General features: G+C 55.3%; 97 protein-coding genes and 1 pseudogene (2 of these 98 cut by a window edge). 53 read left to right on the top strand and 45 right to left on the bottom strand.

Annotated elements, in window-relative coordinates; genetic code table 11:
- Window positions 1–182 carry the 3' portion of a YebG family protein gene (locus BM323_RS15665; protein ID WP_008108793.1) on the top strand. 154 nt of this gene lie to the left of the window's left edge, so 182 of the gene's 336 nt are visible here — the last part of the coding sequence; its start codon lies off the left edge, out of view; the stop codon is at window positions 180–182.
- Between the two features lie 42 nt (window positions 183–224).
- Here the strand turns inward: BM323_RS15665 and BM323_RS15660 are convergent, their stop codons facing one another.
- Window positions 225–1,334: a Fic family protein gene (locus BM323_RS15660; RefSeq protein ID WP_008108792.1), complete on the bottom strand. Its 1,110-nt coding sequence runs from the start codon at window positions 1,332–1,334 to the stop codon at window positions 225–227.
- Window positions 1,335–1,684: 350 nt separating this feature from the next.
- Here BM323_RS15660 and BM323_RS15655 point away from each other — a divergent pair, with 350 nt between their 5' ends.
- A complete protein-coding gene (locus tag BM323_RS15655; protein ID WP_091004097.1) occupies window positions 1,685–3,625 on the top strand; it encodes a methyl-accepting chemotaxis protein in 1,941 nt (646 codons plus the stop codon).
- Here the strand turns inward: BM323_RS15655 and BM323_RS15650 are convergent.
- Complete coding sequence (locus BM323_RS15650) at window positions 3,622–4,827, bottom strand: MFS transporter (RefSeq protein WP_036649622.1); 1,206 nt, start codon at window positions 4,825–4,827, stop codon at window positions 3,622–3,624. The genes BM323_RS15655 and BM323_RS15650 overlap by 4 nt on opposite strands.
- A gap of 71 nt (window positions 4,828–4,898) precedes the next feature.
- Window positions 4,899–5,894, bottom strand: coding sequence for a GlxA family transcriptional regulator (locus tag BM323_RS15645; protein ID WP_008108785.1), 996 nt, complete (start codon window positions 5,892–5,894; stop codon window positions 4,899–4,901).
- Between the two features lie 111 nt (window positions 5,895–6,005).
- Here BM323_RS15645 and BM323_RS15640 point away from each other — a divergent pair, with 111 nt between their 5' ends.
- Window positions 6,006–6,842: an alpha/beta fold hydrolase gene (locus BM323_RS15640; RefSeq protein ID WP_091004100.1), complete on the top strand. Its 837-nt coding sequence runs from the start codon at window positions 6,006–6,008 to the stop codon at window positions 6,840–6,842.
- A 30-nt stretch (window positions 6,843–6,872) separates the two neighbouring features.
- On the opposite strand, the gene BM323_RS15635 is transcribed toward BM323_RS15640, so the two are convergent.
- Window positions 6,873–7,835: a GlxA family transcriptional regulator gene (locus BM323_RS15635; protein ID WP_008108779.1), complete on the bottom strand. Its 963-nt coding sequence runs from the start codon at window positions 7,833–7,835 to the stop codon at window positions 6,873–6,875.
- Window positions 7,836–7,948: 113 nt separating this feature from the next.
- Between BM323_RS15635 and BM323_RS15630 the strand changes: the two genes are divergently transcribed.
- Complete coding sequence (locus tag BM323_RS15630) at window positions 7,949–8,590, top strand: HD domain-containing protein (RefSeq protein WP_008108777.1); 642 nt, start codon at window positions 7,949–7,951, stop codon at window positions 8,588–8,590.
- On the opposite strand, the gene BM323_RS15625 is transcribed toward BM323_RS15630, so the two are convergent.
- Complete coding sequence (locus tag BM323_RS15625) at window positions 8,562–9,785, bottom strand: MFS transporter (protein WP_008108775.1); 1,224 nt, start codon at window positions 9,783–9,785, stop codon at window positions 8,562–8,564. The two genes, BM323_RS15630 and BM323_RS15625, sit on opposite strands and share 29 nt — an antisense overlap.
- Window positions 9,786–9,922: 137 nt before the next feature.
- On the opposite strand from BM323_RS15625, the gene BM323_RS15620 reads away from it, so the two are divergent.
- Complete coding sequence (locus tag BM323_RS15620) at window positions 9,923–10,546, top strand: TetR/AcrR family transcriptional regulator (protein WP_008108774.1); 624 nt, start codon at window positions 9,923–9,925, stop codon at window positions 10,544–10,546.
- An 8-nt stretch (window positions 10,547–10,554) separates the two neighbouring features.
- Here the strand turns inward: BM323_RS15620 and BM323_RS15615 are convergent, their stop codons facing one another.
- Window positions 10,555–11,670, bottom strand: coding sequence for a metallophosphoesterase (locus tag BM323_RS15615; RefSeq protein ID WP_008108773.1), 1,116 nt, complete (start codon window positions 11,668–11,670; stop codon window positions 10,555–10,557).
- Between the two features lie 125 nt (window positions 11,671–11,795).
- Here BM323_RS15615 and BM323_RS15610 point away from each other — a divergent pair, with 125 nt between their 5' ends.
- Window positions 11,796–12,149, top strand: coding sequence for an MmcQ/YjbR family DNA-binding protein (locus BM323_RS15610; RefSeq protein WP_008108772.1), 354 nt, complete (start codon window positions 11,796–11,798; stop codon window positions 12,147–12,149).
- Here BM323_RS15610 and BM323_RS15605 read toward each other — a convergent pair.
- On the bottom strand, window positions 12,133–13,131 hold the full coding sequence (locus tag BM323_RS15605) for a class I SAM-dependent methyltransferase (RefSeq protein ID WP_008108771.1): 999 nt from the start codon (window positions 13,129–13,131) through the stop codon (window positions 12,133–12,135). The two genes, BM323_RS15610 and BM323_RS15605, sit on opposite strands and share 17 nt — an antisense overlap.
- A 111-nt stretch (window positions 13,132–13,242) precedes the next feature.
- Between BM323_RS15605 and BM323_RS15600 the strand changes: the two genes are divergently transcribed.
- Window positions 13,243–14,121, top strand: a complete 879-nt coding sequence (locus tag BM323_RS15600; protein WP_008108770.1) for an AraC family transcriptional regulator — start codon at window positions 13,243–13,245, stop codon at window positions 14,119–14,121.
- Here BM323_RS15600 and cybB read toward each other — a convergent pair.
- The gene (gene cybB / locus BM323_RS15595) at window positions 14,118–14,657 is read right to left on the bottom strand and encodes a cytochrome b561 (protein ID WP_008108769.1); all 540 of its coding nucleotides are present in this window, start codon (window positions 14,655–14,657) and stop codon (window positions 14,118–14,120) included. The genes BM323_RS15600 and cybB overlap by 4 nt on opposite strands.
- Before the next feature lie 91 nt (window positions 14,658–14,748).
- Entirely contained in the window at window positions 14,749–15,243 is a 495-nt protein-coding gene (locus BM323_RS15590) for a MarR family winged helix-turn-helix transcriptional regulator (protein WP_008108768.1), read from the bottom strand.
- Window positions 15,244–15,462: 219 nt separating this feature from the next.
- Here BM323_RS15590 and BM323_RS15585 point away from each other — a divergent pair, with 219 nt between their 5' ends.
- From BM323_RS15585 to BM323_RS15575, 3 genes are all read left to right on the top strand, one after another.
- Window positions 15,463–16,611, top strand: a complete 1,149-nt coding sequence (locus BM323_RS15585) for an MFS transporter (RefSeq protein WP_008108767.1) — start codon at window positions 15,463–15,465, stop codon at window positions 16,609–16,611.
- Between the two features lie 96 nt (window positions 16,612–16,707).
- Window positions 16,708–17,211: a DUF1543 domain-containing protein gene (locus BM323_RS15580; protein ID WP_008108765.1), complete on the top strand. Its 504-nt coding sequence runs from the start codon at window positions 16,708–16,710 to the stop codon at window positions 17,209–17,211.
- Window positions 17,212–17,250: 39 nt separating this feature from the next.
- A complete protein-coding gene (locus BM323_RS15575) occupies window positions 17,251–17,673 on the top strand; it encodes a nucleotide triphosphate diphosphatase NUDT15 (RefSeq protein WP_008108764.1) in 423 nt (140 codons plus the stop codon).
- Here BM323_RS15575 and BM323_RS15570 read toward each other — a convergent pair.
- Complete coding sequence (locus BM323_RS15570) at window positions 17,670–18,131, bottom strand: GNAT family N-acetyltransferase (protein ID WP_008108763.1); 462 nt, start codon at window positions 18,129–18,131, stop codon at window positions 17,670–17,672. The genes BM323_RS15575 and BM323_RS15570 overlap by 4 nt on opposite strands.
- 42 nt (window positions 18,132–18,173) lie before the next feature.
- The gene (locus BM323_RS15565) at window positions 18,174–18,869 is read right to left on the bottom strand and encodes a B3/B4 domain-containing protein (RefSeq protein WP_008108762.1); all 696 of its coding nucleotides are present in this window, start codon (window positions 18,867–18,869) and stop codon (window positions 18,174–18,176) included.
- Between the two features lie 43 nt (window positions 18,870–18,912).
- Between BM323_RS15565 and BM323_RS15560 the strand changes: the two genes are divergently transcribed.
- Window positions 18,913–19,515 carry a helix-turn-helix domain-containing protein gene (locus tag BM323_RS15560; RefSeq protein WP_008108761.1) on the top strand — a complete coding sequence of 201 codons (603 nt, stop codon included), beginning with the start codon at window positions 18,913–18,915 and terminating at the stop codon, window positions 19,513–19,515.
- Here BM323_RS15560 and BM323_RS15555 read toward each other — a convergent pair.
- Complete coding sequence (locus BM323_RS15555; protein ID WP_008108760.1) at window positions 19,512–20,258, bottom strand: SDR family oxidoreductase; 747 nt, start codon at window positions 20,256–20,258, stop codon at window positions 19,512–19,514. The two genes, BM323_RS15560 and BM323_RS15555, sit on opposite strands and share 4 nt — an antisense overlap.
- A 99-nt stretch (window positions 20,259–20,357) precedes the next feature.
- Between BM323_RS15555 and BM323_RS15550 the strand changes: the two genes are divergently transcribed.
- Window positions 20,358–21,260, top strand: coding sequence for an AraC family transcriptional regulator (locus tag BM323_RS15550; RefSeq protein WP_008108759.1), 903 nt, complete (start codon window positions 20,358–20,360; stop codon window positions 21,258–21,260).
- Here BM323_RS15550 and BM323_RS15545 read toward each other — a convergent pair.
- Window positions 21,257–21,679: a DUF2000 domain-containing protein gene (locus BM323_RS15545; protein WP_008108758.1), complete on the bottom strand. Its 423-nt coding sequence runs from the start codon at window positions 21,677–21,679 to the stop codon at window positions 21,257–21,259. The two genes, BM323_RS15550 and BM323_RS15545, sit on opposite strands and share 4 nt — an antisense overlap.
- A 235-nt stretch (window positions 21,680–21,914) precedes the next feature.
- Here BM323_RS15545 and BM323_RS15540 point away from each other — a divergent pair, with 235 nt between their 5' ends.
- From BM323_RS15540 to BM323_RS15485, 12 genes are all read left to right on the top strand, one after another.
- Window positions 21,915–22,379, top strand: coding sequence for an Lrp/AsnC family transcriptional regulator (locus tag BM323_RS15540; protein ID WP_008108757.1), 465 nt, complete (start codon window positions 21,915–21,917; stop codon window positions 22,377–22,379).
- A 429-nt stretch (window positions 22,380–22,808) separates the two neighbouring features.
- Window positions 22,809–28,682 carry an autotransporter outer membrane beta-barrel domain-containing protein gene (locus tag BM323_RS15535; RefSeq protein ID WP_238541744.1) on the top strand — a complete coding sequence of 1,958 codons (5,874 nt, stop codon included), beginning with the start codon at window positions 22,809–22,811 and terminating at the stop codon, window positions 28,680–28,682.
- A gap of 153 nt (window positions 28,683–28,835) precedes the next feature.
- Complete coding sequence (locus BM323_RS15530; RefSeq protein ID WP_008108755.1) at window positions 28,836–29,723, top strand: LysR family transcriptional regulator; 888 nt, start codon at window positions 28,836–28,838, stop codon at window positions 29,721–29,723.
- 181 nt (window positions 29,724–29,904) lie between these two features.
- Window positions 29,905–30,699, top strand: coding sequence for an alpha/beta fold hydrolase (locus tag BM323_RS15525; protein ID WP_238541743.1), 795 nt, complete (start codon window positions 29,905–29,907; stop codon window positions 30,697–30,699).
- Window positions 30,700–30,714: 15 nt separating this feature from the next.
- Window positions 30,715–31,821 (top strand): LLM class flavin-dependent oxidoreductase, encoded by a 1,107-nt coding sequence (locus BM323_RS15520; protein WP_008108753.1) that lies wholly within the window; start codon window positions 30,715–30,717, stop codon window positions 31,819–31,821.
- Between the two features lie 151 nt (window positions 31,822–31,972).
- Window positions 31,973–32,938 carry a BMP family protein gene (locus tag BM323_RS15515; RefSeq protein ID WP_008108750.1) on the top strand — a complete coding sequence of 322 codons (966 nt, stop codon included), beginning with the start codon at window positions 31,973–31,975 and terminating at the stop codon, window positions 32,936–32,938.
- Between the two features lie 4 nt (window positions 32,939–32,942).
- The gene (locus BM323_RS15510; protein ID WP_008108749.1) at window positions 32,943–34,445 is read left to right on the top strand and encodes an ABC transporter ATP-binding protein; all 1,503 of its coding nucleotides are present in this window, start codon (window positions 32,943–32,945) and stop codon (window positions 34,443–34,445) included.
- Window positions 34,438–35,535 carry an ABC transporter permease gene (locus BM323_RS15505; RefSeq protein WP_008108747.1) on the top strand — a complete coding sequence of 366 codons (1,098 nt, stop codon included), beginning with the start codon at window positions 34,438–34,440 and terminating at the stop codon, window positions 35,533–35,535. Before BM323_RS15510 ends, BM323_RS15505 begins: the two co-directional genes overlap by 8 nt.
- On the top strand, window positions 35,517–36,458 hold the full coding sequence (locus BM323_RS15500) for an ABC transporter permease (RefSeq protein ID WP_008108745.1): 942 nt from the start codon (window positions 35,517–35,519) through the stop codon (window positions 36,456–36,458). Before BM323_RS15505 ends, BM323_RS15500 begins: the two co-directional genes overlap by 19 nt.
- Before the next feature lie 24 nt (window positions 36,459–36,482).
- Complete coding sequence (locus BM323_RS15495) at window positions 36,483–36,884, top strand: Rid family hydrolase (protein ID WP_008108743.1); 402 nt, start codon at window positions 36,483–36,485, stop codon at window positions 36,882–36,884.
- A gap of 56 nt (window positions 36,885–36,940) precedes the next feature.
- On the top strand, window positions 36,941–37,957 hold the full coding sequence (locus tag BM323_RS15490) for an aldo/keto reductase (RefSeq protein WP_091004103.1): 1,017 nt from the start codon (window positions 36,941–36,943) through the stop codon (window positions 37,955–37,957).
- Complete coding sequence (locus BM323_RS15485) at window positions 37,954–38,448, top strand: flavin reductase family protein (RefSeq protein ID WP_008108738.1); 495 nt, start codon at window positions 37,954–37,956, stop codon at window positions 38,446–38,448. The genes BM323_RS15490 and BM323_RS15485 overlap by 4 nt, the downstream gene beginning before the upstream one ends.
- A gap of 59 nt (window positions 38,449–38,507) precedes the next feature.
- On the opposite strand, the gene BM323_RS15480 is transcribed toward BM323_RS15485, so the two are convergent.
- The 8 genes from BM323_RS15480 to BM323_RS15445 all read right to left on the bottom strand — a co-directional run bounded on the left by BM323_RS15480 (window position 38,508) and on the right by BM323_RS15445 (window position 44,499).
- Window positions 38,508–38,894 (bottom strand): RidA family protein, encoded by a 387-nt coding sequence (locus tag BM323_RS15480; RefSeq protein WP_008108737.1) that lies wholly within the window; start codon window positions 38,892–38,894, stop codon window positions 38,508–38,510.
- Between the two features lie 220 nt (window positions 38,895–39,114).
- Entirely contained in the window at window positions 39,115–39,951 is an 837-nt protein-coding gene (locus BM323_RS15475) for a metal ABC transporter permease (RefSeq protein WP_008108735.1), read from the bottom strand.
- Window positions 39,944–40,807: an iron/manganese ABC transporter permease subunit SitC gene (sitC, locus tag BM323_RS15470; RefSeq protein ID WP_008108734.1), complete on the bottom strand. Its 864-nt coding sequence runs from the start codon at window positions 40,805–40,807 to the stop codon at window positions 39,944–39,946. The genes BM323_RS15475 and sitC overlap by 8 nt, the downstream gene beginning before the upstream one ends.
- Window positions 40,791–41,597: a manganese/iron ABC transporter ATP-binding protein gene (locus BM323_RS15465; RefSeq protein WP_008108731.1), complete on the bottom strand. Its 807-nt coding sequence runs from the start codon at window positions 41,595–41,597 to the stop codon at window positions 40,791–40,793. The genes sitC and BM323_RS15465 overlap by 17 nt, the downstream gene beginning before the upstream one ends.
- Window positions 41,594–42,496 (bottom strand): metal ABC transporter substrate-binding protein, encoded by a 903-nt coding sequence (locus BM323_RS15460; protein ID WP_008108729.1) that lies wholly within the window; start codon window positions 42,494–42,496, stop codon window positions 41,594–41,596. Before BM323_RS15460 ends, BM323_RS15465 begins: the two co-directional genes overlap by 4 nt.
- 176 nt (window positions 42,497–42,672) lie before the next feature.
- Window positions 42,673–43,029 carry a cupin domain-containing protein gene (locus BM323_RS15455; protein ID WP_008108728.1) on the bottom strand — a complete coding sequence of 119 codons (357 nt, stop codon included), beginning with the start codon at window positions 43,027–43,029 and terminating at the stop codon, window positions 42,673–42,675.
- A 14-nt stretch (window positions 43,030–43,043) separates the two neighbouring features.
- Window positions 43,044–43,847 carry an amino acid ABC transporter ATP-binding protein gene (locus BM323_RS15450; RefSeq protein ID WP_008108726.1) on the bottom strand — a complete coding sequence of 268 codons (804 nt, stop codon included), beginning with the start codon at window positions 43,845–43,847 and terminating at the stop codon, window positions 43,044–43,046.
- Window position 43,848: 1 nt separating this feature from the next.
- Window positions 43,849–44,499, bottom strand: a complete 651-nt coding sequence (locus BM323_RS15445; protein WP_008108724.1) for an amino acid ABC transporter permease — start codon at window positions 44,497–44,499, stop codon at window positions 43,849–43,851.
- Window positions 44,500–44,763: 264 nt separating this feature from the next.
- Here BM323_RS15445 and BM323_RS15440 point away from each other — a divergent pair, with 264 nt between their 5' ends.
- From BM323_RS15440 to BM323_RS15430, 3 genes are all read left to right on the top strand, one after another.
- A complete protein-coding gene (locus tag BM323_RS15440; RefSeq protein ID WP_008108722.1) occupies window positions 44,764–45,513 on the top strand; it encodes an ABC transporter substrate-binding protein in 750 nt (249 codons plus the stop codon).
- A gap of 128 nt (window positions 45,514–45,641) precedes the next feature.
- Window positions 45,642–46,247, top strand: coding sequence for a cupin domain-containing protein (locus BM323_RS15435; RefSeq protein WP_008108720.1), 606 nt, complete (start codon window positions 45,642–45,644; stop codon window positions 46,245–46,247).
- Window positions 46,248–46,282: 35 nt separating this feature from the next.
- Complete coding sequence (locus BM323_RS15430) at window positions 46,283–47,611, top strand: NAD(P)/FAD-dependent oxidoreductase (RefSeq protein ID WP_008108718.1); 1,329 nt, start codon at window positions 46,283–46,285, stop codon at window positions 47,609–47,611.
- Window positions 47,612–47,851: 240 nt separating this feature from the next.
- Here BM323_RS15430 and BM323_RS15425 read toward each other — a convergent pair whose 3' ends face one another.
- Window positions 47,852–49,138, bottom strand: a complete 1,287-nt coding sequence (locus BM323_RS15425) for a methyl-accepting chemotaxis protein (protein ID WP_008108717.1) — start codon at window positions 49,136–49,138, stop codon at window positions 47,852–47,854.
- A gap of 450 nt (window positions 49,139–49,588) precedes the next feature.
- Between BM323_RS15425 and BM323_RS15420 the strand changes: the two genes are divergently transcribed.
- Window positions 49,589–51,568 (top strand): autotransporter domain-containing esterase, encoded by a 1,980-nt coding sequence (locus BM323_RS15420; RefSeq protein ID WP_008108716.1) that lies wholly within the window; start codon window positions 49,589–49,591, stop codon window positions 51,566–51,568.
- 491 nt (window positions 51,569–52,059) lie between these two features.
- Window positions 52,060–53,748 carry a hypothetical protein gene (locus BM323_RS15415; protein ID WP_254773274.1) on the top strand — a complete coding sequence of 563 codons (1,689 nt, stop codon included), beginning with the start codon at window positions 52,060–52,062 and terminating at the stop codon, window positions 53,746–53,748.
- A gap of 39 nt (window positions 53,749–53,787) precedes the next feature.
- On the opposite strand, the gene BM323_RS15410 is transcribed toward BM323_RS15415, so the two are convergent.
- The 8 genes from BM323_RS15410 to BM323_RS15375 form a co-directional block, all read right to left on the bottom strand.
- Window positions 53,788–55,176 (bottom strand): FAD-binding oxidoreductase, encoded by a 1,389-nt coding sequence (locus BM323_RS15410; RefSeq protein WP_008108713.1) that lies wholly within the window; start codon window positions 55,174–55,176, stop codon window positions 53,788–53,790.
- Between the two features lie 88 nt (window positions 55,177–55,264).
- Window positions 55,265–56,065, bottom strand: a complete 801-nt coding sequence (locus BM323_RS15405; protein WP_008110749.1) for an ABC transporter permease — start codon at window positions 56,063–56,065, stop codon at window positions 55,265–55,267.
- Window positions 56,062–56,895 carry an ABC transporter ATP-binding protein gene (locus BM323_RS15400; RefSeq protein WP_008110747.1) on the bottom strand — a complete coding sequence of 278 codons (834 nt, stop codon included), beginning with the start codon at window positions 56,893–56,895 and terminating at the stop codon, window positions 56,062–56,064. The genes BM323_RS15405 and BM323_RS15400 overlap by 4 nt, the downstream gene beginning before the upstream one ends.
- The gene (locus tag BM323_RS15395; RefSeq protein WP_008110746.1) at window positions 56,892–57,863 is read right to left on the bottom strand and encodes an ABC transporter substrate-binding protein; all 972 of its coding nucleotides are present in this window, start codon (window positions 57,861–57,863) and stop codon (window positions 56,892–56,894) included. The genes BM323_RS15400 and BM323_RS15395 overlap by 4 nt, the downstream gene beginning before the upstream one ends.
- 9 nt (window positions 57,864–57,872) lie before the next feature.
- Complete coding sequence (locus BM323_RS15390) at window positions 57,873–58,751, bottom strand: creatininase family protein (RefSeq protein ID WP_091004106.1); 879 nt, start codon at window positions 58,749–58,751, stop codon at window positions 57,873–57,875.
- A 14-nt stretch (window positions 58,752–58,765) separates the two neighbouring features.
- Window positions 58,766–59,221, bottom strand: a complete 456-nt coding sequence (locus BM323_RS15385) for a RidA family protein (RefSeq protein WP_061719502.1) — start codon at window positions 59,219–59,221, stop codon at window positions 58,766–58,768.
- On the bottom strand, window positions 59,211–60,410 hold the full coding sequence (locus BM323_RS15380) for an amidohydrolase family protein (protein WP_008109631.1): 1,200 nt from the start codon (window positions 60,408–60,410) through the stop codon (window positions 59,211–59,213). The genes BM323_RS15385 and BM323_RS15380 overlap by 11 nt, the downstream gene beginning before the upstream one ends.
- Complete coding sequence (locus BM323_RS15375) at window positions 60,407–61,351, bottom strand: PDR/VanB family oxidoreductase (RefSeq protein ID WP_139221438.1); 945 nt, start codon at window positions 61,349–61,351, stop codon at window positions 60,407–60,409. The genes BM323_RS15380 and BM323_RS15375 overlap by 4 nt, the downstream gene beginning before the upstream one ends.
- A 146-nt stretch (window positions 61,352–61,497) precedes the next feature.
- On the opposite strand from BM323_RS15375, the gene BM323_RS15370 reads away from it, so the two are divergent.
- The gene (locus tag BM323_RS15370; RefSeq protein WP_008109635.1) at window positions 61,498–62,418 is read left to right on the top strand and encodes a LysR family transcriptional regulator; all 921 of its coding nucleotides are present in this window, start codon (window positions 61,498–61,500) and stop codon (window positions 62,416–62,418) included.
- Between the two features lie 664 nt (window positions 62,419–63,082).
- Here the strand turns inward: BM323_RS15370 and BM323_RS15365 are convergent.
- Window positions 63,083–64,417 carry a glycoside hydrolase family 10-like protein gene (locus tag BM323_RS15365; protein WP_081530086.1) on the bottom strand — a complete coding sequence of 445 codons (1,335 nt, stop codon included), beginning with the start codon at window positions 64,415–64,417 and terminating at the stop codon, window positions 63,083–63,085.
- Between the two features lie 165 nt (window positions 64,418–64,582).
- Here BM323_RS15365 and BM323_RS15360 point away from each other — a divergent pair, with 165 nt between their 5' ends.
- Window positions 64,583–64,909, top strand: coding sequence for a hypothetical protein (locus BM323_RS15360; RefSeq protein ID WP_008107499.1), 327 nt, complete (start codon window positions 64,583–64,585; stop codon window positions 64,907–64,909).
- A 32-nt stretch (window positions 64,910–64,941) separates the two neighbouring features.
- On the opposite strand, the gene gabP is transcribed toward BM323_RS15360, so the two are convergent.
- Both gabP and gabT read right to left on the bottom strand, forming a co-directional pair.
- The gene (gene gabP, locus BM323_RS15355; protein ID WP_008107497.1) at window positions 64,942–66,336 is read right to left on the bottom strand and encodes a GABA permease; all 1,395 of its coding nucleotides are present in this window, start codon (window positions 66,334–66,336) and stop codon (window positions 64,942–64,944) included.
- A 94-nt stretch (window positions 66,337–66,430) separates the two neighbouring features.
- Window positions 66,431–67,693, bottom strand: a complete 1,263-nt coding sequence (gene gabT, locus BM323_RS15350; protein WP_008107494.1) for a 4-aminobutyrate--2-oxoglutarate transaminase — start codon at window positions 67,691–67,693, stop codon at window positions 66,431–66,433.
- Window positions 67,694–67,802: 109 nt separating this feature from the next.
- On the opposite strand from gabT, the gene BM323_RS15345 reads away from it, so the two are divergent.
- The gene (locus tag BM323_RS15345) at window positions 67,803–69,287 is read left to right on the top strand and encodes a MocR-like pyridoxine biosynthesis transcription factor PdxR (RefSeq protein ID WP_008107492.1); all 1,485 of its coding nucleotides are present in this window, start codon (window positions 67,803–67,805) and stop codon (window positions 69,285–69,287) included.
- A 109-nt stretch (window positions 69,288–69,396) separates the two neighbouring features.
- On the opposite strand, the pseudogene BM323_RS15340 reads toward BM323_RS15345, so the two are convergent.
- A pseudogene (locus tag BM323_RS15340) lies at window positions 69,397–70,260 on the bottom strand (aldo/keto reductase family oxidoreductase).
- A gap of 97 nt (window positions 70,261–70,357) precedes the next feature.
- Between BM323_RS15340 and BM323_RS15335 the strand changes: the two are divergent.
- Window positions 70,358–71,272: a LysR substrate-binding domain-containing protein gene (locus BM323_RS15335; protein ID WP_008107488.1), complete on the top strand. Its 915-nt coding sequence runs from the start codon at window positions 70,358–70,360 to the stop codon at window positions 71,270–71,272.
- Between the two features lie 24 nt (window positions 71,273–71,296).
- Here BM323_RS15335 and BM323_RS15330 read toward each other — a convergent pair whose 3' ends face one another.
- The 5 genes from BM323_RS15330 to BM323_RS15310 form a co-directional block, all read right to left on the bottom strand.
- Complete coding sequence (locus BM323_RS15330; protein WP_008107486.1) at window positions 71,297–71,920, bottom strand: ANTAR domain-containing response regulator; 624 nt, start codon at window positions 71,918–71,920, stop codon at window positions 71,297–71,299.
- Window positions 71,917–73,068, bottom strand: a complete 1,152-nt coding sequence (locus BM323_RS15325; protein WP_008107484.1) for a transporter substrate-binding domain-containing protein — start codon at window positions 73,066–73,068, stop codon at window positions 71,917–71,919. The genes BM323_RS15330 and BM323_RS15325 overlap by 4 nt, the downstream gene beginning before the upstream one ends.
- Before the next feature lie 96 nt (window positions 73,069–73,164).
- Window positions 73,165–74,868: a nitrilase-related carbon-nitrogen hydrolase gene (locus BM323_RS15320; protein ID WP_008107481.1), complete on the bottom strand. Its 1,704-nt coding sequence runs from the start codon at window positions 74,866–74,868 to the stop codon at window positions 73,165–73,167.
- Window positions 74,868–76,361: a purine-cytosine permease family protein gene (locus BM323_RS15315; RefSeq protein WP_008107479.1), complete on the bottom strand. Its 1,494-nt coding sequence runs from the start codon at window positions 76,359–76,361 to the stop codon at window positions 74,868–74,870. The genes BM323_RS15320 and BM323_RS15315 overlap by 1 nt, the downstream gene beginning before the upstream one ends.
- Before the next feature lie 256 nt (window positions 76,362–76,617).
- Entirely contained in the window at window positions 76,618–77,721 is a 1,104-nt protein-coding gene (locus BM323_RS15310; RefSeq protein ID WP_008107477.1) for a GGDEF domain-containing protein, read from the bottom strand.
- A 511-nt stretch (window positions 77,722–78,232) separates the two neighbouring features.
- Here BM323_RS15310 and BM323_RS15305 point away from each other — a divergent pair.
- From BM323_RS15305 to BM323_RS15250, 12 genes are all read left to right on the top strand, one after another.
- Complete coding sequence (locus tag BM323_RS15305; protein ID WP_008107474.1) at window positions 78,233–78,529, top strand: YicS family protein; 297 nt, start codon at window positions 78,233–78,235, stop codon at window positions 78,527–78,529.
- 14 nt (window positions 78,530–78,543) lie between these two features.
- The gene (locus BM323_RS15300; RefSeq protein WP_091004109.1) at window positions 78,544–79,737 is read left to right on the top strand and encodes an OmpP1/FadL family transporter; all 1,194 of its coding nucleotides are present in this window, start codon (window positions 78,544–78,546) and stop codon (window positions 79,735–79,737) included.
- Window positions 79,738–79,841: 104 nt separating this feature from the next.
- Entirely contained in the window at window positions 79,842–81,428 is a 1,587-nt protein-coding gene (locus BM323_RS15295) for an arylsulfatase (protein WP_091004112.1), read from the top strand.
- 54 nt (window positions 81,429–81,482) lie between these two features.
- The gene (locus BM323_RS15290; protein WP_008107466.1) at window positions 81,483–82,775 is read left to right on the top strand and encodes an anaerobic sulfatase maturase; all 1,293 of its coding nucleotides are present in this window, start codon (window positions 81,483–81,485) and stop codon (window positions 82,773–82,775) included.
- Complete coding sequence (locus BM323_RS15285) at window positions 82,775–83,764, top strand: AAA family ATPase (RefSeq protein ID WP_036649216.1); 990 nt, start codon at window positions 82,775–82,777, stop codon at window positions 83,762–83,764. The genes BM323_RS15290 and BM323_RS15285 overlap by 1 nt, the downstream gene beginning before the upstream one ends.
- The gene (locus BM323_RS15280; protein ID WP_008107461.1) at window positions 83,764–84,690 is read left to right on the top strand and encodes a DUF58 domain-containing protein; all 927 of its coding nucleotides are present in this window, start codon (window positions 83,764–83,766) and stop codon (window positions 84,688–84,690) included. Before BM323_RS15285 ends, BM323_RS15280 begins: the two co-directional genes overlap by 1 nt.
- Window positions 84,671–85,108: a DUF4381 family protein gene (locus BM323_RS15275; RefSeq protein ID WP_008107459.1), complete on the top strand. Its 438-nt coding sequence runs from the start codon at window positions 84,671–84,673 to the stop codon at window positions 85,106–85,108. Before BM323_RS15280 ends, BM323_RS15275 begins: the two co-directional genes overlap by 20 nt.
- The gene (locus BM323_RS15270; RefSeq protein WP_008107457.1) at window positions 85,101–86,078 is read left to right on the top strand and encodes a vWA domain-containing protein; all 978 of its coding nucleotides are present in this window, start codon (window positions 85,101–85,103) and stop codon (window positions 86,076–86,078) included. Before BM323_RS15275 ends, BM323_RS15270 begins: the two co-directional genes overlap by 8 nt.
- Window positions 86,075–87,601, top strand: a complete 1,527-nt coding sequence (locus BM323_RS15265) for a vWA domain-containing protein (protein ID WP_008107455.1) — start codon at window positions 86,075–86,077, stop codon at window positions 87,599–87,601. The genes BM323_RS15270 and BM323_RS15265 overlap by 4 nt, the downstream gene beginning before the upstream one ends.
- Window positions 87,598–88,614 carry a BatD family protein gene (locus BM323_RS15260; protein WP_008107453.1) on the top strand — a complete coding sequence of 339 codons (1,017 nt, stop codon included), beginning with the start codon at window positions 87,598–87,600 and terminating at the stop codon, window positions 88,612–88,614. The genes BM323_RS15265 and BM323_RS15260 overlap by 4 nt, the downstream gene beginning before the upstream one ends.
- On the top strand, window positions 88,614–89,621 hold the full coding sequence (locus BM323_RS15255) for an HAD family hydrolase (RefSeq protein WP_008107451.1): 1,008 nt from the start codon (window positions 88,614–88,616) through the stop codon (window positions 89,619–89,621). The genes BM323_RS15260 and BM323_RS15255 overlap by 1 nt, the downstream gene beginning before the upstream one ends.
- A 28-nt stretch (window positions 89,622–89,649) precedes the next feature.
- Window positions 89,650–91,257 carry a mechanosensitive ion channel family protein gene (locus tag BM323_RS15250; protein WP_091004115.1) on the top strand — a complete coding sequence of 536 codons (1,608 nt, stop codon included), beginning with the start codon at window positions 89,650–89,652 and terminating at the stop codon, window positions 91,255–91,257.
- A 4-nt stretch (window positions 91,258–91,261) separates the two neighbouring features.
- Here BM323_RS15250 and BM323_RS15245 read toward each other — a convergent pair whose 3' ends face one another.
- The 5 genes from BM323_RS15245 to BM323_RS15225 form a co-directional block, all read right to left on the bottom strand.
- Window positions 91,262–100,834, bottom strand: coding sequence for an autotransporter-associated beta strand repeat-containing protein (locus BM323_RS15245; protein ID WP_091004119.1), 9,573 nt, complete (start codon window positions 100,832–100,834; stop codon window positions 91,262–91,264).
- 399 nt (window positions 100,835–101,233) lie between these two features.
- On the bottom strand, window positions 101,234–102,700 hold the full coding sequence (locus BM323_RS15240; protein ID WP_008107444.1) for a pyridoxal phosphate-dependent decarboxylase family protein: 1,467 nt from the start codon (window positions 102,698–102,700) through the stop codon (window positions 101,234–101,236).
- Between the two features lie 12 nt (window positions 102,701–102,712).
- Entirely contained in the window at window positions 102,713–104,098 is a 1,386-nt protein-coding gene (locus BM323_RS15235) for a diaminobutyrate--2-oxoglutarate transaminase (RefSeq protein WP_036649212.1), read from the bottom strand.
- A 206-nt stretch (window positions 104,099–104,304) separates the two neighbouring features.
- Complete coding sequence (locus tag BM323_RS15230; RefSeq protein WP_008107440.1) at window positions 104,305–105,072, bottom strand: prepilin peptidase; 768 nt, start codon at window positions 105,070–105,072, stop codon at window positions 104,305–104,307.
- Between the two features lie 138 nt (window positions 105,073–105,210).
- Window positions 105,211–105,420, bottom strand: coding sequence for a hypothetical protein (locus tag BM323_RS15225; RefSeq protein WP_008107438.1), 210 nt, complete (start codon window positions 105,418–105,420; stop codon window positions 105,211–105,213).
- A 401-nt stretch (window positions 105,421–105,821) separates the two neighbouring features.
- Here BM323_RS15225 and arnB point away from each other — a divergent pair, with 401 nt between their 5' ends.
- The 7 genes from arnB to arnF are packed head-to-tail and all read left to right on the top strand — an operon-like array spanning window position 105,822 to window position 113,162.
- Entirely contained in the window at window positions 105,822–106,958 is a 1,137-nt protein-coding gene (arnB, locus tag BM323_RS15220; protein ID WP_008107436.1) for a UDP-4-amino-4-deoxy-L-arabinose aminotransferase, read from the top strand.
- 1 nt (window position 106,959) lies between these two features.
- Window positions 106,960–107,946 (top strand): undecaprenyl-phosphate 4-deoxy-4-formamido-L-arabinose transferase, encoded by a 987-nt coding sequence (gene arnC / locus BM323_RS15215; RefSeq protein WP_008107434.1) that lies wholly within the window; start codon window positions 106,960–106,962, stop codon window positions 107,944–107,946.
- On the top strand, window positions 107,943–109,922 hold the full coding sequence (arnA, locus tag BM323_RS15210) for a bifunctional UDP-4-amino-4-deoxy-L-arabinose formyltransferase/UDP-glucuronic acid oxidase ArnA (RefSeq protein WP_008107432.1): 1,980 nt from the start codon (window positions 107,943–107,945) through the stop codon (window positions 109,920–109,922). Before arnC ends, arnA begins: the two co-directional genes overlap by 4 nt.
- Window positions 109,919–110,803, top strand: a complete 885-nt coding sequence (arnD, locus tag BM323_RS15205) for a 4-deoxy-4-formamido-L-arabinose-phosphoundecaprenol deformylase (protein WP_008107430.1) — start codon at window positions 109,919–109,921, stop codon at window positions 110,801–110,803. Before arnA ends, arnD begins: the two co-directional genes overlap by 4 nt.
- An 18-nt stretch (window positions 110,804–110,821) precedes the next feature.
- Window positions 110,822–112,483 carry a lipid IV(A) 4-amino-4-deoxy-L-arabinosyltransferase gene (gene arnT, locus BM323_RS15200; protein WP_008107427.1) on the top strand — a complete coding sequence of 554 codons (1,662 nt, stop codon included), beginning with the start codon at window positions 110,822–110,824 and terminating at the stop codon, window positions 112,481–112,483.
- On the top strand, window positions 112,480–112,800 hold the full coding sequence (arnE, locus tag BM323_RS15195; protein ID WP_008107425.1) for a 4-amino-4-deoxy-L-arabinose-phosphoundecaprenol flippase subunit ArnE: 321 nt from the start codon (window positions 112,480–112,482) through the stop codon (window positions 112,798–112,800). The genes arnT and arnE overlap by 4 nt, the downstream gene beginning before the upstream one ends.
- The gene (arnF, locus tag BM323_RS15190; protein ID WP_008107423.1) at window positions 112,797–113,162 is read left to right on the top strand and encodes a 4-amino-4-deoxy-L-arabinose-phosphoundecaprenol flippase subunit ArnF; all 366 of its coding nucleotides are present in this window, start codon (window positions 112,797–112,799) and stop codon (window positions 113,160–113,162) included. Before arnE ends, arnF begins: the two co-directional genes overlap by 4 nt.
- 31 nt (window positions 113,163–113,193) lie before the next feature.
- Here the strand turns inward: arnF and BM323_RS15185 are convergent, their stop codons facing one another.
- Window positions 113,194–114,351 carry an alpha-hydroxy acid oxidase gene (locus BM323_RS15185; RefSeq protein WP_008107420.1) on the bottom strand — a complete coding sequence of 386 codons (1,158 nt, stop codon included), beginning with the start codon at window positions 114,349–114,351 and terminating at the stop codon, window positions 113,194–113,196.
- Between the two features lie 392 nt (window positions 114,352–114,743).
- Here BM323_RS15185 and BM323_RS15180 point away from each other — a divergent pair, with 392 nt between their 5' ends.
- Window positions 114,744–115,343, top strand: the start of a protein-coding gene (locus tag BM323_RS15180; RefSeq protein WP_008106285.1) for a sugar porter family MFS transporter. The gene runs 837 nt beyond the window's last position; 600 of the gene's 1,437 nt are visible here — the first part of the coding sequence; the start codon lies at window positions 114,744–114,746; the stop codon falls past the right edge of the window.

Here is a 115,343-nt window from a genome sequence, read left to right as displayed (position 1 = left end):
CGCAGGCCGAAGCATTGGGTCTGCTGTTGGCTGAACAGAAAGATGCAGTGCAGCATATCCTGCGCACCAGCAAGTTGCCGGATATCGTAAAGGAAGATGAGGTTGAGGCAGCGCCTGAAGCTTCTGCGGAAACCGAAGCTCCAGCGCCGGAAAAGAAAGTTCGCGCGGTTAAAGCAGCGTAAGAGGTTTTGTAGGGTGCGCATATATGCGCACCTGGTTACACATCAAAGTTTAATTTGATACCGCGTACTACGCCCGCCGCCCGGTAATTTATCCAGACACCCTTTCGCCATCAATTCAGTCAGATGTCGCGTAGCCGTGGCTTTACTCACTTTCGCCACTTTTTGATACTGACCTGCGCTGATGCCTTCACTAAATCCCTGTTCTCCGCCATCCAGTAAGCGATTCAGCACGCGGGTTTGTTCCGCACTCAACTCGGCCGCGTTATGCATCAACCAGAAGCGTGCTTTATTTTGCGTACGCGTGACGGTTTCCAGCGCCTGTTCAAGACTGTCATTCAGCACATCACAAAACCACAGCAACCAATCGGTGACGTCCATTGCACCGCGCTGCGTCTCCTGCAGAATGCGGTAATAGTCGGCACGTCGCGCCAGAATCGATGCGGACATGGCATACAAACGGATGCTCTGGCTATCAGCCTGCGCCAGCGCCAAATCTGTGAGGGCGCGAGTGATACGTCCATTACCGTCATCAAACGGGTGCAGCGTAACGAACCACAAGTGGCACAACGCGGCGCGCAACAGCGGATCGAGCAGCGGATCCTCGCGGCTGTGATTAAACCAGGCAATAAATTCCTCCAGCTGCGCTTCCAGCCCGGCGCGCGGCGGCGCTTCGAAATGTACCGTTGGGCGATCGATACGGCCTGAAACCACCTGCATTGGCTCATCGCCGCGCAGCCTGCCCACATTCAGCCGCTTGATGGTCCATTCACTTTCGGGAAACAGCCAGCGATGCCACTGACATAAACGCGCCAACGTCAATTCCTGATCGCGTTGCGTAATGGCATCCATCATCATGGTTGCCAAACCTTCTGAACGTTCGGAAACCGGGTAAGGCTGATCGAGCGAAACGCCTAAACGGCGCGCAAGCGAAGATCTCACCGACTGCGCGTTGACGCGCTCATCTTCAATCGCTGAGGAAGAGAGGATATTGCTCAGCAGCGTATCCAGCGTTTGTTGCTCGCTGTTATCTTGCACGCTGGCACGGCCCAGCAACACGCCGCGCTGCTGCTGCAACTGGCGCAGGCGCGGCAGTAACTTCTCATCTTGCCAGCGAAACTGCGGCCAATCGGGCTGCTGCCAAATCCACATCATAAGCTCACTCCTGAATTGCATGAGCTGAATAGGGTTGATATTCGGCTCATATAGTGAGCTGAATAATAGCCTCTAATCGGCTCATTGACCAGAAGGGAGCGGGTGGGCATTGGGCGAGAATCTGATGTCGGTCGCCATTAATGGCGACCCTACAAGGATTTGTGCGTTTTCGTAGGGTGCGCATTCATGCGCACCTGGATAACACCATGCGTGGCGATTCAACAGCATTCTGATCCGACCTCCTTTGCCATCAAGTTCCCCGGCCGCGCGCCGATAGAGTGTTCAAAGGGATGTACGCGCACAGGGAGTGGTTCTGATTACCGAAAAGTGTCAACTCCAGGAGCGCCATAATGGCCAAACACGCATCACCTAAGAAAAAAATGAGCACCCGCACGCAGATGCTGCTGACGGGCGCCTTAACCATCACGCTCGGCTTTGCCGTGACCATCGGCGTGCTTAGCTGGCAATCCAGCAATGAACAAAAGTCGCTGGCTGAAAACTACCTGCAGCAGATAGCGCAAAGCCAGGCGCTGCAAATTCAGCATCAACTCAGCTATGCGCGCGATGTGGCGCACAACCTTGGACACAGCCTAATCGCGTTGCCAGCGGCAGGGATTCAGGATCGTAAAGTCGCCGATAAGCTGATGGAATCGGCGCTGCGTGATAATCCCGATTATCTGTCGATCTCGGTGATCTTCGAAGAGAACGCCTTCGACGGACGCGACGCGGAGTTTGCCACCCAACCCAATGCGGCACCGAAAGGTCGTTACGCGTTCTTTGTCGATCGCGATCAAAGCGGCAAATTCAACATGCATCCGCTGACCTCAATCTTCACGCCGGGTCAGGGCGATTACTATCTGCTGCCACAAAAAAGCCAGAAAGACATGCTGATCGAGCCGTATAGCTACGCTTACAACGGCGTACCGACGCTGCTGACCTCGGTGGCGGCGCCGATTGTCAGCCAGGGCAAACTGTGGGGCGTAGTGACGTCCGATATTTCACTGGCGTCGCTGCAGGAGAAGGTCAACAAAATCAAACCGTGGGAAGGCAGCGGCTATGCGATGTTGCTCTCCAGCGCGGGCAATGTGGTCTCTTATCCGGATAAAAACCAGACCAGCAAGCCGTGGAAAGGCGATACCAATAATTTCAGCACCAGCGTGATGGAACATCATGATGCCTTGCTGGGTGAAGATGTGTTGGTGACGTGGCAGCCGGTGGTGATTGGTAACAGCGATCAGAAATGGTATCTCGGCGTGGTTGCGCCGGTCAGCCAGGTGATGGCGGCGGCACATCGTCAACTGATCAACGCGGTGATTCTGATGATCATCAGCATTCTGGTGGTGTGTACGCTGCTGGGCATGCTGTTCAGCCGCAAGGTGCTGAAGCCGATTGGTGGCGAACCGCTGGAAGCCGCAACCATCGCGCTGGCCGTCGCCGATGGCAAACTCGATAACGTCATCACGCTGAAAGGGCGCGATAACAGCAGCTTGTTCTACGCGCTGCATACCATGCAAAACCAGCTGCGCGACATCGTAGGGCAGATTCAGGATGCCAGTTCGTCGGTACGTCAGGGCGCGGGTGAAATCGCCAGCGGCAACCTCAATCTGGCCTCGCGCACCGAACAGCAAGCTGCCGCGCTGGAGCAAACGGCCGCCAGCATGGAGCAGATCACCGCCACGGTGAAACACAACGCCACCAACGCGCATCAGGCAACAACGCTGACCGACAATGCCACGCATATCGCCAGCCGCGGTGAAACGCTGGTGGGCGAAGTGGTGCAAACCATGGCGCAGATCGACGATAGCGCGAAAAAGATTGGCGATATCACCGCCATCATCAACAGCATCGCCTTCCAGACCAATATTCTGGCGCTTAACGCCGCAGTAGAAGCGGCACGCGCCGGGGAACAAGGGCGCGGTTTTGCTGTGGTGGCGTCGGAAGTGCGTAATCTGGCCCAGCGCAGCGCCAATGCGGTGAAAGATATCGGTGCGCTGATTGAGGAATCCACGCAGCGCGTCGGCAGCGGTGTGCAGCTGGTGCAGGATGCTGGCAGAACCATGCAGGAGATGACGCAGGCGGTGAATTCAGTGCGCACCATCATCGGTGAAATTGTGATTGCGTCCGATGAGCAGGCGCGTGGCATCAGCCAGGTGACCATCGCGGTGAACGAGATGGACAGCACCACGCAGCAGAACGCCGCGCTGGTGCAGGAGATGTCTGCCGCCGCCAGTTCGCTGGAAGATCAGGCCTCGCAACTGGCGAACACCGTTGGCCGGTTCCAGCTGAGCTAAGTATAAGCGGCTGATTTATTCGATAGTCGGCTGCCCATCCACCATGTCATCAGCGCTGCGCAGGCGATCACGCCTAACACGGCAAAGGTCACATGATAGGAGTAGGCAGCCGCAATATTTCCAGCCAGCGCCGGGCTCATTGCCGCGCCGATCCCCTGCATCAGCATGATAAAACCCTGTCCCGCGTTGGTATGTCCGCTCCCTTGCAAGATTTTGACAATGTAGCCGGGGATCGCCACGCCAAGCAAACCCGCTGCCATTCCATCCAATATCTGCACCGGAACCATCGAAAACGTGCTGTCAAACAGGGAGGCAATCAGCGCACGCACCGGTAACACCAACAGTGCCAAAGTGATTAACTTTGTATACCCGAAACGCGAGGCATGGCGAGCGGCATAGAGCGCCATCGGGATCATGACGCACTGAGAAATCACTACCGTTGCGGCCGCGTAAAGTCCGGGGCTGATTTCAGCACTGTGCGCTGAGGCAACGCGCAAACTTAACATCGGCAACAGCGCTGCGTTGCCCAGATGAAACAGCAGCAGGGTTAACGCAGTAATGATTAACGCCGGGTGACGAACAACATGACTGAGGCGCGGAAGGGTATCGCCGGATGAAGCGCTTGTCATACCGCGCGCGGCAACGTCATCAATCTCTTCACTGCGAATGAACAGCACAGCCAGCGCAGCACACAGCGCCATGGTTGTCATCAGCACAAACACCGCGCCGGTTCCCCAGTACCACACTGCAGCGCCCGCAATGATGGCAGCGGTCATGTTTCCGCCATGATTGAAGGCTTCATTTTTCCCCATTTGCTGACCAAAACCGTCCGGGCCGGTTAAACCCAGAGTAATACCGGTCAGGACAGGCGCAATGAGCGCCGCTGACAGTCCAGTGACAATCTGCGACAAAACGGTGATCCAGGCTTGATCGAAATACCAGAGCAGCAAAGTGGCGCAAGTGATCAGCATTGAACCGGCAAGCAGCAGCGATCGTTTATGGCGCGTAGCGTCAGTTGCCAGGCCGGCCGGAAGCGTAGCGACAAGCCCGGCGAGGCCACCGGCGGTCATCACCCAGCCGATATCGCCCGCATTCCAGTGACGTTCGGTGAGAAAGATGCCGAGGAAGGGGCCGAGACCGTCCCGAACGTCAGCCATAAAAAAGTTAACCAGACACAAAGCCTGAAGCGAACGCAGTGACATATGAATTCTCATCGATTCAATGGGAAGGAAACGATCATAATCATGGCAGGAAAACATCACTTTGCCTGCGGTTAATCGCTCTGGGCGGTGCCAAACCGCTGCCGATACTGGCCCGGCGTGACGCCGGTGAGTTTACGGAATATTTTACGGAAAGCGGAAGGATCGCCGTAGCCGATTTCCCAGGCAATCTGATCAACCGAACGATTGCTGAGTTCCAGCGCATCACGCGCTTTCATGATACGTACCTGCTGCACATAATCCGTTGGCCGCATGCCGGTCGCTTTCTGAAAATGGCGCAGAAAGGTACGTGGCGTCATGCTCGCCAGCGCTGACATGCTCTCAATGCTGTGCTGTTCAGCAAAATGGGCGTGCAGATGATGCTGTGCGCGCAGAATCTGGCTGTCGCCGTGCTCGAAATTGGGGATAAACGCGGAGTAGGTGCTTTGCTCGCGGCGCGGCGGATCGATCAGTAAAAAGCGCGAAGTCGCTAGCATGGTGCCGGTGCCGAGCACTTTTTCAATCAGCGTTAAACCCAAATCGGTCCACGCCAGAATGCCGCCAGCGGTAATAATATCGCCGTCGTCGATCACCATATTTTCCACCGCGACATTCACCGCAGGAAAACGCTCCGACAACGTCTGCGCAAAGGCCCAGTGCGTAGTGGCGCGACGGTGATCGATCAGCCCGGTTTCGGCTAACACAAAAGCACCGGCGCACACCGAACAGAGCGTTACGCCTTGATCATAAAGCTCACTCATCCAGTTAGCTGGAATCTTCATTGGCACCATCTTTGCCGGTTGCACCAGGCTTGGCGGCGCAATCACGTGGCTCAAACGATGTGGTGTATCGGGATGGCTATCCCAGACACAGGCCATTTTGTCGCTCTGCGCATCGATCTGCCAATGCGAAACTCGAATCGCCCGCTTGCTCGCCTCTCCGGAAATAGCCTCCGCCCATTCTGCAGCTATCCTGAACATATCGGTTAGGCCATAAATCGCCGCAAGCTGGCAATCGGGATAGATCACCAGGCCAATCTCCGCCACAACGTTGTTTTCAGCAATTTTCATGACTTGTCACTTACAGCCCTTAATGTGTCATATTTGACAATATTAGCCGCTGCCGCTTTCCATGACAATAAGCCCATCGAACGCAAACAATCACCTACAGAGGACATTCTCATGAGCAACGGCATCATTACTACTCAAGACGGCACCCGCATTTTCTACAAAGACTGGGGCCCGAAAAATGCCCAACCGGTGGTGTTTCATCACGGCTGGCCGTTAAGCGCCGATGACTGGGACAACCAAATGTTGTTCTTCCTGGCGCAAGGTTATCGCGTTATCGCCCACGACCGTCGCGGTCATGGCCGTTCCGATCAGACCGATAGCGGCAATGATATGAACACTTACGCCGCCGACGTGGCAGAACTGGCTAAAGCGCTGGACCTGCGCAACGCTATCCATATCGGTCACTCAACCGGTGGCGGTGAGGTGGCACGTTATGTGGCGCACGCTGAGCCAGGCCGCGTGGCGAAGGCGGTGTTGATGGGCGCAGTGCCGCCAATCATGCTGCAAACCGCCGCCAATCCGGAAGGTTTGCCGAAATCGGTGTTTGACGGTTTCCGCTCAGCGCTGGCAGCCAACCGCGCGCAGTTCTTCATCGATGTGCCTGCGGGTCCGTTTTATGGCTTCAATCGTCCGGGTGCGAAAGTTAGTCGGGGCTTGATCGATAACTGGTGGCGTCAGGGCATGGCGGGTGGCGCGAAGGCGCAATACGACTGTATCACTGCCTTCTCGGAAACTGATTTTACCGAGGATTTGAAAGCGATCACGGTGCCGGTGCTGGTGCTGCACGGGGAAGACGATCAGGTGGTGCCGATCGATGATTCGGCGCATAAGGCGATTAAATTGCTCAAGCATGGCACTCTGAAAACCTATCCAGGTTTGTCGCACGGCATGTTTGCGACGCATCCTGAGCAGATTAATCCTGACCTGTTGGCGTTTGCGAAAGCGTAGGATACGCGATGGTCGCCATGAATGGCGACCCTACGATAACCGCGTTATTTTTCGGTATGCGGCGGGTGTAATGCCGGTTAGCCGGCTGAACACCCGCCGCATCACGTCAGCGCCGGAAAATCCGCACTCTAATGCCAGCGTTTTTGCTGGCAGCGATTTCTGCTCCAGCAGCTGTTTCGCTTTGGCCACGCGCTCACGCTCCAGCCATTGCCCCGGCGTCATTCCCAACTCATTGCGAAACAGACGCGTCAGATGCCTTTCACTGATCGCCATATGTTCTGCCATCATCGCCACGTTTTTTACCTGCGCCAGATGCGCAATCACCCAACGCTGTAATTCCTGCAACGTCGAACGGCCGCTCAACGACGCGCTATTGCTGCGCATAAAATGCGTCTGATTGACCGGACGACGGAAAAACATCACCAGATGCGCAGCGATCTCAATCGCGACTTCACGTCCAAGATCTTCTTCCACTAGACGCAGCGCTAAATCCAGCCCGGACGTAACGCCTGCAGCGGTGCGCACGCGCCCATCTGTCACGCACAACGCATCGGCATCCACGATTACATCTGGAAAGCGTGAAGCCAGCAAAGCTGAGCTTTCCCAATGCGTGGTCACGCGTTTGCCGGCTAGCAAACCGGTACGCGCCAGCAGCAGCGCGCCGCTGCACACCGAACCAAAACGCTGGCTGCGCATGCATAAACCGATCAGCGCATGCAGCAGGCTGTCATCGGCAGCAAAATCTTCTATGCCTGGCGCGCCCGCGATCAGAAAGGTGTGCGGCGCAAAGTTCTGTGTGTCAGACAGCTGCAAATCTGCGCTAAGGCGCACGCCGGATGATGCATGAATTTCGCCGCTATCAACCGCGATAATGCGTGGCGTATAAATCTGCCGCTGTAGCAGGCGGTTGGCTTCGGCAAACACATCCAGCGGGCCGCAGACGTCGAGTAGCTGCACGCCCGGCACCGCCAGAATCGCTATTTCATGACGCATTCAATTCCTCATGTCGCAAAACATCACAATGTCTTTAATCGTCTGTAATGGTCACTTTAAGACTTTTAGCCTGCGCTTTATGGTGGAAAAAGACAACCAAGCGGAGAGAGAAAATGAGTTTGAACATCACTGGCATCCACATCCCGGACAGCAAAATGGCGCGCGAAGCGACGGAGTTTGTGCGCGATACCGAATCAGAGTTGCTGTTTAACCACTCCAGCCGCGTCTATTACTGGGGCGCGCTGGCGGGACAGCAGCGTGGACTTAACGTGGACCGCGAACTGCTGTATATCGGCTGCATGTTCCATGACATTGGTCTGGCGCACGAACACTGCAGCTGCGATAAGCGTTTCGAAGTGGATGGTGCCAATGCCGCGCGGGAATTTTTGCGAGGCTACGGCATCGCGCCCAGCGATATCGACAAGGTGTGGACCGCGATTGCGCTGCATACCACGCCGGGAATCCCAGAGTTTATGGCGCCAGAAATCGCGCTGGTAACCGCTGGCGTGGAGATGGACGTGCTGGGCATCGGCTATGAGAAGTTTACTGAAGAGGAGATTGGTGGCGTGACGGCAAACTATCCGCGCCCGGCGGCGTTCAAGGAGGAGATTATTCAGGCCTTTTATGATGGCATCCGGCATAAACCGGACACCACTTTTGGCAATGTGAAAGCCGATGTGATTAAGGATAAACAGCCGGATTTCTCACCGCTCAATTTCTGTAGCGTTATCCGTCAGTCTCGCTGGCCGGGCTGAGTGTGGTTTTCGCCCGGCTGTTCTCAGCCGGGAAACCCTGTTTAGCACGCAACGCAATCCCTAACGCGACCAACAGCAATAGCAGAATCGCCCACGGAAAAGATTGGGAGCCGACATGTTCAAGCAACATTCCGCCCGTCAAGCCGCCGAGGGCGATAGCGCTGTTCCAGGTGACGACATTCATGGAGAGCGCAACATCGGCATATTCACCGGCGGCATCTGCCAGCGCCGTTTGCAGCAGCGTTGCGGCTCCGCCGAAGGTGAGTCCCCAAACGGCAATTCCCACATAGATTACGGCGGGTGTTGGTGTACTCAGACCAAAAATCACTGACACCGTAGCAAAGATGGAGAGTGACAGCAGCACAGCCTTGCGCAGATGGGTATCAATAATTTTGCCGGTAATGAATATTCCGCCCAATGCCGCAATGCCAAAGATCAGCAGCACCACATCCACGCGATGCGCCAGACCAGCCGAAGCAACGAACGGCGCGATGTAGGTATAGAGAATGTTATGCGCCAGCATCCATGTCAGCACCACGCCGAGCACGGCACATACGCCGGGGAGTCGTAATACCGCGCCGAGCGGCATTCTTTGCGTGGCAGATTGGCCGGGATAGTTCGGCACAGCCAGCAGAATCCAGACAATAAGAATGATAGAAAGCCCGGACATAGCGGCAAAAGTCAGACGCCATCCCAGCAATGATCCCATCCATGTTCCGGCTGGAACACCGAGTGAAAGGGCGATTGGCGTGCCCACCATGGCGAGCGCCAACGCGCGTCCCTGCAGTGATGGAACCACCATTCTCCGCGCATAGCCTGCAATTAAACTCCACGCTAAACCTGCTGAAGCCCCAGCAAAAAATCGCGCTATTAAAATGATGACGACGTCAGAAGAGACGGCGGTGAGTGTGTTAAACAGCAGAAATCCGCACACGGTGCTTAGCAGCACAGCCCGGCGCGACCAGCTTCGGGTCAGCAATGTCAGCGGAATCGCGGCCAGCAGTGAACCGGCTGCATAGGCGGTAACCCATTGTCCGGCCAGCGACGGGGAAATATTGAGTCCCTGACTGATTTGTGGCAGCAAACCGGCGGGTATGGTTTCGGTCAAAATGCAGATAAAACCTGCCATTGCGAGCGCTAAAAGCGCCAGTATCGGCAGCCGTTGGGCTTCTTTATGCTTAAACGTTGAATTCATTATTTAGCCTGCTTGTGGTTTGCAACAGCGCCGCGAAGCGCCATGGATATATATATCGATCGGTATTTATATTGCGTAGGCAAGCTGTGCGTTGTCAATGAATTCTGTATCGATTAGTATAAATAGCGGAGGACGTGATGATGAGAACAGGCAGACCAAGACAATTTGACCGTGATGAAGCGGTGATTAAAGCGATGCACCTTTTCTGGGAAAACGGCTATGAATCAACCTCGCTGGCGCAGCTCAAAGCCTCGATAGGCAACGGCATAACCGCGCCAAGCTTCTATGCCGCGTTTGGATCGAAAGAGGCACTCTTTGCTGAAGCCGTGAACTGTTATTTGCAAACCCATGCACAGGTTACGGAAGCCTTATGGGATACCAGCGTTCCCGCCCGCCAGGCGCTGGAAACTGCGCTGCTCAACTCCGCCAGAATGCAGTACGATCCTTCGCATCCGCGCGGATGCATGGTTGCGCTGAGCGTGATGTCTTGCAGCTCCGATGAAAACCGCCACGTGTTAAAACCGCTTGAAGCATCGCGGATGCGTACTCGTGAAGGGATCAAGCATTGCGTTGAAAGAGGGATCAGCAGCGGTGAATTGAGAGATGAGGAAGAGACGCTTTCCCTGGCGGTGAGCTTCAACAGTTTTATGCTGGGCATCTCGACGCTGGCGCGGGATGACGTTCCTCTCGCCGAAATTGAGCGGGGAATCGCCCAGATGATGAGGTTATGGGATGCCTCGCAGACAACCCCACAACCTTAAACAACGCGTTACGGTTTGCGCTGCAGCGTAATGCGGGTCAACTCTGATGGTCGGCCCAACCGTACCGCCATGCCAGGCCAAAGCGCGGTGCCGTTATTAACGTAGAGTTGCATACCATCCACCTGATACAGCCCGGAGACGAAGCCTGCATTGGGTTTGGCAAACAGGCGGTCGAAGCCAATGATCAGGCCGCCGTGCGTATGGCCGGAGAGTTGCAGATCGATGTTTTTGAGCGCGTTTTGACGCGCGTTGCGCGGTTGGTGATCGAGCAGGATTACCGGCGCATTTTCCGGCGCACCGGCCAGCGTCTTTTCCAGATCGGGGCCGACTGCACCACGTCGTGAAGCTGAGGTATCCGGCATGCCGGCGATCACCAACTCGGCGTTATCGCGCTTAATTACCGTGTGGCGATTGAGTAACGGTTCCAGGCCCAGCGATGCCAGATGCGCGGTCCAGCGCTCCTGCTCAAAGAAATATTCGTGATTGCCGGTAATCGCATAAACACCATCGCGGGCATGCAATCCGCGCAGCGGCTCGACGTCCGCGCGCCGATTCTGCAGCGTGCCATCAATCACATCGCCGGTTACCAAAATCAGATCGACATCCAGCGTCATGGCTTTTTGCACCAGCGCGCGCGTCCATTTCTCATTGAAGAGTTTGGTGATGTGCATATCGGTCAACTGCAACAGTTGATAGCCTTCGAATTCGCGCGGAAGGTTGTCGATCTCAATGGTCACATCTTTGATCGGCGGCACGCGGATAGCCTGATAAACGCCAACCGTGGCAAGAATCAAAGCAAAGGCCGCCGCCACATAACGCACTGCCGGCACGATTTCAAACGGATGACGGAACAACAGCGAAACCAGCGCCACCATATCAATCACAAACTGCGTCAGCGCGAGAAACAGTACGGCGCTGAAACCCCAGTTGAACAGGATGACAATCGCGCGCGGCATTTCTGGTGAGAACATGCTGCCAGAGGTAAAACGGCTCACCAACAGATACTGCGAAGCCAGTAACACCAGCAAAGACAGAATGATTTTTAACAGCAATGGCATGGCTAGCGGGAACAAAAATCGGGCGATCACATACCAGCTCGGTATGCTGAAAATCAGATGAAACATCACTCACTTCCCTGGTTTAAGGGCGCTGATTTAGCGCAAAAAATCAATACGCAGTGTAGCCTTAACTGATTACTATTGTGGCTTCGCACGTGCTTTATTTAGGCGCGATTCACCACGGAGGATGCATGCAACGCCAGCAGCTGTTCGACTACATTAATCAGCACTATCAGGTAGAACCCGATTATCCGTGGAAAAAGCACAGTGAATATGCGGTGCTGCGTCATCCGCGGCACCGCAAGTGGTTTGCGCTGGTGTTCCCGCTGGAGAGTCATAAACTCGGTTTGCCGGATGGGCCGGTTATCGATGTGATGAACATCAAAGCGCGTCCCGAACTCATTGGATCGCTGCGCCGGCTGCCCGGCGTTTATCCGGCTTACCACATGAATAAAGAGCATTGGCTGAGCATAACGCTGGAGAACGGCTTGCCGGATAGCGAGATTCTGGCGCTACTGGATGACAGCTTTAGTCTGACGTTTTAGGCTTGCGCGCCAGCAGTACATAAAGCGGTGACATTGGGAACGGTTGCAGCCGCTGTTGCTGTTCAAGCACAAATCCCACTTGTTGTAACTGAAGTGCCAATTCGCCCTCTTGCGTGACACTGTAACCACGCATCATCAATGGCGTGAAGAACGGCAAGATGCGGCGCGCGTCGGCTGGGTTGCAGGGCACTTCAGCATGCGCGCTGATCAATAATCCGCCCGGCCTGAGCTGTTCAAACCATTTCCTGAGCATCGCTTCTCTATCCTCGATGAAATAGAGAAACGAAGAACTCCAGATAATATCAACCTGTCGATTTTCCGCGAACTGCGCCAGCGCGCAACAGCGATCGGTTAATCCGGCTCTTTCGATATTGCGCTGTGCCACAGTGGCGGTTTGCGGCAAATCGAGCACCACCGCTGAAAGATGGGGAAAACGCTGCGCCAGTGCGATGGCGATCAATCCCGGCCCGCCGCCCATATCCAGCAACAGCGCCGGACGCTGAAAATCGGCCAATTTATCCGCAATCGCGCAGGCGGTATCGGCGCTGAGCGCGCGTTGCTCCTGCGCAATTTGGTGCAGCGCGGCATCGGCCCAGGCGGTATCGATTTGCAGCGGATCCTGCCAGCCGGGCGCGGCTTGCTGCAATAACTGCGGCAGACGCGTAACAAACTGCTGCAATGTTTGATGACGATAGCGCCACGCAGCGCCGATATAGCGCTCGCCTGCGCGGCACAAGTATTGACGTGCATCAGATGCGACAAAATAGTTTTCTCCTTCACGCGAAAGCAGTTCACTGCTCCACAACAGCCTGAGCAGATGTTCAACCGGCGCGGTTTGCCAGCCGCAATGCTCAGCTACCTGCGCGGCATTGGCGGGAAGGTTGAGGAAATCAAATAGTTGGTTGTCGAATGCCAGCGCAATCGCGCCGTTCAGCGCCTGCTGCGCCAGTAAATCATCGAGAATGGGTAACGGTGAAGACATGGCAGAATCCTGGGTCATTGAGTCAGAACAACAGACTAGCCTTTCACTCAAATGCAATTTATTCTCATTTGTCTGCGATACGGCGGATTAACTCTGCGCGAGGATGATGGGATGCAAAACAGAATGCTGCACTGGCGGCAACATACGCCGCAACTGGGCGATCTGCGCGTGCGCCAGCTGGATTTGGCGCGTGGTATGCGGCTGGTGCAATCAGATTATCGTCCGTTGGCGGCGCTGACCGAATCGTCGCAAGCCGTACATCTCCAGCCGCAGTTGGTGCTGACCTTTGGTCTGAGCGGAGAATCGCGTTTCCGCGCTGGCAGTGGTCACGAAGTTGCCTTTAGCGCCGGACACCTTACCGTCACCAGCTTTCAGCACAGTGCGGGCGAGCGGCTATATCGCGCAGGCGAACGCGTGCAGCAGTTGCGTTTGATTCTTAATGTCGCCAGCGCTAGCCACTATTTTGGCGATGAGCAGGCTGAACGACTGTTCCAGCCGCAGCTTAAACGTCATCTTTTCAGCCGTTTTGGTCACGCCACGGTGGCACAACTTGCGCAGATTAATGACGATCCGTTGATGCTGGAGATTCAGGCGCTAAGCCTGTTGGCGCTGCATCGGCATCAACTACAGCTGCAATGCAGCGATGTGACAAGGTTGCATCCGCATACCGTGCAGCGTCTGGAGCAGGCGCGTGAATGGATGTGCAAACATCTGTCGCAACCCTTTGCTTTATCAACATTAGCCACAGCCGTGGGATTAAGTGATTACCAGTTGAAGAAGGGCTTTCAGCAGCATTTTCGCTGCACGCCAGGAGCGATGCTGTTGCAAATGCGCATGGAGCACGCGCACACCTTGCTGGAGCAAGGATTTCAGGTTGCGCAGGCAGCGTGGCAGGTTGGCTATCAACATCCACGTAATTTCAGCGTGGCGTTCCAGCGCTATTTTGGCCGCCCGGCAAGTGCGATCACCGGGCGGAAAAAGAAGTATTAACGTGATCGACGCGATGGCATCATGCGTACTAATGTGTTGTCTTTGAAGAGATAATGATGTGCCAGCGCGGCAACGGCATGAATGCCGATCAGCCAATAACCATAAGGCGCGAGGGTTTCATGCCAGCCCGCAATCGTGTCGGCGAAATCCGGATCCGGATCGCCACTCACCGGCATCGGAATGCCGAAAATCCACCAGGTTCGTCCCATATAGAAACGCGACAGAATCCCCAGCGTCGGTAAGACGATGAAAAACACGTAGATCGCCAGATGCATCAGATGCGCCAGGCCGGTTTGCCAATGCGGCGGCTTGGGAACAATCGCCGGGCTGCGATGGCGAAAACGCAGCAGGATGCGTGACAGCATAATCACCAGCACACAGCTCCCTGCGCCGAAGTGACCAATAATCATCGCAAAGCCTTGCCACGAACCGCGCGTCGCCAATCCACGAAATTCCATGGTGCAATACGCAGTGACGACCAACAGGAAGGTCAACCAATGAAGAAAAATCTGCGATGGGGCGTATTTATTGCTCATCTCTAGTCCGTAAAAATGCCTGGCGGGACGACTACTTTAAGGGAAAATGTGCTGAATTAATTCATATTTTGACGCATCAGCAACAGCATTTTTACTTTTCCGCTTCAGTTGCTACCAATAACTGACTTAGCAAGGTTTTCAACTGCGCTTGCTGCGAGGCATCCAGCGTTGCCAGCAGGCTATTTTGTGTTTGCGTATGCACCAGCAGCGCTTGCTCGATCTTTGCTAATCCCGCATCGGTGAGCGCCACCAGCATGCTGCGCTTATCCTCGGGATCGGCAACGCGCACAATCGAACCCACTTCTCCCAGCCGATTGAGCCGATTGGTCATTGCGCCCGATGTCACCAGCAACGATTTATACAGCTGCGTCGGCGATAAGCGATAGGGTGCGCCTGCGCGTCGCAGCGTCGCGAGCACATCAAATTCGCCATCGCGAAAGCCAAACGGTGCCAGCGCTTCAGCGCGGGTTTTCGCCAGATGTTTCATGATGCGCAGCATGCGGCCAAAAACCGCCATTGACGACGCATCCAACTCCGGCATCGCGCTGGCCCACTGTTGCACCACAAAATCGACATGATCGGTCAAACGGCTAACTCCTGAGTTTCATGTGAGAAGGTGCGCATGAATGCGCACCCTACGAAAAACGCACAATCCTTTGTAGGGTCGCCATTTATGGTGACCGAAAAACGCGCCATTTATGGCGACCACATCTCATCCCCATTTGTTGCTTTGTGCGCATGGGCTACTACTGCTCCAGAAAGTATCTTAACGTCAAGATACTTTTAGTGTGCAAGGAGATGCAAAGTGAATCGTACTTTACCTACGGTTGGGATGTTTGCCTTACTGGTTTTTATTATCGCACTGAATTTACGGCCGATTATGGCGGCGATGGGGCCGCTGTTTCCGCTACTGCAGCGCGACGTGCAGCTTAGTGCCACGCAGCTTAGTCTGCTTACTACGTTGCCGGTGATCATGATGGGATTGGCGGCGTTAGCCGGTCCGCTGCTGCTGCGTCGGCTCGGCGAAGTGCGCGGTATCGCTGCCGGATTGGTGCTGCTGGCGCTGGCGAGCATTGCGCGTGGATTCGACCAATCCGCCACCATGTTAATTATCAGTGCGCTGGTCGCGGGCAGCGGAATAGGTTTAATTCAGGCTTTAATGCCCGCGCAGATAAAACGTCACTTCGGTGCAAAAGCCGGCACGCTAATGGCGCTGTTCACCACCGGAATTATGGCGGGTGCAGCGATTGCCGCCGCCAGCGCCGCGCCGTTAGCCAATGCGCAAGGTTTGGCGTTAACACTGGCGATTCCGGTCGTGCCGGCAATCATCGCGTTGTTGTTGTGGCTGACGATTTCACGTGGCATCGCGCCGATACAAAGCACTCAACCTCCACGTGCCGCTCGCTCAACGCGTGCCTGGCTGTTGATGATCTTCTTTGGCATCGGCACCGGCGCGTACACCTTAGTGCTGGCGTGGCTGCCGCCGTTTTATATGCAGCACGGCTGGCGACCGGAGCAGAGCGGCTACGTGCTGGGCGCGCTGACGCTGACGGAAGTGGCTGCGGGCTTTGTGCTGTCGGCGCTGATCCATCGCTTCCGCGATCGTCGCCGTCCGTTGCTGGTGGTGTTAACCCTGATTCTGCTGGGTTTGATCAGTTTGCTAACGCTGGGCGGCGCGCAGGCATGGCTGCCGACTTTGCTGCTGGGATTGGGCATTGGCGCGCTGTTTCCCCTCTCGCTGATCGTCACGCTCGACCACGCAAATACGCCGGAAGAAGCGGGCGCATTGCTCTCATTCGTGCAGGGAGGCGGCTACTTGCTGGCGGCATTGATGCCGCTGATCGCCGGTATCGTGCGTGACCGCGCCGCTTCACTGGATAGCGCGTGGGTAATCATGAGCGTGGGTATTGTGCTGCTGATGGTGATGGCGCTGCGCTTTAAACCGCATAGATAACCGGCATTGTTGCGGCATGAAAAGGTTGTCTCGTTATGTATGTTGTTTTATAACGCACCACACACTCTTCTTTGTTCAACAAAAGGAAATGACTACGTGAACCTGTTCATCTTTTACGTTGGCGGTAATGCCGGAAAATCCAACATCGAAGTGCACGACATCCAATTCGTTGCCGCTGAAAAACCTCAAGACGCCTGGCCCGCATTGCGTGAAGCCTGGTTTGGCGATGCCGACAAAATCCACGTCGATGGTTATGCCCGCATTACCTGGGCCGATGGTCATCGCATTTCGCTGTCGGCAGAACCGGCAACAGGCAGTAAAAAGCTTTTCTTTGTCAATGCCGGTGCTTACCATCCTTCGACGCTGGCGGAACTGCATGCGTTCGATCTGTTTGTGGCGGAGAACGTCAAAGAGGCCAAAGCCAAAGGCTTAGCGAACTTGCTGCCCGGCGCAGATCATCAACACAAAGACAATCTCAAAGATGTGGATGATTGTTTGCTGCTGGAGAAGGTGGGCGATCTCTACATCCATCTTACGCCAGACGCCAATGGCGAACCGTTCCGCCCAGAATGGCAAGGTTATCAACCCATTGGATCGTAGGGGCGTCATTCATGACGACCTGGCAAACAAGGAGCAACTATGTCACCACTAGTGGGAATCGGCGTTTTAATTTTCCGCGACGGGAAGCTGTTATTAGGACAACGCAAAGGTAGCCACGGCGCGGGCGACTGGTCTGCGCCGGGCGGGCATCTGGAGTTTGGCGAATCGCCGGAATCTTGCGCACGTCGTGAAGTGCTGGAAGAAACCGGCCTACAGCTTGGCGAATTGCAGAATGGCGCGTTCGTTAGCGATGTGTTTCCCGAGGTCAACAAGCACTACATCACGCTGCTGATGGTAGCGCAGGATGCTATCGGCGAACCACAGTTGATGGAGCCAGAAAAGTGCCACGGCTGGCAATGGTTTGCCCCGGAAGATCTACCGCAACCGCTGTTTGCGCCGCTGCGCACCTGGATGGCACGCGATGGAATGGCGGCGTTAAAGGCGTTGGCAAAATCGACTTAGAGCACCAGCTTCATCACCGTAACTTCTTCATCAGCCATCACGCGCTGCTCCACATCTTGCCAGCCGAAGCGGCGATAGAGCGCTTGTTGATCCGGCGTATACAGCCACAACGCGCTAATTCCACGCAAACGCGCTTCAGCAATTAAGCGCGTTACCAAAGCGCTCGCCAGCCCTTTACCACGATGTTCGGCAGCAGTAATCACTTCGCCGAGCCAAAATTCGCGCTCGACGATATCACTCAGTTCGTAATGAATAATGCTGGCGGTCGCCATCAATTCGCCATCGGATGTGGTGGCAACCAGCGTCAGCGTTTTTGCCTCCGCGTGATTGCGCGCCTGCAAACGCTGCTGAATCACCGCCGCATCACGCCAGTTGGGGAAATCCGACCATTCGCGATGCAGCATTTGCGTCACTGCATCCAATAACTGTGGCTGTTGCGCCAGCAGGCTGATGTGCATTCAGATTCCTAAAGGTGGCGGGCGAGAGTGACAACATAGCGGTTAGCTATTGATATTGCCAAGCAAACGGCGCTCGATACTGGCGCCAGGCATCATCTGCTGAATACCGTGCTCCAGCATATCGCCCGCTTGTTGCAGTGATTCGAGCGGCATCGCTGGTAAACGTTCCAGCACAAACCACATCTGCGCTTGCTCAATGCTGAGACGCGTGCGCACGCCTTGTCGCCAGTTCCAGCGCCGACAGGTTACGCCTGCGTCATCCCGCCATACCACTTCGCCAGGTTCTGGAGATTCATGGCTCAACACGCCTTCTTTATAGACATCGAAGGTTTCGCTGCCATCGGCGCGCGTCAGACGCGGGTTGCCGACGTAAGCGGCCACATTCTCACCGCCGACCGGAATGGCGAAACGAATGCTCACTGCATTGTAGAGATCAACGATCGGATCGATGGCAGCCATAGTTCCGTCGCGCTGCACGCGCTTGCGCAGCGCATCTGCTGAACAGGGCGTTCGCTTCGGTTTAGCGCCAAAGCGTTTGAACATCTCAGCCCATTGCGTCAGATGTGCATCCGCCCACGGAAAGTCATCCTGCAACATGTCGCGACACGCTTGCGCTAAGGCTTCTTCACCAACTTGCGGACGCTCCACTGGCGCAGCCTGAACTAAAATGCTGAGCGCGGTAAAGTCAGGCGCTAAGGAAGAAACGGAAGGATCGATTGACGGGCTAAAGGCGAACATAACATAATCCTGTAATGACTAATTTATTCCATGATAGTGACCGATGAAGACGAAAGTCAATAAATTGACCGAAACAGGTTCTGACATCGACTACGTCAGTGCCGCCGTTTCAGCCAGCGTCAAAAGCTTCCGCCAACAGCAAAAACTGTCGCTGGATGAGTTGTCACGCCGTGCGGGCGTCAGTAAAGGCATGTTAGTTGAGATTGAGAAAGGTAGCGCAAATCCCAGTATCGCCATTCTGTGCAAAGTGGCGGCTGCGCTGGGAATATCGGTGGCCGATATTGTGAATGTTACCGCCGATCCGCTCGCGCATCTGGTCGCTGAAGAGGACATTCCGGTGCTGTGGCAAGGCGACAAGGGCGGCACGGCGCGTTTGCTGGCGGGCACCCAAGGGCCGGATATGATCGAGCTGTGGCGTTGGAAGATGTTTCCCGGCGAACAGTTTGCCTCGCCGGGCCATCCGCAGCGCACTTACGAACTGCTGCATGTCGAGCAGGGCGAACTCACGCTGAAGGTTGATGAACAGCAGTTGCAGGTGCCGCGCGGCAGTTCAGCGGTGGCGAAAACCGCTGCGCCGCACAGTTATGCGAACCTCGGCGAACTGCCGCTGATTTTCACCATGGCAGTCGCCGAAATTCACAGTTAACCCACCTCGTTCGCCAACGCCACCGCATCTTCGCCAGCGGGAATGCGCATCGGAGCATGTGGATCGGTCGCCGCGCGCCACACCGCTTCGGCCACATCCAGCGCTTTGGTGGTCGGTTGTGGTTGATGCATTGCGCTGAACACGCCATCTAACAGCGGCTGATACGGCTCAAGCTGCGTGTTCTCCATGCGCGACATGGCGTTCTTGCCAAAATCGGTGGTGGGCGCCAAACCTGGCAGCACCAGACGCACGTTGATGTTGAACGGCTGCAACTCCAAAGCCAGCGATTCGGTAAAGGCGTTCACCGCCGCTTTACTTCCGGTGTAAACCGCCAGCAGCGGCAGAGATTTCAGCGTCACCGTTGAGGTCACGTTGATCACCGTGCCGCCTTGTTTCGCGCGGAATTGTGGCAGCACAGCCTGCGTCAGTGCGATGGTACCGAGCGTGTTAGTCTCAAACACGTCGCGCACCGTCGACATCGGCGTGCCTTCCAGAGATGACAGCACGCCAATTCCGGCGTTATTCACCAGCACATCGATATCGCCCGCCGCAGCGACGGCACTTTCGATGCTGGCGGCATCGCTAACGTCCAAGGGCAGCAGACGCAGATTTTCCGACGCCGGGAATAGGTCGGCACGCGGAGTGCGCATGGTGGCGATCACTTTCCAGCCACGTTCCAGAAAATAGAGCGCGGTGGCGTGACCAAAGCCGGAAGAACAGCCGGTGATTAGAATCGTTTTCATCTTTCACTCCTGCATTGCATTGGGGTAGACGATCACTATAGAGTCAACCAACTGGACTCACTACAACGCAAAGTCCAGCTTTCATTCGCAGGAGTCCAAATGATCGATCCCTTAGCGGAAATGGTATCGCTGTTGCAGCCGCAAGCGGCGTTTTCCAAACGCGCGCGTGCTAATGGCCGCTGGCGCGTGCAGCGCAGTGAAACCGGTCAGCCGTTCTATTGTCTGGTGCTGGAAGGTCGCAGCCAGTTGAAGATGAAAGGGCATCCGCCCATCACGCTGGAAGAGGGCGATTTTGTGCTGATTCCGGCGGCGTGGGAATTTTGCATGACCAGCGCGGAACCGCCTGCCGACGATGCGCCTGAAAGCACGCCACAGATGCTCGCGCCCGGCGAATTCTGGATTGGCGATCAGCAGCAGCCCGCCGACGTACAAACACTGATTGGTTATTGCCAGTTCGGCGCGCCTGATGCCGGATTGATTGTCTCGCTGCTGCCGCAGTTTATTCACGTGCGCGGCGAATCGCGCCTGACGACGCTGGTCCAGTTGGTGATGGACGAGTGCCGCGCGCAGCGTCCGGCGCGTCATGTGGTGCTGGAACGTTTACTGGAGCTGCTATTAATCGAAGCGCTGCGATCGATGCCGATCTGCAACGCGTGTCCGGGCGTGATGAGCGGGTTAGCCGACGAACGACTGGCGGCAGCAATCCGCGCTATCCATGCCAATCCTGCGCACAGCTGGACGGTGGCCGAACTGGCGAAAGCCGCCGCGCTGTCACGTTCCTCTTTCTTTGTGCGTTTCCGTGAAGCCGTTGGTGTAGCGCCGATGGTTTACCTGCTGACGTGGCGCATGGCGCTGGCGAAAAATCTGCTGCGCGGTAAAAGCATGGCGGTGGCAGAAGTGGCGGAACGCGTCGGCTATCGCTCCGCGAGTGCTTTCAGCGTGGCATTCAGTCGCTACGTAGGCCAGCCGCCTGCGTGGTTCGCCGCCGAAGAGGATGTTTAACGATAAAGCTTCAAATTGCCGGTTAAGCGGGTAATTTTTTTCTTTGGGCCGATCAAACCGATCGCCACCAACTCAATCTGACCGCTGTGCGCGTCAGTAATACGCTCGCCATATTCTTCGTAGGTTTTGCAGGATTGCGCCAGCGCGCTGAACGGCATCGCAAAGATCTCGCTATCCGCGCTGCTAATTTGCTGCAACTCGCGCAGGTAATTACCATCCGCCAATAACACCGGCAGCGGCGCGTAGATGACGCCGGGATAATTCACGCCATCCTGGCTTTGCTGATCCGGCCCCACCAAATTTCCAATCAATTTTCCAAAACTAATGCCGATAACGCTTGAAGCGTTCATCGCCAATCCGGCGGGCAGTTGCTGATCGATCACGATGGTGCAGCGATGGGTGTTTGCGTCGAAATCCATGATTCAGGCTTCACTTTGAGTGGGTTATAGGTACGCGCCGCGCATAAATGCGTGCGCCGTAGGGTCGCCATTCATGGCGACATGGCCACATCCGCGCAATGACTCTGTCGGTAATCACCAGACAAAAAGTATGCCGCAACCCCAAAGGAAAGTGCTTTCTGAATACGTTGCAAAAGGAACTGATTAAGGATAAAAAATCCCTTAATTGCCAATCTATGGAAAGGATTATCCACTTATGAGTTTAAGCAAGACAGATATCAAAATCCTCCAGCAGTTGCAGCAGGACGCGCGCATCACCAACCAACATCTCGCCGACGAAATTGGCCTCTCCGCATCGCCAACCTGGCGCAAAGTGCGCAAGCTGAAAGAGGACGAAGTGATTCAGGGCTATCGCGCGGTGCTTAATCGAAAAAAGATTGGCCTTAATGTGATGGTGTTTGTACGCGTCACCATTGATAGCCACAGCGAAGCCGAAGCGCGCAAATTCGAACAAAAAGTCATGGCGCTGGATAATGTGGTTTCCTGCTACAGCATCGGCGGAGATGCGGATTTCTTATTACAGGTGGTGGCCGCGGATATGGATGCGTATGCGGAATTCGCCATGTCGGTTATTCGTAGATTGCCGGGGATAAAGGAGATGCAGAGTATGTTTGTGTTGAAGGAGATTAAGGGATTGGCGGCGTGGCCTTTGGAGAAATAAAAGCATCGAATAAATCATAACAAATAGATGAAGGTTTGATTAAATTCCACGAATTCTACTTGATGCATCAATATTATCCTCTGCAAGCAATATTAGATCCGAACAATAATAAATACATTCTGGTTTAATTCCTAAATCATCTCTCCCACCTCACAATTCCTTAACTCAAATTGGACGTTTTCCTGCGTTAGCGTAGATACTCATTTCATCCGATTTCAAATATTAAAAAGCTGAAACAAAATAATTCAATCACTTAAATACCTCTGAAGCGTATTGGCATTCTGCCGTACGGGTTTTGTCTTTTCTCTGCATGAGGAAAACAACGTGTTTAAATTAAATCCGGTGTTACTAAGCCTTGTGGCTGCGCAAGGAGTGATGCTCCCTGTGTTGCCGACAACGGCTGCGATATTAAGGCCTTACACGCCTGAAATGAATGACAATAAAGTTGGCGCTTATTGTCTTTGCAATGGCAGCACGCAAACCCTAAGCGGATTGCCGCGCTTCACGCCCGGTGAAAGTGGCGTGGGCAGCGTTACGATTGGCGAGTTGCAATCGATTGGCCGTATTATCAATGACAATGTGATTGGTGCGGAACGATTACAAATTGGGCCGCAAAATCACACCATTGGCATTCTCGATCCTAATTATCATACCTATGTCAATTATCAGGTGTTTAATACCGCAGAACTGGTTGATTTACCTTCGGTTAATCTCGAAACCGTCGTACCAGATTATTTTGATGTGAATGACAAACAATATATCAATGCGCGTGTTGCGTCAGTCAGCAACGGAACTTTGAACGTCGATATTGGCAAGCACGGTGCCGCAATCAATTCCTCCAGTAATAGCTGGTCGATGGCAGTGAAGCAAAGCCAGTTATTTACTGCCAGTAAGAAAGGGAATTTGAACTGGAATTCAAACAACCGCATCACCTTTACCGCAGGCACCACGCCATATGGTGGCGATCGTTTAGCTTACGATGTCGGCAACGTGGTGGAATATGCAGGTGAATTTAGCGTCGGCACGTACGATGGTGGCACCACACAATTCAACGTCACTAATCTCTACGAATTGCGTAAATACAATGACTGGCTGATTGGTCAACTCTCCAACGGCAACATCATTATCGATAACTACAACACCGAATTTAATAAAGCTTTTAAACTGCGCGATGGCCGCGTGGTGTATCGCATGAGCACCAACAATTACGATGATGAAGTGGCGTTGCCGATATTCGATCAAGTGGTACTCAGCGCTGATGGGCCAAAAGCGACAGTCAAAATCAATCGTGGCAAAACGCTTGAAGTGGTGAACAGCGATAGCGCGGTAATGCGCGCCAGCAACGGCGCGAAAGCGATTATCGACGGCAAGCTTTCCAGCACTGGTTCGGGTTTGGAATTGCTGCACGGCGCGCGTGGATTTAATAACGGCGTAATCAACAGCGGCTTCCTTAATAACGCTGATGGCAAAGGCGTGGATCTCAACACTATCGGCAACGGCGGAATCGCAGTGAGCGCCGCGTATGGCAGCAAATTTATCAATCGTGGCGTGATCAATCTGCAACCTGGTGCGGGATACAGCGCGGGCATCACCACCTACAACAGCAAGGTAGTCAATCACGGTAATATCAATGTCGGCGTCAGCGACGTTTCTAACGGTGGCTCAGCGTCTGGCGTGATGCCGAGCAGCGATGGGCAAGGCAGCTTTGTGAACGCCAAAGACGGCACAATTTATATCGGACGTTCACCGCAAAATCGCAAAAATGATGCCACACAAGATGTCGCGGTCAACATGAGCGGCGGCGTCAACGGCATCTCACAACTGCTTGATTCCAGTGCCATCAATAACGGTCACATTGTTATCGGCTCAAAAGTACAAAATGCTGCGGGCATGCGGGTGGAACTGGCTCCGCACACGGTCACCATCAACAACGGCGTGATTGATATCAACGGCCAGGCACAACTCAATCCGGCAGAAAACGTTGGCATGCTGGTGCTCGATTCCGGCAGTCTTAGCAACAAAGTGATCAATGCTGGATCCATCAATGTGAATGGCTTCAACAGCACCGGTCTTAAAGTCATCGCACGTGATGGCAATGATTCAGAGGCATATTCCAGCGGTGCGATTAACGTTCTCGGCGATGGCGATCGCTACGGAACGTCCTACAACACAGCGGTTTGGGTGAAGGGCGATCCCGGCGGCACCGCCTACGCCAATCTTACCGGGCCGATTCGCCTCGGCGGCACCAACGGCATTGGTATTCGCGCGGAAGGCAGTGCCGCTATTGATGTCAGCGCCAATTCAATTCCCGTTTCCGTTCCCAGCTCAAGTCTGTTCACCGGACGACAAATCAGTTTCTACGCCGTTGGTCCCAACGCGAGAATCAATTTACCCGCCAACGGCAGTTATTTCTCATCGGTTTACGGCGGCACGATTTTCCGCGTTGAGGATGGCGCAGACTTCGATGGCACAGGCCGCACGCTGTCGATGACCAACAGCTTCGCCACCGGCGTGTACGGCAGCGGTCAGTACACTGATGTGAATACTAATGGCGGCAGGTTCAATATTTCTGGCATGTATGCGCGTGGCATTGAAATTACCGATGGTGCGCAAGCCACCATTGATGCCAACGCACGTATCAAGTTGCTTGGCATCGGCGCGACGGCCGCCATTGCCGACGGCAATAAGTACAGCTTACAAGGCGAAGCGATCAATCCGGCAACCCAGTTCAATCCCGATACGTTGTTGATCAACCATGCGCCACTGAGTGGTGAAGCTAACGATCAGGAAGCGCTGATCGTCAAAAATCAGGCGCAACTGATCAATACCGGCGACATCACTTTAGGCGGGAGAAACACCACCGGGATTCGGGCGGAATCTGGCGCGTTCGCCTTTAACCGTGGCGTAATTACCGTGACAGGCAACAGTACCGGCCTGTATGCCAATGGCGATCCGCAATACGGTGATGGGCAAACCTTGACGCAGATTTTCAACAACGGTTTGTTGAACGTGTATAGCGTTGATGGCATGAACTTGTTCACCAGCAAAGGCGTGGTGGCCTTTAATGAGCTGGCGCGGATCTACCAAAGCGGCACTATAAACCTTTACGGCACTAACGCGATGGCAGGATCAGTATTTGCTGGCGGCTTGTTGGAGTTGGGAGATGGCAATAGCGTGGAGTTTCACGATCCCAACCAATTCGGTTTTCGTGCCGCCGATCCCGGAACGCGCTTGATCACCCACGGCGGCGTTACTCAAGTCGGAGCCGACAATGCGCTGTTGTACGAGATCGTTAATGGTGCGAGGCTGGATGCCGCAACGCCGGGCAGCGTCGCGCTATATGGAAACCGCATCACCGGCATCGATGTCAGCGGTCCGGGCGCGTTGGTGTCCAGCACCGATAGTTACTTCACCACGGGCAAAAATGTCACCGTGCTGCGTGCCAGCGACACTGCAAAAGCTTTCATCACAAGTAACATTGCGATGCACGGTGAATTCAGCACGGCGGCAATCGCCAGCGGCGGCGGAACGCAAGTGTCCGTCGCCGCACCCATCACCGGCAGCGCCGACAATCTTACCGCGTTTGACGTCAGCTCAGGCGCGCACCTCGTCAATCAGCAGCAAGGCTCGGTGAATTTCACTGGTTACAATAGCACCGGCGCGCGCATCTACGACGGTGGCCATTTGACCAACCGTGGCAGCATCTTCATTGCTTCCGGCATCGGTATCGACGTCGGCAGCGGCTATAACCAATACGTGCCGATAAAAGGCCGGTTGCAGGTCGATGATGGGATCGCAGCGGTACGAGTCGGTAACGCTGGCTGGCTAAATATTGTTGGCGATGGGCAGTACGCAAGCACCATTCAGGCGGGAGGCAGCGCGGATGGCGTGCGGCTGGAGCCTGGTGCTCGCGGCTTTGAAGCTAACGACATCACTATTCTCAGCTACAGCAGCGGCAGCGCGATCAACAATATTGCCGAAAGCACCAATATCTCCCTGAAAAACGTGGTGTTGGATGTTTACGGCGGCAACGGTGTGCGTTCAGTGACGTCGTTGGATCCCAACGGTAAAGTGCGCATCAATGTGGCTGGCAACGGCACAGGCTACCTTTTCGAAAATGTCGATGGTGTCAGCACCACCAACAGTCTGGTGCTGGGTAAAGATTACTCGATTGTGGTGTCGGGTGAAGGTACGGGCATTCGCGCTAACACCGACGGAAGAGTGATTTCGCGCGGCGTGATCGACATTCTCGATGCGGATGGCGGCTCGGCGATTGTCACCCGCAATGCCAGCCAGGTGATCAATCAGGGAACCATCAGTTCACAAAGTCGCGTGTCGCCGCTGATTGATCTGCGCGGTGGGCAAACGCTGTTCACCAATCAGGGAACCATCAACGCGCCATTCCCGGATCAAGTGGTGGTGGCGGGCGGCGCTGGCAGTAATGTTATCGCATTGCTGGATGGTTCGGTGATCGGTGATGTAAATACCGGCGACGGCAGCGATGAACTGATCGTTACCGGCGGCACGCTGAACGGCAGCCTGACGATGGGCAACGGCGCGGCGAATCAGGCGACGGTGCAGAAAGTTAGCCTGGCCGACACCCGCCACATCACCACCGAAAACGGCGCAGGTAGCACGCTCAATCTGAGTGAGTTAACCGCGCGCGGCGGCTCATTTGCCCGCGATGATGCCAGCAAAGGCACCAACCTCGGCGCGGGCTGGAGCACGCTCAACTTCTTCGCCACCAAATGGACGCTAACCGACAACATCAAACTCGCGCACAGCACCATCAATATCGACGCCGGCAGTACGCTGTTTGCTGGCGATAACATCAATCCGCTGCTGCAAGGCGCGACCGATGATTCGCTGGTGGTGAATAACGCCGGTACGCTGGACCTCACTAACGGCGGCAACGCGGCGGCCAATGTTTTAACCATTGATGGCGAACTGGCGTCGGCGGGCGGCAGCCTGAAACTTAACTCTACCGCCACGCAGAGCGACACCTTGCGCGTGAACGGCAATGTATCTGGCACCACCTTAATTGAGGATACGCTGGTCGGTGGCCCACTGTTAGATAGCAATAACGACGGCGTAATTGCCGCCAGTGAAGGTGTGTCGCTGGCGCAGGTCACCGGCAGCGCCAATGCCGCCAGCTTTGCGCTGAAGGGCGGCTATGTGGCGTCCGGGCCGTGGCAATACGGCTTGGCCAGCTTCGCGCCGGGCAGTTCCACAGCGGGCACATGGGATTATCGACTCGCTAATACTTTTGTCTGTGAAGACGGTTCGCTGTGCCAGCCGCAAGCGGGTAGCAATCAGCGTGCCGCGCGGCTGGCCGTGACGCCGCAGGTGCCATCCTACATCTCCGCGCCGGTTGGTTTGGCGTATTACTCGCTGGCGGTGACCGACGATCTGCATAAACGTCTTGGCGAACTGCGTCAGCAGCAAACCGCGCCCGATGCGGTGGGCGGCGAGATGTTTATCCGCTATCTCGGCTCCAATCTGAAATATCAAAGCAATCGCGGTTTGGCCGATTACGGCTACGACTTCGACCTCGATTACAGCGCGGTTCAACTGGGCGGCAACGTGCTGCGCGCCGACGGCCCGCAAGACAGCCTGCGCGGCGGCGTGGCCTATACGCGCGGTAATACGCGCATTCGCCCTCACGCAGCCGACGGTTACAGCTCCACCAGCTTCGACAGCGACAGCATTTCGCTGTACGGCACCTGGCTGCGCGACAGCGGATTCTACCTCGATGGCTCGCTGAGTTGGGGCTGGTATCGCGGTGAAACCGACATCACACGGCAGAAAGAGGTGGCCTCACCGAAAGGCAACGGCTGGACGGCATCGGTGGAATCCGGCTATCCGTTCACCTTCGCCAATGGCGTGCGTCTTGAACCGCAGGCACAAATCACCTGGCTGCAGATGAAAATGGACAGCTTCACCGATCGCGACCGCACGCGCGTGTCGTACAACGATTACGATCAAACCATCGGCCGGCTCGGCGCACGCCTCGATCGGACCTGGCTGGACGCCAGCCAGAATGCCTACACGCCGTACCTTCGTGCCAACTACTACAAAGGCTGGGGTGGCACCGCGAAAACCAAAATTGGTTCAGCGGATGCTGAAGGCAGCCAAACCTTTGAGAGCGGGAAGTTTGGTCAGATGTGGGATGTCGGCTTAGGCGGCAGCGCCACGCTGAATAACGACGTCGCGCTGTATGCCGAAGCGGATTACCGCAAAGAGATTGACGGAAATGGTGCCAAAGGCTGGCGCTATAATGCAGGGGTGAGGTGGTCGTTTTAAGGTCGCCATGAATGGCGACCCTACGAAGGATTGGCGCGTTTTTCGTAGGGTGCGCATTCATGCGCACCAGGTTGCCATGAATGGCGATCCAACACTGATGGAATAACTCTTGCATCACCCTGTGCGATAAATCCTATGCACAGGGCGATGTGAGTGAACCTCAACACCTATAAATACTTCAACGAAGTCGCCGCCACGGGATCGATCAGACGGGCGGCAGATCGACTGCACGTTGCGCCTTCGGCTATCAGCCGACAGATCGCGTTACTGGAACATACGCTGGGTGTGATGTTGCTGGAGCGCACCAACACCGGCATCCGTTTAACCCCCGCAGGTATGATGCTCGAGCGCTTCACGCGCAAGATGTGCCGCGATCTCGACCGAATTCATGAGTCGATTAAAAACCTAAAAGGGCTGCGCGAAGGTGAGGTGAAAATATGGGTAATTGAAGCGGTGGTGCAGGCGATTTTGCCGCGCATCATGACCAGCTTTAATGAAAACTATCCGGCCATTCAGTTCTCGATTAATAGCGAATCGTCTGACCGTACCATTGAAGCGATTATCCGCGATGAAATCGATATTGGCATCGTGTTTAACATGGGCGACCGCCCCGGAATAGAAGTCATAAAGCGCTGTCCTGCACCAATTCAGTGCCTGGTTTCTCCCCAGCATCCGCTGGCTCAACATCAATCCCTCAGTCTTGAAGATATTTGCGGCTATCCGGTGGCGCTGCCGGTGTCTAGCTTCGGTATGCGGCAAACCTTCGACAAAGTCACGCGCAGCCTGCATCTCAACCCGCAATCAATCGTGAACACCAATAATCTGGAACTCACCAAAGCAATGGCGATAGCCGGGCGCACCTTAACCATTGGGCCGAAACAAATCGCTGCGCGTGAAATAGATCAGCACATGTTGATTGCCATACCAATTGATAACGAGGCGATGGAATCGGCCAATATCGAGATCTGTGTGCATCGCGACCGCACGCTCTCCTTTGCCGCCCACCAGTTTCTCAAACATGTGTGCCGGGAATTTAATTGATGCGCTTCGTAGGGTCGCCATTCATGGCGACCTGATTAATACGCCACCCTTTCCCGCGTGCTAAAACCGGCAACGCCGTGTGCTGCATTCGATATTACAGCTAGCGGAAACGCGCGTGGTACTTATTAGTCATCGCTGCATACAGGCAAAATCCACTAAGGGGAAAACGATGCCGAGCATCATGACTAACGGAATTCGCACCCATTACGACATCGCGGGACGTGGTCCGGCCATCATTTTCGTCTCCGGTCTTGGCGGCACCGCCGCGTACTGGCAGCCGCAGGTCAATGCCTTCGCGGAAGATTTTACCGTGGTGACCTACGATCAACGCGGCGCGGGGCAATCCGATCATCCCGCTGGCCCGTACAGCATCGAAACATTGGTGGATGATCTGCAGGCACTGATTGCCGGGCTGGAGTTGGATCGCCCGATTTTAGTGGGGCACTCCACCGGCGGTGCCATCGGCCAGATTCTGGCGGCACGCCATCCGCAACTGCTGGCAGGTATGGTGCAGTACGCCAGCTGGGCCAAATCCGACATGCATTTCAACTGGTGCTTCCGCATGCGCCGTGCGCTGCTGATTGGCAGCACGCTGGAAGAGTATGTACACGGCAGCGCGCTGTTTCTCTATCCGCCAGAACATATTAAAGCCAACGCCGAGACTTTATCGCCCGCGCTGCTCGCCTCCGCCACGCGTTTTCCGGCGCGCGATGTGGTGCTGAGCCGCATCGACGCGATTATGGCGCACGATGCCAGCGCGGCACTGCCAAAAATCCAGACGCCAACGCTGGTGATGTGCGCGCAAGATGACATCCTCACGCCGCCGTATCAATCGCGGCTGCTGGCCGAAAACATCCCCGGCGCGCAGCTGAAAATCGTGCCGCAGGGCGGCCACAGTTTTTCGGAAACCGAAACGCCACTGTTTAACCAAATTACCCGCGACTTTATGGCGAGCCTTCACTCGCCAGCGAACTGAATCGAGGAATCTGACATGACTGATAAGAAGAATGTTGAGTTCGGCGTATTTCTGCCGGTCGGCAACGGCGGCTGGATCACCTCGACTACCAGCCCGCAGCTGCCCGCGACCTACGATTACAACAAACAGGTGGCGATCCTCGCGGAGCAACTCGGTTTTGACTTCGCGCTGTCGATGGCGAAGTGGCGCGGCTACGGCGGCCCATCGCAGCATTGGGACGTGACGCTGGAAAGCCTGACCACCATGGCCGGTATCGCCGAGGCCACCAGCCGCATTGGCGTGTGGGGCACGGTTCACACCATGGTGTTTCATCCAGCGGTAGTGGCAAAAATGAGTGCGGTGCTGGACCAAATCTCTAAAGGCCGTTTTGGCCTGAATATCGTGTCTGGCTCCAATCCCAGCGATCAGGGGCAAATGGGCTTGTGGATGGATCTCGATCACGCCGAGCGTTACGAACTGGCCGCCGAGTGGCTGACGGTGCTGAAACGTTTGTGGACCGAAGATCGCGTCGACCACAAAGGCAAGCACTACGAACTGATCGACTGTATGTCGAACCCGAAACCGGCCGCACCGCCGCCAATTATCTGCGCGGGCGCGTCGGATCGTGGCTTCCTGTTCACCATGGATCACTGTACCGGCAGCTTTATGCTCGGTTCGGACCATGATGATTTCATCAAAACCGGGCTGCGTGCCAAAGAGCTGGCCGCGCAGCAGGGCAAACCTGATTTCAAAACCTACGGCTTGTTCACCATCGTACCGGGCGCAACCGATGCCGAAGCGCATGAACGCGTGGCGCTGTATGACGCGGGCGTTGACACCATCGCGCTGGATAACCAGACGCGCGAATACTCCGGTGATAAGAGCTTTAAGCAGAACACCATGGCGCAGCGCTTTGTTTCGCAGGGCGAGCAGCGCAATTCGATGACGCGCGCCGCATTGGTGGGATCGCCAGAAACCATCGGTACCAAGCTGGCCGCCATTATCAAAGGCGCGCAGCTGGATGGCGTAACGGTGATTGTGCCGGACTTTATTGACGATCTGCGTATCGTCGGCACCGAGGTGCTCGAAGTGCTGGAGCAGCACGGTGTCAACACCAACGCGCGAGCCTATCAAAACACGTAGGGTCGCCATTTATGGCGACCATATAAACCAGGTGCACATAAATGCGCACCCTACGAAAAACGCGCCAAACCATTGTAGGGTCGCCATTCATGGCGACCACCATAACGATAAATCCACCTTTTCCGCGATGCGGATTGCCAGGAGTCGAGCGATGAAAATGAAGATGATGTTGGCTGTTGCGGTAGCGGCTGCGATCGGTTGCAGCGCGGTGGCACAAGCAGATGACAGCAAGCCGCGCGTCGCGGCGCTGTTCACCCAAACCGTAACCCAAGGTTCATGGGATATGGCGGGATATGCCGCCTTCAAATCGATGGCCAGTAAAGAAGGTTTCACGCCGAGCTATCTCGAGCACACTACTTACGAAGCCGCGCCTTCGGTATTGCGCCAGCTGGCGTCGGACGGCGTGAAGCTGATCATCGCGCACTCATCCGGTTACTCGGCGGCGATCAAAGAAGTAGCGCCGTCATTCCCTAACACCCAGTTCGTTCTCTACTCCTACGAAGGTTCCACCAACAATCTGCCGAACTATTCGGCGTGGTCGGTGGATTGGGATGAGTACGGCTTTGTGCTCGGCGCATTGGCGGCATCAGCGAGTAAAACCGGCCATATTGCGGTGATCAGTGGCGAACCGATTCCCTCGGCGGAGCGCACCGTGCAGTTCATCAAAAAAGGGGCTGCCTACGTTAATCCGAAAGTGGTGGTGGATTCTGCCTATGTCGGCTCGTTCACCGACGTAGCGCGCGCCAAAGAGATTGCGACCGGTGCGATTGCGCGCGGTGCGGATTTCGTCATTCCATCAGCCGACACCGCTGACGCCGGTATTCAGCAGGCCGCCGATGAAGAGGGCGTGTTAACCATCGGTTCCTACACCGACCAAGCCAAATCCTTCCCCAATTCGATCATGACCTCAACGGTGATGAACTTTGATAAATCCTACGCCGATATCGGCAAACATTACGCCGATCACCAGTTAGGCAATCGCATCATCACCGAAAACCTGAAAACCAACGGCTGGACGCTATCAACGCCGTTTGCCCACGTCGATAAAGCCGTGCAGGACAAGGTTTTTAAGGTGATGGATGACATCAAGTCCGGCAAGGTCAGGATTGAGGACTAACACCATGTCCAGCCCGCTCATCGAACTCGATCACGTCTCGAAGCGCTATCCCAATGGCTTCCTGGCGCTGGAAAAAGTGTGTCTGTCGCTGTTCCCCGGAGAGATTCACGCGCTGCTGGGTGAGAACGGAGCGGGCAAATCCACATTAATGAACATTCTATACGGTGTGCATGAGCCGAGCGAAGGCGGCGTGCTGATGGGCGGTCGTCAGGTAATTCACCGTCGACCAGCCGATGCCATCGCTAACGGCATTGGCATGGTGCATCAGCATTTCAAACTGGTGGCGCCGTTTAGCGTGGCGGAGAACCTCGCGCTGGTGGCACGCGGCGATCGGCGCAAAGCCTTTCGTCGCCACGCCGATATCCGCGCCTTTATGCAGCGTTACGGCGTTGATCTGGATCCGGCGGCGATTGTCGGCCACTTGCCGCTGGCGTTGCAGCAACGGGTGGAGATCCTCAAAGCGCTGGTTAATGACACGCGCGTGCTGTTGCTGGATGAGCCGTCCACCATTCTGACGCCCGCTGAAATCACCGCACTTTACGCCACGCTGCGCCGCATCTGTGCCAGCGGAACGGCGGTTGCGGTGGTGACGCATAACGTCGATGAAGTGCTGGCGAATGCCGATCGTTACACCATTCTGCGCCGTGGCAAAACCAACGGCAGCGGATTAACGCACAGCTGCACGCCGGATGAGCTGGTGGAGCGCATTGTCGGACGCGCCGTCAGCAGCGGCACACGGCTCGGCCAGCACCGCAGCGGCGGCGCAGAGCAGATGCGCCTCAGCAACATTCAGCTGCGGCCTGGCAGCGGTTCACCAGGTTTGCATGGCATCAACCTCACGCTGGCGGCGCGCGAAGTGGTAGGCGTAGCGGGCGTGGAAGGCAATGGACAAAGCGAACTGTTCGCTATTCTGGCAGGTGAGCTGCAACCGGAAGGCGGCGAAGTGGTGCGATCCAGTGACAATGTCACGTTGGCGCTAGTGCCGCAGGATCGCCATCACGAAGGTTTATCGCTGGATCTGCCGGTATCACACAACTTGCTCTATCCCGAAATTATGCGAGGCGCATATCGCCGCGCTGGATTACTCGATCACAAAGCGATTGCCGCGCGCGCCGTGGAGATGATCGCGCAGTCGGATATTCGCACCCATTCGCACGCCAGCCCGGCGCGTTCGCTGTCTGGCGGCAATCAGCAAAAGATCGTGGTGGCGCGTGCGCTGGCGCAGGACGCGTCGATTATCGTGGTGTATCAGCCAACGCGCGGCCTGGATATGGCAGCGGCAGAAGCGGTGCTGATGCGCCTTGCCGAGGCGGCAGATGCCGGCACCACCGTGATTATCATCTCTTCGAATATTGAAGAGTTAATTCGCGTTTCGGATCGCATCGTGGTGATGAACGGCGGCAGAATTACCGGCGCAGTAGCAGGAGATGAGATGAGTATTGAACGAATTGGCACCCTGATGACGTCGGGGCGCGCTGCGCAGCTCGCAGGAGGTTTGCATGTCTGATTCCGTCACATCGCTGGCACAAACCAGCGCCTCATTGCGCCGCATACTCGCGCAGCTTAGCGCATCGCGATCGTTGTGGATCACGCTCAGCGCTTTTGTCGGTTCGCTGATCATCGGCTTAGCGCTGATTGCGGCCATGGGCGTGCCGATGCGGGCGGCAATGTCCACCGCGTTTGATGGCGCGTTCGGTACACTGCGCGCGCTGTCCGATACGCTGGTATTTATGACGCCCCGTCTGCTGGTGGCGCTGGGCGCACTGATCGCCATTCGTGGCGGCATGTTTAATCTTGGCGGCGAAGGGCAACTGCAGATGGGCGCGATTGGCGCGATGCTGCCGTTTCTGGCCTTTGGTGATGTTGGCGCGCCGCTGCTGCCGCTGTCGATCCTCAGCGGGGCGCTGTGCGGTGCGTGCTGGGGAGCGATTCCGGCGTTGCTGAAAGTATGGCGTGGCATCGATGAAATCATCGTCACGCTGATGATGAATTTTATCGCCATCTACCTGCTGAAATATCTGGTGCAAGGTCCGATGCGACCGGCCAACTCGAACTTCAATATGTCGGCGCAGCTGCCCGCCGATGGCGTATTTCAGCAGGTGATTGAAGGCACGCGTTTGCATGCTGGCGTGTTCCTCGCGCTGCTGATCGCGCTGGCGGTGTGGGTGATGCTTAATCACAGCGCTTTTGGCCTGAAACTGCGCGCCAGCGGGCAGAGTCCGCGCTTTGTGCGCTTACAGGGACAATCCGCCGCCAAAACCGTGCTCTCCAGCATGGCGATCTCCGGCGCAGTGAGCGGCCTCGCGGGCACCTTTGAAGTGCTCGGCGTGCAATATCGCTTGATTGATGGTTTTTCGTCGGGCCTTGGCTTTGAAGGACTAGCGGTGTCATTTCTGGCCGGATTGCAGCCGTTTGGCGCAGTGATCGTCTCGCTCTACTTCGGTGCCATCAACAGCGCTGCGCTGGCACTGCAAACCACTTTTTCGATTCCTGCGGCGCTCGCTGATGTGCTCGGCGGCATGCCGATTCTGATTCTGGCGGTGCTGAGCGGCGTGATGCTGGTGAAAGGGAGGCCGGTATGGAATTCAACACTGTAACCCTGGCGCTGTTCCTGGCGGGTGGATTGCGGCTGTGTGTGCCTGTGTTACTGGCGGCGCTGGGTGAAACCGTTTCTGAACGCGCGGGCGTGTTCACTATTGGGCTGGAAGGCTTGATGCTGTTTGGTGCATCGGCTTCGGCACTGGGACTGGCGTTGACCGGCTCGCCGGTGATGGCGCTGGGTGCGGGCATGTTGGGCGGATTGCTGGCTGCGCTGATGCTGGCATTAGGCACGGTGCTGGCACGCGCCAACCAGATCGTGATGGGCATCGGCTTCAATTTGTTCGCGATTGGCGCGACCTCGCTGATTCGCCAGCTGTGGCTGAGCGGTGCGCCTGCTGCCGGATCGATGCGCTCGGTTTCGATGCTTAAGCTGCCGGGCTTATCCGATTTACCGGTGGTGGGTCGCGCGCTGTTTTCCCAGAGCCCGGTGTTCTATCTGGCGGTGGTGATCGCCATTGCGCTGTGGTGTCTGCTGCGTTTTACCCGCGCCGGATTGCTGCTGCGTGCGGTGGGTGAAAACGCCTTAGCGGCCGATGCCGCCGGGCATTCGGTGCTGCGCATTCGCTTCAGCGCCACGCTGTTCACCGGACTGATGGCGGGCTTGGGCGGCGCCTATCTGTGCATCGTGGCTTCTGGTGGCACCTTCGTCGACAACATGACCGCCGGGCGCGGCTATCTGGCCATCGCCATCACCATTTTTGCCCGCTGGATGCCGCTGCGCGTGCTAATCGTCGCCATCGTGTTGGGTTTGCTCGAAGCGTTGCAGTTCCAGGGACAATATCTTGGCGTGGATATCGCACCGTCGCTGCTGATGGCGATGCCATTTGTGGTGGCGCTGATTGCCTGGATCATGATGGGCAAAGCCGGTGCGGCACCGGGAGATTTAGGCCGACCTTTCTTACGTAATTCAGGGCGTTAATCTTTTAATTTTCAGGAGAAACAGATGAATCAGGCAATCAATCCCGAAGGTTGGATCATCGGTAAAACCGCGACCGGCCTCAATCACCTCAACTGGGGCGTAAAAGCGGGCAATCATGTGTATGTCGCGGGGATGTTATCGACCGACCCGGTGGATGGCAGCATCGTGGGTATCGGCGATATCGAAGTGCAGACGCGCCGCGTGCTCGACAGCATCAAAGTGGTGCTGGAAGCGGCGGGCAGCAGCATGGATCACGCAGTAATGAATCAGATCTTCCTGCGCGACCTCGACGATTACCACAAATTCAACGAAATCTACGTCACCTATTTCCCCGCGCTGCTGCCCGCCCGTTTCTGCGTGAAGCTGGAGATGGTGCGCCCCGAGTTTCTGGTGGAAATCGCCACCACGGCAGTGATTCCAGCGTAACTCCGTAGGGTCGCCATTCATGGCGACCGCTGCCAAAAATTAATGAGGATAATGGCATGCAATACCGATATCTCGGACGCAGCGGGCTAAAAGTGTCCGAAATCTGCCTTGGCACCATGATGTTTGGCGGTGCCACTGACGAAGAAACGTCGCGCCGCATTATTGCCGATGCGCGTGACAGCGGCGTCAACTTCATCGACACCGCCGATATGTACAACAAAGGCGAATCCGAGCGCGTGGTGGGTCGAGCGATTGCCACAGATCGAGATAACTGGGTACTGGCAACCAAAGTCGGCAATCCGATGGGCGATGGCCCGAATCAGCGCGGTATGTCGCGCAAGTGGATTCGCGAAGCGGTGCACGGATCGCTGAAGCGTCTCGGCACCGATTACATTGACGTGCTTTACATGCACAAAGCGGATTTCAACGCGCCGCTGGAAGAGATGGTGCTGGCGTTTGCCGATCTGATTCGCGAAGGCAAAATCGGTTACTTCGCGGTCTCCAACTTTAAAGCGTGGCGTCTGGCGGAAACCGTACGCCTGGCGCGCGAAGCAGGGATTGCCGGACCGGTTGCCACGCAGCCGCTGTATAACCTCGCTAACCGTGAAGCCGAGGTGGAAATTCTGCCATCGGCAGCCTATTTCGGTGCAGGCGCGGTGTGTTACAGCCCGCTGGCGCGCGGCATCCTGACGGGAAAATATCGCGTGGGTGCCGCACCCGACAGCGACAGCCGCGCCGGGCGTGCCGATCCGCGCATGATGGAAGCGGAATGGCGTCCTGAATCACTTAAAGTAGCAAGTGAACTGGCGACTTACGCAGAACGCAGCGGACGTCAGCCCGCGCATGTGGCGCAGATGTGGGTGATGCGCAATCAGTTGGTGACCAGCACGCTGGTGGGGCCGCGCACTTTTGAGCAGTGGCGCGACGGCATTGCCGCGCTGGATTGTCCGTGGTCAGCGGAAGATGAAGCGTTCTGCGATCGGCTGGTTTCGCCGGGTAAAGGCTCCAGTCTTGGTCCGGTCGATCCGCATCATCCTGTTGAGGGCCGAATCGTGCGCGAGCGTGTGTTATGACTGAAAACCCCATTATCCTGGCCGATGCCTATCGTGGCGGCATGCGCCAACTGGCGGCGGGCGTGTGTCTGATTACTGCCAGCTATCAGGGACAACCTGGAGGCATGATCGCCACGGCGGTAACGTCAGTGAGCGCTGAACCGCCGACTTTGCTGGTGTGCGTGAATCGCAGCGCATCCCTGTTTGCCATGATTGCGGAGAGCGGACGCTTTTGCGTTAACGTATTATCCGCTGATGCACAGGCGTTAGTGGATGTGTTCAGCAATTCCGCCCGCCGCGATGAGCGGTTTCAACACGGTGAATGGCTGATGGCGGCCAACGGCACGCCGCTGTGTGCGGAATCACTGGTGTCGTTTGAGTGCAGTCTGGCGAAAACTATGGACTGGCATACACACGCGATTTTTCTCGGCGAAGTGACTGCGGTGTTGCATCCACGGAGTGATGCGGCACCAATGGTGTATCACGATCGGGGATTTCATCAGTTGGTGTAGCGTGGTCGCCATAAATGGCGACCCTACAATGGATTAGCGCATTCATGCGCACCTGGAATTCACAGCGGCATCATAATCACTACATCAATCTCCAGCAGCAGCTCCGGCTCAGCCAATGCGGCGATTTGAAACAGCGTGCTGGCGGGTAATTCCAGACCGGCAAAAAACTGCTGGCGCACCGGGTGAATTTCCGCCACCAGCGCTAAATCCGTCACATAGGTGGTGGTGCGTACAATCCAGTCGCGTTGCGCGCCCAATTCTTCCAGCAAGCGGTCGATATTGGCATAAACCTGCTCGACCTGTTGCTTCATATCGCCAACACCCACCACGTCACCGTTTTCATCCCACGCCACCTGGCCAGTAGGAAACACCGGCGTGCCCGGACGAATTTTTACGTGATTGTAATAGCTGCGCGCCTTCAAGCCAGCGGGATTAATGATGCTCATCATGCTCCTTAATTGTGGGTCATTTCGGGCCAACAAGAGATTAAGGCTAACATTGACCAGAGCCAGCGTGTAATCGTATTTCGGCGACACGGTGTTGCGCGATAAGCAACGCGGTTTGCAGTAGGCTTAAATTTGCAGGTGCATTACGCGTTAAATATTAAAGCGCGCACCAGGCTGCATTTTCCCAACGTAGGGTCGCCATTCATGGCGACCTAAATCATCAGCCATGCGCTTGCTGCGTGCGCCGATCCCTCACCGTGACATACAAAAATGCCAGCACGAACAGCGTCGCGTAGATCACTACAATGGTTGGACCCGGCGCGCTATCGAGGAAGAACGAGGAGTACACGCCGCTGAAACCCGTCACCACGGCAATGGCAATCGCCAGCAGCATCACCTGCACGAAACGACGCGCCAGCAGCAAGGCGATAGCGCCGGGCGCGATCAGCATCGAAATCGAAAGAATCACGCCCACCGATTTCAGCGCGGCGACGATGGTTAGCGAGATCAAACACAGCAAGCCGTAATGCATCAACTTACCGTTGATGCCGCAGGCGCGCGCCTGATTGGGATCGAACGCGTGCAACAGTAAATCTCGCCACTTAATACCAATCAACACGCTGACAATCACCGCGATGGCCGCCGTCTGGATGATATCCGCCAGGCTGATACCCAACATATCGCCGAACAAAATGTGGTCGAGATGCACTTCAGGCTGCAGCTTCAGGTAGAGCACTAAACCGGCGCCAAACATGCCGGAGAAGACGATGCCCATCACCGTATCGGGTTTAATGCGGCTATTCTCGCTGATGTAGCCGGTTGCGACGGCGCACAGCATCCCGGCGACAAACGCGCCGATGGCGTACGGCAAGCCAATTAGCCAGGCGATGACCACGCCAGGAAACACCGCGTGGCTCATCGCATCACCGAGCAATGACCAACCTTTCAGCACCAGAAACGCCGACAGCATCGCGCACGGCAGCGACAGCACTAAGGTGGTGATCAGCGCCATGTTCATGAATTCGAACTGGAAAGGACTCAACAATAATTCAGCCATTTACGCCGTCCTCCAGGGTCTGACGCGCACGGCGGCGCGCCGCCAGCACGCCATGTTTTGGTGCGAAGACAAAGGCCACTAAAAATACCAGCGTTTGCGCCACCACAATCACGCCGCCGGTCGCGCCATCAAGGAAGTAGCTGCTCCAGGCACCTAGGAAGCTGGTGATGCTGCCAATGGCGACGGCGATCATTAACAGACGCGGGAAACGATCGGTCAGCAGATAGGCGGTCGCGCCGGGCGTCACCACCAGACAAATCACCATAAACGCGCCGACGGTTTGCAGCGCGGCGACAGTGGACGCAGAGAGCAGGGTAAAGAACAGGATCTTCAGCCGCAGCGTATTCAAACCGAGTGAACGTGCGTGGCTCTCGTCGAAGAAGGTCACCATCAGATCTTTCCACTTTAGCAGCAGAATGGTCAGGGTGATAAAGCCAATCGCGCCGAGCTGCCAGATATCGGCGGGCGCAACCGACAAAATATTACCTAGCACGATGGTTTGGATATTCACCGAAGTGGGATTAAGCGACACCAGAAACAGGCCGATGCCGAAAAACGACGAGAAGATCAGGCCGATTATGGCATCTTCTTTTAAGCGCGTGCGCTGATTGAGGAACAGCATGCTGCCCGCCGCCAGCCCGCCGGAGATAAACGCGCCGAGCGAAAAGGGCAGTCCGAGCATATACGCGCCCGCCACGCCGGGCACAATCGAGTGCGACAGCGCATCGCCAATCAGTGACCAGCCTTTCAGCATCAGGAAGCAGGAGAGGAAGGCGCAAATCGCGCCGACCAGCGCCGCGATCCACATCGCATTCAGCATGTATTGATAGCCAAACGGTTCAATAATCCACGACATGGTTCGCTCCCCGGTCCGGATTTTTGTCTTTCATCAGCTGCATCAACACCGCGTTACGCTCATGCAGTGCGCCATCAAAGGTCTGCGCCAGATTATCGGCGGTGAAAGTGTCATGCAGCAGGCCGCTCGCCAGCACGGTGTTTTTCACCAGCACGCAGCGATCGCAGAAATCGGGGATAGCGTTGAGGTCGTGGGTGGAAACCAGCATGGTGCGGCCTTCGTCGCGCAGCTCTTTCAGCAGGGCGATAATCGCGGCTTCAGTTTTGACATCCACGCCGGTAAACGGCTCATCCAGCAGGATAATTTGGCCACTTTGCGCCAGCGCGCGCGCCAGAAACACGCGTTTCTTCTGTCCGCCCGACAGCTCGCCAATCTGACGATGGCGATAGGCGCTCATTCCTACGCGTTCCAGCGCCTGATCTACGCTGTGTTTATCGGCGGCACGCGGAATACGCAGCATGCCCATATAGCCGTAACGGCCCATCATCACCACATCTTCCACTAATACCGGGAAGCTCCAGTCCACTTCCTCCGCTTGTGGAACATAGGAAACGATGTTGTGTTTCAGCGCCTTATTGGCCGGCAAACCAGCCAGCGTTACCGCACCCGATGAGAGCGGCACAAATCCCATGATCGCTTTAAACAGCGTGGATTTGCCGGAACCGTTAACACCAATCAGCGCGGTGATGCTGCCCGCTGGCACGCTAAAAGAGGCTTTGCGCAGCGCCGTATGGCCGTTGCGGTAGGTAACGCCGACATTCTCGACGAGTAAACCTGCGGCTGGGTTCATTTCTGGCTTCCTTCTGTGATGCCTTTCACCACGGTTTCGGTGGTGACGCGCAAGAGATCCAGATAGGTCGGCACCGGGCCATCGCTGTTGCTCAGCGAATCGACGTACAACACGCCGCCGTAATGAATGCCGGCTTCACGCGCCACTTGCTGCGCGGGTTTGGCAGAGATGGTGCTTTCACTAAAGATGGCAGGAATTTGATGATCGCGCACCGCATCGATCACTTTACGCACCTGCTGCGGCGTGCCTTGCTGATCGGCGTTTATCGGCCATAAATAGAGCTCTTTCAAACCGAAATCGCGCGCCAGATAAGAGAACGCACCTTCACTGGTCACCAACCAGCGTTTATCGGCGGGCAGCTTGTCGATAGCGGCACGCATCGGCGCGATGGTCTGCTGAATCTGCGCTTTGTAACGCTCGGCGTTGGCCTGATAAATGGCGGCATTGGCGGGATCGTATTTCTGCAACGCGTTACGAATGTTATCGACGTAGATCAGCGCGTTATCCGGTGACATCCACGCATGCGGATTCGGTTTGCCGTTGTACGGGCCTTCAGTAATGCCCATCGGCTCAATGCCTTGCGTTACGGTAACCTGCGGCACATCCTTGAGACGCTGATAAAAACGGCTGAACCACAATTCCAGGTTAAAGCCATTTACCAAAATCAGATTGGCACCCTGCGCGCGACGAATATCGCCTGGCGTGGGTTGGTATTCGTGGATTTCTGCGCCGGTTTTGGTAATCGACGTCACGTCCGCTGCATCGCCCGCGACGTTTTTCGCCATATCGGCAATCACCGTAAAAGTGGTCACCACTTTGAGTTTTTCAGCCGCTGACGCAGTAAACGCGCTGAGTGACAGCAGGATCGCAATCGCAGGCAAAAAGCGTTGAGTGAACATGATCATCTCCAGAGGAATATAGCCAGTGCTATAATATATAGCTGATGCTATCTATATGAGTCATTTTTGTTCACAACGCCAGTATCTAGACGAAAATTTACGAAAGGGGAACGGTATATAAAGGCGGGATTTTGTAGGGTGCGCATCTCTGCGCACCGGGGAAGTCAGCGCATCAATCAGCTGGCGTCAAAAATCACATACAACTTGCGCATGGTGTTCTCAATTACCCAGGTGCCTTCGGTATTGGCTTCAAAGAACAACGAATCGCCGGGTTTGAAGTGCAGCGTCTCTTCGCCATCCGGCGTGAAAGAGCCGTTGCCGTTGAGGAAGTGCATGATTTCGGCCTGTTTCACCGAGCGGCGATAGGAACCGACGCCGCATTCAAATATTCCCGTATCGATATCTTCTTTACCGGGAATCACCTTCTGAATGCCGGATAACCCAATGCTGCCGGTGCCAGGCAAACCTTCTACGCTGCCCCAATCTTCCATCGATGCAATGGTGGCGGGTTGCGTTATTTTTTGGACTTTCATTCTTTTCCTCTGAATTAAGTGGTGTGCGGTTGAGATTCCAGGTCGCCATGAATGGCGACACTACGACAGCAGGCGCAGGTGGTGGAAACCACGTTGCCCAGCACGCGGCGCAGGAAATCCTGGGTGCGGGGCTCCTGCGGTGTAAGCAGAATTTGGTCGGCAGGGCCTTGTTCGACAATCTGCCCGCTGTGCAGGAAACAGACGCGATCGGCGACTTCACGCGCGAACTGCATTTCATGCGTCACCACAATCATCGTCATGCCTTCACGCGCCAGATTGCGCATCACCTGCAGCACTTCGCCCACCAGTTCCGGATCGAGTGCCGAGGTTGGCTCATCAAACAATATCGCTTTCGGTTGCAGCGCCAGCGTGCGGGCAATCGCCACGCGCTGCTGTTGACCGCCGGAAAGCTGCGTTGGCCACGCGTTGATCTTCTCCGCCAGCCCAACCATCGCCAGCAGATCTTTAGCGCGCTTCTCCGCCACATGGCGCGGTTCGCCATTGACGTGAATAGGACCTTCCATCACGTTCTCTAACACGCTGCGATGCGGAAACAGGTTGAAGCGCTGAAACACCATGCCAATCTGCCGACGCAGATCGTTGATGCTTTTGTGTTTGTTGTTGACGCGCTGGCCCAGCACGTTGATGTCGCCGCCTTCATAAGTTTCCAGGCCATTGATGCAGCGCAAAATGGTCGATTTCCCGGAACCCGACGGGCCGATCAAACACACCACTTCGCCTTCGCTGACGTTGAAACTCACGCCTTTCAGCACTTCGACATGACCAAATTTTTTGTGCACATCACGAATCTCAATCATCTCAGGCTCCTTTAATCTGGCGTTTTTCCAGCTGCTTGGTCAGCGCCAGCAACGGCAGGCACAGCACCAGATAAAGCAGCGCCACCAGCGTATACACCGTGGTGTTATCGAAGGTGGACGCGGCAATCAGCTGGCCCTGACGCGTCATCTCGGTGACGGCGATGGTGGAAGCCAGCGCGGAATCTTTCAGCATCATCACCAGCGTATTGCTGTAAGGCGGCAGGGCGACATGAAACGCCTGCGGCAGCACCACGCGGCGCATCGCTTTCGGGAAACTCATGCCCATTGAGCGCGCGGCTTCGAGTTGGCCGCGATCCACCGATTCAATGCCGGCGCGGAAAATCTCAGCGATATAGGTCGAAAAGCAGAAGGCGATACCGATCACGCTGGCCTGAAATGACGATAGCGTGATGCCAATATCGGGGAAGACGAAATAGATATAAAACAGCACCACAATCATCGGCAGGCCGCGCGTAATATTAATTACAGTCGCAATCGGCCAGGAAATTATTTTCCACGGACACATCTTCGCCGCAGCAAAAATCAGTCCCAATGGCGTGCTGATTATCAGGGACAAAATGGTGATGTAAATCGTCATTTCGGCCCCTTTCAACAGGAAGGGCAGATAAACGTGAATACTACTCCAATCCATGATAATCCCCTGCAGATAAATTTCATTATAATGAATATCCCCGATGGCGAATCACTGTCAATCTTTACCCGCCGAACAGAGATAGCTTTTACTTATTGTCGTCATACGAATAGGCTATAGGTTAAATAATGCTTGTTATCAAAGGGGTTAATCCGTAATTGTGAATTCACGCAGTGTGATTAAATAAAACATTGACAGATGCCTGACTAATTTCATTATAGTGAAAATGACGTTCGCCCTTTTCATTTGATTCAGGAGTGAGTTATGTCTGCTAATCGTTCCCGGTTATTATTTGCGTGTCTGGCGGCTGCATTTAGCCTCAATGCTCAAGCGGCGGCGCTGACCGCCGGTTCACCGCCTTCCAGTGCGCCAACCACTTTTCTCGATACCCAAAGCGGCAAAATCGAAGGCTTTATGCCGGATGTGGCAGCCGAAGTGGCGAAGCGCCAGCACCTCGATATTAATTACACCGCCATCCCATTCTCCACGCTGATTCAATCGGTGATTGCCGGCAAAATCGACATGATTGTGGCCGGTATGACGCCCACCGAAGAACGTGCGAAACGCATTACGTTTTCTCAGCCGGTGACCGCGTTTGGCGCGGGTTTGGTGGTGCGTGACGACAACAAAAAGACCTATAACTCGTGGCAGGATGTGAAAGGTGACATCGTCGGCACCATGGCGGGCACCGATTACACCCAAAGCCTGATGGCGAGCGGCATCGCCAAAGAGGTGAAGGTGTATGACAGTCCTGCGGATATGACGCGCGATTTATCGCTCGGACGTATTGCGGCGGGCATGAATGATTATCCGATCCTGAAAGCGCAGGAAAAAGCCGGCGGCCTGAAAGGCATGCACGTTATCGACGGTTATAAACCCGAACATGTTTCGCCGATGGCGTTTGGCGTGAAAAAGGGCAACGATCAATTAATGGCGCAGATTAATAGCGCGCTGACTGCGATGAAAGAAGACGGCACTTTGCAAACCATTAAAACCAAATGGGGCATGCCATAACGTCGCTGCGGCATATTTTGCTGTCTCGCACCGGTAATTTCAGCGATAAACACAGTATCAGGGAAATAAACGCGGCGACTGCGCTGTGCGAAATTGGATAAAGTTATCCGCTGGAAGGGTAAAAACCGATGAAGAAAGTGAGTATCAGTGACGAAGCAACGGATGCGCAAGACGCGGATATTGGATCGCGCCTGAAACGGATTCGTAAGGCGCGCAATATGACCATCACTGATTTGGCGCAGCTGGCGAATGTGTCCGCTGGTGCCATCAGCCAGATCGAGCGCAACCTGACCAATCCCACCGTGCGCGTGTTAGAGCAGCTGAGATTGGTGTTGAAAGTGCCGCTTTCAGCCTTCCTGGAAGAGAATCAAACCAACCTGCGCGGCGCGGAACATTATGTGCGTCGCGCCATTGAGCGGCCGCATTTTAATGTCGGCAAGCGCGGGATCTCCAAGGAGATGCTGTCGCCGTCAGGCGATCACGATTTGCAGTTTATGTTTATCAATGTGCCGCCGGGCGTGCGTTCCGATGAGATGTTGATGGGCAAGGGCGAGAAGGCCGGTTTGGTAATGGAAGGTGAGCTTACGCTGGAGATCGATGGCGACAGCGCCATCTTAACTGCGGGCGACAGCTTCCAGTTCCAGAGCCATTTACCGCACAACATTTTTAACCATAGCGCGAGTGAAGCCAGAGTGTTGTGGATCATGCACATTCCCTCTGAACATCATTTGTGATTTCGTCACCGAAGTGGCGTGCAGGACTTGAGACGATGCGCATAAAAATCAATGCAGTAGCAGACAGTGAACGCTTTCCCGAATCCGTTGATGTGATTGTCATTGGCGGCGGCATTATTGGCACGTCGGTGAGTTACGAACTGGCAAAACAGGGCGTTTCCGTGGCGCTGTTTGAAAAGGGCGTGATCGGCGGCGAGCAATCCGGTCGTAACTGGGGCTGGGTGCGCCAGCAAAACCGCGACCTGTATGAGCTGCCGATGGCGATGCGCAGTTTGCAGCGCTGGGACGAGCTGAGCAGCGAAATCGGCCTCGATCTCGGCTTCTCGCGTCAGGGCATTACTTACGGCACGCAGAGCGAAAGTGACCTGGCGCGCTGGGAAGCGTGGGGCAAACAGGCGCAGCAAATTGGTTTCGTTAGCCATCTGATGACCGCGCAAGAGACGCGTGAACGCATCGGCAACAATTCGCCGTGGATTGGTGGCGTGTGGTCGCCCAGCGATGGTCGCGCGGAGCCGTCACTGGCGGCACCGGCGATTGCTACCGGTGCGAAAAACCTCGGCGCATCGATCCAGCAAAACTGCGCGGTACGCGGACTGGATGTTTCCGGCGGACGCGTGACCGGCGTCTGGACCGAGCGCGGCCTGGTGAAAGCCAACCGCGTGATCTGCTGCGGCGGCGCGTGGAGCTCGCGCTTCTGCAAGCAATACGGCATCGAACTGCCGAGCGCCAATATTCTGGGTACCGCGTTCAAAACCACGGCGGCACCTGAAGTGATCAAAGGTTGTCTCAGCACCGGCGGGTTGTGTATTCGTCGTCGTCAGGATGGCAGCTACACCGTGGCGCTCTCCGGACGCGGGCAGATTGACCTCGCACCGCAAAACATCCGTTACGCCACTAAGTTTTACCCGATGTATCGCAGCAAGATCGCTAAGAAGCTGAAGATGCGCATTAATGGCTCGTTCTTCAACGGCCCGGAAGCCGCTGGTTCGTGGTCTAATCAAGGCGTGTCGCCGTTTGAGAAGATCCGTACTCTCGATCCGGCACCGGATAACGGCATTGTGCAGGAAGCGATGCAGGCGCTGGTGCAGCTTTATCCGGAGTTGAACGGCATTAAAGTGGATCACGCGTGGGGCGGCTGGATTGATACCACGCCAGATTTGGTGCCGGTGATTGATGAAATGAGTAGCATGCCGGGCTTGTTTATTGCCTCCGGCTTTAGCGGCCACGGTTTTGGTATCGGACCTGGCGCAGGCTTGCTGTGCGCGCAGATGGTGAATAACAAACCGTTGTTCACCGATATGAAACCGTACAGTCTGGCGCGTTTCGCCAAAGGTCAGGCGATCCGTGAACCGCAGATGATGTGATTACAACCCTACGATCGCACCGATATTTTTCCAGGTCACCATTAATGGCGACCCTACAAAACCCAGCGACCGTAGGGTCGTCATTCATGACGACCTTTCAGATGACCGCACGATACTTTCCATGTCGCCATTAATGGCGACCCTACAAAACCCATCGACCGTAGGGTCGTCATTCATGACGACCTTTCCGATAACCGCACAATACTTTTTCCAGGTCGCCATAAATGGCGACCCTACAAATCACACATCCAAACGATGAATAACGTTCACAAACTCATGTACGCCGCTGTTAATTTCCCGCAGGCTGCGTGACAGCACGCTGATTTTATCCTGCTCGGTCACCACAAACTGCTTCACTTCATTGAGCTGCTGCTCCATCTGCGCAATCAAACTGGCGTTGTGTTCCACCACCTGCGTGATCTGTTTGGTGGCACTGGAGGTGGATGCCGCCAAACGTCGTACTTCGCCCGCCACCACGCTGAATCCGCGTCCCGCTTCACCCGCGCGTGCTGACTCAATCGCCGCATTCAGCGCCAGAATATTGGTTTGTGAGGCAATCAGGTTGATGGTCTCGACCACCTCGCTAATGCTTTTCGCCGAGGCGTTGAGTTCGGCACCAATTGCCGTCGCCGCATTCACCTGCACCGCCACCAATCCAGAGTTGCGGATGGTTTCATCCAGCACCTCATTAGCGTTGTCGGTGATTTGTGAAGTCTCTTCAGAGGTCGTCAGTGCGATGTCGGCTACGCGCTTGGCCGCTTCCACGCGTGCGGTGATATCCGAGGCGATTTTGATCACCTTGTAGACTTTGCCATCTGCGTCATAAACCGGGTTGTAGCTGGCCTCAAGCCAGATACGTTCGCCGCTGGCAGTTTTACGTTCGAAGCGGCCAACAAAGTGTTCACCTTTGGCCATCTTGCGCCAGAAGTCCGGATTTTCGCGGTAGAAGTTATCGAAGCAGAAAATGCGATGATGTTGCCCAACAACCGAATCCAACTCATATCCCATGTGCTTGAGGAAGTTATTGTTGGCCGTGAGGATTTGACCATCCGGCGTAAATTCGATTACCGCCATCGAAAGGTCCAGCGCGGTAATCACCGCTTCTTTGTGCTCCAGCTCCTGATGACGTTCTGTAATATCCGAAGCCACCTTGATCACTTTGTAAACATGGCCTTTGTCATCGCTCACCGGGAAATAGGTGGCGCTGAGATAGAAGCGCTGGCCTTGCTTATTGAAGCGCTCAAAGATGCCAGTTACCGATTCGCCGGACGCTAGCGTTTGCCAGAAGGCGAGGTAGCGCGAGGATTGGCTGTGTTGCGGGCTGCAGAAGATGCGGTGATGTTTCCCCTGAATCTCATTCAGCTGGTAGCCGGTGGTGGCAAGGAAGAGGTGATTGGCAGTGAGAATCTCGCCGTTGGGCGTAAATTCAATCCATGCCACATGCTGTTTGATCGCATTGATATCTTTAACCACATCGCCACTTTTATAAAACGGCAAGGTAAGACTCGACTTTTTCACACCAAACATGGGAAGCCTCAGGCGATTATTGTGCTGTTGAACGTAAGGCGTGCAGCACCAATCTGCTCACGTTCAGGACGTGTCGCTTAGGCTGCCCGCAGATCCCCTTCGCCGTACACTTCAAAGTGTCTCTGTGCGCCGCAGCGCCGCATGGGGGTATTTAATTAACCGACCTGATGTTTTCAAAAGTACCGATCAGAGCGTAGTCGAACTCTGCATCGTTAGTTATCGGCGGCCTTATTTAAAGGTTTAATTTAAATGCATGTAAAAGAGCTGTTCATAAACTTTGGTTAATTTGCCGCTGCATACTGGCATAACGCCTCCTTCCTGACTAAACAGTTAAACGTCCTTGATATTTTCCTTACGCATTCCTGATGCGATGTTGCGGGTTCGCTTGATGCGCGGACCTAACCTTTTGCCGGTCAGACGACGTAACTCTGGCCCATCACGGAGTTGATGATGAACAACCACAAATCTGCGCTTTCTGCTGTCGCCATCGCCACACTTAGCGCGTTGCTGACGCCTGCTCCCGCGCTGGCATGGGATAGCCTGACCGTGTTTGGCGATAGCCTGAGTGATAGCGGCAACATAGGCCGCTTTACCTTCGACGGTGCACAACATCCTTTATATGACGAGATTCTTGCCGCGCATTTAGGCGAGGACTTGCAGCGTTCTACGTTGGGCGGCAGCAATTATGCGCAGGGCGGCGCGGTGTCGGTGCCGAAGCTCGATCCGGATTTAAACACTCAGGATCAACTGGCGGGTTATCTCGCCTCAACCGGCGGCCGCGCTGACAGCAACGGTTTGTACATTCATTGGGTCGGCGCCAATGACATCGCCGTAGCCGTCACCAATCCCTTAACCGCCAGTGAAACCATCAGCAACAGCGCCAATCAATCGGTCGCACAGATCAAAACTTTGCTGGATGCCGGTGCGGGCGCGGTGATTGTGCCCACGGTCCCGCAACTCGGTTCAACGCCTTACATGATCCAAACGGTGTTGCGCGTGTTGGGCACCGCAGCCACGCCAGCGATGGTGGCGGCGTTTCAGTCGCTGGATAGCGTCACCACGCCAGATAAAGCCGCGCGGCAACAGGCGGTGCAGGATGCGTTTACTCAGGCGGCAGGCGAAGTCTCTTCTGTTCCGGCGGTGCGCGACGCGCTGGCGCAGCAGCTTTACACTGCATGGCAGGAACTCAGCGAGCAAGTTACTGCGCTCTCCGACGGCTATAACCAGCAGGAAGAAGCGGGGCTGGCGACATTGAATGGCAATATCGTGCGCGTTGATATCGCTGGGCTGTTTGATGAAGTGATCGCCAATCCTACGCAATATGGCTTAACCAACACCATCGGCATCGCGTGTCCGATTGGGACGTCAGCGGATGAGTGTCAATCCAGCACGCCGGGCTTCTCCAGCGCACAGGATTACCTGTTCGCCGATCGCCTGCATCCAAGCCCAGCGGTGCACGCGATGATCGCCGATTACATTCAGTCGATTCTGGATGCGCCGGCGCAAGTGGCGGCGCTGTCACAATCACCTTTGATGATGGCGCGTGACACACAAAACACGCTCGATGGGCATTTGCAGCAACAGCGTCAGCAGCCTGCCAGCGCCGGACATTTCACGGTGTTTGGCGGTTACGCCGGGCAACACGTCGATTATCAGGGCGACAGCTGGAGCAACGGCAGTGCCAACACGGCCAACTTAACGCTCGGTATCGGCTATCAGCTCACCGACAACTGGCAAACCGGCGTGCTGTTCTCCAACACCAATCAGCGGCAGGAGCCGTCCTCAAACTACGATTACAAACTGCGCGGCAATCTGGTGGCGCTGTATAGCCAGCTGACGGTGCTTGATCAGGGCTGGATCAACGCCGATCTGCATTATGCCGATCTCGATTTCGACAGCATTGAGCGTGATATCCACATCGGCCCAGCCAAACGAACCGAGCAGGGTAGCACCAGCGGTAAACTGCTCGGCATGCGCGTGCAAACCGGCTGGACGCTGCCGCTAACGGAAAATCTCAGCACCGGACCGGTCGCCAGTTATGCGCTGGATTACGGCCGCGTCGGCGGCTATAGCGAGAACAGCGACAGCAGCACCGCGATGCGCTACTCCGATCAAACCACCCATTCACAGATTGGATCAGTCGGCTGGCGCATCGACAGCAAACAGTGGGTGGTGAATCCGTGGGCGCAGGTGAGTTACAACCATCAGTTTGGCGATACCGATTCCACGGTGCGCGCCGGGCTAAAATCGACCCAAACGTCGTTTGAACGCAGCATTGAGGCGCGTGATAAGAACTGGCTCGATCTGTCGGTAGGTGCCAACGTACCGCTGGCTGAAACGGTGAATGCTTTTGCCGGTGTTTCAACGGTTGGCGGCAATAGCGATTACCATCAGGTGACGTGGAACGTCGGTGTGAACGCCACGTTTTAAGCGTTCAGGCCAGTAACTGCTCGTTGCTGGCCTGTTAATGAATAATATCCACCAATGATTAATTTACATAGCGTTCAACCCTCTATTTCCGCATTTCTCCTCACATTCCGTGCCATGCAAATAAAGAAAGTACCTGCGATTAATCTGTAAATTTCCACGTTACCGCTACGCTTTTTTCCATTAATCATATTGTTGTCTGGCCATGCAAAAAGCGATTAAGTGAAATGCCCCAGTTAGCGTGGTACGCACCAACACATTAATTTTCAATTACTTATACTCGATGGTGCAGTTACTTTCTCTTAATAATTAAGGGGTACACCATGGCGAATGCGTCCAACAGTTCGAATACCACACCACAAAATGCCGTTGCGGCGGCTGCACCTGTTATTCAGATCAGCGATGTTGCACAACTCAAAGCTACTGAACCGACGACCGGCGGTGAACTCGCTACGGTGCTGGAATATAAGCGCGGCACCAAAGCCGGCGGTGGCGTGTTTGTTTATGACGCAACTGATACTTCATCGCCAGATGATGGTGGGTTAATTATTGTGACGGCGGGAAATAAACGCTGGAAAAGGGTGATACTGGATTATAACTCAGTCACGGTGCTGGACTTCGGGGCTGTTCCTGACGGGAAAACCGATTGTATTGAAGCCGTTAAACGTATGTACACCTGGTCTCAGCGCGTGCTGCCATCGGCGGGCATACGCTTTACAGCGGGTGTTTTTAGCATGTCGACGTTCGACATATCAGACAAAGAGATCAACCGCTTTAAAGTCGCAGGTGCGGCGGTCAACTTTGGCTATTTCCCAACTACCACGTTGGTATTTAACTGGGAAACCAAACCGCGTGGTTTGCACTTCTTTAAAGTACAAGCGCGCTATGCGGAAATCTCAGGGATTGTTGTTAAAGGGATGAGTTCTGATAGCGGTGGTGATGGTGGTACAGCATTTAACACCGTCGGCTTTTACGCCAACACCATTATCGGTGGTCAGTTCTTGCGTGTGAGCAGTATGGAGTTCCGTTATCTCGGCGGACGCGCGCTCGACCTCATCGATACGCTGGATTGTAAAATCGACCAGTTTTATTCCCGTGGCTGCCAAGACAGTATTGTCTACGCACGCTGGTCCGATCGCGAGCAAGGCGCATGGGATCACTCTACGGCAATTGAACTTTCGAACTTCAACTTGCAAGGCAACACCAAAAAGCCGGTGCTAGATTTGCCGCGCTGTACGCAATCCTTTATCCGTAACGGCTGGATTGAACACGCTGAATTTGCCGGTGATCTCACCAATGGCCAATGGGTGATTGAAGGACTGGCGATTGAATCCACTACCAATCCGCTAAAGCTGGGTTATTGTCGCGCTACCATTATTCAAAAAAGTATTCATAACCAAAGCGCCGGTTTCGATTATAGCACTGCAGGTATTGAACCCTGGACGTTAATTGGCGAGGGCGATCGTGGTGTGCTGGAGTTCTCTGATTGGGGGATTATTGCGCAGGGTTCAATAAGTTATGATTATATTTCTTCGCAGCACCATATGGATAACCGTACTGCGAACAATAAATGGTTTTACGTTGGTGAATTTAACTTCTCCGATGCGACTTCGCAGATTCACGTCCGTGTGGTGGGCAGCGCGCAATATAACTCCCAAAGTGAAACGCAAGTTGATTACAGTAACCGCACCCCTGAAGGCGCGACCAATATTTATCTGCAGGCGCGTGATGGTGCGAACACAATTGGCAGCTGGTACGGCGAAGGCTCCAGCCCAGTGGTGAAAGTACATATTTCCGGCAATGGTGCCCGAACTAAGTTATACGTAAAAATCGCTGCTTACACCGGTTTCTCCACTGCGCTGGTAACTACCAATGGTAAAGACCGTTATCAGGCAGGATTGTGTTTTATCTTCCGTAAAAGTTTCACCGCTTGCAGCGCCGAGGAGAGCGCAACGCTGGATGCGGCGCCGGTTGTGGCCTTTGAGCAGCATTGGATTGGTAATAAAGATGTTGGCTTCGGTTATAACAACAATAAAGAGTTGTTGTTGCGCGGTACGGTGATTAAAGGGGAAGTCGAAGAATATGAGCCAGGGAAATATCGCACTCGTCGCTATTTAAAGGTACGCGTCAATGGCGAAGAGTGGAGCATTCCATTAAACGACGCCAATAATCCGTATATCTAATTAGCCGCCAGCAATCACAGTTGCTGGCGTATTTAATGCTCAATTAACACCCGAAATATGCACTTCCGGCAGCGTATCCCGCACTTCCCAGCCACGTAATTTGCCCGGGTTTAATAAATTATGCGGATCGCAGGCGCGTTTCATCGCCACCACATCGGCACGTACCATGCCTTGTTTGCCGTCTTCAATATGAATTACATGCGGATTATTTATCTTCACGCCGTTCGCGCGGTAAATATCCATAATTGCGTTAAGGCGATCTTCGTCCTGATAACGTACCAGCGGCAAACCGCTACAGGTAATGGTGCCATTCATATCACGCAAGAATTCAATGTGCGACATCACTTCATCAGATAATTGCGATTCTAAAGCGACAGCCTGCTGCTGATAGTTATCCGCCGCATAGGCGGTTTGCAGATAGGTCAGTGTCTTGTCGATTTTCAGCGCCTGCAACGTGGTATGGTTCCAGCAATATTCGATCAGCGAATGGCCGCTGTTTTCCCCTTCGGCAAAATGCAGCGCGTTGCGGCCCGCATGTTGGGTGAGAAGTGCAGGTAACAATCCATCGCTTTCGCTGCCAACCACAGAAATTACGCCATGCTTACCCGCCACATCGGCATCGGCCAGATCGCTGAAGTAATCGAGCACTGGCGCAGCGAACACCGCGATTTGTCGTTTCACCATGCCTGGCGATCGCGCAATCGCATCGGCAAAGGCCATTGCCGCCGCGAAATCATTAAAGATATCCAGACGTTCGATCCAGTCGTGACGCGGTGCCAGCGCAAGTTCGATCTCCAGCACAATGCCGTTGCTGCCATACGCGTGATGCAGCAGCAGCGCATCCGGCGCTTGTAGGGTGATAATGCGCGGCGTCTCTTCCATGGTCATCAGCCGCACCGACAACACGTTACCCGGCGCGGCCAGCGGACCGTAATTGATGGAACCCACGCCGCCAAATCCGCCGCCAAACAGGCCGCCAAGCGTCGCCAGTTTCCAGGTGGAGGGCATGCAGCGCAGCTCCCAGCCAAGTGGACGCGTATGTGCTTCCAGATCGCCGAGCCGAATGCCCGCCTGCGCGCGCACCGTGCCGTGGCCGACGGCGGTCACCGAGTTGAGGCGTGTCATATCGACCATCACGCCACCGTGCAGCGGAATCAGCTGACCGTAATTGCCGGTGCCGCCGCCGCGCAGATTGAGCGGCACGCGCTGTTTGGTGCAGGCCGCGACGATCAGCGCCAGCTCGTGCTCGTCACGCGGACGCACCGCTAGCTCGGCAAACTTCTCTTCCAGCTGCGGTTTCAGTACCGGGCTGAACCAGTGGAAATCGCGCGACAGACGTTTGACCTTTGGCGCTTCTTTAATCCAGTCAAGTTCAGGCAACGCCGCGACCAGCGCCGCCAGTGCAGACTGGCGATCGGAATCAGACATATTTATTTCCTGTGTTAAAGAGATCACGTAGGGTCGCCATTCATGGCGACCTTCTCACCAGGTCGCCATGAATGGCGACCCTACGATGTTAGTTGGGGCTCAATTCACTCTCATGCCATGCCGCCAGCACGCGGCGCGTCAGCCACGACATCAGCGCGAACAGCAGAAAACCTGCCAGTGAAATCAGCAGCAGCGCGGCAAACATCAGAGGAATATTGAGCTGATAACCTGCCTGCAAAATCTGGTACGCCAGCCCGGTATCGGTGCCGCCGGTGCCGGCGACAAACTCTGCCACCACCGCGCCAATCAGCGACAAGCCGCTGGAGATGCGCAGCGCGCCGAAGAAGTACGGCAGGGCCGAGGGAATACGCAGGCGCAGCAGAATCTGCATGCGCGACGCGTGATTGAGGCGAAAGTAGCTCAGCAATCCCGGTGATACGCTGCGCAGTCCTTGCGTGGTATTGGAAATTATTGGAAACACCGCCATCAAGGTGGCGCACACCACTAACGACAGCGTGGTGTCTTTCACCCAGATGATGATCAGCGGCGCGATGGCGACAATCGGCGTCACCTGCAGGAACACGATGTAGGGAAAAAGGGCGGTTTCAATAAAGCGATTTTGCACCAGCAGAAACGCTACAATCGAGCCGATTACGATCGCCACGGCGAAGGAAATTACGGTGATTTTCAGGGTGTAGAGCAACGACATAAACAGCGTTGGGAAATTCTGTACCAGGCTTTGCGCCACCACTAATGGCGACGGCACCAGAAACACTGGCACTTTGAAGGTGGTGACCAGAAACTGCCATAACAGCAGCATGGCGACCGCGACGATGGCAGGAAACAGCCACTGCTGAAATTGCCGATGGCTCGCTAACGGTTTCATCATTGACTCTCCTTGCTCGCCGCCAGCAGGCCGCGTTGCAGCTGTTGTGCATAGTGCGTGAAATCCTGGCTGACGCGAAACTCATCATCGCGCGGCAACGCTGTTTCAATGCGAATGTCATCCACCACACGTCCCGGGCGCGCCGCCATCATGATCACGCGCTGCGACAGGAATACCGCTTCCTGAATCGAGTGGGTGACAAACACCACCGTCAGCTTCTGCTCCTGCCACAAATCCAGCAGATCGCTGTCCAGTTTGTTGCGGGTGATTTCATCCAGCGCGCCAAACGGCTCATCCATCAGCAGCACTTTCGGGCGCGTGACCAGGCCGCGCGCGATTGACACGCGCATCTGCATACCGCCAGAAAGTTCGCGCGGCAACACGTGACCAAACTGGCCGAGGCCGACCAGTTCGAGGATCTCGCGCACGCGGGTGTCCGCTTCGGCACGCGGCACGCCGGCCAAATCGAGCGGCAGACGCACGTTTTTGTGCACGTTGCTCCACGGCATCAGCGTCGCTTCCTGAAACACAAACGACAGCGGCAGATCGCGTTGGTTTTCGCGACGATCGCGGCGAAACAGCATTAACTTGCCATCGGTGGGCTCAATCAGCCCGGCGATCATTTTCAGCAAGGTACTTTTGCCGCAGCCGGACGGGCCGAGCAGCGAGACAAATTCGCCCTGACGAATGGTGAGATCGACCGGCAGCAGCGCACGCGTGCCGTTGGGATAGATTTTCTCCGCTGACAGCACCTCAATCGCCGGTGGTGCCGCAGAACGCGGCACCGCTTGCGCATCGGGATGCAGCAGCGTCAGATGGCTGGCTGTATTCATGGCAGAACCTTGACGTCTTGAATGAATTTAAGCGTGTAGCTGCCGTCAAACGGCACTTTCGTGGGATCGATCAGTTTGGTATCGACCAGCAGCTGCCAGGTTTGCTTGAGGCGCGCTTCGGTCATGATGCCGATGCCGCCGGTTTGCGCATCGCCGCCGGTCAGCATTTGGTATTTCTTCATCTGCGCGATGCCGAAAGCAATCTGTTCATCGCTCATCTGCGGGTTTTCTTTCTTAATCAGCACGTTGCCAGCGGCGGGATCCTGCAGATAGTTTTTCCAGCCCTGCATCGATGCCTTCACAAACGCTGCCACCGCTGCCGGGCGTTTCTCGATGGTCGATTTCATGCAGACGATGCTGTTGCCGTACGGCGGATAGCCCCAATCGCTGATCGGATAGACATTGGCCTGTGCATTGGCTTTCTGCACCGCAAAAGGTTCGGAGGTGATATAGCCTTGCTGCACCAGATTTTTATCGGCGAGGAACGGCTGAATGCTGAAGGTGTAAGGCCGCACGCGCGCGTTTTTCAGGTTTAGCGCGCTCTGCGCCCACGGCCAATATGAGGTGTAGGCTTCCGCCGCAAGCAGGAAGGTTTTGCCCTGCAAATCGGCCTGATTTTTCACATCAGGATGCGTGAGAAAGGCAATCGCCGAGTGCTGGAAGGTGGTGGCAACCGGCATTGCTTCAACGCCTTGCTGCCAGATTTCCAGCGCCTGCATGTTATCGCTGATGATGCAGTCGGCTTGGCCGGCCGCCATCAGCTGCATGGTATGCACCTGCGGACCGCCCATCTTGATGGTGACGTCGAGGCCAGCATCACGATAGAGATTCTGCGCCTGCGCCTGGTAGAAGCCGCCGTGTTCGGCCTGCGCATACCAGTTGGTCATAAAGGTGAATTTCTCAGCCGCCATGCTCGGGGCCGAGAGTGCCAGCGTAAGCGCGGCAACAGTGCTCAATGTTTTTTTCATCGTTATTCCCTAGCGAGGTGTTAAAAAGGCGGCTGCGTCGTTGTGATCTAATACTTTGCCTTGCCACTGGCCGGTGCCCCACGCCGGTTCGGCGCGAGTTACCCACGTCATCTGATGCACTTCGGTGATCACCTGCGCCCAGCTTTCCGCCAGCGAGTCGAGGATCGCCGCGCCTTGCTCGGGCGTGGACGGCAAAGGATCGCCAATCACACCGCTTGGGCCGAAATCGTAGGATGCCCACGCGGCCATCGGTTTGTTGGTCGAAAGCGTCGGGCAGGGGAATTCCGGCGGATAGTTGGCGACGGCTTTGTCCATTTGCACGGTATCGGGTGCCAGCGCCAGCATTAGCGCAGTTTCCGCATGTCCTGCGTGCATCGCCATCTGCCGCTCTTTGTCATCCATAAAGCTTTCAGCGCAGTTCGGCACTTTGAAAGTGTCTTGCATGATGATGATCATGTCGCCGTGACGCAGACGCAGCTCGCGCGCCGCCATCTGCAACGGCTGCGGCTGGCCGCCGTGGCCGTTAACCATCAGGAATTTGCGGAAACCGGCGCGATAAAGTGATTCACCAATCTCCAGAATGGTGTGCAGCAGGGTTTCGCCGGTCAGCGTCAGCGTGCCGGGAAAATGCAGATGCTCATCCGATTTGCCGTAGGTGATCGGCGGGATGGCGTAAGCGGGGATCGCCGCCGGTAAGCGGGCCAGCGCATGGCCGACCACGCCGGAAGCGATCACGCTGTCCACCGCGCACGGCAGATGCGGGCCGTGCTGCTCAATTGCGCCGGTCGGCAACACGATCACGGTGTTAGCTTTATTCTCCAGCGTGGCGATGTCAGTCCAGCTCAGGTACGGCAAAAAGCGGTTTGCCGGAATATAACCATGCAACATTTCAACTCCTCGTGTTATTGCGGCAACCACGCCGTGGCTTCAACTTCAATCAAGACGTCCGGACTCGGCAGCATTTCGCTGACCTGCACCACGGTCGAAACCGGCGGCGCATCGGGGAAAAATTGCTTACGCACCCGGCTGTAATGGGGGAAATGGTCGAGGTTGCGGAAGTACTGCACCAGTTTGAAGACATCGCTCATCTGGCCGCCGGCGCTTTCGATGGTGGTGCGGATGCTCTCCAGCACGTACCAGCTCTGCGCCAGAATCGGCCCCTCTTTAATGTCGGTGGAGAACTCGCCGGTGCGGCCAAGCAGTTGTTGTGCAGCGGCGGGAATGTCGTCGTAGCCGCGCACAATGGTGGCGGTTTGCGGGTTCACCGGAATAATGCCGGAAAGGAAAATGAAGTCGCCCGCGCGTCGCCACGCGGCATATTTCGCCAGCGGTTGTCCCGCTCCTGCATCAAGCGCCATCTGTTGTTTCTCCATAACGCACACCCATTTTCAGCCGATAGCGCTGACGTTGCCGCAACGGCCAGCTCGCCACATCGGCATGCGGAAAGATCACTAAATCATTCGCCAGCAGCGCGCGGCGTTGGCAGATCAGCGCTGAAGCCTGATCAAATGCCGCGCCCAGTTGCAGGCTCAGCAAAGCGCTAAACAGCGTATCGAGCGGGTCGTAGCTGCCAAACGGGCAGAACGCGTCCTGCACGTTATCAGCGCCGAGCAGCAGCGGAATGCCAAGCGCCTGCGCCTCTTTCACCAGCGTTAAACCGCGCAAACGCGGCGTGCGGCCAGGCACCGCGTCCTGCAGCAGCAGGTTGGTGAGCGGTAGCGCAATCAACGTCACATTGTGTTGCGCCAGCACGGCCAGAATCTGTTCTGCATCATCCTGCTGCGACAGCGCGCAGCTGTGGCTGCAGGTAATCGCGCCGCTAAACGGATGCTGCTGCAAATAGTGCGCCAGCCAGCGTAATCCCTGCGCCTCGACGTTAAGTTCTTCATCAATATGCAGATCGATATCCAGCTGCCACAGTTCGGCGGCCTGCATCAGATGCTGAAACGCCTGCGCATCCCAGTTGCTGCTGTGAATAAAACCGCCTAACAGCGCGCCGGGACCGCTGGTCGCGACCTGCGCGGCGATATGCTGCGCATCGCTGGCATCGGCGAAAAAGGTCAGTGGCGCGAGGGCGACACGTTCAATGCTGCACAGCGGATGGTGCAGATCGCCAATCACTTGCCACGCTAATGGTGCATCGACGGAGAACCAGTCGATGTGGGTACGCAGCAAACCAACACCGGCTTCCACCGCCCAGCGCAGCGCCTGGCTGGCGCGCTGCTGCAGATCCTCGGCGTTCCAGTGCGCGCGGTCCTGATGCATGGCGGCAATCGCTGCCAGCAAACCAGGCTGCTGCGCCGGGCTGCGCTGGATGGTGAAGGTTTTATCCAGATGCGCGTGCGGCTCGATAAACGCGGGCAGCACCAGCGCACCATTCAGCGGCAGATAATCAGCGGGTGCGGCTGCGCTGTCGGGTTCGAATTGCAGGCCAGCGGCGTGGAAATGTAAGGTCGCCAGCTTCGGTTGATTGTTGGTTTCAGGCCAGTTTTCTGGCAGCAGCCAGCGGGGTAAACGTGCGCCGGTCGCTCCCGGATAGCCGCTCATAGATCCAGCACCAGTAAAGGTGAGCGCGCACGCGAGCAGCACAGCACGATGCAATCATTGGCGGCACGTTCTTGCTTACTCAGTACCTCATCGCGGTGGTCCGGTTCGCCTGCCAATACGCCGGTGATACAGGAACCACACATGCCTTGCTCGCAGGAAAGCGGCAACTCGATACCTGCATTCTCAAGCACTTCAGCGATAGTTTGTTGCTCACCCACGGCAAAGCGTGCACCAGAGGAGGCGATCTCCACCTCGAACGCACCGCATGCCATCACTGACTTTGTGGGTTGGAAGCGTTCGCTGTGCAACTGTGCTTCCGCCCAGCCGAATTGAAACGCGAGCTGCTGCAGATGATCCATAAAGCCCGCCGGACCACAGAACACCAATGCTGCGTTATCTGGCTTAGTGAGATCGTCGGGAACGCTCTGGCGCAGGCTGTCGCCTTCGCTGCTGTAATGAATGACGACACGAGCGCCGAGATTGCTCAGGCGTGCGCTGAAAGCCAACTCGTCGGCGCGTTTCAGGTAAAGGTGCAGGGTAAAATCGGCCTGACGAGCCGCCAGCGTTTCGGCCATCACCAACAGCGGCGTCAAACCGATACCAGCAGCAAACAGCAGCGTGCGTGGCGCCTGCGGCAGCGGGAAGTGGTTGCGTGGGGCGGAAATCTCTAAATCATCGCCGACATTTAACTGCTGATGCAGCCAGCGCGATCCGCCGGTTGAACACTCATCCAGACGCACGCAGATTTCATAGTGATCGGCTGCCGTAGAGCAGAGTGAATACTGGCGTTTACCGCCGTCGGGAATAAGCACATCAATATGCGCGCCGGGCGTGAAAGCCGGTAACGGTTGCCCGCTGCGACTCGCCAGCGTCAATAATACATTGCCTGCACCGTTGAACTGCTTTGCGATGACGGTGACGGCGAAAGGAGTGGATTTCATCATCAATCTGCCTGAGCAGGGATGTCGTCGGCCACGAGGCCGCGCAAACCCTTGTTTTTATCATGGCAGCGATTATTATTTTGCCGTTGTGTAAGCGTCCATCTGTTTAATTCGCATGATGCGTTGCAAAAAAGAGAGCACCCCTTATGTTCGCCTTCTCCCGATTTCTGCTCTATTTCACTGAAGTGGCCCGCCAGGGTTCGCTGCGCAAGGCTTCAGAGGTGCTGCATGTCTCGGCATCGTCGATCGATCGGCAGATTCTACGCGTCGAGGAACAGCTGGATATGCCGCTGTTCGAGCGCCATCCATCAGGATTACGTATGACGGCAGCGGGTGAAATCCTGCTAAATGCGGCGAAAAACTGGCAGCGGGATTTTGGTCGCGTTTGTACGCAGCTGGATGATTTACGCGGATTGCGCCACGGCCATGTGCATATCGCCACCATCGATGCGATTAATCGCGGTTTCTTTTCATCGATCTTGCAGCGCATTCGCAGCGACTATCCCGGCATCTCTTTCACGCTGACCACCATGAGCAACATCCATATCGCCAATGCGTTAACTTCGGGTGATGCGGATTTCGGCATCATGCTCAATCCGCAGAGTTCGCGCGAGCTGCTGGTGAAGTCATTTGCCGATTTACGCCTCGGTATTGTGGTAAGCAGCCAGCATCCGCTGGCCCATCTGGAGTCGATCCGTTTCAGCCATTGCGAATCCTGGCCGTTTATCGTGCCCGCCGCGCCGCTGATGCTGGCCGATCCGCTGGAAGCGCTGATCAACAGTTCGGGCATTAAGATCAGCGAAGTGGCGCGCACCAATAACATTCATATGCTGCGTTCGCTGGTGCGCGATGACGTGGGAATTAGCCTGATGTGCTGGCTGGATATTGTCGATGAATATCGGCGCGGCGAACTGAAGTTTATCCCGCTGATCGATACGGTGCTGAAGCCGTTTACCTTGTCACTTTGCGTGGCGCCGCAGCGCCAGCTTTCGATCGCCGCTTCCATGATGCTGCGCGAGCTGGAGTCGTTTTTTGCGCTGATGCAGAGTGAGGAGCTGCTGGCGTAAATGGTCGCCATGAATGGCGTAATGCCGATCAGTTAAGCACAGAGCGACTTTCGTTCGCCATGTGCTGAGGCAGTTGCAGCACCCTGGTGCGGCGACCGAGCAGAGAGCGCCTGGCCGCGCCCTCTGCACTCCCGGGCCCTGCGCCAGCCCAACCCGCCGCTTCGCGGTGCCTTCACTCATTCACGATTCCTGACGGACCGGCGGCGATTCGCTCCTGCTCAGCGCCACCTCTCGCCGCATCCATGCGGCTCGCCCTGGAATCCCTCACTCGTTCAGCGGGTTCGGATGTCGCCTCAACACCCGCGCTGCTGCAGTAGTGCATTTCCCTGGCTCGCCATCGCTACAAATTCCGTAGGGTTGCCATTTATGGCGACCTGGTGCGCATAAATGCGCACCCTACGAAAAAACCAATTCGGGCACTGTTATCACAGGCGGCGGTGTTCAGCGCCATCCGCAGCGCCGAGCGCAGAGTGACGGCCAGGATGAGCCGACAGGACGTCGGCGAAAGCGCGGATTGCTAAGGTCCGCGCCTTCGGACCTTAACCCGGCCGCCTGCTTCACGCATTCTGAAACTGCCAGATGCTTAGCGGGCGGAATCCCTGCGATGTCAGCGCACTGCTTATCTGACATGCACTACGCCATGAATGGCGACCCTACGATAATGTTAATCGCCCCAACGGTCTCGCAAATAATTCACCGCATCCTGAGTTTGTGGCTGATTCAGGTAATTCTCGCGGAACAATATCGTGCCGTTAATTTGCGGTACTGACTCGTTGAGATCGAGCTGCTTTTTCAGCTCCGGCACGCCGCCACTTACCGTCCAATCCGGTTCGCTTTTCGAGGCTTCGCCGATTTTATACAGCGCCACACCGATATAGAGCCGCGTATGTGTCGGCTTCACTACGTCCGCCCACCAGTTGGCTAACACGTCGTAGCGTGCGGCCTGACGTGCAAACGGCCAGTAAAGCTGCGGCGCGATGTAATCCAATAATCCCATTTGCACCCAGCGACGTGTATCAGCATAGGCTTCGTCATAGGCTGCAGCGCCGCGCGTATCGGAACCCGCCGCATCATGCGACAGATTGCGCCATACGCCCGCCGGGCTGACGCCAAATTCCACGTTCGGGTTCAACTGCTTGATGGTGCGCGACACCTGCTCGATCAACAGCAGCGTATTGTTGCGTCGCCAGTCAGCTTTTGAGGCAAAACCCTGACCATATTGGCGGAACGTGGCGTTGTCGTTGAGAGTTGAGCCGGGCGTTTCGGTATAGAAATAGTCATCAAATTGCACGCCGTCGATTGGATAGTGCGACACCACTTCCGCGACGATGCTGGTGATCCAGTCGCGAGCGGCGGGAATGCCGGGATCGAGAACGAAGCGGTCGCTAGCGGTACGAATCCAGTCACGATGCAGCACAAACACGCTGGCCGGTTGCAGCGCAAGCGTATTGTTCAATGCGTTAACCGTGGACGGTTTGACGTTGGTTGAGACGCGATAAGGGTTGAACCACGCATGCACCTTCATGCCGCGTTTGTGCGCCTCATCCAGCATGAATTTCAGCGGATCGTAGCCAGGATCTTCGCCAATCTTGCCGGTGAGCATATCTGACCACGGCAGGATGCTGGAGCGCCACAGCGCAGTGCCATCCGGTTTCACCTGGAAAAACACGGTATTGATGCCGAGGCTTTTCAGTTTATCCAGCTTGTCGGTCAACGCCTGTTGCTGCTGGTGGATGCGGTTGGCCGGGCTGGCATTTACTGAATTGATAGGCGGCCAGTCGAGGCGTGAAACGGTGGTCAGCCACACGCCGCGCACCGGCTCTTTGCTCAGCGCAGGTTTGGTGGGCATCGGCGGTTTGGTCACCGTCGGCAACGGCGTGACCAGCGATTTCGGTGGCGGCGAGGAGCAACTGGCAAGAGAGAGGGCGACAGCAACGGCAATCAGCGCAGCGGATTTTTTGTAGGTGTTAACCCAGGGAAAACGATGTGAACAGGCTATGGTAAACTCCCTTTTTTGCAACTTTCTGTTCGAAGAGCCTCATTCTCTTATCATGCGAACTAAAGTCAATATAATCGCGCGGTTGCTGAACATTTCCAGGTCGCCATAAATGGCGACCCTACGACAGGCGAGCGCCACCAAACACCATTGAGGAACCCAAAACCTATGCAATACGAAGACCTTTATCGCCGTATCGGCCAGATCATCTTTAGCTGTGGCCCCGAAGGTGCGCGGGAATTGATCGTTCAGGCTGAACTGTTTGCGGACGATGATGGCGGGCAGTTTCAGTTCGATTACATCGATGAAAACGGTGAACCGGATTGGTTTGAACCCGATGCGCGCGCGATTGGCGATCTCTCGGAGGCGCTGAAGGATTTTCAGCAGTACTTCGTGGATAACAACATGACCAACGGTATGCCGGTGTGGCGCAAATGCGCGATTAACCTCAACGTGCTGGAAGAAGCGATTAGCATCGACGTGCAGTACGACTGAGTTCCGCGGCATCCTTGCCCGGAATCAATGCGTTACGAGCGTAACGCCACCATCTCCTCGTTTTTACGCGCCACGCGTTTGCGCTGCACAATGCGGCTGGCGGCAACCACACCCAGCGTTAACAGGCCGGTGGCGATAATCTCTGGACGGTGTTGTTGGTTAAACAGCATGGCAATCAACACGCCGACAATGAACACCATCGTCGCCCACGTCAGGCCAGGGAACAACCACATGCGATAGCTGAGGATTTCGCCGCGCGCTTCGCGCTTTTTGCGCAGCACCAGATGGGATGCGGCGATCACCAGATACACCAGCAACGCAATGGCACCGGAACTGGCGAGCAGGAACTCAAATACTGCGCTTGGCGCCAGATAGTTGGCGATCACCGCGAGGAAGGCGGCCGCCGTAGAAAGCAGCACCGCTACCCACGGCGTGCCGCTGCGGGTGGTGCGCGACGCGATGGCTGGCGCATCTTCACGGCGTGACAGCGAATAGATCATGCGTGATGCGGTATACAGCGCAGAGTTGAGGCAGCTACACACCGCAATTAACACCACCACATCAACAATCTGCTTAGCGTACGGCACGTTCATCATCTGCATCGCCGTCTGGTAAGAACCCGCTTTCATCAGCGACGGCGTATTCCACGGCACCAGCGCCACCACAATGAAAATCGACAGCAGATAGAACAGCGCGATGCGCCAGATCACCGAATTGGTCGCCTGAGTGATTTGCTTCTTCGGCTCGCGCGATTCGGCGGCGGCAATGGTGACGATCTCGGTGCCCATAAACGAGAACATGGTGGTGAGGATCGCCGCCAGCACTGCGCCGATGCCGTTCGGCATAAAGCCTTTTGTATCATAGAGATGTGAAATTCCTTGCGTGCTGCTGCCCGGCATCAAACCGAACACCGCCAAACTACCCGCGCAGAGGAATGCCACAATCGCCACCACTTTCAGCAGGGCGAACCAGAATTCAAACTCGCCATAGTTCTTCACGCTGAACAGGTTGCTGATGGTCAGAAATGAAGTGATCGCCAGCGTGTATTCCCACACTTGAACCTGCGAAAACCACGAATGCAGGATGGTGCCAGCGGCGTTGGCTTCCAGCGGGATCACTAACACCCAGAACCACCAGTAAAGCCAGCCGATGGTGAAGCCGGCCCAGCGGCCCAGCGATTTGTCGGCGTAAGTGGAGAAGGAGCCGGAATCGGGTGACGCCACCGCCATTTCAGCCAGCATGCGCATAATCAGCACCACCAACGCGCCCGCAGCGATGTAGGCCAGCAATACCGCCGGACCGGCTTCGGCGATCGCATGACCTGAACCAACAAACAATCCGGCACCAATCACGCCACCAATCGATAACATCCGCACATGACGCGGCTTCAGGCCTTGCGCCAGTACATCGGCATTCTGTGAACTCATCAATATTTCTCCAAAGCGTCTCTCAGGCCGCGCCACGCGCAACCGGGTTACAACAGGTGAGAAGCCCAGCCCGCCGCGCGAGCTGGGTAGCGTGTTACGAATCGGCGTGTTGACTCAGCACGCTGCTGAGAATGTCGAGCGCCTGACTGAACTGCGCATCAGGAATGGTGAGCGGATAGAGGAAGCGGATGACATTGCCCTGCGGGCCGCAGGTGAGCAGAAGCAACCCACGCGCCATCGCCTGTTGCTGGATAGTTTGCGCAGTTTGCGCGCTGGTAAATTCCACCGCGATCATCGAGCCAAGGCCGCGAATATCGGTGATGGAGGAGCACTGGCTGCGCGCGCTGTGCAGGAAGTCGGTTAACTGCGCGCCGAGTTGTGCAGAGCGTTCACACAGCTTCTCGTCGGCGATCACGTCCAGCACCGCATGCGCCGAGGCAATCGCCAGCGGATTACCGGCGTAAGTGCCGCCCAATCCGCCCGGACCTGGCGCATCCATGATCTCGGCGCGGCCGCTGACCGCCGATAACGGCATGCCGCCCGCGAGGCTTTTCGCCATGGTGATGAGATCCGGTTTCACCGCATAGTGATCCATCGCAAACAGCTTGCCGGTGCGCGCAAAGCCGGTTTGTACTTCATCGGCAATCAGCAGAATGCCGTGCTCATCGGCCAGCGCACGCAGACGGTTGAAGAATTCAGGCGGCGCGACGTGGAAGCCGCCTTCACCCTGAATCGGCTCCAGCACGATAGCGGCAACATCCTGTGGCGCGATGTCCTGAGTGAAGATGTCCTGCAAGCTGGCCAGCGCATCATCAACGCTAATGCCGGTCACGCTGTTGGGATAGCGCGCGTGCCACACCGACGCGGGCATCGGGCCGAAGTCGCGTTTGTAAGGTGCCACTTTGCCGGTCATCGCCATGGTCATAAAAGTACGACCGTGGAAAGAGTTGCCGAAGGTGATAATGCCGTGACGACGCGTCGCCGCCCGCGCCACTTTCACCGCGTTTTCGACCGCTTCTGCGCCGGTGGAGAAGAAAGCGGTTTTAGCTTTACCGGCAATTGGCACCACGCGATTGAGGCGTTCAGCCAGCGCCACGTAGCTTTCATACGGCGTGACCTGGAATGCGGTATGGGTAAATTTTTCTAACTGATCGGCAATCGCTTGCACGATGCGCGGATGGCGATGACCGGTGTTCAGCACCGCGATGCCGCCGGCGAAATCGATCCAGCTGTTGCCTTCACCATCGCGCAGCGTGGCGTTCTCCGCGTGCTCTACATACCACTGACAAAGATTGCCGGTGCCGCGTGGCAGGGCATCATCTTTACGTTGCTGCAACTGGCTGTTTTTACCTTCCATAACCTTTCCTTAGAGATAAGCGTCTTTACAAATCACGACAAACACGCTTATTTATGCCTGCGCTGAGCTATCTTGCCAGAGCCACTTTCAGTGAAAAGAGGGGAGCCAATTGCGAAGTTTGTACGCCGATCATGTATTAGAGCGCATGCAGTTTATGCCGGAAGGAACATTGCAGCAGCGTTTGCTGAGCTGTATGCAAGCCGCTATCGCAGAAGGTATTTTTCCGCGTGCCACGCGCTTGCCCGCTACGCGTGATTTGGCGCGCGAGCTGTCGGTGTCGCGCAATACGGTGTTGAACGTGTATGAGAATTTGATGGCGCAAGGCTATGTCACGGCGCGTACCGGCAGCGGCACCTGGATTGCAGAAAACTTACCGGAAGGATCGCTGAACACGCCGCGCAATCAGGCAACTGTCGAACCGTTGACCGCGAAACCGGCGGCGATTTCTAAACGCGGCGCGTCGCTGCTCGGCCATGCCAATGCGTCGCCGTATCAGTGGGGCGCTTTTGTGCCTGGCGCACCGGATGTCACGCAGTTTCCTCACAAACTTTTCAGCCAGATTCAGGCGCGTTTGAACCGTGAACCGGATATCGAACGGCTGATCTACAGTAGCAACGGTGGCTGTCCGCAGCTGCGCGCCGCGCTGGCGGAGTACCTCAGCGTGGCGCGTTCGGTGCGCGCCGATGCCGATCAAATCATCATCACCGAAGGGATTCATCAGGCGGTGGATTTGGTTTCACGCGTGCTGTGCGATCCTGGCGATCAGGTGTGGATCGAAGAGCCCGGTTATTGGGGGACGCGCAATCTGCTGCGCATTAACGGTCTGAAAATCAATGCCATTGCTGTGGATGAGCAGGGATTAATTCCCGATTTGCCGCCGCGCAGTCGCGCACCGAAAATGATTTTCGTGACACCGTCACACCAATATCCGCTGGGCGTTCATCTCAGCCTGGAACGCCGCAAGCAACTGCTCGATCTGGCGCGTAAGCACAAAACCTGGCTGGTGGAAGATGATTACGACAGTGAGTTTCGCTTCTCCGGCCAGCCGTTTCCGTCTCTGCAAGGCTTTGAGCCGGATGCGCCAGTGATCTACATGGGCACTTTTAGCAAGACGCTCTATCCAGCACTGCGCCTCGGTTATTTGGTGGTACCAAAAGCGCTGGCGCAGCCGCTGCGCGTGGCGGCGGCGGAACTGTATCGCGGCGGTCATCTGCTGGTGCAGCGCGCGCTGGCGGAGTTCATTCAGAAAGGGCATTACATGTCGCATATTCGCCGCATGCGTAAGCTCTACAGCCAGCGGCGGCGCTTTATGGTTAGCCTGATTGAGCGTTATTTAGGGGCTGCTTTTTTGCCGGTGGTGAATCACGAGGCGGGATTGCATCTGGTGATGAATTTGCCAACCGGCTGCGACGATGTGGCAGTCGCCGCTCTGGCGCTGCGGCGCGGCGTGAAGGTGCGGCCGTTGTCGCAATATTATATGCATCCGCAGGAGCGGCGCGGTCTGCTGTTGGGTTTTGCCTGTGTCGATGAGCGGCAGTGTCAGGATGCGTTTGGCACGTTGAAAGGGTGTTTGGCGGAGATGGGGATTATTTGAGGCGGAGGTCGCCCTAATGGGGATTATTTGAAAGGAGGTCGCCATAAATGGCGACCCTACAACGGCCGCATCGTCTTCGTAGGGTCGCCATTTATGGCGACCTGGTAAATTATGGCTTACCAATACCATCCAAACGCTGCACAATTTCAGGCGTAAGTTTCACCTCAGCACTCGCCAGGTTCTGCTTCAGGTGCTCCGGTGACGACGTCCCCGGAATCAGCAAAATATTAGGCGAACGCTGCAGCAGCCAGGCCAGCGCCACCTGCAACGGTGTCGCGCTCAGTTCATTTGCCACCTCGCTCAGCTGATCCGATTGCAGCGGTGAAAAACCACCGAGTGGGAAGAACGGCACGTAAGGAATACCTTGCGCTGCCAGTTGGTCCAGCAGCGCCTCATCCTGGCGATTGGCCAGATTGTAGAGGTTCTGCACGCAGGCGATCGGCGTCATTGCCTGGGCATCGGCCACCTGTTTGGCGGTAACGTTGCTCAGACCAATATGACGAATCAGCCCGCGCTCTTTCAGTTTGATCATCGCTTCAACCTGCGGCTCCAGCGAACCTTCCTTCGGTCCATGCACGTCCAACATCGAACGCAGATTCACCACTTCCATCACATCAAGCCCTAGATTGCGCAGATTATCTTCCACTGCTTGCGTCAACGCTTCTGGCGTAAACGCCGGTAACCAGCCGCCTTTCTCGTCACGACGCGCGCCCAGTTTGGTGACGATCACCAGATCGTCGGCTTAAGGGTGTAACGCTTTTTTGATCAGCTGATTAGTGATGTGCGGACCATAGAAATCGCTAGTATCAATGTGATTTACGCCTGCGGCAACTGCATCGCGCAGCACCTGCAAAGCGCGCGCTTCGTCTTTCGGCGGACCAAACACGCCGGGACCTGCTAACTGCATGGCACCGTAACCGAGTCGTGCAACCTGGCGATCGCCAAGGGTGTAAGTCAATGCTGGATGAGACATGGAAAGCTCCTTCGTCAGTGTGTGGTTAGATTGTAATCGCCAATGTGCTGTGCAACTATCCGTACAAATCGGGACACACTGTACGAGGTGGCGAACAATGGCATTGGATATCGCATTGCTGCACGCGGTGGTGGCGGTGGCAAAAGCGGGTGGTTTTCGTGAGGCGGCGCGCATCACCGGCAGCAATCCGTCGCGTTTAAGTGATGCGGTGCGGCGCGCCGAAGAGCAACTTGGCGTGCGGCTGTTTAATCGCACCACGCGCACCGTGGCGTTGACCGAAGCTGGCAGGGCGCTGATGTCGCGCTTGCTTCCGGCGATGAATGAAGTGGATGCCGCGCTGGATGCACTGAATACGTTCCGCGATACGCCGGGCGGCACCTTGCGCTTAAACGTGCCGGTGAGCGCCGCGCGCATCGTGTTACCAGCGATTGTGCCGGGATTTCTGCAGCGCTATCCCGATATCCAACTGGAAGTGGTGGCGGAAAGTAATGTGCAGGATGTGTTCCGCGATAGCTGTGATGCCGGCATTCGTTACGATGATCATCTGGAGCAGGATATGGTGGCGCTGCCGATCGGTCCGCGCACCCAGCGTTTCGCGTTGGCGGCGTCTCCCGCGTATCTGACGCAGTTCGGTACGCCGCAGCATCCGCGCGACCTGGTGCAGCATCGCTGTTTACACGGGCGCTATGCGACGGGCGTGATTGCCGAATGGGAATTCACCTGTGGCGAGGAAACCGTGCGCTTGCAGCCGAAGGGGCCACTGATTTGCAGTATCGGCGCGGCGATGGATCTCACGGTAGAAGCGGCGATCGCTGGCTGCGGCGTGGTTTATCTTTTCGAGGATTGGATCAAAACGCCGCTGAGTGATGGCAGTCTGCAACCGATTCTGCCGGATTGGTGGCAAAGCTTCTCCGGCCTGTGGCTCTATTACAACGATCGCCGGTTGATTCCGGCACCGCTGCAGGCGTTTCTGGATTATGTGCGTGAGTTGAATGCGCACGCTGTCATGTAAAGTCGCCATTTATGGTGACCGGATTCAATTTGATGCTGGCGGGATAACTGCAACGGCTTTCAACAGATTCAACCATGGCTGGCTATCGCTCAACAGCTCACAGCTGAGATTTTCAATCGTCATATGCTGCGCCATCGCCGCGCGGCGCAGCAGGTTGTAGGCATCATCTTCCTCCAGCTGCAATTCGCGCATCACGCGTAGCTGAGCGGAAAACAGAAACTTGCGCGCGCGCAGGCGCTCTTCCTGACGCTTTAATTGGGCTTCCAAATGATTGATACGCGCCGCGCTGTCGAGCGCGAGGGTAAAAGCGGTCATCACGCCATCAAAGCGCACCGGTTTGCGCATATAGCTGTCAATCTTTTGCTCGGTGATCCACTGCAGACGCGACGGTGTTTCCATCGCGGTGAGCACCACCTTGGGCAGCGCGGGCCACGGCAATTTATGCGTCGGATGAAACAGCGCCGGATTGTCGCCATCAAACACCAGCAACTGCTGCTGCGCGAAGGCGCTTTCGTTGGGGAACTCAGCGCAAAATTCACCTTGAATGCCCATGCGCGCAAACTGCTGCGCCAGATGTTGATTATCGCGCTCTGAGCAGCCAATCACGCACACCTTCAGTCCGCGCATCTGCACGTTTTTTCGACTCATGCGTTTGCTCCACCTTTGCCGAGATGGTCGAGGTCGGTCCATGCCAGCCAGGGATCGGGCTTCACCGGCGCATCGGCCTGCCAGAAACTTTCCAGCTTACCCGCATGGCAGCGCGCCAGATGCGGCGTCAGCCAGCAGTGATTGTTGTCGGCATCGATGCGAATCGGTCCAGCGGGCGAATCCATCTCATCCAGTAACACCGCCTGGCGCACGCCGTCGACTTCGGCGTTGCCATGCCGCGCAATCGCACGCGCCAGCAAATGGCCCGCTAACCACGCGCTTTGGCTATCGACGGACGGCGAAACCTGATCGCCAAAACGCTGACGATAGCAGCGTAAAAAATCGCGGTTGGCGGCGCTGTCGATAGACTGGAACCAGCTGGCTGAAACCAGATAACCTTCCAGCGCCGCAGCACCAATTAACTGCACTTCGGGTTCGCACAGCGTCATGCTCAGTTTCAGTGGCTGATTGAGCCACGGCTGATGTTGGCTGGCCTGATACCATGCGCGGTAGAAGCTGTAGGCGCTTTTGCCGACCATGGTATTGAGGATCACTTTTGGTCGTCGCGTGATGATATCGCCGATCAGCTCACTGACATCTTCCTCACCGAGCGGCAGCAGCTTGCTTTCCACCACGCTGCCGCCGGCTGCCGTCACCGCTTCACGCGTGATGCGATCCATCTCCCACGACCATACGTAATTGGAACCAACGTGGTAAATCTCGGCATCGTGCTCCTGCAGCAGCCAGCGCAGCAGGGGAATCACATGCTGGTTGGGCGTGGCACCGAGATAAATTACGCTGTTGCTGCTTTCGAAACCTTCATAGCGTGCCGGATGCCAAAGCAGGGCGTTGGCCGCTTCCACCAGCGGCAAAATGGTTTTTCGCGCTGCCGAGGTGTAGCAGCCGATCAGATGGCGCACGCCGTGGCGATGCAGCAGGTCGTGGCAGTATTCGTGGTATTTGTCCAGCGAACCGCCGGGATCGCGCACCACTGGCGCCAGGGTAAAGTCATAGTTTGGGTTGGCGTTGATCTCCTCAATCGCCAGCAGAATGCCGTTGAGCATTTCACGGCCAATCACCGCGTAGTCGCCGGAAACCGAATAGAGAATGCCAACCGGGATGACGTTCTTGCTGGGTGATGTGGGCATAAATGACTCCGTGGGAGATAGTGCGGGTGGTGAAACGGTCGCCATAAATGGCGACCCTACAGGTTTTCGTAGGGTGCGCATTTATGCGCACCTGGTTTAATTAGAGCGCGCCACTAACGGGACATAAAAATGTGGCTGACGCATCAGCACCAGATCTTTACGTCTTACCACATGATTCGGATAAGTTGTATCTGGCGAGCCGGTGGTGATGGCCAGTTGCACCAATCCGTTGCTGCTCAACACTTTGCTCTCCTGACGCGGGAACGCAAATGTATCCGGGCCAAACACGCCGCTGATACCAAAACTTTCGCCCTCCGCTTCAGGCCAGTTGGCAAACGCCAGCCAGACATTGTTTTCTCCGGCGCGCACACGCGGCAATAGCCAGTGATAAGGATCGGCTCCGCGTGGAATCGGCCAGACATGTGGGATCGCGGTGCCTTGATGCGCCAGCGGCGCAGGCTTATCCAGCGCTGACGGGCAGGCGATGATATCGCAACCCTCCAGCGCCAGAATGCGCGCCGCTTCCGGCACCAGCAGATCTTCTCCCAGCAGCAAACCGACGCGCCCGCACGGCAGATCGCATGTCACCCATTTATCCCCGGCGCTGGCCCATTGCTGGTCAGCTTCGCTGAGGTGAATCTGGCGATAATGCGCGTTCATTCCGGCGCTGCTCGCCAGCAAACAACTGTTATAGCAATGCGAGCCGTCGCGCTCGGCAAAACCGACTAACAGAGCAATATCCAGCTCCATCGCCAGCCTGATCACCGCCTGAATCGGCGCATCATCCAGCGTCAGCGCGTTCATTTTACCGGCGTAACCGGTCAACGCACGTTCTGGCAGCACCAGCAATTCCACGCCACGCGCCTTAGCCTGCTCGGCCCAATCGCGAATTTGCTGCAGATTAGCATTCACATCGTTCTCTGGACGGAACTGCGCCACGGCGATGTTTGAATCTTTAGCGGGCGGCAGTGGATCGGCGCCGTACAAGCCAAAGAGCTCCTGCGGATTCCACATAAAGGTGTTGGTCATCAGGCGCTGATACAGTTCAGGTCGGCGTTTTTTCAGCGCAGGATTTTCCAGCGGCAACGTTAGTTCGGCGCTCAGTACCTGATCGCCGCTATCACAGCTTGCCAGCAGTTGGCCCTGGCTATCGGTGATACAACTGCCGCCGCTGAACTGCACGCCGCGTTCCCATCCCCAACGATTACTTTCGATTAACGCGCAGCCATTTTCCCAGCCGCGCGTCAGCCAGTAAGGTGCGGGCGTGCGTTCAGCCAGCCAGTTGCTGATGTGGCAGATAATCTGCGCGCCGCCAACCGCAGCCAATCGCGCGGTTTCAATAAAGTGGATATCCATACAAATCAGCAAGGCGATATTGCCAATCTCGGTTTTGAATACCTGATGGCCGGCATCGCCATTGGCCGCCCATTTAGGCTCCGAGATATAAGGATGGGTTTTGCGATGTACGCCAATCAGCCCTTGCGGGCCGACTAACAGTGCGCTGTTGTAGTAGATATCGGTGACCGCGTCACGTTCCGGCATGCCAAACACCAAATAACAGTTGAACTCGCGCGCCAGCGCGGCAAAGGCCTGGCTGGTTGGGCCATCGGCGGTTTCCACAAAGGGCGCGACTTCGGCGCGATCCTGCCAGCAATAGCCGGTGGTGGCCATCTCCGGCATCACAATCAGGCGCGCGCCGTCGCGTGCGGCTTCGGTGGCAAGTGTCAGCAGGCGGGCGACGTTCTCTTCTTTGCGAAACAGCGTCGGTTCAAACTGGATGGTTGCGACTTGGATACTCATTATTCAGCCTCCTTGCTCAGCTGCGGGTTAAAAGCGGGTTTCGGGCCTTGATAGGCGTCTGACGGTTTCCAGCTGGTCTGCATATCTTGCGGGAAGGTCTTGAAGTAGTAGCGGCCTCGCGTCGCGGCGCTAATGGCAACGTGCAGGACCGGGCCAACCAGCATGGCGATAAACGAGGCGTAGACCATCGGATACAAACCCAACACGCCCGCCGCACCGATGGCGACCGCCACGCACAGCGCAATCACGCCAGAAGGGTTCCACATCCGCAGATACTCTTTGCGGAACTCGACGAAATCCGACGGCGCGAGATGCAGCACTTTGCGGCACACGAAGTAGTCGGCAAGGATAATGAAGACCCAGGTATTGGTGAGAATGCCGGTGATCGACAGGAAAGTGCCGGTGTACTGCAGAATATTGCAGACGTAGAACACCACGCCGAGCAGCCACACCAGCAACATCCACCATTGGCGGCCAGGACGATAGTTGAACGCCATATCCATGGTGTTAGACAGCGCAATCGAGCCGGAATAGAGGTTGAGGACGTTGATGCGAATTTGCGTGATCACCGCGAACAATACGCCGGTGAGGCCGATGATCAATGGGAAGACAAAACCAGGATCGAGCGCCAGTGACCAGACGTCGGCGCCCTCAATATGCGGCATCAGCGTGTAGGCCATAAAGGCACCGAACAGCATCACCACCACAATCGGCAACAGCATGCCGAGCATAATGGTAGCGGTGCCTTTGTGACTGATATTGGGGCGCGCGAAGCGGCCATAATCGGTCGCCATCAAGCCCTGAAATACAATCTGCCCGTTCGCCATGTTCATCACCAGCCACAGCGCGTTGCTATCCACTTCACCTTTTGGCTGCCAGCCGCTAAAGCCGACTGACGGATAATGATGCGTCAGCTGATAAATACAAAAACCAAACAGCAGAATGAAGATCGGCACGCCCCAGGTTTGCAGGAACTGCATCGACGACATGCCTTTCCAGACAAACCAGATTGCCGCCAATCCCATCAGGGCAAATATCGCGATGCCCGCCACCGAGTTGACCGGCACGCCCGCATAGTTAGCGATGGCGTGCGACACAATGGTGCCTTCGAAAAGGAAGTAGAAGATAAAGTTGATGGCGTAGATCAGCGAGGTGAACGCGGAACCCATGTAGCCAAAGCCCAGCCCGCGCGTCATCAGGTTAAGCGACAAGCCTTCTTTACTCGCCATCTTCATGATGCAGGAGCCAATCAGCGTGGCGAAAACCACCATATAGCCAATAGGCAACAGCAGCAGCGGCCAGCCGACCTGATAACTCATATCCGCGCCCAGGCTGAACCAGAACATCGCCGTCGAGTTGCCCAGCAGCACCAGAATGATGGCGGGGATCGGCCAGCGATAATGGGTGGGCACACGACCCACGGCGTAATCTTCTACCGCTTCCGCTTCGGTAATGTCCTGCGGTCCCTGAAACCACGTTTTCAACTTGCTCATAGTTTTACTCCAAATAAAAAAGCCCCGCCGACAGCATTGCCGGTGGGGCTTCTTCGCCTGAATTCGATGTATTGGAGTGACATGCAGCCACAAACCGCTTACCAGACTACGGCGCCTGTTCCTGCTGTGCAGGATGCGGTAATCAGTTGCAAGCAAGCTGCGTGCCAGGTTACAAACCGCGGCAAAAGCAGGCTTTTTGCCGTCTACAAGGATGGCGTTGCATTAGCGCGGTGCAGCGTGCACCGCCATGAGGCTTTCAAGAGGAATAAAACGAGAATTGGTTTCTACCGTGATTCTTCGACCAATACAGCTGCTGATCGGCTGCGGTAATCAGGCTATCGAGTGACATCCCTGGCTGCCAGCGAGCTGCGCCCTGACTGAGCGTTACCCATTCAGCGGTATCAGAACTCTCATGAGGAATAGCGCGCTTTTCCAGCGTGGTTTTAATTCGTTCGCACACTTGTGATGCGATCTCTGGCGTGGCATTGAGCAGCAAGACGGCAAACTCTTCACCGCCGAAACGCACGGCAAGATCGCTTTCATTTCTTACCGAATCGCTGATGCAGCGGGCCACTTTTACCAGACATTCATCACCTTTGAGATGGCCATACACATCGTTATAGCGTTTGAAATGGTCAACATCGATCATGATGAGATAAACCTGCGATTCTGCGGCAATTTGCGCAGTCCGCGCGTGAAAGTATTCGCGCAAATAGCGTTTATTTGCTAAGCCGGTAAGCGGATCGTGATCGGCAAGGCGGGTCAGTTTTTGAATTAACCGTGCGTTTTGCTGTTCACTGGCTTCGGCTTTACGAACCCATTCCATCATCACGTTTCGACAGGAAAGCACCACACCAAGGGCTAGCGTATAAGCAACCAGGTGGAAGAGAACATGTAGAGGATTTAACACGGCAATGTTGATAAACAGTGTCAATATTATCGGCAGTACAAAGGCTGCAATCACGTTAAGTGAAAGATGAAAGGCAATGACAGCTGGAAACAGCACCAATAAGGAGATCACCATCACCCACTCGATGTCATGTGTGGCGCGATATAATTGATGCAAAATTAACGCCCAAATCACGCCATAAATAACTGCACACAACATCAATACGGCACGAGTCAGATAAAGTTGCTGTTTAATCAATTGACTGGTGAGTAGCAGATTCCAGCAAGAAAACAGCATTAGCAACAAACTTAAAATAAAAATAGGTGGCAGAGATGGCACCAAATCATCATAGAAAAAATAGCGCAAACACAAGTAAAGTGAATAAGCGATATTGAGCCAAAGAAACCAAATACAGCCTGTCCGGGTGAGAATGACATCTTTGTTCACTTTTCCTGCATCCATAATCAGCATGTGAAAACCTCAAAAGAGAAGATGTTTCAGATAATTACGACGCGCTTAGCATGGTTAAAGAAAAACGCAAATCCAGTTGTCGGATAGAGTTTTCTTTTCAATCGGGATTTTATCAAACGTCTGGTAAGGATAATCCTAAAGACAAAGATTTTTCAGTTCCAACGTAATTTTATTATTTCATATAAAGTTTCATTTTGGATAGGTTTTGTGTGTGGAAAATAATAGTTATTTCACTACTAATCATAAGGATAGATGGTTTCATTTGATCTGGTAGCAGGAAAAGCTAAAGTTTGAAGCCAATCAAAAAATTAATAAATTGCACGTTCGTCCATATCTTTAAGCTTGTGAAGTTTAAGGCGTTAACTACTGTTTAAAGCGAAATGTTTATTCAACTCATGCCATTTCACCATGCTGGCCATAAAGTTCGCTGTATTTTTTTTGCTTCCGACACATTTTGTCGGTTTATAGACACAGGGCGAATGAAATCTGACCAACCTCTGGAGGGGATGATATGTGCCAAAAATGGGCCATCGCTTGTGGTGCGCTATTACTTATTTGCAACGCAACGAATGCAGCTTCACCCTATGACGATCTTGCCTTTGCGTTGAAACAACAGCAGATTATTCAAAGCTTGCGCGCACATTGTCATATCGATAACCACATACCCGACGAAAAGATTCGCAACCTATTTCTCAGCGAAAAAAATAACCACTCACCGATTTTATTGGCGGCAAAAGCCTTTGATAAAAAGGATAAACCCGGTTATTCGCATGCGATTGCTAGCGTGCGTTGTCCAGAAATCAAATAGGGCGCTGAAAGGATATGAAACGAATCCATTCCCTGGCGTTGCTGTTGTGCTTAACCGCGTCTACGCAAGCAAGTGGTTTGTATTTGTATGAAATAGCCACTGATGATGTAGGTTTAGCCGGCGCGGGCCAGGCGGCGCGGGCGCAAGATGCCTCCACCCTGTTCACCAATCCGGCGGGAATGACGCTGCTACCCGGCAAAACCATGAGCCTTGGCGGCCAGATGCTCTATGGCAGAGCAAAATATGGCTTGAATGATGATGCGCTGCTGAACGGTAACAGCCCCGGCAATGTGATTGGCTGGTTTCCTGGAGCTAGCGCTTTCTACAGCCAGCCGATTACCGATCAATTAAGTGCAGGCATTGGTCTTTATGGCAATTATGGATTAGGCCTGCACTTTGGCGATTGGGCAGGCGATAATCTTATTAAATACAGCACGTTAGTCGCGATGACGCTGATGCCATCCGTCGCGTGGAAATACAATGATGCGCTTTCAATGGGTTTCGGACTGGGCATTAATTATGGCTTTCTGAAATTGAAACGTCAGACGGCGACCGGAGAAAACGAGCAATCCGACCACGATTGGGCGTTGAACAGTAAATTCGGCATCATCTATCAATTTACCCCCGAGACGCGCGCGGGCTTGACATACACCAGCGAAACCAAATATCACTTTGATATCAATGGTAGCGTGCAGTTAGACCAACTCACTAATAGTCCTTCTTACACTTTACCCATCGCAGCCACCGTTAATACACCCCAACAGGTGATGTTCAGCCTTTACCACGATCTGAACCGTCAATGGGCGTTAATGGGCGACCTCGGCTGGCAAGACTGGAGTGCCTACAGCAATAGTCAGATTGTGGTGGGTGAAAATCGCGTGGGCGACAATGAACGTCTGCGCGACACCTGGCATGTGGCGCTGGGCACGCAGTTCCGTCCCACCGACGACTGGACATTCAATACCGGTGTGGCATTTGACAGCAGCTTTTATCGCAATCAGAACGATACCTCGCTGACCATGCCTTCCGGTAATACCTGGCGTTGGGGCGTAGGCGCGCGTTATCAACTTGATGCTGAAAGCAGCATCGGTGCGGCGTTTGAGTATGCCTACATCGAAAGCTCGCGCGTTGCCTCACCTTTATTGCAAGGCGAGTACCAGCATCCTTCACTCTATTTTTTCGCCCTGAACTATAACCGCAACTTCTAACCCGTAACCGAGGAGGTGATCCGATCATGAGCATGTAAGCATCATTTACTGGCGGACAACATTCGTCTTGCCGTTCAAGGGCCTACCATTTAGTGGAGTGCAAAATGTCTCGAATGCCTTTTTGCAAAACGATGTTAGCCTCAATGCTCTCTGTCGCCTGCTGCTCATTCAGTGCACAAGCCGCGCCGGACAGCAATCAACCCTCTACCGCGCCCGAGCAAAACAAGGGCAAGCCCAATATTGTGGTCATCTTCGGCGATGATATCGGTTACTGGAATCTCAGTACGTACAATCAGGGCATGTTGGGTTATCAAACGCCGAATATCGACAGCATCGCTGCCGAAGGCGCGAAGTTCACCTCCTATTACGCGGAGCAGAGTTCTACTGCCGGTCGTTCCTCCTTCATAACCGGGCAGATGCCGTTCCGTACCGGGATGAGTAAGGTGGGCATGCCGGGCGCACCGCAGGGATTGCAGAAAGAAGATCCCACTATTGCCAATATCCTCAAGCAACTCGGTTATGCCACCGGCCAGTTTGGTAAAAACCATCTGGGCGACCGCAATGAGTTTCTGCCTACCGCACATGGCTTTGACGAATTCATGGGCAACCTTTATCACCTGAATGCCGAAGAGGAACCGGAGAACCCGGATTACCCACAAGATCCGGAGTACAAGAAACAGTTCGGCCCGCGCGGCGTAATCAAATCCACTGCTGACGGGAAAATTGAGGATACCGGTCCACTCAACATCAAACGCATGGAAACCGTGGATGAAGAGACGTTGGCAGCTAACAACGACTTCATGGAGCGGCAGGTCAAAGCCAACAAGCCATTCTTCACCTGGTACAACACCACGCGCATGCACAACAAAACCCATATTAAACCGGCCGATAAAGGCGTGACCGGATTGGGGGACTACGCCGATGGCATGGTGGAACATGACAAAATTATCGGGGAAGTGCTGAAGAAAATTAAAGATCTCGGCATCGAAGACAACACCATTGTGGTTTACACCACCGATAACGGGCCAATGACGGCGACCTGGCCGGATGCCGGTATCACGCCGTTCCGCGGTGAGAAAAACACCGGCTGGGAAGGTGGTTTCCGCGTACCGGCGATGATTAAATGGCCGGGACATATCAAACCTGGCACCTTAGTCAACGACATTGTCGGCAGTAATGACTGGTTCCCAACGCTGGTGGCAGCAGCGGGCGTACCGGATATCAAACAGCAGTTGCTGAAAGGCTATAAAACCAGCGCCATGAACTACAAAGTGCATCTTGATGGTTATAACCAGCTCGATTACATCACCGGTAAAACGCAGGAGGATCCGCGTAAAGAGTTCTTCTACTGGAGTGATGACGGCGATCTGCTGGCGATGCGTTACGGGCGCTGGAAAGCTCACTTCATGATCCAGGAACATACCGGGATGGATGTGTGGAAATATCCGTTCGTCAAACTACGTGTGCCTCTGATTTTCGACCTGAAAATCGATCCACTGGAAAAAGGCACCGATGGCATGGATTACAACCACTGGTTCTATGATCGCCTGTTCCTGCTCGGCGGTGCGCAGAAATATGCCGCTGAAATGCTGCAAAGCTTTAAAGAGTTTCCGCCACGGCAGAAACCGGGCTCATTCACCGTTTCTGATGTGTCGAAACTCATTGAGGAAGGCAGTCCGGCTACCAATTGATGCTCTGACCACAATGCCGGGTGAAATACTTCACCCGGTACTCAGGAGGCGTTCATGAAATACAGCACAACGTTGCCGGTTAAACCTCTTCCTACGGCGGAAAAATTCAGTGGCAAAGGGCCGGCTTACACGCGCCGTTTTCACGTGATGGCGAAACCCACCGGATCGCGTTGCAATATCGACTGCAACTACTGTTTTTACCTGCATAAAGAACAGCTGCTGGAGCAGGATCGTCACAGCGGCATGAGCGATGAGGTGCTCGAAACCTTCATTAAGCAATACATCGACAGCCAGGATGGCGAACAGGTGGTGTTCTCATGGCAAGGAGGCGAGCCCACGCTAATGGGGTTGGCGTATTTCGAAAAAATCGTCGTGCTGCAGAAGAAATACCAGAAGCCAGGTCAGCGGATTGAAAACGATCTGCAGACCAACGGCATTCTGCTGAATGACAACTGGGCGCGCTTTCTGCGTCAGCACAACTTTTTAGTCGGCATTTCAATCGATGGCCCGGCGGAACTGCACGATCGCTACCGCGTGACGCGCAGCGGTAAGCCCACTTTTGAGAAAGTGATGGCGGGCGTTGCGGCGCTGAAACGCCATAGCGTGCCATTCAATGCCTTAGTCACCGTTAACCGCACCAACGCCCGCTTCCCGCTTGAGGTTTACCGTTTTCTGACGCGCGAATTGGGTGCCACTTATATCCAGTTCAATCCCTGCGTTGAGCCGGTGGATTTCAAACAAACCGCACCGCAGTTCTGGCAAGACGACACCATTCCGGTTACCGGTTCTCGCCGCGCGCGTCCCGGCGACCTCGATTCGATTGTTACCGATTGGTCTGTCGATCCGGATGACTGGGGCCGCTTCCTGATTGCGGTGTTTGAAGAGTGGGTAAACAACGATTTGGGTCGCGTGCAGGTCAACCTGTTTGAAACCGCCGTGGCGCAAACCATGGGCATGCCAGCGCAGATTTGCATCACCTCAGAGTTTTGCGGCAAAGGTCTGGCGATTGAGAAAAACGGCGACATCTTCTCCTGCGATCACTACGTCTATCCCGAATACAAGTTAGGCAATGTGCAAAGCACCAAACTGGCGCACATGGCCTTTTCCGAACGACAAAAAGCCTTTGGTTTAGGCAAGCGCGATACTTTACCAGCGGCCTGCAAACGCTGTCCCTATCTGAAACTCTGCTATGGCGAATGCCCGAAAAACCGCATTGTCAGAAGCGAGGAAGGGGAACTGGGCATGAATTACCTCTGTCCCGGCATCAAGGCATTCTTTGATTATGCGCAGCCGATTCTGGTGGGCATCGCCACGCTGTTGCAACGAAAGACGGTGGAACCTGCATGATGAATAACCGTGACAAGCTGCTGGCGCTGGAAGCCAGCATGAATCAGCAGGTGATTGGACAGCAGGAGCTGGTACGGATGTTAATTGTTGCCTTGCTGTGTGACGGTCACGTGCTGCTGGAAGGCTTGCCGGGTCTGGCGAAAACGCGTGCGGTGCGGGAACTGGCGCGTCACATCGAAGGCGAATTCTGCCGCATTCAGTTCACACCAGATCTGCTGCCTTCCGACATTACCGGCAGCGAAATCTATCAGCAAAATGCCACACGCGAAGAAGACCAATTCCGTTTTCGCCCTGGCCCGGTATTCGGCAACATTATCCTCGCCGATGAGATCAACCGCGCGTCGGCGCGCGTGCAGTCGGCGCTTTTGGAAGCGATGGAAGAGCGCCACGTCACCGTCGCAGGGAAAACCTGGCCGCTGCCGGGCATTTTCATGGTGCTGGCGACACAAAACCCGGTCGATCAGGAAGGCACATGGCCGTTACCCGAAGCGCAATTGGACCGTTTTCTGATGAAGGTGATTGTCGATTACCCATCGAAAGAGAATGAGCAGTTGGTGATGCAGCTGGTCCGCGCAGAACAGCAGGCGAAATATCAGCAGGAAAACCGCGCTCCAGAAACAACGTCATTGAGCATTAGCCAGCAGAATATTGCCGAGTGCTGGCGTGAAATCGCCAGCATTTACGTGGCTCCGACAGTTGAGCAATACATTGTTAATCTGGTGGAGATGACGCGCCATCCCGATCAGGTTAGCGAAGCCTTTGCCAGTTATATCAGTCTTGGCATCAGCCCGCGTGGCACGCTGGCGCTGGATCGCTGTGGTCGCGCCTGTGCGTGGCTGGATGGTCGGGATGCCGTGTTGCCAGAAGATATTCAACGTATCGCCCCGGCGGTGCTGCGTCACCGTTTGTTGCTGAGTTATCAGGCGAATGCCGATAACTGTACGCCCGATCAGGCGATCTCAATGCTGCTTAGCGCAGTGGTGGCGTGATGTCGCCGCCGCTGACGCTGGAAATGGCTGACCTGATGGCGCTGGCCGGGGATGCGCAACGGCTCGATAATCCGCCTGGACAAATTCCGCCCGGTGCGCTCACCGGCGAGCGCGTATCGCGCCAGCAAGGGCGCGGCCTGAATTTTGACAGCCTGCGCCGTTATCAGCCCGGTGATGACGTGCGATTGATTGACTGGAAAGCCACGGCGCGTCTGCGATCGCCGTGGATTCGCCTCTACAACGAAGAGCGCGAGCGTCCCGTGTTTATCCTCGTCGATCAACGCCTGGATATGTATTTCGGCACGCGTTGCCAGATGAAATCGGTGGCGGCAGGCTACACCGCCGCACTGCTCGCCTGGCGCAGCTGGCACGACGGCGACCGTCTGGGCTGCGCGGTGCTCGGCGATGATGAACTGGCGCTGCATCCGTGCCGCGCGCCGAAACGCAACCTGATGCCAATCCTCAACGATATTCAGCGCCTGAACGCCTTGCTGCCTGATCACTATGCGCAGGATCGACCATCAAAAATCAGCTTAGCGGATGCGTTGCAACGTATCGTCACCTTGCTGCCGTCCGGCAGTTGGCTGGGGATCATCAGTGACTTTCACGATCTGGATGCGCACTGCGATGCGGTGCTGGCGCATCTGCGCCGCCGCTGCGACATCACCGCCTTTGTAACGCTGGATGATCTTCATCGCCGCCTGCCTGCGCAGGGGAAACTTAGCGCCTATTACCAGCAGGTCAGCAGCGTGATACCGCTGTCGGCAACGCTCAGCGATCGCATTAATCAACGCGTTACCGAGCGCCTATCACTGCAGCAGCGTCGTTTGCAACGTGTTGGCGTGACGGTAAAAACCATCGTCAGCGGTTTGCCCGTTCTGCCGCAGCTCCAGCAGGAGGACGCACATGCTGGCAAAAGGTTTTAGCATCCCAGAACTGGCGCATCCCGCACTGCCAGCCGATGTCTCCTGGTTTCCGTTGCCGCCGGGCTGGATAGTACTGGGCGTGCTGCTGTCGCTGGCCGTTGTCATCTATCTATTGCACGTGCTGGCGCGCTATCGCCGCAATCGCTGGCGTCGCGAGGCGCGCCAACAGCTGGGTCAGCAGCAAGTTGATGAGTGGATGAGATGGGTGAAACAGGTGCTTTTGGTGCAGCACTCGCGTGCGGAAGTCAGCCAGTGGCGAACGCCGCAACAGCTTTTGGCGCAAACCACGCTGGATGACGAGTTGCGCCTCCTGATGTGCCAGCGCTATTGCCAGCCGGACAACCAGCTGGAGGTGGAGACTTATCAGCGCGTCGCCCGGCAAATGCGCCGCTGGCTGGAGAATCTGCCTGATGTCTGAATGGTTCTCTCGCCTTGATTTCGCCTGGCCGTGGGCAGGCGTGCTGCTGTTTGTGCCGTTGCTCATGCGTTTTTTAATCACCCCGCAGCCGCAGGAGAGTGAACAGGTTCGGGTGCCTTTTTTACCTCAGCTTGCGGAAGCGCTGCAGCTGAATCTGGCAGCGCCGAAGGCGGGTTGGGGGCCACAATTGCTGTTCTGGACGCTGTGGATCTTGCTGGTTAGCGCCTTGGCGCGGCCAGAATATCTGCTGCCACCGAAAACCCTGATCAAACCGATGCGCAATATCGTGCTGATCCTTGATGTGTCGGGCTCGATGGAAAAGAGCAGCGGCCAGAATGAACAAACCCGATTGCAGGCGGTGCAACAAACAGCGCGCACCTTCATTAGCCAGCGCAAAAACGATCGCATCGGTCTGGTGATTTTCGCCAGCCAGGCGTGGCCTTTTGCGCCGATCAGTGAGGACAAACAGGCGCTGCAGTCGCGCATTGATCAGCTGGCGCCAGGCATGATTGGCCAGCAAACTGCGATTGGCGATGCGCTGGGCGTGGCGGTAAAACTGCTGGATAACAGCCTGGAAACGGATGCGGCCAAAATGGCGATTCTGCTGACGGATGGTAATGACACCGCTTCGAAACTTGACCCGAAAGTCGCGGCACAGCTTGCGGCCGCACATCACGTGATGGTGCATACCATTGCCTTTGGTGATGAGAACAGCAGTGAGGAAGACAAAGTGGATACCGGCTTGTTGACTGACATTGCCGCGATCACCGGCGGCCACGCCTGGCAAGCCGCCACGCACCGCGATGCATTGGCGCAGGTATGGCAGCAAATTGATGCCCAGACGCCGGAGCAGGTGAAAACGCTGGGATTATCCTGGCATCGTCCGCTGTTTGTCTGGCCATTATCTCTGGCGCTTCTGTTGTTGCTGCTGTTTGTGAGCATCAGCACGCTTGCGAGGCGACGCGTATGAGCGATTTCCACTTCCTCTATCCCTGGCGCTTACTGGGTTTACTGCTTTGCCCGCTGCTTTACTTTCTCTCCCAACGTTCCGCCAGCGGCTGGCATCGCATCATGGAAAAGCCCTTTGCGGCGGCGTTAATAAAAGGGCAGCGCCTGCGTGCGCGGAACGTGTTGCCGTGGCTCATCGGCTTTGGCGTGCTGGCGCTGGCTGCGCCGAGTTGGCAACGTGATTTGCCTGCAGCGTTCACGCCCGAAAACAACGTGATGGTGATTTTGCAGCAGGACATCAGCATGCTGGCGCAGGATCTGCCGCCGAATCGGCATCAACGTATGCAGCAAAAAATTGCCGCGCTGATGTCACAGATGCCCGGCAGCCATTTTGGTTTGGTGGTTTATAGCGCCAATGCCTGGCTCACCACGCCGCTGACAAGCGATGCTGACTTTTTCACGCTGTTTTTACAGGCGCAGCAACCGACCCTGGTGCCGCAGGCGCAGGGTTCGGGATTAGCACGCGCGGTTGCACTGGCGCAGAAAAATTTGCCGCAGGCTGCGGATGCACCGCGCGCCATCATCCTCGTCGCCGATCATCTGACATCCCAGGAAGTAAACTGGCTGCAACAACAGGATTTACCGCTGCAAATCTGGGTGCCTGGCACCGCCAACGGCGGCAAGTTACCGGATGAATTTGCCGCGCAAGGCATTGATACCCGACTTAACGTGAAACCGTTTGAGCAGGCACGTGATGCCGGGATGCCGGTGACGCTGGTGTCCGCTGAGGATGATGATCTAGATGTGGTGCGCCACAATATTCAGCAAAGCGTGACGGCACAGCAGAATAGTCGCACGGATCTGCAATGGAAAAACAGCGGTTATTTGTTGGTTATACCGATGTTGATCCTGCTGCTGGTATGGCGGCAACAACTGCTGTGTCTGCTGGTGTTCACCTTGCCGCTGATCCTCTATTCACCGGATAGCTCCGCATCGCTGCTGGATGCCTGGGTCCGCCCGGATGTGCAGGGACAATTGGCGTTTAAGCGCGGGGACTATCACGCGGCCGCCCAGCATTTTCAGGATCCGTTACGACGCGGTATCGCCTTGTACTATGCGGAAGATTATGTTGCGGCGCTGGGCGCTTTCCAGCAAGCCGCTGCAACAGCGGAAAGCTTGTTGTGGATCGGCAACTGTTATGCGCAACAGAAATCCTGGCAGCAGGCGCTGAACAGCTACGATCAGGCGCTCAGCCTGAAACCGGATTGGCTGATGGCGCAGCAAAACCGGGCGAAGATTGCGCGCATCATCATGCAACTGCGACAGAAAGAGCGCGATCGTCAGGCCGACCAGCATGAACAAAAAGATGAAGATCCCGATGCGATCAAGCACGATCTTAAGCGCGAGCAGGGCGTCAATCAGCTGGATTTAAAACCTGTCGCCGGTGCCGCGCCCTCGGCTGAACAGTGGTACAACAACCTCACGCTTTCGCCCGGCGGTTTGCTGGAAAATCTCTATCACTCAGCGCCGGCGGAGGCACCATGAAGAGATTGCTCGTTTGCCTGTTGTCGCTGTTCAGCCTTGTCGCACACGCTGAAATGACCATGACGCGTGAACTGGTGGCCGCGGAAAAGTTGGTGCCGGGACAGCCGGTAACTATCGCCGTCACTTTCTGGACCGATAGCTGGTTTAATCCGCCGCCACAATGGCCAGAGATGGTGATTGAGAACGGCAACCTGCTTAACACCCCGTTGCCGAATCAGTTGCTGACGCGCAATAGCGCGGGCATTAGCTGGAGCGGTATCCGCATGGAGCGGCAGATCCTGACGTGGGATCAAGGCACCTTGCGCTTTCCCGCCGTGGATGTAGTGATGCGCTCTGCTAATCAGCCGCCGAAAACCGTCTCGCTGCCGATGCTGGAGAAAGCCGTTGCCTGGCCCGCTGACGTTCAGCAGCCCGATCGTTTTTTACCCGCCCGCAGCCTGCAACTCACGCAAAAATGGCAACTGTATCGCGCGGCGGACGATGCGCAACTGCATGTGGGTGATGTGATTGAACGCGTGGTGACGTTGCGCGCCACCGAGGTGATTGCCGCACAAATCCCACAGCTGCTGTACGCCATTCCCGGATCCGCTAGCCAGCGATTGCCGCCGCAGAATAGCGACCTGACCAGTGGCAGAGATGAGATCGTCGGCGCACAACGCGTCGAGAGTTTGCGGTATCTGCCTGCTCAGCCTGGCGAGCTCATCATCCCACCGCTGCGTTTGCGCTGGTGGGATACGCGCCAGCAGCAGTGGCAGATCGCCGAGTTATCGGGCGCGCACTACAGCATTGCTGCGGCACGTCCTGCTGGCAGCGAACAAGCGCTCAAGGCGCGAGCGCCGACCAACTGGAAACCGCTACTCATCGCTGCGGCGGCGGTTTTACTCATGCTGATGTTGATGATGTTATTCCGGCGCTCTCTTCTTCATAGCCTGCAACGTCTGTATCAACGCACACGTGAATACTGGCGCACCGTCTCGCTGCCCGATCTCACGCCGACCAAAAGGAAAAGATGATGAAACACGCCATATTTGCTCTGTTAATTGCAATTCATTGCGGGTCGGCTATAGCTGCTGAAGATCCGCTGAGTAGCTGGAATGAGGGTCAATCAAAGCAGGCGATTGAAAGTTGGGTAAAGGGCGCCACGCAAGCGGGTGGCAAGGCTTTCATTCCTGTTGATCAACGGTTTGTGGTGTTTGATAACGACGGCACGCTGTGGCCTGAAGCGCCGCTGACCTTTCAATTACAGTTTGTGCTGGATGAGATCAAGCGCCTCGCACCCGAGAAAACTGAATGGAAACAGGATGCCTTAGTGCAAGCGGTAATCAACGACGACATGAAAACCGTGATGCTGGCCGGGAAGAAAGGGCTGATCAAGCTGATGACGCTGACCCACAGCGGCATGACCACCGACGATTATGCCCAGCGCGTCAGTCATTGGGTTGAAACCCATCGTCATGCACGATTTGGTTGTCGTTACGATCAGTTAGGTTATCAGCCGATGCGCCAGTTGCTGGATTATCTGCGCGCCAACGGCTTCAAAACCTGGATCATCTCCGGCGGCGGTATCGATTTCATGCGCGTGCTGGCGGAGAAGATGTATGGCATTCCGCCGGAGCAGGTGGTGGGTTCATTTTCACTCAGTGAGTTTTCGCTCACGGACAACGGCACGCAACTGCGCAAAACGCTGAACGGGGCTTTTTATGATGACGAAGCGATGAAGCCGGTCGCTATCCATCTGTTTATGGGACGACGTCCGGTTGGCGCTTTCGGTAACAGCGATGGCGATGTGCCGATGCTGCAATACACCTCCGCGAATCCCGCCTATAAAACCTTTGGTTTGCTGGTTCATCACACCGATGGGGCGCGGGAATACGCTTACGATGCACATCCTTCCGCCAGCGGAAAACTGGTTAACGGACTCAAATTAGCCCCCAAAAATGGCTGGGCGGTTGTCGATATGAAGCAGGACTGGAAAACGGTATTTGACCCCGCACAGTGCGCGTCTGAGCAAGGGAAGTAGTGCGTTAACGCCAAATTGAGGAGGGAATATGAAGCGCACCATCATGTGTTTATTCTGTTGCCTGATGCTGTTTACTTTGCATCAAGCCCATGGCGCTGAGCCGCGTCAGGCTCCCTCGGCGCAGGAGCGGGCACGGACGCTGACTCTGCTTAATCAACCTGTCGTGATGCTTCAGGCTAAATTTGGTTTTACCACGCCAGAAGAACGGGTGCAGCGTATTGTTACGCTACTGCGTACCCTCAATGATAATGACCTGAAGCAGTCAGTTGAAACGCATGAAGTGGTGCGTTATCACCAGCCAGCGGTGCTTTTTTCCATCAACGGCAACGCTTTTATGCTGCTATCGCAGGGCGACCTTGATGAAGGGGATGACCTGACGCTGCCGCAGGCGGCAGAGCGGGTCAGGTTGCGTCTTGATGCTCTTCGTCTTTCGCTGGCTGAACAATATTCTTCACACTATTTGCTGCTCTCCACAGCCAAAGCATTACTGGGCGCAGTGTTGTTGGCTGCTGTTATTCTTTTTGCTCTGCGCTCGCACGCGTGGCTGAAGCGCATTTATGCTGCACGATATGCACGGCGTAAAAGCATTATTCCAGGCGCGCTACGCACATTTCTCGGTCCGATTGAAGTGCGTCTCTATGCAGCGGTGATGACATCAACCATTTTGGTGGCGGTTTACCTTTGGCTGAGCTGGGTGCTGCGGTTGTTTCCGTGGACACGTATCTGGGGAATGGAGCTGGGTGGTTACGCGCTGGAACTGCTACAGAGGCTAGGATTAGCAGTTATTTCCGCTTTACCCGGCATCGTCATTGTGGCGCTGATATTTATTATTACCGCGCTTGTCACACGTTTATTAAGACTGGTATTGCGGCGGGTGGAAACCGGCCAGTTACAGTTGCCAGGCCTGCATCCGGACACCGTAGGCGTGACGCGCAAACTGATCAGCGTGGTTATTTGGCTATTCGCGCTATCGGCGGCATATCCGTTTCTGCCGGGCGCTAATTCGCTCGCATTTAAGGGCATCAGTGTTTTCTTTGGTCTGATGCTAACGTTAGGCTCCGCAGGCGTCATGAATCATGCCATGAGCGGACTGGTGCTGACTTATTCACGGGCGCTTAGGAAAGGAGAAGTAATCAGGATTGCTGATCACGAAGGCGTGGTCAGTGAAGTGGGCATGTTGGCCACCAAAATCCTGACGCGAGAAAATTACGAAGTGACCGTGCCTAATGCCGTGGTTGTTAGTGGCAGAATCGTTAACCTGAGTGCCACGCTAAAAGGCGAGGGCGTCAACATGACCACCAGTGTCACCATTGGCTATGACACACCCTGGCGGCAGGTTGAAGCCATGCTGGAACTTGCGGCTAACCGCACTTCAGGTATCAACCATGAGATCCTGCCGATAGTGCGCCAGTTGGCATTGCAGGATTGGTATATTGCCTATGAGTTGCAGGTCAGACTTCTGGCTGGCGAATCTCTGGCGGGTGTTCGAAGTACACTCCACGGGCACATTCAGGATGTGTTCAATGAATTTGGCGTGCAGATTATGTCGCCTAATTTTATTAGCCAGCCTGAACACGCAGTGCTGGTAAAACAGGAGAACTGGTTTACCCCACCGGCGGAAAAGAGCAAAAGCTGAACCGCTAAAAACGCACCTTAACACCCATTGACGCCGACACATTGGCGTCGATCTTTGTGTCGCCACCGTTGTTCCATGAACGACCCACTTCGCTGTACGCCTGCACTTCGTTGCTCACCATCCAGGTCGCGCCGACTGCCGCTTCAGTCAGGCTGTATTGCTGATCGGCACTTAATGAGGTGCTGCCAGCATTGTTGGCGGTGTTGGCATAGGTCACGCTATCCTGGCCATCACTCAGCATTTGCCAAACGTTGATGCGCACATAAGGTTTTACTTTGCCATAATCGGTTTCGTAGTCCGCCACTAAACGCGCACCGATGCGGCCAATCAACGCGCCATCCGCCTCAACATCAACCCGGGTTTTCGCCGCGCCGCTAAGCGTGACGCTGTTAAAGTCACTGTACTGATAGAGCAGCTGCGCCTGCGGCTCAAGCTGCCAGCGGCTATCACCCAACTGCCACGGTTTGCCGATCTCCACCGAGGCGGCGAAGGAGTTGCCGTCAGGGTGAACGCTTTCCCGATTTTGTTCATTTTTCAAATCCACCTTGTGATGACCGTATTGCAACACGTTATCGACATAGAAACCGCTGTCATCGATCCAGGTCGCGTAACCGCCCAAATAGATCGAGAAAGTTGAGTTATAGATATCACCGCCGCCCATGCCAGTGTTACCGGAAACCGAACTGTCATTGTCAAGGAAGGTGGTGTACAGCCCGGCGCGCCACTGGTCATTCTGATATAGATCGCTGCCAAATTGCATACCGTTGAAGTTAGAAGAGCTGCGACTGTGCACGGCATCATTGAGTTGTTGATCAACCGATTTCACCAGATAGCGCGCCCAGAAACGGCCTTGCTGATCTTCTGCAACATCGGCACGCCACGGTTGCTCGTCACCCACGCGTTGATGCAGCGTACCCAGAACGGCTAAGTCGGCTTGTCGAACGATCGACGCCAGCGTGTTAAAGCCAGGCACGTCCGGGCGATAACCGGCGCGCAGGAACCAGTCTTCACCGGCTCCCGCCGCGTTGCCAGCAAACAGTTGATATTGATAGGCACCCGCCATTAACACATCGCCGCCGATGTTGAAGGCATCTTTGGTGGTTTGCGCCGTCGTGGTAGCGCGATTCACCGCTTCCACCACCACAATGCCATCACCTTCCGTCGGTTCGCCAAGCTGGCTGACATCAATGTCAAGCCGCGTGCTGCCTGTTGCCGTGCCGCCGTTGATCACCAGACGATCCGCCACGCCAGGACTGTGCTGTTGCGCCGTGATCTTAACTACGCCGTTGAGGCCGACATAGTCGCCATTCACCGTTAGCGTTGAGCCAACATCGCCGCTGCGTAAATTTACCGTGCCCTGATTCACCAGGCTTGAGACCGTCTGGTTGAAGCCACCGCTGTCTAAGGTCGCTGCCTGGCTGACAATATGGGTGGATGCACTGCTCAGGGTATTGCTTGCCGCCGCGCGCAGGGTGCCATTTTGCACCAGCGTCAGGCCGCTCCAGCTGTTCCTACCGTTTAACGAGGTGACGCCTGCGCCTTGCTGCCAAACTTGTCCGCTGCCGGAAATGTCGCCGTTTAGGGTGAAATTATCCGCACGGTTCAGGATCAGCAGACTTTGGTTGATGATAGGGCCAGCCAGATTGCCACTCTTACCACCTGCACCCAACTGCAGGCTGCCAGCCTGAATATGGGTTGTTCCCGCGAAGGTATTATCGCCGCTCAGCGTTAGCTTGCCGCCTCCCAGTTTGTAGAGATCGCCGTTGCCGCTGATAACGTTTTGCCAGCCCACATCATAAGTCTGCGTATCAACGCTGCCGCCACCATTGGAAAGTACAACCGCGCGATCGCTATCAAACGCCTGTGCATAACGCAGCGTGCCACCCGCCAGACCCAGCGTGCTGCCAGGTGCGCCGAGATTGGCATCTGAAGCCACTTGCAGAATACCCGCACTGATTCGGGTGCCGCCGCTGTAGCGGTTCTGACCGTTGAGAATCAAGGTGCCAAGATCGGTCTTGTTCAGCGCACCGCTGCCAATCAGCGCGGAGTTAATCGTAGCGATGTCAGCGGCGCCTTGCGCCGTGCCATCTCCAACGCGAATAACGGTTTCTGGCGCACTGAGCGTGATGGCATCGCCGCTGACCACATAACCGTTGCTGGCAAACTGTGCGCCGCTGATACCCACGGCACCGACAGAATCATCGACGGTCACGTTACCCGCGCTGCCACCGAATACGGCAAAAGAGGCATCGCTGAATGGCGAGTTAAAGCGTCCTTCTGGTGATGTGGTGTCGGTTGTCCAGTTGTCATTGCCGCTGCCGTTTTGCCAGATGCCGTCGCCGCCTTCAATCGCGCCGTCGTTTTTCATCTCACCGGCGGCACCGCCGGTGCCATCCCAGAAACGCAGCTGGGTACCGGCGTGATTCACCAGATTGACCTGGCCAGTGATTGAGGTTTGTACGTAGAGATCGTCTGCGGCGGAGGGAGCGTTAGCGATCTCCAGTTGATTATTGGTCAGTGCGCCGCTGTAGTTAAAGATGCGATAGACGCCAACGTCAAAACGGCCGCCGGTGGGCTGCACGATATTCAGCTGACCATTCAAATTCAGATCGCCATCAACGTTGATCAAATCGTTATAAGTGCCTCCCACGCGGTAGGCTTCGCCAAATTGATAATCAAGTTGCGCATTGTCTGCCAGCGTCAGTGCACCCAAGGTGAGTACGCCAGTGCTGGCCAAATCGCTTCCCGCCGCCAGATGACCGCCGTTCTCAACATTCACTGCGCTACCGAGGAGGCCGCTGCCGCCGAGGGTGGCGTTGTTAGTCACCGTTGTCTGGCCCGTCGCGGCAGATTGATCGCCGTTGATCAGCAGTACGCCTTGCTGCACGCGCGTTGCGCCGGTGTAGCTGTTTTCACCGGAAAGTGTCAGCGTTCCGCTGCCGCTTTTTACCAGGCTTCCGCCTGTGCCGCTGATAACACCGCTGATGCTGTCATTGCGGCCGAGATCGCCTTCCTGCAGCGTTGCCGTGCCAAGAACAACGTTGCCTGCGCCACTTAGCGAGCCGATGGCGGTTTGGGCGCTGCTGCCGCTGATATCCACCTGCGCGCCGATCAGATTGTTGATACTGGCACTCTGCGCCTGTGATGCATTGCTAAACGCAACGCGCCCGCTGTTGTTGATCTGGGCATTACCGCCATTGGCCGAATCACTCAGGCTCAATAATGAAAGGGCATCTATGTTTACGCTGGCCAGGCCGCCGCTGCTATTGTCTGTCAGCTGCATCTGTGCGCCATCAGTAAGATTGAACAGGTGATTTTCCGCCTGTGCGCTGTTATTGAAATTGAGCAACGCCCGATCGGAGACGCTGACGGTGCTGTCTGCCCGGCCAAAGACGCCGCTGTTATTGGCATTCACCACCAACTGACCGTTACCGTTTTTACCAATGATGGTGGTATTGCCTTGATAGCTATTGGCCTGATTGAGATTTAACGCGCCGGTGGCCGCTGTACTGGCACTGTCGACAATGGTCAACGCACCATCTCCTGAGAGAGTGGCTTCGGGCGTGAGCGCGTGTCCAAACACATCCAGCGTACCGCCGCCGGTCGCATCAAGGAAAACCCTGCGGTTGAGATTGAAGTCGTCACCTGCTTGCAGCGCGGCACCGTTTTTCAACGTTAATGTGGTATCAGGTGCACCTAAACTGGCATTACCCGACACCTGCAACGTGCCGGCCCAGACTTCAATCCCCGCAGAAAAATCGTTGATGCCGTTGAGAATCAGTCGGCCAGCATCGGTTTTCAGCAGACGGATGCGGCTGCTATCGAGTGCATCCTGACGCAGGCTGGCATTGATGGTGGTAGTGACGTCACTGCCGCTGGCACCATCGCCAACGCGAATAACGTAAAAGGTATCGGCAACGGATTCGCCTTGTGCCTGATAGGTGTTAGTCGGTGTGGGTGCGCTGTCCGGGAATGAGTCTGTCACGGTACTGATGTAGTTCAAGGCCGACGCTGGCGTGAGCTGATTGAGCACATAGCCGTCGGCGGTAAACTGCATACCGGAATTAAGTACGCGGCCATTCACGTTGCTGATTTGCACCTCGCCACCGGTTCCCTGGAAAATAGCGAAAGCGGTTTGCGACCAGGGCGCGTTGCCGACGCCGGTCGATTGCGTCCAGTTGTTGGTATCACCGGCGATATTGGCCTTCCAGATGCCACTTCCTCCCTCGATCGCGCCATCGCCGCTGGTGCCGTCACCGTGATTGGCGATTGAGCCGCCGTCCCAGAACTGTAGCTCGCTGGCAGGATCAACAAAGTTGAGTACTAAGTTAACCTGATTACTGATGGTGGTTTGAATGGCATAACTGCCGCCATCGTTGGGAGGCAGGCTGTTGATATCCAGCGTGTTGTTAATCAGTGAACCGGCGTAATTGAACAGACGATAGACGCCTGGTAGGAAACTGCCGCCCGGCGTCAGGCTGACATCAAGTAAACCGTCCAGCAGCAGATTGCCTTTTACATCAACAAAGTCATTCAGCGAGCCGCCTGGCGTATAGGCTTCGCCCAGTTGAAACTGACTGTTAGTGGTGGGGGAGAGATTGAGATTGCCATTGATAGTCAGCGTTCCGGTGCCGTTATCACCCGGCGTCAGCACGCTGTTATCCGCAAAGCTCACGTCGCCACCGATTACACCGTTACCGCCTAGCGTTGCCAGCGACGCCACGTTGGTGATGCCCGTTGCTGCGCTTTGGTTGCCGTTGATTAACAGCGTTCCCCCGGCCACATCGGTAGTGCCACTCCAGCTGTTACTGCCGCCAAGCCGCGTAATACCTGCACCGGTTTGTAGGAATGATCCACTGCCAGATATCGCACCGTTAAGCGCCACATTGTCGGCACGATTGATGGTTAATAAGCCATTATCGGTAATGTTAGTGACGGTGGACAGGCTGCCGCTGGTGCCGCCATCGCCTAATTCTAGATCACTGCCGCTGTCAATCAGCGTGGCGCCGCTGTAGCTGTTGTCACCAAGTAAAACCGTCGAACCGCCACCGCTGCGTGTCATTCCGCCGGTGCCGCTGATGACGCCGCTGTAGGTTTGATCCTCGCTGCCATCAAAAATGATCTGGCTACCGCTGCCAGCAGTGGTGATGTCGTAATTACGCAGTGTGGCGCTGCCTGCGCTATTGAGATTGTTGCCACTGCGCAGTATTGCGCCGTTATTGACGTTGATTTGTGGCGTGCCGGAGAGCGCAAGATCGTCAGCAACGCGAACATCAGCATTATCGAGCGTCACATGGCTCCAGCCGCTGCCGATCTGGGTACCTTTGCTGAGGTCATCGGCGGCGAACGAACCGATAACGGCGGCTTGGGTTCCATTAAACGTCAGGCTACTGTTGCTGCCGCCTTCACTCAAAATATGCGAGGTATTGGCCAGCGACACATTGCCGAGCGTAGCGCTGTCGTTGCCATCGTTAGCGCTAAAGGTGACACCGCCTGCGAACAGTCCGCTGCTCCAGCTAAACTGGTCAGCTCCACTACCCAAGGTGATTTCACCGCGCGTCGTGCCGCCATTCAATGTGATGGTATCCGAGCCCGATCCGGTCAATATTGCCTGAGCCGTGGCGCTGGATGCCAGCAAACTGCCGCTGTTGCTGAGCGTGGTATTTCCCGCGCCGGAGGCATCAATCACCGTCGCATTCGCACTGGCGCTGCTCATGCTGCCGCTATTGGTAATGGTGCGGCTTGCCGCACTTCCGTTCATCACCACTAGTGGATTGCTGTTACTGGTCCCGCTGCTGGTGATGGTGCCAGTATTGCCAAACTCGGCGGCATTCTGCGCCAGAATGGTACTGCCGCTGTTGCTGCTGGTGAGGATGTTGCCGCTGTTGCTCACGCTGCTGGCATTGCTGGCATCAATCGCCGCGCCCGCGCTGTTTCCCATGGTGATATTCGCGCCGGAACTGACACGGCCATCGGTATTAGCCAGAATGCCAACGCTGCCGCTACCCGTTCCATTGATGGTATAGCCATTGCCAATCGTAAGATCACCGCTAGTAGCGGACCCCGTCGCGGTCTCAAAGGCAAAACCCTGTCCGCTCCCGCTTACGTTCAGGATGTTGCCGCTGCCTTCTGCACTGAAGGTGACGGCGGTACGAATCGCCGGGCCATCTGAAGCGTTGATGCTGACGTTGGTCAGATTGATATTGGCCGTATTGGCGTTGTTATTGATGCCTGCACCGCTATCAGCAATATCAATGGTGGTATTGGCGGCGCTAAAGCTGCGGGCACCGTTGTCCATCCGCACACCGTCAGCGCCGCCCGATGCGACAATATGGTTGTCGCTACCGTTGATGGCGAGTGATGCACCCGTACCTGTTAGTTGTACCGCCGCCAATCCGCCATTTGCCGTGACATTACCTAAGCGGTTCACTACGGCGCCCGCACCTTGCACATGAATGCCGACGTTGCCACTGTTGGTGGCGCCGCCCACTGAGATTGCATTGTTGTTGGTCAGCACACCGCTGTTATCAATGCTCACGCCAATGTTATTGCTGCCGAGCACCGTGACCGGTGCATTCACCGTAGCCGTGCCGCCATCATGCAGCCAGATGCCTTTGCCGTTGATGCCGTTTAGATTGATACCGTTAAGGCCATTGAGCAGCAGATTGCCGGCGTGTGACACGTCATAACCCACAATCCCGGTTTGTGCTGATAAGGATGTGGTGGCGGCAGACGACGTTACGTTGGTCACGCGCTCATCGCTGTCTGGCGTGCCGTTGATATTGTAATTGCGTCCATCAATTTTGACGGCGGTAGTATTGTCGTGATCGAGAATAATGCCGCCGTCGTTAATGGTGCCAACCGCACCGCCTGACACCTGTACGCCGACAGCATTTTCACCGTTAACCCGAATCGTTGCCGGTCCTGTAGTGAGCGAGGTCGCCACATCATCAGCGGTATCATCGGTATTCTTGTCGTCTACGCCATTGGCGATCACCGCAGTTGAGTTATCACCCGTTACCGTGAGTTGATAAGGCAATCCGCTGCCGTTATCTCCGTTGAAAATGGCACCGTTATCGACGGCAAACAGCACGGAGTTTGCCTGCCCGTTATCATTGACGTTGGCATTGTTAACGTTGATTTTTGCCTGATTACCCCAGGCGTAATAACCAATCTGGTGGTCGTTCTCAAAGGTCAGTGACGCCGAATTCCCCACATCGATTTGTGCATTGCCACGCGCGTGCACGCCTATCGCACCGGCAGACAGCAGGCGAATGGTGGCTTGTAAATCGACCTGTGCCGATTGATTATTCAGCCCTTCGGCGTAGACCGCATAGTTACGGTAGGTGTAAACATCGCCATCACTGCCGCCAGTATCGCCTGCGCTGCCAACCGTGATGTTACTGCTGGCAGATGACGTGACGCTGGCTGCGGTGGTGCGTGCCTGAAGATAGATGGCGATGTTGTTATCACCATCGACGAAGATGTTGCCGTTATTGGTTACGCTTCCCGGGTTGTCGATCACATACAGGCCGTAATTACTCGCCGCTGCACTGTTGGTCAGTTTACCGAGCACGTTAATGTTGCCGTTGTTAATCGCCGATCCGCTGGCGTGATCCATCAGGATCCCCACTGCATTACGGGTGCTTTCGCCGAGAGAGAGGGTACCCGTATTTAAAATTGCGCCGCTGCTGCTGGAGTATATTGCTGCGGAAAGGCCGCCACCGCCCGTCATCACCACTGAAGTTGGCAAGCTGCTATCGACTATCGGCGTATAACCAATATAGAGGTTGCCGCTGTTGGTGACGCTGGCGGCTTGTTCGGCATAAATAGCTGTACCCGCTGCCCGGCCCTCGGTGTTTCGGCTATTGCCGGTGACGACGATGGTGGCACCTGCCGCATTATTCACCACACTGCTTCCCGCGCCGTGAATACCGATGGCATTGGCGCTGGTGGCGTCCGTCAGCGCCACATTGATATGTCCGGTATTGGTCAGTGTGCTGGCACCTGAACCTTGCATTGCTACGCTGCCGGCATTACTGATGTTTTGATTACTGCCATCTTTCTCGATAAATAGCCCAGCGTTGAGGGTGCCGTTATTGATCGCATTGGCATTATTGACCAACATGCCAATGGCATTCGGACTGGCAGCAGAGCTACGCCAGAGGTTAATCGTGCCATTGTTCGTCAACACAGCACCCGCATCTCCGCGCATAACGGCCGATGCGCCATCAACAGCCAATGAACCGCTGCCGGTAACGGTGCCGCGGGCATTGGCTCCGGTGGCGTAAATGACATTCAGGTCACCAGTCGGCAGAGTGGCGTTGTTGCTGTGCGCGGCAAGGTCATTCCACACGTGATAGCTAAGATTGATGCTGGTTTGCTGCTGCTGTGCCAGCAACCCGGTGATGATTCGGTTGTACACCGCCTGCGCTTCGGGCGCGGAATCCACCACTTCACCATTTACCGTGGCACCTGCGGTGAGCCAATACTGAATCTGCGGCTTACTGGCATAGCTATTCTGGCCGGTCAGATAGTCATTGACCTCGGCGATGTCCGCTGAAGATGTGATGTTGAAGGTTTTCGATCCCGCTTGAAATACCTGTTGTCCAACCTGGATGTAGTTAGGCAAAGTCAACGTGAAATTATATTGTGCGCTCTGCGCACTGACGTTTTGGCTATCGCTGGAAATAACCGCAGCTGGGCTGAAATGAAGATAATTATCAGATAGCCAGTTAACCTGGCTGCTCGCTGCTGCACTGCCATCCGCTTTCGCCAGCTGCGTATTTTTAGCCAAAAGCTCAAGGGTATTGGCGGCGGCGGCAATGGGCGTGGTGCCCGCCGTATCAGCACCGATGTTAATATTCGCTGTACCACCGGTGGCGGCGATAGCGGCAATACCCAAATTATTGTAAATGCGGAATGAGGTGGGAACGTAAACGGGCAACAGCAGATTACTTACCGGCGTATCATCGGCAGAAACAAAAGTGCTGGAATCATAGGTGTTAATAATCTGATAGCTGCCTTCCAGACCAGGAATTTCGACGTTCAATTCCTGGTTTTGCTGTGGATTGGCAGGGGAAGGGGAATAGGTATATTGGCTGATGTTATCCGCAGTAATTGGCGTGGTATTGCCTTGGGCATCGGTGGCGGTGATAACCGTTATCCTGCCTGGATTGCTGCCGCCGGGTAAAGCATCCAGTACTGAAACCGAGGTTGCATTGCCATTTACGCCACTGGCAATCAGCGGCAAAGGCCCGAGAATATTTAACGTGCTGCCTGCTGCGAAGTGATTCGGTAAAGACTGATTATCAAGCGTAAAAGCCACGCCAGTATTCAGTACTGAATCATAGTTAATTCCTTGATTATTCGGGAAGATATAGGTTGGATAAGCATCAGACCAATTAACATCTACCGCGTTGGCGGTGATGGAATTACAAAGTCCAAGGATCAACGTGCTGAGCAAAATAATGGCAGAATGACCACGCTGTGATTTTTTGCATTTTTTTGCGATCTCGGGCACGGGAACAAGCCCGTTGGTAACATGACTCCAGACCAACCTATACACAATATTCATAGGTATTCCCGCCAGGAAACAGTATTAATGGATTGTTTTGTATCAACTAAATTGTCAGTTACATCTGAAAATGATTGGTTAACAAAATCCTTACATTAAAAAGTAGTACAAACCTTGAACTTGAACAGGCGTGATGGTGATAATTCATAAAAATAAAAAAAAGGTTTTATTAATAATTTAAAGCGTTATGAATGGGCTTATCAGGGAGGGGGAGCAGTTAAAAACGGGCTGTCAAATTGATTAACAACTAATTTAATTTTGAGCAGATGTTATACGGGATATTACGGTTAGCAATAAAAAAGGGCGCTTCGAAAAGCACCCTTTTAAATTTAATATAATAACGAACTTTATTTAAAGCATTTAATAGCGACTTTCGTTCGCTATTGATCTTTCACGTTATTATGCACCGAGCAGCTGATTCGCCGTTTTCTCAACCAGCGCCAGCAAGACTTTAACATCTTCCAGCGTCACGGTTGGGTTCAGCAAGGTCAGCTTCAGGCAAGTTATGCCCTGATTCTCGGTCACGCCAACGTTGGCGCGGCCAGAATCCAGCAGTGCATCGCCGATACGCTGGTTGAACAGGGCAATCTGCGCGGTATCGGTCAGTTGCTCTGGACGATAGCGGAACAGCACGCTAGCCAGCTGAGGCTGCATCACCAGCTCCAGACGCGGTTCAGAAGTGACAAACTTCGCCACTTCCTGCGCCAGCGTCACGCCGTGATCGATGATCGCCGCATACTGTTTCTGACCCAGCGCTTCCAGGCCCATCCACAGCTTCAGTGCATCGAAACGACGCGTGGTCTGCAGTGATTTGGATACCAGATTCGGTACGCCGGCTTCTTCGTCAAACTCTGAGTTCAGATAAGCCGCCTGATAGCGCATCAGCTCATAATGACGCTCGTCTTTCAGCAGGAATGCACCACAGCTGATGGTCTGGAAGTATTGTTTGTGGAAGTCCAAAGTGACGGAATCCACCAGATCCAGGCCGTCAAGGTAGTCGCGATACTTCTCGGACAGCAACAGCGCGCCGCCCCATGCTGCATCAACGTGTACCCAGATGTTGTGCTCGGCAGCGATACCGGTAATTTCACGCAGCGGATCGATAGCACCTGCATCGGTGGTACCGGCGGTCGCAACGATCGCCAGAATCTGTTCGCCGTTAGCTTCGGCCTGTGCCAGTTTGGCTTTCAGGTCTGACACATCCATACGGGCGAATTCATCAGACTTCACCTGCACCACAGACTGATAGCCGTGGCCAAGCAGCGCCATGTTCTTCTGTACAGAGAAGTGCGCGTTTTCAGAGCACAGCACTTTGATCTTACGCAGATCGCCAGTGATACCGTGCTGCTGCACCGAGTGGCCCTGGCGCTGATAGAAGGCATCGCGCGCCAGCATCAGGCCCATCAGGTTGCTCTGGGTGCCGCCGCTGGTGAACACACCTGCGTCGCCAGCCGGATAGCCCACTTGCGCACGCAGCCATTCGATCAGTTTGATCTCAATGATGGTGGCAGAAGGGCTCTGATCCCACGAATCCATACTCTGGTTAGTGGCGTTGATCAGCACTTCTGCCGCCTGGCTTACTACCAGGCTAGGGCAGTGCAGATGCGCCACACATTGTGGGTGATGCACTGAAAGACTGTCTTTCAGGAAATATTCAATCGCGCGTTCAATCGCGGCCTGGTTACCCAGGCCGTTTGGATTGAAGTCGAGCGTGATACGCTCGCGCAGTTCGGCAACAGTTTTGCCTTGATACATCTCAGGCTGTTGCAGCCACTGCACAACCGCGGCGCTGCTCTGGGCAATCGCCTGCTGATACGCCTCAATGCTCTGTGCAGAGGCGGCCAGAATCGGGTTTACTTCAGACATTTACTCTTCCAATCAAACAGGTTTGACGCCAGCGCCAATCAGCGCCTGCTCAAATTTATCCAGGAAAATCGCCAGCTCATCGTTGGTGATCAGCAGTGAAGGCAGCAGACGCAACACTGCGCCATGACGGCCACCGCGCTCCAGAATCAGACCTGCTTCGAAGCACTTCTTCTGCAACAACGCAGAGAGCTCGCCGTCAGCCGGGAAGCTGCCCATGTGATCGGCCGCTTCGTTCGGTTTAACGATCTCAATACCGATCATCATGCCGAGACCACGAATGTGACCAATTACCGGGAAACGTTTTTGCATCGCAGCCAGCTGCTGTTTCAGCCATTCACCCTGCGCGGCAACTTTGCCCGCAATATCCTGCTCTTTGAGGATTTTCAGCGTGGTCAGGCCGGTAGCCATCGCCAGCTGGTTGCCACGGAAGGTGCCGGTGTGATGACCCGGTGACCAAACGTCGAACTGCTTTTTGATGCCCAGCACAGCCAGTGGCAGACCGCCGCCCACTGCTTTAGACATAACGATGATGTCTGGCTCGATGCCTGCGTGTTCGAAGGCGAAGAATTTACCAGTACGGGCAAAGCCAGCCTGAACTTCGTCGAGGATCAGCAGAATGCCGTGTTCCTGGGTCACTTTACGGATGCGCTGCAGCCACTCAGCCGGAGCTGGGTTAACGCCGCCTTCGCCCTGAACGGCTTCGAGGATGACTGCAGCTGGCTTGCGCACGCCGCTTTCCACGTCGTTGATCAGGTTGTCGAAGTAGTAGGTCAGCGCTTTCACGCCAGCTTCACCACCGATACCCAGCGGGCAACGGTACTGATGCGGGTAAGGCATGAACTGCACTTCAGGCATCATGCCATCAACCGCTTCTTTCGGTGCCAGATTGCCGGTGACGGACAGCGCGCCGTGCGTCATACCGTGGTAACCGCCAGAGAAGCTGATCACGCCGCTACGGCCAGTGGCTTTCTTCGCCAGTTTCAGCGCGGCTTCTACCGCATCCGCACCGGAAGGGCCGGTGAACTGCAGGCAATAATCTTTACCCTGGCCAGGCAGCAGCGAGAGCAAAGACTCAGAGAATTGATCTTTCAGTGGTGTAGTCAGATCAAGAGTATGTAACGGCAAGCCGCTGGTAATGACATTTTGTATGCTCTGGAGAACATCAGGATGGTTGTGACCCAGTGCCAGCGTCCCTGCGCCAGCCAGACAGTCAAGATATTGTTTATTCTCAACATCTGTGATCCACACGCCATGGGCTTTAGCGATGGCTAAAGGCAGTTTGCGCGGGTAACTCCTGACGTTAGATTCAAACTCGGCCTGACGGGCTAAGAATGCGTCGTTGTTTCCGTTGAATGCATTGGCACCAAAACTATCAATACGGACTTTATCCGTCATCATATCTCTCCTTCAACCGGGGCACGTGAGGCTCGCCAATTGACTAATTGAACAAAAAAGTAACAGCTGTGAAAAAACGCGGCCAATATAGAGCCTTTTGACCTACATCACAATGATTAATTTTGTTTAGATTTGTTTACTCTTTCCATATATGAATCAGGGCGTTGGCCAGAAATTGGCCACTTAATTTCGCACCACTGTCGGGGTGGTTAAAAAATAATCGAATGAATAAAGAGACTTATAGCCGCTAAGGCGATCCACGGACCAAAGGCAATGGCTTGATTGATATCTCGCTGCCAGCCAATTCTGGAAATCAAAACACATAAAATAGCACCGCCCGATGCCAGCAAAAGCACTGATGGTATAAGAGGCCAGCCCAACCAGGCGCCCATCGCCGCCAGCAGTTTTGCATCCCCCATCCCAAGCGCCTCAACTCCTTTAATCGATTGATATAAATAAGATAGTGACCACAATAAGCCGTATCCCGCAATTGCACCGAATACCGCTTCATGCAATGAACCCGGCAGCCACCCCATCGCATTGAAAAACAACCCAGTCCAAAGTAATGGCAATGTGATCGCGTCGGGTAAAAGGAAATGGTCGAGGTCGATAAAAGCTAATGCCGTTAACGCCCAGAACAGAATAAGCGCACCCAACAAATGCAGATCTACCGGTATAAGCCACATCAGCAGCAAAGTGAAAAGTGTAGAAATTATCTCCACCTGTGGATAACGCCTGCTGATGGCGCATTGGCAATATCGACATTTACCGCGAAGTAACAGCCAACTTAGGACGGGAATATTGTCGCGCCAAAGCACTCTTTTTTTACATCGTGGGCAGTGAGAAGAGGGATAGAACAGATTAAGGGATGATTCAGGATGTAATAATTGTAGCGGCAATCGATAGATCACCACATTAATGAAGCTGCCCATCATCAAGCCGATTAATCCACCGCTTAACCAATAAACGCATGCCATTGCCAATACCTCGCACCTTCCTGGTTTGTTATAGCGGGACAATATGCCGAAGCGAATATCAGTGCGAGAGGAAAGAGGGGATTACAGCGGGTTACATCAAAAGTGCAGAGCGGGATCCAGAACTAAGGAGATTGGGAATTAAGATTGCTGCTTAAACATCTGAATCGCTTCCTGCACATTGCTGGTCGCCAGTGACATAACGTGGTCATTATTGAGGTAGACATCATATTGCCCGGCATTAAATCGGAACACATAGAGATCGCCGCGATAGCGCAGCCCTTTGGTTTTAATCCCAATGTGATGACGGCGCAAAGCAGCCTGTGACAGTCGGTCATTATCAGTTCTCATTGCCACTCCTCCACTTAGCGTTTATTAGCCAAAACCGGACATAGTCTCGGGTCTGAACCTTAACATAACCTTAAGAAGAGTATAGTTAATAATCCACAGCTTTTTCATGCCTACTTTCTTCTACCAAACTTCAACATTTATTAAAAAAGCCGACTTGTTATCGCACCATTTAATGTTGAGTTAAGTATTGCTCCGTATGTTGTTTCCTCAGGCGATAAAAAAGCCATACTTATGTTTTTTAAAGCGCCCAGAGAAGTTAACAGTTTGTGCTGTCAAATTTGTACGGTTTAACCTACGTTTAAACAGCAAGTTACTTAATGTTGTTGTGGTGTCAATCGATTGCACATTTTTACATGGTCCTGATGCAGGAAACTCAAGGCGTTAAACGTTAAGGTAAACTTATGACTTTCCTTCCATTTTCGCGCCCATCGTTGGGCGAGGAAGAGTTGGCTGCGGTAAAAGCAGTATTTGAATCAGGCTGGATTACGACGGGCCCGAAAAATGCTGAACTGGAAGAGGCTTTTGGCCAGCTCACCGGTAATCAGCATGCGATTGCCGTTAGTTCCGCTACAGCAGGAATGCATGTCACGCTGCTGGCGCTGAATATCCAGCCTGGCGATGAAGTGATCACGCCGTCTCTGACCTGGGTTTCCACCATTAATATCATTACGCTGCTCGGTGCGACGCCAATAATGATCGATATCGATCGCGACACATTAATGGTGACGCCGGAGCAGATTGAAGCAGCGATCACGCCGCGCACGCGCGCCATCATTCCGGTGCATTACGCGGGCGCACCCGCCGATTTGGATGCCATCCGCGCCATCGGTGAGCGTCATGGCATTCCGGTGATTGAGGACGCCGCCCACGCTGCGGGCTGTTACTACAAAGGCAAGCACGTTGGTCAACAGGGCACGGCGATCTTCTCCTTCCACGCCATCAAAAACATGACCTGCGCCGAAGGTGGCTTGATTGTGACCGATGATGCGGCGCTGGCCGACCGCATGCGCAGCCTGAAATTCCACGGCCTCGGCGTAGATGCTTACGATCGCCACACGCATGGCCGCAAGCCGCAAGCTGAAGTAATCATGCCGGGCTTCAAATACAACTTGCCGGATATCAGCGCCGCCATTGCATTGGTGCAGCTGAAAAAACTGCCCGCCATCAATGAACGCCGCGCGGCGATTGCGCAACGTTATCTCATCGAACTGGCGGATACGCCGTTTCTGCCGCTGACGCAGCCAGAATGGGCGCATCAGCACGCGTGGCATCTGTTCATTATTCGTGTTGATGAAGCGCAATGCGGCATTACCCGCGATGCATTAATGGAAACACTTAAAGCGCAGGATATTGGCACCGGCCTGCATTTCCGTGCTGCACACACCCACAAATATTACCGCGAACGCTATCCGCAGCTCTCACTGCCGCACACCGAATGGAATAGCGATCGCATTTGCTCAATCCCGTTATTCCCTGATATGCGCGACGAAGATGTCACGCGCGTCATTAGCGCATTGCGTCAGATCGCTGGAGTTTGACATGTTGGAAGAAAAAGCCATTCGTAAAGTCTCCGTGGTTATCCCGGTGTACAACGAAGAGGAGAGCCTGCCGGAATTGGTACGTCGTACCGATGCGGCCTGCGCGGAATTAGGTCTGGAGTACGAGATTCTGCTGGTTGATGACGGTAGCAGCGATCGCTCAGGTGAGATGATTGCCGACGCTGCGGATATGCCGGGCAGCCATGTGGTTGGCGTGTTACTCAATCGTAATTACGGCCAGCACTCGGCGATCATGGCGGGCTTTAGCCACGTGAGCGGCGACTTGATCATCACGCTGGACGCCGATCTGCAAAACCCGCCGGAAGAGATCCCGAACCTGGTGAAAGCCGCGCAGCAGGGCTATGACGTGGTGGGCACCGTGCGTCAGAACCGTCAGGACAGCTGGTTCCGTCGTCGCGCCTCACGCACCATCAATCACCTGATTCAGCGCGTGACTGGCAAAGCGATGGGCGATTACGGCTGCATGTTGCGCGCTTATCGCCGTCATATTGTTGATGCGATGCTGAACTGCCACGAACGCAGCACCTTTATTCCCATCCTCGCTAACACCTTTGCGCGCCGCACCATTGAGCTGCCGGTAGCGCATGCCGAGCGCGAGTTTGGCGATTCAAAATACAGCTTTATGCGGCTGATTAACCTGATGTATGACCTGGTGACTTGCCTGACTACCACGCCGCTGCGTCTGCTGAGTATCGTCGGCAGCCTGATTGCGCTGGCCGGGTTTGCCTTCTCGCTGATTCTGATTGTGCTGCGCCTGTTCCTCGGCGCGGCCTGGGCCGGCGATGGCGTGTTCCTGCTGTTCGCCGTGCTGTTTATTTTTGTCGGCGCGCAGTTTATCGGCATGGGATTACTCGGCGAATACATCGGCCGCATTTACAACGACGTACGCGCCCGTCCGCGCTACTTCATCCAACGTGTGATTCACCCACAGCAAAAAGCCTCATCTGTACAGGAAATTGAGCAATGAAAACTGTCGTCTTCGCCTACGCCGAAATGGGCTGTGCGGGTATTTCTGCACTTCTGAACGCTGGCTATGAAATCAGCGCTATTTTTACTCACTCAGACACAGGAACTGAGAGCCACTTTTTCGACTCCGTTGCGCGTTTAGCCGCTGAGCAGGGCATTCCGGTTTATGCGCCGGAAGATGTGAATCACCCGCTGTGGGTCGATCGCATCAAAACCATGGCGCCGGATTACATCTTCTCCTTCTACTATCGTGCTTTGCTGAACGACAGCATTCTCAGCTGCGCAAAACTGGGGGCTTTTAACCTGCACGGTTCGCTGCTGCCTAAATACCGTGGCCGCGCACCGCTGAATTGGGTGCTGGTCAATGGCGAAACCGAAACCGGCGTAACCTTGCACCGCATGGTGAAACGCGCCGATGCCGGTGACATCGTGGCGCAACAGCGCGTCGCGATTGACGAGCAGGACAACGCATTAACACTGCATCGCAAACTGGTGGCCTGCGCCACCGAAGTCCTGAACAACGCGTTGCCGGGAGTGAAACGTGGCGATATCGTCACCACGCCACAAAACGAAAGTGAAGCTACGGTTGTTGGTCGTCGCACACCGGAAGATGGTCGCATCAAATGGGAAGCCCCGGCGCAGACGGTCAACAACCTGGTGCGTGCTGTGACTTATCCGTGGCCGGGCGCGTTTGCCTTCGCCGGCACCGTGAAATTCGTGGTGTGGAAAAGCCGCGTGCATAACGTTGATCACCACGCCAAACCGGGCACCGTATTGTCTGTCGAGCCGTTCCTGATTGCCTGCGGTGAAGGTGCGCTGGAAGTGATGACCGGTCAAAGCGATAACGGCGTCTTCATGAACGGCAGCCAGCTGGCGCAAAACCTCGGCATGGTGAAGGGCGCATTGCTCTATTCTCAGCCGGTGGCTGCGGTGAAACGTCGTACGCGCGTGCTGATCCTCGGCGTGAACGGGTTTATCGGTAACCACCTCACTGAGCGTCTGCTGCAGGATGATAACTTCGAAGTGTACGGTTTAGACATCGGTTCAGATGCCATCAGCCGTTTCCTCGATCAGCCGCGCTTCCACTTTGTCGAAGGCGACATCAGCATTCACTCAGAATGGATCGAGTATCACATCAAGAAGTGCGATGTGGTGCTGCCATTAGTAGCGATTGCTACTCCGATTGAGTACACACGCAATCCACTGCGCGTGTTCGAACTCGATTTTGAAGAGAACCTCAAAATCATTCGTGACTGCGTAAAATACAAAAAGCGCATCATTTTCCCATCGACCTCCGAAGTGTACGGCATGTGTACTGACAAACATTTCGATGAGGATCACTCGAATCTGGTTGTTGGGCCGATCAATAAACAGCGCTGGATCTACTCCGTTTCTAAGCAGCTGCTGGACCGCGTGATTTGGGCTTACGGTGAGAAAGAAGGGCTGCGTTTTACCTTGTTCCGTCCGTTTAACTGGATGGGACCGCGCCTCGATAACCTGAACGCCGCACGTATCGGCAGTTCGCGTGCTATCACACAGCTGATCCTCAATCTGGTGGAAGGTTCACCGATTAAGTTGATCGATGGCGGCGCACAGAAGCGTTGCTTCACCGATATTCAGGACGGCATTGAAGCGCTGTTCCGCATCATCGAGAACAAGCAGAACAACTGCGATGGTCAGATCGTTAACATCGGTAATCCGGATAACGAAGCCAGCATCAAAGAGTTGGCCGAGCGTCTGCTGGCGAGTTTTGAACGTCATCCGCTGCGCAGCAACTTCCCGCCATTTGCCGGATTCCGTGAGGTAGAAAGCAGCAGCTATTACGGTAAAGGTTATCAGGACGTGGAACACCGCAAGCCGTCGATCAAAAACGCGCGTCGTCTGCTGGACTGGACGCCAACCGTCGAGATGGATACCACCATCGATAACACGCTGGACTTCTTCCTGCGCACCGTTGAGCTGCAGGATAAGCCATGAAAAAAGTAGGTTTGCGCGTCGATGTAGATACCTGGCGCGGCACCCAACTCGGGGTGCCGGCGCTACTGGAGCAATTCAGTCTGCATCAGCTGCAGGCCAGTTTTTTCTTCAGTGTTGGACCGGACAATATGGGGCGCCACTTGTGGCGCCTGTTAAAACCGCGCTTCCTGTGGAAAATGCTGCGTTCGCGCGCAGCATCTCTTTACGGCTGGGATATCTTGCTGGCCGGTACCGCCTGGCCGGGGCGGGAAATTGGTCGCGGCTTGGAGGAGATCATCAGCGCCACCGCCGATCATCACGAAGTCGGTTTGCATGCCTGGGATCACTTTGCCTGGCAAACCTGGGCGGGCGTGTGGCCGCAAGAGAAGCTGGTTGAGCAGATAGCACGTGGGAAACAGGCGCTGGAAGCGATTATTGGTGACAATGTCACTTGTTCAGCCGTGGCGGGTTGGCGGGCAGACGGTCGCGTCGTAGCAGCTAAGCAACAGTTTGGCTTCAGCTACAACAGTGACTGCCGTGGTACGGGCCCATTTCTGCCCATTCTTAGCGATGGCAGCATCGGCACGGTACAAATTCCGGTGACCTTGCCTACCTGGGATGAAGTGGTGGGACAATCGGTTAGCGCGGAAGGTTTTAACGACTTTATTCTCGAGCAGATCCATGCTGCAACGGGTTCGTCGGTCTATACAATTCATGCCGAAGTAGAAGGGATTGTCGGACTTAAGGCGTTCGCCGATCTGCTTAGACGTGCAGAAGAGCAGGACATTGAGTTTTGTCCACTAAGCGCCTTGTTACCCGACGATCTCTCTACGCTGCCACAGGGCAACATCGTGCGCGGGCATATTCCCGGACGCGAAGGCTGGCTAGGCTGCCAGCGTTAATATCTACAGGAACCACGGATGCGTACAGGCACTAAAACCGCATTACTCATCGCGCTCTTCGCGCTTTTCTACCTGATCCCGATTGAGTTCCGCGCATTATGGCAGCCGGACGAAACCCGCTACGCTGAAATCAGCCGTGAAATGCTGTTCAGCGGCAATTGGGTGGTGCCGCATTTCTTCGATCTCCGCTACTTCGAAAAACCAATTGCCGGATATTGGGTCAATAACATCGGCCAATGGCTGTTTGGTCACACTAATTTTGGCGTGCGCGCCGGATCGATTTTCAGCACCACCTTGAGCGCGGTATTGGTCTACTGGCTCGGCAGGCAGATGTTCGCCAGCCGCCAAGTCGCGCTTACCGGCAGCGTTATTTTCCTGACTTCGCTGCTGGTGTACGGCGTGGGCACATACGCGGTGCTCGATCCGATCCTGATGCTGTGGCTGGTCGCCGCGATGTGCAGTTACTGGCTGGCGTCGCAGGCCAGCACCACGCGGCAACGCTTATGTGGCTATGTTTTGCTGGGCGCGGCCTGCGCGATGGGCTTCATGACCAAAGGCTTTCTCGCGCTGGCGGTGCCGGTGTTGGCGATTCTGCCGTGGGCCATTTGGCAACGTCGCTTCGGTGAACTGCTGCGCTGGGGACCGCTGACGATTGTGGTTGCTGTGCTGCTCAGCACGCCTTGGGCGCTGGCGATTAATCAGCAGGAAGGGGATTTTTGGCACTACTTCTTCTGGGTCGAGCATATTCAGCGTTTCGCCGAGTCGGATGCACAGCACAAAGCGCCATTCTGGTATTACATTCCGGTGCTGCTGGCGGGCTGTTTGCCGTGGTTGGCGCTGCTGCCGGGATCGCTGGTTGGCGCGTGGCGTCAGCGCAGTCAGCAAGCTGGGCCGATTTATTTGCTGAGTTGGGTGCTGCTGCCGCTGCTGTTTTTCAGCATCGCTAAGGGCAAATTGCCGACCTACATTTTGCCGTGCTTCGCGCCGCTGGCGCTGCTGATGGCGCATTACGCGCACAGCGGTTCGGCGCAGGTGATCAAAGCGCTGAAAGTGAATGGCTGGATCAACCTGCTGTTCGGTGCGATTGCCGCAATCGTGTTACTGGTGGTGCTAGCTCCGTGGGGCATTTCGCATCGTCCGGTTTATAGCAGCGAAGAGATTGTTGGCGTAATCTGTGCGGCGCTCTCCTTTATCGGATGGGGCGTGATGGGCTGGCTGAGCCGCAAGCCGGATAACGGTCGCTGGCAGTTAGCCGCGCTTTGTCCGCTGGCGCTGGCGTTGTTGGTCGGCTTTGCCATTCCGCAAAAGGTGCGGGACTCCAAGCAGCCGCAGAGTTTTGTCAACGCGGTGCACGATCAGCTGGCGGATAGTCGTTATCTGCTGGCCAACAATCCTGGCGTGGCATCGGCGGTGGCCTGGGAACTGCAGCGCAGTGACATCAATTTTTATGATGCCAAAGGCGAGTTGCAATACGGCCTGAGCTATCCGGATGCGCAGTCACACTATATTGATGCGGATAACTTTGCCGACTGGCTGCGCGTGCATCGCCGTCAGGGCAAGGTTTCATTGGTGTTGATGATGAATTCCAGCGACAAAACGCCGGATAAAAACCTGCCGGAACCGGATGACGTCTATCGTCAGGGCCGCCTGGTTTATTACGGCTACGATGCTAAACCATGAATCTGCTGCTGATATTACTGGTTAGCGTACTGAGCTGTGCCGCCCAGCTGTGTCAGAAGCAGGCGGCTCATCTCGGTATCAAAAAGGGAATTTTTTGGCTGGCGCTCAGCATTCTGCTGCTGGGTATCGGCATGCTGCTGTGGCTGGCGGTATTGCGCGTGGTACCGGTGAGCGTGGCATATCCGATGCTAAGTCTTAACTTTGTGTTGGTAGCTATCGCCGCGCGGCTGATCTGGCGCGAAACCTACAGCCTACAGCAGTGGATTGGCACGCTGGCGATTGTTGCCGGTGTGGCGTTAATGGGAAGTCATCTATGAAAGGCGTGATGCTGGCGCTGTGCAGCGTATTGCTGGTTTCGCTGGCGCAGCTGGTGCTGCGAATGGGGATGCTGGATTTCCCGCCGTTGAGCGCATTGCTCAGTTTGCAGCACATCAAACCGCTGCTGCTGTTGGCGATGGGCCTTGGCGCTTACGCGCTGTCGATGTTGTGCTGGATGTTGGCGCTGCGCCATCTGCCGCTTAATCGGCTCTATCCGCTGCTCAGTTTGAGTTATGTACTGGTGTGGCTGGCGGCGATTTCCTTGCCAATATTAGGGGAAACCTTCCGCTGGAGCAGCTTTGCCGGCGTGGTGCTGATTGTGTTTGGCTTGCTGCTGGTTTCGCTGCCGCGCAAGCAATGATTGTCCGTAGGGTCGCCATTCATGGCGACCATCAACCAACCAACCGCAAATGCTTCTCCCCTAAATCCGCCAGTGAAGCCGCGCCTAACATGCCTAAATCGCGGCTAACCTCGCTGGTAATCAAATCGATGGCCAAATTTACGCCCGCTAAACCGCCGACCGCGCAAGCATAATTAAATGGCCGCCCGACAAAGCAGGCTTTTGCGCCCAGCGCGATAGCTTTGATGGCGTCGGTGCCGCGTCGAATTCCGCTATCAAACATCACCGTCATTTCACCCGCTGCTGCAACGATTTCCGGCAGCACATAAAGCGGCGGAATCACCGTATCCAGCTGTCGTCCACCATGATTGGACACCACAATCCCGTCGATGCCGATGGTTTTACAGCGCAGCGCATCGTTACGGCTGAGAATGCCTTTAATCACCATCGCGCCCGGCCAGTGCGCGCGGATATGTTCGATATGCTGCCAGGTTAAGTGGCTGCGGCCGCTGAAATCCCGCACCGCGTTTTTCGAGAACAGCGGCGCGCCTCGCTGCGCATGATTGTTCTCAAAATAGGGCATACCGCTTTTCAGCATCGTCTTAAGCAAGGTTCCGGTTAACCAGCGCGGATGCGTGATACCTTCCCACGCCAAACGCAGGCTGGGTCGGAACGGCGTAGCGAATCCGGCGCGTACGTTGTTTTCCCTGTTGGCCTTAACCGGCGTGTCCACGGTGATCACCAGCACCGGAATCGCGGCACGCTTAACGCGATCGATCAGCGCATCGATCTCCTCCAGCGTTTTCGGCAGATAGGCCTGAAACCACATATCGGGATTCACTTGCGCCACCTCTTCCAGCCGCGTCAGCGAGGAGCCGCTCATGATAAACGGTACGTTCTTCTCTTTCGCCGCGCTTGCCAGCGTGCAATCGCCATCAAAACCGGTTAACGCCGAGATGCCCATCGGCGCGATGCCAACCGGCGCCGCGTAGCTTTGTCCAAACAGCTCAACCCCAATATTGCGCTGCGACACATCCACCATGTTTTCCGGGATTAGGCTGTAGCGCGCATAAGATGCCAGCGTGTTGCGCAGCGCGATATTGTCCTCGACGCCGCCAGAAACGTAGGCGAACAGCGGATGCGGCAGATGACGTTTGGCATACTTCTCGAAGTCGTTCAGGGATAGGCAACGCGACTGCATATTGCGCATGAAGGTGATGATCCAGTTGGCGAAACGGCAGGGGAAAAGCAAAGAAATCAATGCTATTGCACTAGGGTAATTTCACAAATGCATAATTTGGCAATGTTAATGTGAAATACGCATATAGACGGTCGCCATAAATGGCGACCCTACGGAGTTAATATCACCGCGCACGTAAGGTCGCCATTCATGGCGACCTTTTTAATTACCGTGATGAATCCTGCCTAAATAAAATCCTCCGCTGATGCAATTCCATCAAAATAAAAACACCAAAATGCTTGAACTCACATTTAGGAAAACAAATTCCAAATAAAAATTAACATGAAATAAAAATGCCGTTAGCGTGAACGCTCTGTTTTGTTCTGCCGTATTTCCTTATGTATTTTTTACCAGGAGGTATTATGGAAAGAGAACTTTATATATCCACCAACACGGCTTCCGGCCCGAATAGCACCACACGCACCGAGCCCTTTGTTAAAATAATCGCGCTGGTCGCCACGCTGGGTGGATTACTGTTTGGCTACGATACTGGCGTGGTATCGGGCGCTTTGCTGTTTATGCGTGACGATTTACAGCTCACGCCATTTACCACCGGATTAGTCACCAGTTCACTGCTATTTGGTGCCGCTTTCGGCGCGCTGCTTGCCGGTCATTTTGCGGACGCGCTGGGACGTCGCAAGATCATTATTTCCCTCGCCTTTATTTTTGCCCTTGGCGCCATCGGTTCGGCATTTGCGCCGGATGTCATCTCAATGATCGCTTCACGTCTGTTCCTGGGCATCGCCGTGGGTGGCGCGGCGGCCACGGTGCCGGTGTATATCGCGGAAATCGCGCCGGCCAACAAGCGCGGCCAACTGGTCACCTTGCAGGAGCTGATGATTGTTTCGGGCCAACTGCTGGCGTACGTGTCCAATGCCACTTTCAACGAAATCTGGGGCGGAGAGCACACCTGGCGCTGGATGATCGCCATTTCGACTGTACCCGCCGTTTTGCTGTGGTTT

It is taken from the genome of Pantoea sp. YR525, assembly GCF_900116775.1.
In the GTDB taxonomy this organism is placed as follows: Bacteria; Pseudomonadota; Gammaproteobacteria; order Enterobacterales; family Enterobacteriaceae; genus Pantoea; species Pantoea symbiotica.
Note: the sequence above shows the minus strand (reverse complement) of the source record. Positions and strands in the feature narration are given on the sequence as shown.

Excerpts from the sequence above, each read along its gene's own strand:
- BM323_RS15660 (WP_008108792.1), bottom strand. The coding sequence starts at position 1,334 with ATGATGTGGATTTGGCAGCAGCCCGATTGGCCGCAGTTTCGCTGGCAA.
- BM323_RS15655 (WP_091004097.1), top strand. The coding sequence starts at position 1,685 with ATGGCCAAACACGCATCACCTAAGAAAAAAATGAGCACCCGCACGCAG.
- BM323_RS15650 (WP_036649622.1), bottom strand. The coding sequence starts at position 4,827 with ATGTCACTGCGTTCGCTTCAGGCTTTGTGTCTGGTTAACTTTTTTATG.
- BM323_RS15645 (WP_008108785.1), bottom strand. The coding sequence starts at position 5,894 with ATGAAAATTGCTGAAAACAACGTTGTGGCGGAGATTGGCCTGGTGATC.
- BM323_RS15640 (WP_091004100.1), top strand. The coding sequence starts at position 6,006 with ATGAGCAACGGCATCATTACTACTCAAGACGGCACCCGCATTTTCTAC.
- BM323_RS15635 (WP_008108779.1), bottom strand. The coding sequence starts at position 7,835 with ATGCGTCATGAAATAGCGATTCTGGCGGTGCCGGGCGTGCAGCTACTC.
- BM323_RS15630 (WP_008108777.1), top strand. The coding sequence starts at position 7,949 with ATGAGTTTGAACATCACTGGCATCCACATCCCGGACAGCAAAATGGCG.
- BM323_RS15625 (WP_008108775.1), bottom strand. The coding sequence starts at position 9,785 with ATGAATTCAACGTTTAAGCATAAAGAAGCCCAACGGCTGCCGATACTG.
- BM323_RS15620 (WP_008108774.1), top strand. The coding sequence starts at position 9,923 with ATGATGAGAACAGGCAGACCAAGACAATTTGACCGTGATGAAGCGGTG.
- BM323_RS15615 (WP_008108773.1), bottom strand. The coding sequence starts at position 11,670 with ATGTTTCATCTGATTTTCAGCATACCGAGCTGGTATGTGATCGCCCGA.
- BM323_RS15610 (WP_008108772.1), top strand. The coding sequence starts at position 11,796 with ATGCAACGCCAGCAGCTGTTCGACTACATTAATCAGCACTATCAGGTA.
- BM323_RS15605 (WP_008108771.1), bottom strand. The coding sequence starts at position 13,131 with ATGTCTTCACCGTTACCCATTCTCGATGATTTACTGGCGCAGCAGGCG.
- BM323_RS15600 (WP_008108770.1), top strand. The coding sequence starts at position 13,243 with ATGCAAAACAGAATGCTGCACTGGCGGCAACATACGCCGCAACTGGGC.
- cybB (WP_008108769.1), bottom strand. The coding sequence starts at position 14,657 with ATGAGCAATAAATACGCCCCATCGCAGATTTTTCTTCATTGGTTGACC.
- BM323_RS15575 (WP_008108764.1), top strand. The coding sequence starts at position 17,251 with ATGTCACCACTAGTGGGAATCGGCGTTTTAATTTTCCGCGACGGGAAG.
- BM323_RS15570 (WP_008108763.1), bottom strand. The coding sequence starts at position 18,131 with ATGCACATCAGCCTGCTGGCGCAACAGCCACAGTTATTGGATGCAGTG.
- BM323_RS15565 (WP_008108762.1), bottom strand. The coding sequence starts at position 18,869 with ATGTTCGCCTTTAGCCCGTCAATCGATCCTTCCGTTTCTTCCTTAGCG.
- BM323_RS15560 (WP_008108761.1), top strand. The coding sequence starts at position 18,913 with ATGAAGACGAAAGTCAATAAATTGACCGAAACAGGTTCTGACATCGAC.
- BM323_RS15555 (WP_008108760.1), bottom strand. The coding sequence starts at position 20,258 with ATGAAAACGATTCTAATCACCGGCTGTTCTTCCGGCTTTGGTCACGCC.
- BM323_RS15550 (WP_008108759.1), top strand. The coding sequence starts at position 20,358 with ATGATCGATCCCTTAGCGGAAATGGTATCGCTGTTGCAGCCGCAAGCG.
- BM323_RS15545 (WP_008108758.1), bottom strand. The coding sequence starts at position 21,679 with ATGGATTTCGACGCAAACACCCATCGCTGCACCATCGTGATCGATCAG.
- BM323_RS15540 (WP_008108757.1), top strand. The coding sequence starts at position 21,915 with ATGAGTTTAAGCAAGACAGATATCAAAATCCTCCAGCAGTTGCAGCAG.
- BM323_RS15535 (WP_238541744.1), top strand. The coding sequence starts at position 22,809 with ATGAATGACAATAAAGTTGGCGCTTATTGTCTTTGCAATGGCAGCACG.
- BM323_RS15525 (WP_238541743.1), top strand. The coding sequence starts at position 29,905 with ATGACTAACGGAATTCGCACCCATTACGACATCGCGGGACGTGGTCCG.
- BM323_RS15520 (WP_008108753.1), top strand. The coding sequence starts at position 30,715 with ATGACTGATAAGAAGAATGTTGAGTTCGGCGTATTTCTGCCGGTCGGC.
- BM323_RS15515 (WP_008108750.1), top strand. The coding sequence starts at position 31,973 with ATGAAAATGAAGATGATGTTGGCTGTTGCGGTAGCGGCTGCGATCGGT.
- BM323_RS15510 (WP_008108749.1), top strand. The coding sequence starts at position 32,943 with ATGTCCAGCCCGCTCATCGAACTCGATCACGTCTCGAAGCGCTATCCC.
- BM323_RS15505 (WP_008108747.1), top strand. The coding sequence starts at position 34,438 with ATGTCTGATTCCGTCACATCGCTGGCACAAACCAGCGCCTCATTGCGC.
- BM323_RS15500 (WP_008108745.1), top strand. The coding sequence starts at position 35,517 with ATGGAATTCAACACTGTAACCCTGGCGCTGTTCCTGGCGGGTGGATTG.
- BM323_RS15495 (WP_008108743.1), top strand. The coding sequence starts at position 36,483 with ATGAATCAGGCAATCAATCCCGAAGGTTGGATCATCGGTAAAACCGCG.
- BM323_RS15490 (WP_091004103.1), top strand. The coding sequence starts at position 36,941 with ATGCAATACCGATATCTCGGACGCAGCGGGCTAAAAGTGTCCGAAATC.
- BM323_RS15485 (WP_008108738.1), top strand. The coding sequence starts at position 37,954 with ATGACTGAAAACCCCATTATCCTGGCCGATGCCTATCGTGGCGGCATG.
- BM323_RS15480 (WP_008108737.1), bottom strand. The coding sequence starts at position 38,894 with ATGAGCATCATTAATCCCGCTGGCTTGAAGGCGCGCAGCTATTACAAT.
- BM323_RS15475 (WP_008108735.1), bottom strand. The coding sequence starts at position 39,951 with ATGGCTGAATTATTGTTGAGTCCTTTCCAGTTCGAATTCATGAACATG.
- sitC (WP_008108734.1), bottom strand. The coding sequence starts at position 40,807 with ATGTCGTGGATTATTGAACCGTTTGGCTATCAATACATGCTGAATGCG.
- BM323_RS15465 (WP_008108731.1), bottom strand. The coding sequence starts at position 41,597 with ATGAACCCAGCCGCAGGTTTACTCGTCGAGAATGTCGGCGTTACCTAC.
- BM323_RS15460 (WP_008108729.1), bottom strand. The coding sequence starts at position 42,496 with ATGTTCACTCAACGCTTTTTGCCTGCGATTGCGATCCTGCTGTCACTC.
- BM323_RS15455 (WP_008108728.1), bottom strand. The coding sequence starts at position 43,029 with ATGAAAGTCCAAAAAATAACGCAACCCGCCACCATTGCATCGATGGAA.
- BM323_RS15450 (WP_008108726.1), bottom strand. The coding sequence starts at position 43,847 with ATGATTGAGATTCGTGATGTGCACAAAAAATTTGGTCATGTCGAAGTG.
- BM323_RS15445 (WP_008108724.1), bottom strand. The coding sequence starts at position 44,499 with ATGGATTGGAGTAGTATTCACGTTTATCTGCCCTTCCTGTTGAAAGGG.
- BM323_RS15440 (WP_008108722.1), top strand. The coding sequence starts at position 44,764 with ATGTCTGCTAATCGTTCCCGGTTATTATTTGCGTGTCTGGCGGCTGCA.
- BM323_RS15435 (WP_008108720.1), top strand. The coding sequence starts at position 45,642 with ATGAAGAAAGTGAGTATCAGTGACGAAGCAACGGATGCGCAAGACGCG.
- BM323_RS15430 (WP_008108718.1), top strand. The coding sequence starts at position 46,283 with ATGCGCATAAAAATCAATGCAGTAGCAGACAGTGAACGCTTTCCCGAA.
- BM323_RS15425 (WP_008108717.1), bottom strand. The coding sequence starts at position 49,138 with ATGTTTGGTGTGAAAAAGTCGAGTCTTACCTTGCCGTTTTATAAAAGT.
- BM323_RS15420 (WP_008108716.1), top strand. The coding sequence starts at position 49,589 with ATGAACAACCACAAATCTGCGCTTTCTGCTGTCGCCATCGCCACACTT.
- BM323_RS15410 (WP_008108713.1), bottom strand. The coding sequence starts at position 55,176 with ATGTCTGATTCCGATCGCCAGTCTGCACTGGCGGCGCTGGTCGCGGCG.
- BM323_RS15405 (WP_008110749.1), bottom strand. The coding sequence starts at position 56,065 with ATGATGAAACCGTTAGCGAGCCATCGGCAATTTCAGCAGTGGCTGTTT.
- BM323_RS15400 (WP_008110747.1), bottom strand. The coding sequence starts at position 56,895 with ATGAATACAGCCAGCCATCTGACGCTGCTGCATCCCGATGCGCAAGCG.
- BM323_RS15395 (WP_008110746.1), bottom strand. The coding sequence starts at position 57,863 with ATGAAAAAAACATTGAGCACTGTTGCCGCGCTTACGCTGGCACTCTCG.
- BM323_RS15390 (WP_091004106.1), bottom strand. The coding sequence starts at position 58,751 with ATGTTGCATGGTTATATTCCGGCAAACCGCTTTTTGCCGTACCTGAGC.
- BM323_RS15385 (WP_061719502.1), bottom strand. The coding sequence starts at position 59,221 with ATGGCGCTTGATGCAGGAGCGGGACAACCGCTGGCGAAATATGCCGCG.
- BM323_RS15380 (WP_008109631.1), bottom strand. The coding sequence starts at position 60,410 with ATGAGCGGCTATCCGGGAGCGACCGGCGCACGTTTACCCCGCTGGCTG.
- BM323_RS15375 (WP_139221438.1), bottom strand. The coding sequence starts at position 61,351 with ATGAAATCCACTCCTTTCGCCGTCACCGTCATCGCAAAGCAGTTCAAC.
- BM323_RS15370 (WP_008109635.1), top strand. The coding sequence starts at position 61,498 with ATGTTCGCCTTCTCCCGATTTCTGCTCTATTTCACTGAAGTGGCCCGC.
- BM323_RS15360 (WP_008107499.1), top strand. The coding sequence starts at position 64,583 with ATGCAATACGAAGACCTTTATCGCCGTATCGGCCAGATCATCTTTAGC.
- gabP (WP_008107497.1), bottom strand. The coding sequence starts at position 66,336 with ATGAGTTCACAGAATGCCGATGTACTGGCGCAAGGCCTGAAGCCGCGT.
- gabT (WP_008107494.1), bottom strand. The coding sequence starts at position 67,693 with ATGGAAGGTAAAAACAGCCAGTTGCAGCAACGTAAAGATGATGCCCTG.
- BM323_RS15335 (WP_008107488.1), top strand. The coding sequence starts at position 70,358 with ATGGCATTGGATATCGCATTGCTGCACGCGGTGGTGGCGGTGGCAAAA.
- BM323_RS15330 (WP_008107486.1), bottom strand. The coding sequence starts at position 71,920 with ATGAGTCGAAAAAACGTGCAGATGCGCGGACTGAAGGTGTGCGTGATT.
- BM323_RS15325 (WP_008107484.1), bottom strand. The coding sequence starts at position 73,068 with ATGCCCACATCACCCAGCAAGAACGTCATCCCGGTTGGCATTCTCTAT.
- BM323_RS15320 (WP_008107481.1), bottom strand. The coding sequence starts at position 74,868 with ATGAGTATCCAAGTCGCAACCATCCAGTTTGAACCGACGCTGTTTCGC.
- BM323_RS15315 (WP_008107479.1), bottom strand. The coding sequence starts at position 76,361 with ATGAGCAAGTTGAAAACGTGGTTTCAGGGACCGCAGGACATTACCGAA.
- BM323_RS15310 (WP_008107477.1), bottom strand. The coding sequence starts at position 77,721 with ATGCTGATTATGGATGCAGGAAAAGTGAACAAAGATGTCATTCTCACC.
- BM323_RS15305 (WP_008107474.1), top strand. The coding sequence starts at position 78,233 with ATGTGCCAAAAATGGGCCATCGCTTGTGGTGCGCTATTACTTATTTGC.
- BM323_RS15300 (WP_091004109.1), top strand. The coding sequence starts at position 78,544 with ATGAAACGAATCCATTCCCTGGCGTTGCTGTTGTGCTTAACCGCGTCT.
- BM323_RS15295 (WP_091004112.1), top strand. The coding sequence starts at position 79,842 with ATGTCTCGAATGCCTTTTTGCAAAACGATGTTAGCCTCAATGCTCTCT.
- BM323_RS15290 (WP_008107466.1), top strand. The coding sequence starts at position 81,483 with ATGAAATACAGCACAACGTTGCCGGTTAAACCTCTTCCTACGGCGGAA.
- BM323_RS15285 (WP_036649216.1), top strand. The coding sequence starts at position 82,775 with ATGAATAACCGTGACAAGCTGCTGGCGCTGGAAGCCAGCATGAATCAG.
- BM323_RS15280 (WP_008107461.1), top strand. The coding sequence starts at position 83,764 with ATGTCGCCGCCGCTGACGCTGGAAATGGCTGACCTGATGGCGCTGGCC.
- BM323_RS15275 (WP_008107459.1), top strand. The coding sequence starts at position 84,671 with ATGCTGGCAAAAGGTTTTAGCATCCCAGAACTGGCGCATCCCGCACTG.
- BM323_RS15270 (WP_008107457.1), top strand. The coding sequence starts at position 85,101 with ATGTCTGAATGGTTCTCTCGCCTTGATTTCGCCTGGCCGTGGGCAGGC.
- BM323_RS15265 (WP_008107455.1), top strand. The coding sequence starts at position 86,075 with ATGAGCGATTTCCACTTCCTCTATCCCTGGCGCTTACTGGGTTTACTG.
- BM323_RS15260 (WP_008107453.1), top strand. The coding sequence starts at position 87,598 with ATGAAGAGATTGCTCGTTTGCCTGTTGTCGCTGTTCAGCCTTGTCGCA.
- BM323_RS15255 (WP_008107451.1), top strand. The coding sequence starts at position 88,614 with ATGAAACACGCCATATTTGCTCTGTTAATTGCAATTCATTGCGGGTCG.
- BM323_RS15250 (WP_091004115.1), top strand. The coding sequence starts at position 89,650 with ATGAAGCGCACCATCATGTGTTTATTCTGTTGCCTGATGCTGTTTACT.
- BM323_RS15245 (WP_091004119.1), bottom strand. The coding sequence starts at position 100,834 with ATGAATATTGTGTATAGGTTGGTCTGGAGTCATGTTACCAACGGGCTT.
- BM323_RS15240 (WP_008107444.1), bottom strand. The coding sequence starts at position 102,700 with ATGTCTGAAGTAAACCCGATTCTGGCCGCCTCTGCACAGAGCATTGAG.
- BM323_RS15235 (WP_036649212.1), bottom strand. The coding sequence starts at position 104,098 with ATGATGACGGATAAAGTCCGTATTGATAGTTTTGGTGCCAATGCATTC.
- BM323_RS15230 (WP_008107440.1), bottom strand. The coding sequence starts at position 105,072 with ATGGCATGCGTTTATTGGTTAAGCGGTGGATTAATCGGCTTGATGATG.
- BM323_RS15225 (WP_008107438.1), bottom strand. The coding sequence starts at position 105,420 with ATGAGAACTGATAATGACCGACTGTCACAGGCTGCTTTGCGCCGTCAT.
- arnB (WP_008107436.1), top strand. The coding sequence starts at position 105,822 with ATGACTTTCCTTCCATTTTCGCGCCCATCGTTGGGCGAGGAAGAGTTG.
- arnC (WP_008107434.1), top strand. The coding sequence starts at position 106,960 with ATGTTGGAAGAAAAAGCCATTCGTAAAGTCTCCGTGGTTATCCCGGTG.
- arnA (WP_008107432.1), top strand. The coding sequence starts at position 107,943 with ATGAAAACTGTCGTCTTCGCCTACGCCGAAATGGGCTGTGCGGGTATT.
- arnD (WP_008107430.1), top strand. The coding sequence starts at position 109,919 with ATGAAAAAAGTAGGTTTGCGCGTCGATGTAGATACCTGGCGCGGCACC.
- arnT (WP_008107427.1), top strand. The coding sequence starts at position 110,822 with ATGCGTACAGGCACTAAAACCGCATTACTCATCGCGCTCTTCGCGCTT.
- arnE (WP_008107425.1), top strand. The coding sequence starts at position 112,480 with ATGAATCTGCTGCTGATATTACTGGTTAGCGTACTGAGCTGTGCCGCC.
- arnF (WP_008107423.1), top strand. The coding sequence starts at position 112,797 with ATGAAAGGCGTGATGCTGGCGCTGTGCAGCGTATTGCTGGTTTCGCTG.
- BM323_RS15185 (WP_008107420.1), bottom strand. The coding sequence starts at position 114,351 with ATGCGCAATATGCAGTCGCGTTGCCTATCCCTGAACGACTTCGAGAAG.